The sequence below is a fragment of the Streptomyces sp. NPDC031474 genome, from assembly GCF_055581185.1.
The window spans coordinates 115,344-225,836 of sequence record NZ_JBVIJX010000018.1 but is presented as its reverse complement, the minus strand read 5'-3'; the positions used below and the strand labels follow the sequence as shown (position 1 = coordinate 225,836).

The window sequence follows — 110,493 nt, the reverse complement described above, 5'->3', positions numbered from 1 at the left end:
TTACGCGGGCACCGAGACCGCCGCCTGTCTGCAGATGCTCACGCACAACGCGGTCAAGCGGTACCCCAGGCTGGACCAGAGCCTGATCAAGTGGCATCTGATCGACATCGCCCCGAAGCTGATGCCCGAGCTCGGCGACAAGCTCGGCCACAGCGCCCAGGAAGTACTGCGCAAGCGGGGCATCGACATCTCGCTGGGGGTGTCCATCGCCAAGGCGGGCCCGCAGGAGGTCACCTTCACCGACGGGCGGGTCGTCCCGACCCGGACCCTCATCTGGACGGCGGGCGTCGTGGCCAGCCCGCTGATCGCGACGCTGGGCGCGGAGACGGTCCGCGGGCGGCTCGCCGTCGAAGCGGAGATGAACCTGCCCGGGAACGACGGGGTGTTCGCCCTCGGGGACGCCGCCGCCGTACCCGACAGGGCCAAGGAGGACGAGAGCGCGGTCTGTCCGCCGACCGCGCAGCACGCGATGCGGCAGGGCAAGGTGGTCGCCGACAACGTGATCGCGACGCTGCGGGGCCAGGCGATGCGGCCGTATGTGCACAAGGACCTCGGGCTGGTCGTGGACCTCGGCGGCACCGACGCCGTCTCCAAGCCGCTCGGCATCCCGCTGAAGGGGCTGCCCGCGCAGGCCGTGGCCCGCGGCTACCACTGGGGCGCGCTGCGCACGGGCGTGGCCAAGGCCCGGGTGCTGACGAACTGGACGCTCAACGCGATCGCGGGCGACGATTTCGTGCGCACCGGTTTCCAGGCGCGCCGGGCGGCGAAGCTGAAGGACTTCGAGTACACGGACAGCTATCTGACGCCCGACCAGGTGCGGGCGCACCTCGAGGGCTCCGGCCCCGACGAGGAGTGAGAGCCTGTGCCATGTCCCCGGCCGGATCATCGTGCGGCGTCACGGGGGTCCCCCCGCTCGGGCGAAGCCGAGCGTGACGGAGCGTGCGAGCGTGCGGGCCAGGCGGCGCGCGCCCGGCCGGGGACATGACACGGGCGCTGAGGCCGGCGGCAGAGCACGGCGGCGTACGGGCGGCGGCCCGGTCGTTCGGTGCGCGGTGGCGGGATCGGGTCGCGGCATCCGATCCCGGGCTGCTGCGGCTGGCGGCCGGGCTGCGGACGGTCGGCGCGATCGCCCTGACGCTGGCGGTGCTCTCGCTGCTGGGTGCGGATGTCTCGCATCTGGTGGCGGGGGCCATCGCCGCGATGGTCGCCACGTTCGCCGTCCGGGAGCAGCAGCGCGGCCGGCAGGCGGTGACGCTGGCGCTGGGCCTGCCGGTGGCGCTGGCCTCGGTGTCGCTGGCGGCGCTGCTCAGCTCCCGGGTGGTGGCCGGTGACGTCTTCTTCGTCGCCCTGATCTTCTGCGCGGTCTACGGCCGCCGGTTCGGCGAGCGGGGCACGGCGCTCGGGCTGATCGGGTTCCAGGTGTACTTCCTGTCGCTGTTCGTCGGCGTCGGGACGTCGACCCTGCCGGGGTACTACGGGGTGATCGCCGTCGCTTTCGCGTGCAGCGCGGTGGCGCGCTTCGTGCTGGTGCCCCAGACCCCGACCGGGATCCTGCAGCGGCTGCGGCAGGCTTTCCGGGCGCGGCTCGCCCAGTTGCTCGACGCCCAGCTCGAACTCCTCGACGCCGGCCCCGACGACATCGACAAGGCTCTCGCCCGGCTGCGCGAGGGCACCGCCCGGCTGCACGACACGGCCATGATGATCCAGGGCCGGCTGGAGGAGGGCACCCCGGACGAGGCGGCGGCCCGGCTGGTGCAGCGCCGGATCGCAGACGCCGAGATCGCCGCCGAACGGCTGGGCCTGCTTCTGCTGACGGCCCGTAGCGCCGAGCGGGCCGACACGCTGACCCTGCACCTGCCGGGCGCGCCGCTGCCGCACGCCGGCCCGCTGCCGGTGCGGGACGAGGCCCTGGACACCCTGCGGCGCGAGCTGCCGGCCCTGCAACTGCTCGTACGGCACCCCGTCGCGCAGAATGCGGGCACCGGGCCGGCGCTGGTGCGCAACCGGCTGCTCGGGTACCGGGAGGAGGAGAACCTGCCGAAGGCGTCACCGCCCGTGCAGGACGTCTTCCGGGGTGTCGGCGAGGCGGCCCGCGCGGTGCTGGGGCTGCGGATCGCGCTCGACGGGCCCCAGGACGAGTCCGACGACAGTCCCGAGACGGCCCGCTCCCGTGAGGAGCTGGACGCGGAGGACGCCGCGATCGGCGGAGCCGAGGAGGACAAGGAGGCGGCTCAAGGGGCCAGGGGGCTGCGGCGGCCGACCACCCGGGCCGCCGTACAGGTCTCCGTCGGGTCGTCGCTGGCCATCGTCGGCGGTGAGCTGCTGTCCTCGCACCGCTGGTACTGGGCGGTGCTCACCTGCTGGATCGTGTTCCTGAACACCGGCTCCACGGGGGAGATCCTGGTCAAGGGCTACCGGCGGCTGCTGGGCACCGTGCTCGGCGTGGTCGCGGGCATCGTGCTGGCGGGGCTGGTCGGGCATCACACCTGGACGGCGTTCGCGGTGGTGCTGCTCTGCGTGTTCGCGATGTTCTACACCGCGCCGCTGTCGTACACGCTGATGTCGTTCTTCGTGACGGCGGCGCTGGGGGTGCTGTACACGCTGCTGCACACCTACAGCCTGTCGGTGCTGGTGCTGCGGGTGGAGGAGACGGCGCTGGGCGCGGCCTGTGGAATCGTCGCGGCGGCGGTGGTGCTGCCGGTGCGCACCGACCGGCGGACGAACGAGCTGCTGACGACCGTGCTGGACCGGCTGACGGACGTCACCGAGGCGGCCCTGGAGCAACTGAGCGGCGGTCCCCCGGCCGACCTGCTGGACCGGGCCCGGGATCTGGACCAGGCGCTGGCCGACCTGCGGGCCGCCACGCAGCCCCTGACGCATCCGGTGACGCCGCTGCGGACCCGCCGGGACACCGCCCGCTATGTCGTCGCGCTGCTGGAGACCTGTGCCTACCACGCCAGGTCCCTGGCGGCCACGGCCGAACTGCTGCCGACGCATCCGTCGATCGCGGCGGACCCGCGGCTGCGCCGGGCCGGGCAGCGCATCCTGCACAACATCGGGGCGATCGCCGCCCGCGTCGCGCAGGAACGAAGCACCGCCGAGGTGCTGACCGGGCCGAGCATCGCCGCGCTGCTGAAGCCGGGGGTGCCGGGGACACCGCGCTACGGCCGGGTGACCGACCGCGTGCTGCGGCACCTTCAGCGCCTGGACGAGGCGGTGGTCGGCCTCGCCCGCCCGCTCGGGGCGCCGGTGGCGCCGCCGAAGTGAGCGTGCGGGCGGTGGCGGTGCCGCCCCCGGCGGGGAGTTCAGAACTCCGTGGACATACCGCTCGCGGCCGCGATGCCCCGCAGCTCGTCGGTGTCCTTCTGGCGTTGGCGGATGCAGCCGGCGATCTCGGCGAGGCGGGTGGGGTCGGACGCGGTGGCCGCGTCGGTGACCACCCGGACCGGGCCGGTTCCGTCGACATGGATCTCCACCAGCTGGTTGTCCAGTCGGCCGGTGACCGCGGTGGCGATGACCAGCGCGGCCTCGTCGCGGACCTCCTGGGGCAGATGCCGGGTGTCGTCCGGGTCCAGGGCGAAGTCGAGACTCCCCGGTGGCTGTTGGTCGAGGGCGCGCAGCGCGGGTGCGACGACCTGCAGCAGGAGCTGGTAGTCCTCGCTGTCCATGCGGACGCGCAACAGGTCGAGGTACATGTCCACGGGCTGTCCGTCGGGCGGGAACTCTGGTTCGTTCATCTGCTCCGTGTTCCCACCCACGCGGACATCAGACGTTTCGCCAGCGGGCCATCGCAAGGGAGAACAGCCCGAAGAGCACGAGTCCGGCGGCGACGCAGGCCAGCAGGCCCGGTCCGACGGGGGTGCCGGCGAACGAGCGGAGCGTGTCGTCGAGCCCCTTCGCCCTGGTCGGGCGGTAGTCGACGGCGGCCCGTACGGCGAACGCGCCCGCGGCGGCGAACACCAGGCCGCGGGCCGCGCCGCCGCCCACGCCGGTGACGTCCACCAGTCGGCGCACGCCCGGCGACATCTCGCCCAGCCGCAGGTCCTCCCGGTAGGTCCGCGGGACGGCCCGGGCCGCGATCCACACGCCCGCGACGACGATCCCGGCGCCCGCCGCCCCCACGATCCACTGCCCGGCGGGCAGGTCGAGCGCCCGGGCGGTGACGTCCCGGGACTGCTCGTCGCTCGACCCGCCTCCGCCGCCGGAACCGGTCCCACCGCCCGAGCCTCGTCCGCCGCCCGATCCGGCGGCGAAGACGAGGACGGAGTAGGCGACGAAGGAGTAGAAGACGCACCGGACGACTGCCAGCAGCCGCTTCCTGGCCCTGCGGCCGTCGGGCCCGGCCGCGCCGAAGACGGCTTCGGACAGCCGCCACAGCGCCATTCCGACCAGCCCGACGCCCAGCGCCCACAGCAGTACGGCGCCGAAGGGCTTCTCCGAGATCTCGCCGAGGGCTCCCTGGCGGTCGGCCTGCTGTGTGCCGTGGCCGAAGGCGATCTGCAGGGCCAGTGCTCCGACCAGCAGATAGATCACGCCACGGGCGGTGAGCCCGGCCTTGGCGGCGCCCTTCGTCATCGACCCCCGCGCCGCCCGCTCCGCCTCGGCGCGGCCGCTGTGCGCCAGAGCGCTGGTGTTCATCCGACCTCCTCCAACCGTGCCCGAACCTCGCCGATGTCGAATGCCCCGGCCCGGACCGGACACACCCGGCCCGGCGCCCGTGGCCTTCACGCCCCCGGCCTGCGGGCGCCCCGGACCCTGCCGAGGGCGTGCAGGTACTCCAGCGCGTCCAGGAGGACCGTGCGTTCATGCCAGGCGAGCCAGCGGCCGGCCTCGGCGCCGAGGGCGTCCAGGGTCTTCAGCTGGGAAGGGCTGAGCTCGGGCAGGCAGTGGTCGGCGTGGGCCGAGACCATGCCGACGCACAGGCCGGTCGCCGAGGTCAGGGGCACGCTGTGGCAGGCCTCGCTGCCGGCGGCGAGGATGGCCGCCCGGGCCGGCTCGGTGAACACCGGGTCACCGGCCACGTCCCGTACGGTGACCTGCGCGAGATCGCGGGCGGCCTTGGCACAGGATGTGCCCGTCTCTCCGACGTGCTCGAAGAAGTCGACGAAGTCCTGCGTGAGGCCGGTGTGCCGTTCGATGCGCAGGCCGCCCCGGACCCGGTCGACCGTCTGCACGTTGCCCATGCCGGTGCCGACCACGGCGAGCGTGCGGTCCAGCACGGCGCCGAGCACCGCGCCGCGACTGCGGCCGCCCGCCGGGTCGTCCGGCAGCAGGCCGAGGGCGGGCTCGGGTCTGCGAACGCGGCGGGGGAACCACAGCGCGGTCCGTCCGTCCGGACGAGGCGTCGTCACGAGGATCCCGGCCAGGGTGCGCATCTTGACGTTGAACCGCTGCGAGACCTGCCGCATGAGCGTGAACGCGCCGTCGGCGTCGGGCAGGGCGTAGCGCTCCTGGAGCATGCCCTGTGCCTGGGAGATCAGCGGGTGGGCGCGGGACCGGGCGCGCAGGTCGCGCACTTCGGCACGCAGGCGCTCCAGTTCGGCTTGCTCTCGTTCGATACGCTCCGGGTCCTCGTCCGCTGTTCCGGATGCAGCCGCGGTCATGGGGTCTCCGTCGGGTCGCCAGGTGGGAATCGCAAGGTGGGAAGCACGGGCGCTGGGGGGTGCTCAGCGCAGCGCCTCCTGCCGCACCCGCTCGCAGCTGCGGCTGATGAGCCGGGAGACGTGCATCTGGGAGATGCCCAACCGGTCGGCGATCCTGCTCTGCGTCATGTCCTCGAAGAAGCGCATGTAGAGGATGGCGCGCTCGCGTTCCGGCAGTCGGCGCAGGCTTTCCTTCGCCGACTCGCGGTCGACCACGACGTCGAAGGAGGAGTCGGGGTCGCCGAGGGTGTCGGCGAGGCTGTAGCCGTCGTCGCCGGCCGGGAGTTCGGCGTCCAGCGACAGGGTGCTGAAGCTCTCCAGTGCCTCCAGCCCGGCGCTCACCTCGTCCTCGGTGAGCCCGGCATGAGCGGCGATGTCGGCGACCGAGGGCTCGGCCGCGCCCGGGTTCTGGGTCAGTTCCCGGCGGGCGAGACGCACCTTGTTGCGCAGTTCCTGCACCCGGCGCGGCACCCGCAGCGCCCACATGCGGTCCCGGAAGTGCCGCTTGATCTCCCCGGTGATGGTGGGCACGGCGTAGCTCTCGAAGGCCCCGCGGTCGGGGTCGAAGCGGTCGACGGCCTTCACCAGTCCGAGGGCCGCCACCTGCCGCAGGTCCTCGATCGCCTCGCCGCGGTCGCGAAAGCGGCCGGCGATCCGGTGCGCCATGGGCAGCCAGGCGGTGACGATCTCGCCGCGCACGGCGTCCCGCTCGGGCCCCTCCTCCAGGGTGACGAGGCGCGCGAACCGGCTCGCGGTGTCGGGGGCGTCGTCGTGAGTGCGTCGCAGCTGTGCGGTGGCGGGAGTGGACGCGGCGGTGGGCGTGGGTACAGCGGTGGGCGCGGACGCGTCGGAACGGTTTGTCGACATGTCGATGGGCATACGGAATCGCTCCTGAACGGTGGTGTCAGGGATTGGCGACGGGCGGGCTTCCTGCCGGCCGGGGCGCGTGCAGCGCCCCGGAGCGGACACACCACTCCCGTCGGCGCGCCTCCGGTCCGAAGCACGAACCTCCGTCTGCCCGGCCCCTGGAGGACCAAACTCCGCCTGCGGGAAAGGCGTTTCACGGGGTCCCGGTCGCCGGCCCGGTCCGGTCGCGGCGCGGCTGCGGTCAGAACACGGGGACGACGGCGGTGATGCGCTTGCCCCCGGAGGGCAGGTCGGCCACCCGGACGTCGCGGGCCAGCCGGCAGACGATCGGCCAGCCGCGGCCACCGGTGCGCCATCGCCCGTCGGCGTCGGGCGGGTCGGCGCTGACCGGCAGCCGGTCGCTGCGGTCGCTGCGGTCGCTGACGGAGACGCGTACGGCCCGCCCGTCCACGTCGACGTCGAAGTCGGTGACGCCGCCGCCGTGGAGGATGGCGTTGGTCGTGAGTTCCGAGGCGACGAGCAGCGCGTCCGCGAGAGCCTCCTCGTCGCACGAGCAGCCGGTGGCACCCCGCCACCCGCTCACCGCACGGCGCACGGCACTGCGGACATCTGCCGGTCGGCACTGCTCGGGTCCTTCGCACCGGAACGGGCCCTCCGCCACGTCCGTGCGGTCGGTCGAGTCGTTCGTACGCATCCCTTCGCTCCCCTGACAGTTGCCGACTGGTCATTGGTCGTCTCCTTTTCGGCTGGCCGTCTCGGCGGCGGCCAAACCTCTCGGGCAGGGAGCAATCGACCCGCCTGTGCGGGGTACGTGAAGTACATGACCGATGTCGTGGACTCGGATGAACTGTTGCGGCGCATCCAGCGGGCCAGGGCCTGCGCCCGGGAGGAACAGCTGGCCTGGCGGGCCCGGGGCGCCGACCTCGCACAGGCCGATGCGGAGGCGGCGCGTGAGGCCCGGGTCCGGGCTCTCGCCTACGAGGCGGTGCTCAGGGTGCTGGACGAGATCGTGACGCCCGGCCGACAGTGAAACCGGTCACCTGACCGGCTTTTCTGTACGCACAATCTCCCCGAATGGTTTACGGTTCATTCATACGTGGTGGGCGGGGTCGACAGCACTCCTCCTCCGTGCACCGCACCTGTGCTGCCCTGGCTGGCTTCCCCCGTCCAGCCAGGGCTTTTCCATGCCCTCCTGCGGAAAGTGCCGTCCGCCGAGGTGCCCGGGACGTCCGCAGCGGCTCAAATGGGAAGGGGAAAGCACCCCCATCGATCGCCGGCGAGGAGCCCCGCGCCATGACCAAAGCGACCAAACTGCTGACCGCCCTCCCCCTGCCCCAGCGTCGGCGCCTCATGGAGCTCGCCCGCGAGGTCTCCTTCCCCGAGGACGCCCGGATCTTCGAGGCGGACGGCACGGCCGACCGTTTCTGGGTCATCCGTTCCGGCGCGGTCTCGCTCGTCCAGCAGGTGACGTCGCTGCGCCGGGTCACCGTCGCGACCCTCGGCGCCGGCGACATGCTGGGCTGGTCGTGGCTGTTCCCGCCGTACCGGTGGGACTTCGGCGCGGAGGCCTTCAGTCCCGTGCGCGCCTACGAGTTCGAGGCGCAGCCGGTGCTCAAGCTGTGCGAGGAGGATCCGGCGCTCGGGATGTCGCTGGTGCGGATCGTGGCCGAGATCCTCGCGCACCGGCTGGAGATGACCCGCGGCAAGCTGATGGAGCAGTACGGGACGAAACGGCGCGGGGGGCTGTAGAGCCCGCCCGCGCCCGAGTGCTGTACACCGGGCCCGTGCCGGAGCGCAGCAGGCCGGCCCGTGCCGGACGCGGCGGTGGGGTCAGATGCGGTACCGGCGCAGCGCGGGCACCGCGGTCGCCAGGCCCAGCATCAGTGCGACCACCAGCAGGCCGCCGCCCGCGACGGCGGCACGGGGCCCGAAGGCGGCGCCCGCCGTGCCGTGCAGGACGTCGGCGAGGCGCGGGCCGCCCGCCACGACCACCGTGAAGACACCCTGCATCCGGCCGCGCATCTCGTCGGTGGCGGCGGACAGGAGGATGGCTCCCCGGAAGACCATCGACACCATGTCGGCGATGCCGGCGACGGCCAGGAACAGCACCGCGAGCCACAGACTACCGCTCAGCCCGAACCCGGCGACGGCCGCGCCCCAGGCGACGACCGCGCCGATGACCATCCAGCCGTGCCGGCGCGCCCGCGAGAACGTCCCGGAGAACAGTCCGCCCAGTACCGCCCCGATGGGGATCGCGGCGAACAGCAGGCCGAGGGCCAGTCCTTCGCCGTAGGAGGCGTACGTCTCGGCGGCGAGCTGCGGGAACAGGGCACGGGGCATGCCGAACACCATGGCGATGACGTCGGCGAGGAAGGACAGCAGCAGGACCTTGTGCCGGGATATGTACCGAAACCCCTCCGCGATCTCGCGCACCCCGGCGCGCCGGGCGCTCGCGCCCGCCGGCGGGGGCAGCGCGGGCAGACGGACCACGGCCCACAGCGTCACGCAGAGCGCGACGGCGTCGAGGAGGTAGAGCTCGGGCAGGCCGATGACCGGGATCAGTGCGCCGGCGAGCAGCGGGCCCGCGACCAGACCGGTCTGCATGACCGTCGAGCCCAGGGCGTTGGCGGCGGCCAGTTCGTGCGCGGGGACCAGCCGGGCGATGGAGGCGTTACGGGCGGGCGAGTTGAGGCCGAAGAACGCCTGCTGGGCGGCGAGCAGCACCATCAGCACGGCCACCGAGTCGAGTCCCGAGACGGCCTGGAGCCAGAACAGCACCGAGGTGACGGCGATGCCGCTGTTGGTGATCAGCAGCAGCTTGCGACGGTCGACGGTGTCGGCGACCGCCCCGCCCCACAGCGCGAACAGCACCATCGGCACGAGTCCGGCGAGGCTCGCGTAGCCGACCCAGGCGGAGGAGCCGGTGATGTCGTAGATCTGCTTGGGCACGGCGACGGCGGTGAGCTGACTGCCCACGGCCGTGACGACGGTCGAGGACCACAGCCGTCGGTAGGCCGGCCGGCGCAGGGGCCGGGTGTCCATCGCCCAGCGGCGCCAGCCGCTCCGGGGCCCGTCTCGCCGACTCGGGCCGTCGTCGTCGGCTTCGGTCTCGGGTGCGGTGCTGCCCTCGCTGGTGTCCACACGCTTCCTGGTTGCTCGCTACATCTTTCGGGTCCGGGGGTCACTATCCCAGCAACTCCTGTGGTTTCGCCGCCTCTATGGACAGGCGATCTCACATTTCGGACTCGGATCGTCGGGCCCCCGTCGCTCAGGCTCCCGCCAGGAGCGTCAGGCCGAGGGCGATCATCGTGGCGGCGACGACGGCGTCCAGGACGCGCCAGGCGGCGGGGCGGGCCAGGAAGCGGCTGAGCAGCCGGGCGCCGAAGCCCAGCGCGGCGAACCAGCACACGCTGGCCAGCGCGGCGCCGAGACCGAAGGTCCAGCGCAGCGGGCCGCGGTCGGCGGCGATGGAGCCGAGCAGGAACACGGTGTCGAGGTAGACGTGGGGGTTGAGCCAGGTCATCGCCAGGCAGGTGAGCACGGCCCGGCGTCGGGAGCCGGCGGGCTCCCCCTCCGCCGTCAGGGCGCCCCCGGGGCGCAGCACCCGCCGGGCCGCCAGGGCCCCGTAGCCGAGCAGGAACAGGCCGCCGATCCAGCCGACCGTGCTCAGCGCCCCGGGCCAGGCCACCACCAGCGCTCCCACTCCGCCGACGCCGAGGGCGATGAGCAGGGCGTCGGAGAGGGCGCAGATCCCCACGACGGCGAGGACGGCGTCGCGGCGGATCCCCTGACGCAGGACGAAGGCGTTCTGGGCGCCGATGGCGACGATGAGCGACAGGCCGGTGCCGAAACCGGCGGCCGCGGCGGAGAGAGCGGGGGACATGCCGTCCACGCTAGGGAAACGATCAGTGGACGTACAGCTAAAGATTCTTACGTATCATTAGCTGTCGTGATGTGCGGATGATGACGGACCTCCCCCTCGACCAGGTGCGGACGCTCCTCGCCGTGGTGGACGAGGGCACCTTCGACGCGGCGGCCGCCGCCCTGCATGTGACGCCGTCGGCGGTCAGCCAGCGCGTCAAGGCACTGGAGCAGCGCACGGGCCGGGTCCTGCTGATGCGCACCAAGCCGGTACGCGCGACCGAATCCGGCGAGATCGTCGTGCGGTTCGCCCGCCAGCTGGCCCGGCTGGAACGCGACACGCGGTCCGAGCTGGGCATGAGCGGCGAAGGCGAGCCGACACGCGTGACGGTCGCGGTGAACGCGGACTCCCTCGCCACCTGGTTCCTGACGGCCCTGACCCGGGTGGCGCAGGAGCCGCCGCTCTGTTTCGAACTGCACCGCGAGGACGAGACGCGCACGGCGGAACTCCTGCGCGAAGGGCGGGTGATGGCCGCGGTGACCTCGTCGCCCGAGGCCGTCACGGGCTGCTCGGTGCGGGCGCTGGGCACGATGCGCTACCTGGCCGCCGCAAGCCCGGACTTCGCGGACCGCCACCTCGCCGACGGCCCGTTGCACGAGACGCTGACCCGGGCGCCCGTGATGAGCTTCGACCGCAGCGACGACCTCCAGGACACGTTCGTGCGCGGCCTCGGGCGCGGCCCCGGCAGCGCGAGCCCGGTACGGCACGCCGTGCCGACCTCGGAGGGTTTCGTGACCTCCGTCGCCGCGGGCTTCGGCTGGGGCATGGTGCCCGAGGCGCAGGCCGAACCGCTCCTGCGCTCCGGCCGCCTGGTCCTGCTCGCCCCCGACCGCCCGCTCGACGTCCCCCTGTACTGGCAGCAGTGGAAGCTCGACTCGCCCGCGCTGGCGGCGGTCGCGGACGCGGTGGCGGCGACGGCGGCCCTGACCCTCAGGAACTAAAAGCCGGCTCCTCGTTCCCCGACCTGCTGACGGCGTACGGGTCCTCGTGGGGCCTGCGGGAGCGGTGAACGTCGTTGCGGCCCGCGCCGTTTCACATCCGCCCCTCCGGTGACCCGACCGGGAGCAACTCATCCGGAAAAGCACATACGACGTGATCGCAGGTGACTTCGATGGACGACTGGCGACAGCACGCCGCGTGCCGCCACGAGGACCCCGACCTCTTCTTCCCGATCGGCACCTCGGGGCCGGCACTGCTGCAGACGGAACAGGCCAAGGCAGTCTGCCGGCGCTGCCCGGTGCGGGAATCATGCCTGGAGTGGGCCATGGAGACCGATCAGACCCTCGGGGTCTGGGGTGGCCTGAGCGAGACGGAACGACGCGCCCTCAAGCGCCGCATCAAGGCAGGCCGGCGCAGTTCGTGAAACGGCGCCCCGCACAGCGCCCCGCTCCCTGACTCTCCCTCAGCGGGCCAGGGAGGCCTGGTCGCCCATGACGACCACGGGGTGCAGGGCAGGGTCGAGGGCGCGCAGCAGTTCCTTCATATGCTGTTCCGCGATGCTCACGCAGCCGTGGGTGGGGCCGCCGTGATCGACGTGCAGCCAGATGCCGCCGCCGCGCCCGGCGCCGAGGGGGCGGGTCCAGTCCAGGGGTGAAGTGCCGGGCTCGCGGTTGTAGTTGATCGCGATGACGTGGTCGAAGGAGCCCTCCAGCGACTCGCCCTCGAATCCCGTGCCGGGCGAGTGGAAGCCGCCGCCGTGGTCGTAGGGCAGCTTCGTGCCGGGGTCGCTCAGCAGTCCGCCGGCGTCGGTGAGTCCGTAGACGCCGATGGGTGAGCGCAGGTCGCCGCCCATGTGGTGGTCGCTCCAGCCGCGCAGCGCGTTGTGCGCGGGCCAGCTGTCCCCGGCCCGCCAGCCGGCCGCGGTGCGCCGGTACAGCACGACCGTGGCGGCCGGGGAGTCGATGCCCCGGCCGGTCACCACGACCACCTGGTCCGCGTCGGCCGGCACGGCGGCCCATGTCCTGGTTCCGAGGCCGGGTATCCGCTGCGGCACCGTCCTGACGGAGTTCGCGGGCGGTCCCGGCGCCGCCTCCGTGACAGTGGCGGTGCGCCCCTGCTTGGGTGCGGTCGCCGCGCCGCCGCATCCGGTGAGCAGGAGGGACGCGGCGAGCAGTGCGGCACGGGATCGGTGCGTGATCATAGGTCGATCGTGGCCCACAGGTGTGTGGAACTTGTCAGGTTCGGGGCCCCGTTGGGGCGCTAGGGCTTGCTGGGCTTGCCTCGACCGTACAGCCAGGTCTGGAACAGCGGGCCGAGGTCCTTCCCGGACTCCCGTTCCGCTAGCTGTTCGAACTGGGCGGTGGTGCCGTGGCCGTAGCGGTGTGCGGCCGCCCAACCGCGCAGGATGCGGAAGAAGGCGCGGTCGCCGACGGCGGTGCGCAGGACCTGCAGGGTCATGGCGCCGCGGGCGTAGACGGGGGTGCCGAAGATGTTCGCGCCGCTGCCCGGGTCGCCGGGCGGGAACTCCCACAGACCGTCGGTCGCGGGGCTGGCGTACAGGGCGTCGAAGGACTTCTGGGCGCTGTCGCCGCCGTGCTGTTCGGCGTAGAGCCACTCGGCGTAGGTCGCGAAACCCTCGTTGAGCCAGATGTCCTTCCAGGAGGTGAGAGAGACCGAGTCGCCGAACCACTGGTGGGCGTTCTCGTGGACGAGGGTGCTCAAGGAGGGCGCGCGGTCGTACACGGGCCGTGACTGGGTCTCCAGGGCGTAGCCGACGTTCGGGGCGTGGTCGACGATCGAGCCGGCGGCGCGGAACGGGTAGGGCCCGAACAGCGAGCTCTCCCAGTCCAGTACGGAGGGCAGCTTGTTCAGGACGGGCGTGGCGGCCGTGGCCTCACGCGGGTCGACGGCGTCGTAGACCTTGAGGCCGGTGCGGGTCGTGTACTGCTTGACCTGGAACTTGCCCACGGTGGCGGTGGCGAGGTAGGCGGCCATGGGTTCCGTCTGGCGCCAGCGGAACGTGGTCTTGCCGTGGGTGGTGCGCTGTCCGAGAAGGACGCCGTTGGCGACGGCGGCGCGGTCCTTGGGGACGGTGATCGTGAAGTCGTAGGAGGACTTGTCGAGGGGGTGGTTGTTGGCCGGGAACCAGGTCATGGCGCCCTGCGGTTCGCCGGCGACGAAGGCCCCGTCGTCGGTGGGGATCCAGCCGTCGAGGGAGCCGTCGGGGTCGGTGACCGGTCCGGGTGTGCCGCTGTAGGCGACGCTGACGCGGAACTGCTCGCCCTTGCGCAGGGCGCGCTTGGGGGTGACGACGAGTTCCTGGCCGTCGCGCCGGTAGTCGGCCTTGACGTGGTCGACGGTCAGGGCGGTGACCTTCAGCCCCTGGAAGTCGAGGTCGAAGCGGGTCAGCCGCTGGGTGGCGCGGGCGGTGAGGACCGCCTTGCCGTCGAGGTGGCGGCTGCCCGGGTCGTAACGCAGGGTCAGGTCGTAGTGGGCCACGTGGTAGCCGCCGTTGCCTGCGAGCGGGAAGTAGGGGTCGCCTACTCCGGACGTGCCCGTCGGGCCGGCCGCGGTGGCGGGTCCCGCCGCGATGAGCAGCGCCGCCACGGCGACCGGGACGGTCGCGGCGACGGCTTCACGGCGCAGGAGGGGAGTGGTCGTCCGTCTGCGGGAATGTGTCACGTGCGCTCCTGGGGGGTGGCGTGTGATCAAACATCCCCAGACTAGGGACTGGGCACCCGGCTTTCCTCCTCATTCAGGTCAAGCCGAGCGGCGCCGGAGGCCGTCTCGAGCCTACGCTCGACATCCATCCGCCGAACCCGAGGACGGCCCGCCCATGAGTGTCCGTGTACGTCGCGTCTACGATCCGCCCGAGTCCGACGACGGCGTGCGGGTCCTGGTCGACCGGCTGTGGCCGCGCGGGGTGTCCAAGGACGCGGCCCATGTCGACGAGTGGCCGAAGGGCCTCACCCCGTCCACCGAGCTGCGCCGCTGGTACCACGCGGACGAGGGGTCGTTCGAGGAGTTCGCGCAACGCTACGAGGCGGAGCTCGCCGCCCCGGAGGCGGCCGAACTCCTGGACCATGTCCGGGAGTTGGCCGCCAAGGGGCCGGTGACGCTGGTGACGGCCGGGAAGGCGTCGGCGCACAGCCACACGGCGGTGCTGCTCCGTCTGCTGGAGACGGACCCGCGCTGACGGGTCAGCCGGTCTGCTGCGCCGCGGCCCGCCCCGCCGCCCGCCCGGAGAAGAGGCAGCCGCCGAGGAAGGTGCCTTCGAGGGCGTTGTAGCCGTGGACGCCGCCGCCGCCGAAGCCGGCGACCTCGCCCGCCGCGTACAGTCCCTCGACCGGCTGCCCCTCGGCGTCCAGGGCGCGCGAGTCGAGGTCGGTCTGGATGCCTCCGAGGGTCTTGCGGGTCAGGACGTGCAGCTTGACGGCGATCAGCGGGCCGGCCTCCGGGTCGAGGACGCGGTGCGGGGTCGCCACGCGGCCGAGCCGGTCGCCGATGTAGCGGCGGGCGTTGCGGATGCCCTGGACCTGGGCGTCCTTGCTGTACGGGTTGGCGATCTGGAGGTCGCGGGCCTCGATCTGGCGGCGCAGGCCGTCCGCGTCGAGCAGCGCCTTCCCGGTCAGCCCGTTCATCTTCTCGACGAGCTTCTCGAGGGTGTCGGCGATGACGAAGTCCGCGCCCTTGTCCAGGAACGCCTGCACCGGGGCGGGAGCGCCCTTGCCGAGGAGCCGGTCGCGCAGGACGGCCTTGCGGTCCTTGGCGGTGATGTCCGGGTTCTGCTCGGAGCCCGACAGCGCGAACTCCTTCTCGACGATTTTGCGCGTGAGGACGAACCAGGAGTGGTCGTGTTCGGCGATGTCCGGCGTGGTGCGCAGGTGCTTGAGCGTGTTGAGGGTGTCGTAGCCCGGCAGGCACGGGTCGGGGAGCCGGCGGCCGAGGGCGTCGAACCAGAGGGAGGACGGTCCGGGCAGGATGCGGATGCCGTGGCCGGGCCAGATGGGGTCCCAGTTCTGGATGCCCTCGGTGTAGTGCCACATGCGGTCGCGGTTGACCAGCCGGACGCCGGCCTGCGCGCTGATGTCGAGCATCCGCCCGTCGACGTAGGCGGGGACGCCGGTGACCATCTCGGCGGGCGGGGTGCCGAGCCGCTCCGGCCAGTACCGCCGCACGATGTCGTGGTTGGCGCCGATGCCGCCGCTGGTGACGACCACGGCCTGGGCGGTCAGTTCGAAGTCGCCGATGCGGTCGCGGTTGGAGGCGACGCCGCGTGCGCCGTCGTCGGCGGCGAGGACCGTGCCGCGCACCCCTCGGGCGGCGCCGTCCTCGATGACCAGCTCGTCCACCTGGTGGCGGTGGTAGAAGGTCAGCAGCCCGTCCCTGGCGGCCTGCTTGGCGTGGCGCGCGAACGGCTCGACGACGCCGGTGCCCGTCCCCCAGGCGACGTGGAAGCGGGGTACGGAGTTGCCGTGTCCGTCGGCGCGCAGGTCACCGCGTTCGGCCCAGCCGACGGTCGGCACGAAGGAGATCCCGTGCCCGGCGAGCCAGGTGCGCTTCTCCCCCGCCGCGAACTCGACGTAGGCGCGGGCCCAGCGCACCGCCCAGGAGTCCTCGTCCTCGGTCCGGTCGAACTGCGCGCTGCCCTGCCAGTCGTTCCAGGCGAGGTCGAAGGAGTCCTTGATGCCGAGGCGGCGCTGCTCCGGGGAGTCCACGAGGAACAGCCCGCCGAAGGACCAGAACGCCTGACCGCCGAGGTTGGCGGCGTTCTCCTGGTCGACGAGGGCGACCCGCCGGCCCCTGCTGGTGAGCTCGTGTGCCGCGACCAGGCCCGCGAGACCCGCTCCGACGACGATGACGTCCGCGTCCATGGCGACCGTTGCCTTTCTGCCTGAGGTGCTATGCGTGGTGTCCGCTGCCATCGGTCAGCAGCGCGGTGAGCAGTTGCTTGAGCCAGGCGCGGGCGCCGTCGGCGTCCTTGTCCAGCAGGAGTTGGACAGTGACCCCGTCGTAGGCGGCGATCACCGCGTGGGCGGCGGAGTCGGCGTCGCCGAGGACGGCGGGCAGGGCGGTGTGACCGCGTGCCCGCTCCAGCCGGTCGGTGATCGCGCGGCGCAGCCTGGCCCGGTGTTCGAGGAGGGACTGCGCGACGGCCGGGTCACGGGCGGCGTGCACCAGGAAGTCCGTCTTCACCAGCAGCCAGTCCCGGTCGAGGAGGAGGACCTCGGTGACGCGGTCCACGGAGGTCTGCACGTCGAGGTCGGGGCCGTCCCCGGCGAGGGCGTCGGCGACCTGCTCGGCGATCAGGTCGGCGCGCTCCCGGTAGAGCGCGAAGAACAGCTCGTCCAGGCTGTCGAAGTTGGAGTAGAAGGCGCCTCTGCTGTAGCCGGCGGCCTCGCAGACCTCCTCGATGGAGACCCGCCCGAAGCCCTTGCCCGCGAACACGGCGAACGCGGCTTCGAGCAGGTTGGCCCGCGTGCGGACCCGGCGTCGGGTGACACGCCCCGTCGACTGGTGCGTCTGCCGCACGACCATGATCGGACCTCCGTTCGATACGCGAATGTATCGGATACATCGATGTATCGAAAGGGCCCGCGCACGAGAACCCGAAGGATGCCGGAAGGGGGTGCGGCAACGAACACATTTTCGATTCAGGCGTACGCTGGAGGCATGACCGCGCACCACCTCCAGGGCTCTCTCTTCGACCAGACCGACGAACTGCGCCTCGGCCCCCTCGACGGAATCCACCGGACCGTACTCGGCGCGGGCGCCTGGATCGACGCCCTGCCGGGCTGGCTCACCGGCTCGGACGCGCTGTTCGAACACCTGGCGGCCGAGGTCCCGTGGCGCGCGGAGCGCCGGAAGATGTACGACAACGACGTCGCCGTACCGCGCCTGCTGGCGTTCTACGCAGCGGAGCAGACACTGCCGCACCCGGTGCTGGAGGAGGCCCGTCGGGCGCTGTCCGCGCACTACGCCGACGAGTTGGGCGAGCCGTTCGTCACCGCCGGGCTGTGCCACTACCGCGACGGCCGGGACAGCGTCGCCTGGCACGGCGACCGCATCGGCCGGGGCGCCCGCCAGGACACGATGGTCGCCATCCTCTCCGTGGGCGCGCCGCGCGATCTGCTGCTGCGCCCGGTGCGCGGGGGCGAGACGGTACGACGCCCGTTGGGGCACGGCGACCTGATCGTGATGGGCGGCTCCTGCCAGCGGACCTGGGAGCACTGCGTCCCCAAGTCCGCCCGGGCCGCCGGACCGCGCATCAGCATCCAGTTCCGGCCGCACGGCGTGCGGTGAAACGAAGCGGACGGTAATGACATGGAGGAGGGCGTCGACCTGGACACCCTTCTCGCCGCGCTCGTCGTGGCCGCGCGGAACCCCGCCGTCCGCATCCACCTGATGATCTGCTTTGCTGTCCCCGTCGAGCACCCCTCTCCAGGACACAGGACGGCCATGCGGGCAGACGTACGGCAAGTGGCGGGCGGCACCTACCTGGTGCACGGCAGCAACACCAACTGGGTGATCCTCACCGAAGGGGACGCCGTCACCCTGATCGACACCGGCTACCCCGGCGACCGCGACCTGGTCCTGGACTCCCTCGCCTCGGTGGGCGCTGCGCCGGAGGCGGTCACGGCCGTGCTGATCACCCACGCCCACAACGACCACCTGGGCTCCGCCGAGCACCTGCGCACGACCTACGGCACCCCCGTGTATCTGCACGAGGCCGAAGTGCCGCACGCCCGCCGGGACTTCCTCCAGCAGGTGACCGTCGGCGAGGTGCTGAAGAACGCCTGGCGTCCCGGCGTCCTGCCGTGGATGGTGCACGCGCTGCGCTCCGGCGGCACCGAACAGCACCCGGTCACCGCGCCCGAGGCGTTCCCGGCCGTCGACGGGCCGCTCGACCTGCCCGGCCGACCCGTGCCGGTGCACACCCCCGGCCACACCGACGGCCACGCCGTCTTCCACCTCCCGGACGCGGGCGTCGTCGTCTCCGGCGACGCGCTGGTCAGCGCCCACTCGACGTCTCGGGTGCGGGGGCCGCAGCTGCTGCCGGACATGTTCCACCACGAGCGCGCCCGGGCCGTCGCGTCGCTGGAGGTCATCGAGGGGCTGGCGGGCGATCTGCTGCTGCCCGGACACGGACCGCTGCACCAGGGGTCCGTGAAGGCGGCGGCACAGCAGGCCCGCCAGCGCGCCGTCTAAGGTCAGGCCATGGCTTTGCAGATCAGCGCCACCAACCCGGAGCATCCGGCACTCCTGCTGGAGCTGCCCTGGCACCTGCCCCTGGAGGAGTGGCCCGAGGAGGTCCTCGTCCCGCTGCCGCGCGGCATCTCCCGCCACGTGGTGCGCTACGCCCGGGCCGGCGACGAGGTGATCGCCGTCAAGGAGCTCGCCGAGCGCCCCGCCCTGCGCGAGTACGAGCTGCTGCGCGACCTGGACCGGATCGGCATCCCCGCCGTCGACCCGCTCGCGGTGGTCACCGGCCGCACCACGGACGACGGCGGGCCGCTGGAGCCGGTGCTGGTCACCCGGCATCTGGGCGGTTCGATGCCGTACCGCTCGATGTTCGAGACGACGATGCGCCCGGCGACCATGCACCGGCTGATGGACGCCCTCGCCGTGCTCCTGGTGCGGCTGCACCTGGCCGGGTTCGCGTGGGGCGACTGCTCGCTGTCCAACACGCTGTTCCGGCGGGACGCCGGCGCCTACGCCGCCTACCTCGTGGACGCCGAGACCGGCGACCTGCACCCGCGGCTCAGCACCGGGCAGCGGGACTACGACCTCGATCTCGCGCGCGTCAACATCAGCGGCGAGCTGCTCGACCTGGAGGCGTCCGGGGCGCTGCACCCGTCGGTGGACCCGATCGACTTCGGCATGGAGATCTGCGCCCGCTACGGAGCGCTGTGGGAGGAGCTGACCCGCACCTCGGTGTACCCGGCGGGCAAGTACCACTACATCGAGCGCCGGATCCGCCGGCTCAACGAGCTCGGCTTCGACGTCGCCGAGATGCAGATCGAGCACTCCTCCAACGGCGACACGGTCACCTTCGTGCCGAAGGTCGTCGACGCCGGCCACCACCAGCGCCAGCTGCTGCGCCTGACCGGCCTGGACACCGAGGAGAACCAGGCCAGGCGGCTGCTGAGCGACCTGGAGAGCTGGATGGCCACCCAGGACGACTACGCCCCGGGCGACCCCCTCGCGGCCCGCCCCGAGGTGCTGGCCCACCGGTGGGTGCGGGACGTGTTCCGGCCCACCGTGCGCGCGGTGCCCCTCGAACTGCGCGGCTCCATGGACGCTGCGGAGATCTACCACGAGCTCCTCGAACACCGCTGGTACCTGTCGGAGCGCGCGCAGCACGACATCGGGCTCGACACCGTCGTCGAGGACTACATCAAGAACATCCTGCCCACGGCACGGGAGACCCTGGAGCCGACCCTTCCGGAGTGAGCCGCGACGAGGACGGTGTGCCTCAGGCGTGGGGCACGACGGCGACCGGGCAGTCGGCGTGGTGCAGGACGCCGTGCGCGACGGAGCCGATCCGGGCGCCCACGGCCGTGCGGTGGGCGCGGCGGCCGACCACCGTCAACTGCGCCCGCCCCGCCACCGACAGCAGCACCTGCCCCGCGCTGCCCATCTCCACATGCTCCACCACATGCACGTCGGGGAACCGCTCCCGCCATGGCTTCACGGCCTCGGCCAGCGCCTTCTGCTCGTACTGCTCCAGGCCGCCCGCATCGTCGAGCAGCTTGAGCGAGCCGGGGCTGTAGGCGAACACCGGCGGCAGCGTCCAGGCCCGCACGGCACGCACGCTCGCTCCCCGCGCCGCCGCCGTCTCGAAGGCGAAGCGCAGGGCGGGGGCGCTGTCCTCGGGCTCGCCGTGCTGGCCGACGACGATCTCATGACCGGCCACCTCGGACGACGGCCGGTCGCCGGCCCGCACCAGCACCACCGGGCACGCGGCCTCGGCGATCACCTGCTGACCGACCGAGCCCAGCAGGAACCCGACGAGCGGTCCGTGCCCGCGCGAGCCCAGCACCAGCGACTGCGCCTGCACGCCGGCGGCGACCAGCGTCCCGACCGGGCCGCCCTCCAGGACGTCGGTGGTGACGGTCAGTCCCGGGTGGCGCTCGAGGACGGCCGCGACCGCCTGCTCGGCCGCGTCCCGCACCCAGCGCTCCTGTGCGTCGCGGTCCGCCACCTCGGCGGCCGCGTTCGGCTGGAACCGCCAGGCGTGCACCACCCGCAGCGCCAGATCGCGCCGGACGGCCTCCCTGGCCGCCCAGGCGAGCGCCGCGAGGCTCTCGTCCGTCCCGTCGACCCCTGCCGTGATCGGGCCCGTCATCGCGCTGCCTCCCTGTTTGATCAGATCGTTCGCCGCCAGTCTTCACCACGTCGATCGTCGTGGGCGCGGAACGGGAGACGCGTTCGTGAGCCGGCCTGCCGGGAGAACGGCAGCCGCCTTGATCGCGAGCGCCCCGCGCTGTGCCGGGAGCGCACCGGTGCCGATATCCCGGAGCGAACCGGGGCGATCGAACATACGATGGGCGGAGCCGGCGCGGGCTTCGCCGTGCCGTCGCAAGGACCGACCGCTCTCGGGGTGGGAGACGTATGGCACAGGCCGCCGATGCAGCGCGGACCGTCATCCTGACCGTGGACGACGACCCGGGGGTCTCCCGTGCCGTCGCCCGTGACCTGCGGCGCCGCTACGGCGCCTCGTACCGGATCGTGCGTGCGGAGTCCGGGGAGTCGGCGCTGGAGGCGTTGCGCGAGCTGAAGCTGCGCGGTGATCTGGTGGCCGTCATCCTGGCCGACTACCGGATGCCGCAGATGAACGGCATCGAGTTCCTCGAACAGGCCCTGGACGTGTACCCGGGCGCCCGGCGCGTGCTGCTGACCGCGTACGCGGACACGAGTGCGGCGATCGACGCGATCAACGTCGTCGACCTCGACCACTATCTGCTCAAGCCCTGGGACCCGCCGGAGGAGAAGCTCTACCCCGTCCTGGACGACCTGCTGGACGCCTGGCGGTCCAGCGACCACCGGCCCGTGCCGGCCACGAAGGTGGTCGGACACCGCTGGTCGGCGCGCTCCTCGGAGGTGCGGGAGTTCCTCGCACGCAACCAGGTGCCGTATCGCTGGTACTCCGCCGACGAGCCCGAGGGGCAGCGGCTGCTGGCCGCGGCCGGGGTGGACGGGCAGCGGCTGCCGCTGGTGGTCACCGCGCAGGGCACGCCCCTCGTCGAGCCGGACGCCCCCGAACTGGCCGCCCAGGTGGGGCTGGCGACGACTCCGACAGCCGACTTCTACGACCTGGTGGTGATCGGCGGCGGCCCGGCCGGGCTCGGCGCGGCCGTCTACGGGGCCTCCGAGGGCCTTCGGACGGTGCTGGTGGAGCGGTCGGCGACGGGCGGCCAGGCCGGTCAGAGCTCGCGGATCGAGAACTACCTGGGCTTCCCCGACGGCGTGTCGGGAGGGCAGCTCACCGACCGGGCGCGGCGGCAGGCGACGAAGTTCGGCGCCGAGATCCTCACCGCGCGTGAGGTGACGGGGCTGGAGGTCAACGGGTCCGCGCGGGTGGTCCGCTTCTCGGACGGCTCGGCGGTGGCCGCGCACAGCGTCATCCTCGCCACGGGCGTCTCCTACCGGCAGTTGGCGGCGCCGGGCTGCGACGACCTGACCGGCTGCGGAGTGTTCTACGGCTCGGCGCTCACGGAGGCGGCCGCCTGCCAGGGACACGACGTGTACATCGTGGGCGGCGCCAACTCGGCCGGGCAGGCGGCGATGTACCTGTCGCGGGGCGCGAAGTCCGTCACGCTGCTGGTGCGCGGGGAGTCCCTCGCGGCGTCCATGTCGCACTACCTGATCCAGCAGATCGAGGAGGCGCCCAACATCGGCGTGCGCCCCCGCACGGTCGTCGAGAGCGCGCACGGGGAAGGTCACCTGGAGCAGCTGACGCTGCGGGACATGACGACCGGCCTGAGCGAGCTCGTCGACGCGCAGTGGATGTTCGTGTTCATCGGCGCGGCACCGCTGACCGACTGGCTGGACGGCACGGTGCTGCGCGACGAGCGCGGGTTCATCCTGGCCGGACCCGACCTCACGCCGGACGGGCGGCCGCCGGCCGACTGGGAGCTGGACCGGCCGCCGTACCACCTGGAGACCAACATTCCCGGCGTGTTCGTGGCGGGCGACGCACGCGCCGAGTCCGCCAAGCGCGTCGCGTCCGCCGTAGGAGAGGGAGCCATGGCCGTGATGCTCGTCCACCGGTATCTGGAGCAGTCGTGAGCGGGCAGCTGATGCCGTGCAGCCCGGCCGAGATCAGCTCGCTGTTCCTGTTCGAGAAGCTCTCCCCCGAGCAACTCGGACGGTTGTGCAGCGAGGGCCGGGTGGAGAAGTTCGGGCCCGGGCCCGTGTACACCGAGGGCGACCCGGCGACCTGCTTCTACGTGATGATCGAGGGCACGGTCGTGCTGTACCGGCGGGTCGGCGGGGACGACGTCGAGGTCAGCCGCACCTCCCAGCGCGGGGTGTACTCCGGGGCCATGCAGGCGTACCTGGGGGACCAGGTGCCGCAGGTCTACACCAACTCGATGCGGGTGACCGAGCCGACGCGGTTCTTCGTGCTGCCCGCGCAGTCGTTCGCGGACGTCATGCGGGAGTGGTTCCCGATGGCGGCCCACCTGCTGGAGGGGTTGTTCTTCGGCTCGAAGAACACGCAGCGGGCCATCGGCCAGCGGGAACGGCTGCTGGCCCTGGGCTCGTTGTCGGCGGGGCTCACGCACGAGCTCAACAACCCGGCCGCGGCGGCCGTACGGGCCACGGCGACGCTGCGGGAGCGGGTGGCGAAGATGCGCCACAAGCTCGGCCTGATCGCCGAGGGGCCCTTCTCGCGGGACGCGCTGGCGAGCCTGATCGAGGTCCAGGAGCGCACCGCCGAGCGGGTCGCCAAGGCGCCGGCGCTCACTCCGCTGGAGGCCTCGGACCGTGAGGACGCGCTCACCGAGTGGCTGGAGGACCACGGCATGGACTACGGCTGGCAGTACGCGCCGACGTTCGTGCAGGCCGGGCTCGACGTCGACTGGCTGGAGCAGGTCGCGGCGGCCGTGGACGCGGAGATCCTGCCCAACGCGGTGGGCTGGCTCAACTACACCGTCGAGACCGAGCTGTTGATGTACGAGATCGAGGACTCCACCACCCGTATCTCGCACCTCGTCGACGCGGCCAAGCAGTACTCGCAGCTGGACCGCGCGCCCTACCGGACCGTCGACGTCCACGAACTCCTCGACAGCACCCTGTTGATGCTGTCGGGCAAGATCGGGGGCATCGAGGTCGTCAAGGAGTACGACCGGACGCTCCCGGAGATTCCCGCCTACCCGGCGGAGCTCAACCAGGTGTGGACGAACCTCGTCGACAACGCGGTGTTCGCCGTCAACAGCGTCGGCGGGGACGGCACGCTGACCGTGCGCACCGCACGGGAGGGCGACCGGGTGCTGGTGGAGTTCCGCGACACCGGCCCCGGTGTTCCGCCGGACATCCGCAGCCGTATCTTCGACCCCTTCTTCACCACCAAGCCGGTGGGCGAGGGCACCGGTCTCGGACTGGACATCTCCTGGCGGATCGTCGTCAACAAGCATCACGGCAGCCTCCATGTCGAGTCCGCGCCGGGCGACACCCGCTTCCAGGTGCTGCTGCCGCTGACCGCCCCCGCCCCCGAGAACACCGAGACCGCCGAGAACACCGAGGACCCCGAGACCGCGGAGGAACCCGTATGACCGACGTAGACGCCATCGACCCGAGCGTCCCGCCCAGCGGCGCCGGGTGCGTCGACTGCGACGCGGCGGGCGGCTGGTGGTTCCATCTGCGGCGCTGCGCGACCTGCGGCCACATCGGCTGCTGCGACTCCTCGCCCGCCCAGCACGCCACCGCCCACTACAAGGCGAGCGGGCATCCCATCGTCCGCAGCTTCGAGCCGGGCGAGGAGTGGTTCTGGGACTACTCCTCGGACGAGCTGTACGAGTCGGGGCCCGAGCTGGCCCCGCCGGCCAGTCACCCGGCGGACCAGCCCGCGCCGGGCCCGGCGGGGCGCGTACCGGCGGACTGGGCACGGTCGCTGCACCGTTGACGCCTTCCGGGCGGGGTTGCGTTCCTGGTCCCAAGCCGTGGTGTCGGTGCCGCGTGCCAGGATGGAGCCGTGCAACAGACAGTGTTCGCCGCTCCGTTCATCGGCCGGGAGGAAGAGCTCGCCCGGCTCTCCGGCGTGCTCGACCGCGCCCGGGGCGGTGAGGCGCGCGCGGTGCTGATCGCCGGGGACGCCGGCGTCGGCAAGACACGGGTGCTGGACGAGGTCGCCGCGCGGGCCGCGCGCACGGGGACGACGGTGCTGACCGGGCACTGCGTCGACCTCGGTGACGTGGGCCTGCCCTATCTGCCGTTCACGGAGATCCTGGGCGGGCTCGCCGCCGACGAGCGGTTCGCCGATGTCCTCGCCGCGCACCCGGTCGTGGACCGGCTGCTGGGCGCGGGGCCGGACGCGGTGCGTGAGGATGCGGCCCCCGCCGCGCGGGCGGGCGGTGAGGGCGGCCGGCTGAGGCTGCTCGAAGGGATGGCGGGACTGCTCGCCGACCTGTCGGAGGTCGCGCCGCTGCTTCTCGTCCTGGAGGACCTGCACTGGGCCGACCAGTCCTCCCGGGACCTGCTGCGTTTCCTGCTCAGCCGGGGCTTCCTGCAGCGCCCGACGGGCAACGGGCCGGGGCACCGGCTGGCGGTGCTGGCCTCGTACCGCGCGGACGACCTGCACCGCAGGCATCCGTTGCGCCCGCTGCTGGCCGAGCTGGTGCGGCTGCCGGCCGTGGACCGCCTGGAGCTGCGGCCGCTGGCGGACGCCGAGGTGGCCCGCCTGGTGCGCGCCCTGGAGGACCGGCCGCTGCCGGAGGCCACGGTGCGCCGGATCGTGGCGCGCGCCGAGGGCAACGCCTTCTACGCGGAGGAGCTGCTCGCGGCCTCGGACACCGAGGCCGGCGGCATGCCCAGCGGGTTGGCGGACCTTCTGCTCATCCGGGTCGAGCAGCTCCCCGACACCGCCCAACAGGTGCTGCGGACCGCCGCCGTCGCCGGTCGGCGCGTGGAGCACGACCTGCTGCGGGACGCGGTGGGGCTGCCGGAGGACGAGCTGGAGTCGGCGCTGCGCGAGGCCGTGGGCCACCAGCTCCTGGTCGCGGCCGACAACGGCACCTACGCGTTCCGGCACGCCCTCGCGCGCGAGGCGGTCTACGCCGACCTGCTCCCGGGTGAACGCTCCCGGCTCCACGGCGCGTTCGCCCGCCTGCTGGCGGGCCGGCCCCATCGCGCCGAGACGGCCGCCGAGCGTGCCCACCACCACCGCGAGAGCCACGACCTGGGCGAGGCCCTCGCCGCCTCCCTGGAGGCCGCCGACCACGCCCAGCACGTCGGGGCTCCCGCCGAGGAACTCCACCATCTGGAAGCCGTCCTCGACCTGTGGCAGTCGGTGCCCGCCTCGGCCCTGCCGTCGGGCGAGGGCGGGGGGACCCGCCGGGTCACGCTGATGCTGCGCGCCTCGGCGGCCGCCGCGCACGCCGGGGAGGCGCACCGCGCGGTCTCCCTGACCCGCGCCGCGCTCGCGGGCGTCGGCCAGGACGCCGACTCCGAACTCGCCGCCCGGGTGCGGTACACGCTCGCGGGCACCCTCATGGGCGTCGACCGTCAGTCGGCGGCGTTCGCCTACAGCAGCGAGGCCCTCGCGATGATCCCCGCCGAACCGCCGTCGCCGACGTGGGTGTGGGCCGCGGCCACCCACGTGCTGGCGGCGCGTCAGGTCGGCGACACGGAGAGCGCCCTGCGCATCGCCCGCCAGGCGCTGCCCGTCGCCGAGCGGCTGGATCTGACGGACGCGCGGGCCGACCTCCTGGTCTCCCTGGCCAACCTGGAGGGGGACGGCCGCCGCTCCCCCGAAGGCCGCGCGCGCCTGAAGGAGGCGCGTGAACTGGCCCGGCGCGGGGGCAACGCCCCGGTGGAGATGCGGGCCTTGTTCACCCTGGCGATCGGCGCCTACGAGGCCGGGGACCCGCAGGAGTGCCTGCCCTGGCTGGCCGAGGGCCTGGACCGCGCCCGCCGGGCCGGGCTGCTGTCCTCGCCGTATCCGCTGGGGATGCGGCATCTGCACCTGCTGGTGCTCTACACGCTGGGCCGCTGGGACGAGTGTGTGCGGACGGCGGCCACCGACCTGGGGGTGCTGCCGGCCTCGGGTGGGTTCGCGGTGGGGCCGGCCCTGTATGTGGCCCTCGCGCGCGGCGAGAAGAGCGTCGTCGAGCGCGCCCGGGCCCTGCTGGAGGGGCCTTTCGACTGGATGGCCGCGCTGGTGGCGGGCAACGTGCTGACCGACGCCGCGGCGCAGAGCGGCGATGCCGAGGCGGCGGTGGCGCAGCTGCGGTCCACCGTCGACTCCCTCGTGGACGAGTCGGGGACACGCCCGGACGTCCTGGTCCGGCTCACCGCGCTCGCCCTCACGGCGGTCGCCGACGCGGCCGCGGGGGCCAGGCTCACCGGCGACGAGAGGGCGGCCCGCCGCTGGTCGGCCGTGGCCGCCGAGCTCCTGGAGCCGGCGCGGGCGGTGACCCTGCGCGGCGAGACCGGTCTGCCCCAGGGCCCGGAGGGCCACGCCTGGCTGGCCCGCGCCGAGGCCGAGTGCGCGTGGGCCACGACGGGACCGGACCCGGCGGCCTGGGAGAAGGCCGTCGCGGCGTTCGACTACGGCGACGCCTACGAACTCGCCCGCTGCCGACTGCGGTACGCCGAGGCCCTGTTGGCGGCCGGCCGGCGCGAGGAAGCGGGCCTCGAGGCCCGCACCGCCCGGGACACGGCCGTACGACTGGGCGCCACGCCCCTGCTGGAGCGGGTGGACGCCCTGATCCGGCGTGGGCGGCTCGCCCACGGCCCGTCCGGCGGCCGCGACCGTTCGCTCACCCTGACGGCCCGCGAGCAGGACGTCCTGCGGCTGCTCGGGCTCGGCCGCAGCAACCGGCAGATCGGCGAGGAGCTGTTCATCAGCGGCAAGACGGCGAGCGTCCATGTCTCCAACATCCTCGCCAAGCTGGGCGCCGCGAGCCGTACGGAGGCGGTGACGATCGCCTATCGCGAGCGGCTCCTCGAACCCGAGCTCGGCGCGTCCGGCTGATCCGCCCCTGGCCGGGGCGCGCGCGGCGGGCGGCGGGGGCCGTCCCCTTGACGGCTGCCCAGGCGGTCACCGCGCCGACGTCCCCAGGACCATGGCCGAGTTGACCTGCCGGGCGATGCCCCGTCAGGGTGCGACAGGACCAGGCGCGGTACTTCCTCCTCTCCCGCGCCGGAAGGGTGATTGCCTTGATCGGTATCTCGGACATCGAAGGCGTGGCCGGGCGGATCGGCGGACATCTCGTCCGTACCCCGACCGTGCCGAGTCCGGGCCTGTCGGCGCTGCTCGGTGTTCCCGTCACGATGAAGCTGGAGCTTCTCCAGCGCACCGGCTCGTTCAAGGCGCGCGGGGCGACGGCGAAGCTGTTGTCGTTGAGCGAGGCCGAGCGGGCGGCGGGGGTCGTGGCCGTGAGCGGCGGGAACCACGGGATCGCGCTCGCGGTCATGGCGGCCGCGCTGGATGTGAAGGCCACGGTCGTGATGCCGCGTTCGGCGCCCGCCCGTTCCGTCGAGATCGTGGCGGCGACCGGTGCCTCGGTGCGGCTGACCGACACGATGGGCGGCGCGTTCACGCTGGCGGAGCGCCTGCGGGAGGAGGGCTTCACGCTGGTGCACCCGTTCGACGATCCGGTGGTCGTCGCGGGGCAGGGCACGGTCGGCCTGGAGTTCGCCGCCGATGCCGGTGAGCTGACGGACGTCCTGGTGAGCGTCGGGGGTGGCGGCCTGATCTCCGGTGTCGCCGCGGCCCTGCGCGCCCGCCGCCCGGCGTTGCGGATCTGGGGTGTGGAGACCGAGGGCGCGCAGGCGATGTGGGAGGCGCTGGCGGCGGGCGGCCCGGTGCAGCTGGAGCTGTCGTCGATCGTCTCCACCCTCAGCGCGCCCAGTGTCTCGCAGCTGACGTACGACCATGTCAGCGCTCTGGTCGAGGAGGTGCTGGTGGTGCCCGACCGGGAGGCCGTGCGGGGCTGCCTGGAGCTCGCCGAGCACGCCAAGGTGTGGACCGAACCGGCGGCCGGCTGCCTCCTGCCCGCGGCCCGGCAGGTCGTGGAACGGGTGGGGGACGGCGCCCGGCTGGGGCTGGTGGTCTGCGGGGGCAATGCCGCGGCCGCGGACATGAGGGCCTGGACGGATCGGTTCGGGCTGCACTGAGACCTCTCGGCCGGGATAAGGAAAATCCGGCCGGGAGGCGTCCGGGCAGGAATGGAACCGTGGCCGAGAACGTCGTTTCCGGGATCCCCGGGGAGCCGCCGGCGGCCTGTTTACCGCTGGTTACACCGCTGGACGGCCCCCTGCCGCACCCCGGCAATTCCCTTTTCTCGCACATGTCTTCGGCTCATACGGTCGACCTTTTGAATGAAAGACAGGAATCCCGTCGGAGTTGCCTTCCAATTGAACGGACCCCCTCTCGCCGGTCGTACCCATGGGCAAGGGTGAGTACCGGCGGTTCAGCGAGGGATGGCCATGGTCAAGACGCACGTCTCCACGCACGAGTTGGTCGCCGGGAGGTACCGGCTGCTCGACGTCGTCAACCAGGAGACGAACCGCGTCAGCTGGTACGGCGAGTACGTCGAGGACACCGGGGCCGCGCGGCCGTGCCTGGTCACCAGGATCGGGCTGCCCCCCGATCAGGGCGAGGAGAAAGCACGTCAGGCCGCAGACCGGGTCCTGCGGATGTCGGAGACGGTGGCACGGCTGTGCCCCGGCCGGATCGCCACGGTCGTCGACGCCGTGCAGGAGGAGGGTTCGCTGTGGACCGTCACCGAGTGGATCGACGGCCTGCCGCTGGGGCAACTCCTCGCGCAGAAGGGGTCGTTCAGTCCGGCGCGGGCCGCGGCGATCGGGCTGGAGCTGCTCGACGTGCTGGAGACCGCGCACGGTGAGGGCATCACCCACGGCGAGCTGAGCCCCGGCCAGGTCTTCCTGCGGGCCCGCGGCCCGCTCGTCCTCACCGGCTTCGGACTGGCGGGCGCGACCCTCGCCCCACGGGTGGCGGCGCCGTCGTACGCCTCGCCCGAGCAGGCCCGGGACGAGCGGATCGGTCCGGCGGCCGACCTGTGGGCGCTGGGCGCGATCCTCTACACGATGGTCGAGGGGCGGCCGCCGTACCGGGACCGGGACCGGCCCGAGAGCACGCTGAAGGGCGTGGACCGGCTGCCGCTGCGCACCCCGCTGCGCGCGGGCCCGCTCACCGGGACCGTGCAGGGGCTGCTGCGCAAGGACTCCCGGGAGCGGCTGACCCGGACGGTCGTACGACAGTCCCTCACCCGGGTGCTGGACGAGGACCCGCACGGGGTGATGCCGGCCCCCAAGCTGAAGCGGGCCTGCGCAGCGGCCCGGCACATCGGTCCGCAGTGGAGCGGCCGGGCCATGGCGGCCGGGACGGCACTGGCCGTGGTCACCGTGGCGGTCGCCGCGCTCGCCGTGACCCACCAGTTGCCGGACAGCGACGACACGGCGTCGGGCGGCGCACAGGCCCGGCCGTCCGCGTCCGCCGGGCCGCCGAGCGAGGACGCCGGTGACAGAGGCCCCGCGACGCCGACCCCGACTGCGCCCCCGACCGCTTCGGGCCGTCCGTCCCCCAGCACGTCCCCGGACGCCTCCCCCTCCGCACCCCCCTCCGCACCCGCCTCGGCGCCGCCGTCGGCCTCGCCCGACGCCCTCCCGGACGGCTTCCGCGTCTACCGTGCACCCGAGGGGTTCTCGGTCGCCCTGCCCGCGGGCTGGAAGCGGCTGGAAACGGCGCGCGGCGCCGATCAGGCGTACCGGATCACCTTCGGGGCGGCCGGTGACCCGCGCACCCTGGCGGTGACCTACAGCGAGAGCGCCGGACCGGACCCGGTGGCCATCTGGCGCGACGAGGTCGAGCCCAACCTGAGGAAGGCCGACGGTTTCCGGCGGCTCGGCGACATCGAGGCGAGGACGTACCAGGGGTACAAGGCCGCCGACATGGAGTGGCTCCAGGACGTCGACGGCACACAGGTGCGCACCTTCGGCCGGGGCTTCCTCCTCGGCGGGCACCGCAGTTTCTCGCTGCGCTGGACGACGCCCGCCGCGGACTGGGACAAGAGCGCGAACCGGCAGGCCCTGGACACGTTCCTGCGGACCTTCCGGCCGGGTTCAGCCGCCTGAGCGTCCCGACGGCCGTGGGGCGCGCAGCGAGCGCAGCGCGCCGCCGTGCAGGGGCTCCGTGTCCCAGTGGGCGGTGAAGGTCCGCTCGGCGAGGGAGCACGTCACCCGCAGGCGGTGCGGGGTCTCGAGGAACGCGAGGTGCGCGGTGAGGGTGTCGCCGTCGGTCCACCCGCCGCTCACGGCGATGGGCAGCGGCTCGTCGGTCACCTGCCAGCCGCCGGAGCCCAGGGGCGCCTCCAGTCGCATGCCGCCCGATTCCTCGACAAGACTCAGGGACCAGCCGTCCGGGCCCCCGGTCACGGCGGCGCCGGTCAGCTTCGGCAGGGCCGCGCAGACACCGCCGTGCGGGGTGAACGCGGCGGCCGACCACTCCCCGTCCCGCTCCGGCGGTGCCGGTTTCCCGGCGGCCGGGGGGAGCGCGAGCCGGGCCAGCCGCTGTGCGAGGGCCGCGTCGGCGTCCTCGCGGCCGGTCAGCGGCTGTGGCCGGAACGCGGGCAGCAGGTGCTCCCAGACGAGGGTGAGCAGGGCCTGCATGTCGTTCGTCGCCGCGGTCGTGGCGATCACGGCGTCGTGCTCGGGCAGGACGAGGCAGAACTGTCCGTAGGCGCCGTCGCCGCGGTAGCCGTGCCGGGAGCGCCAGAACTGGAAGCCGTAGCCTCGGTCCCAGTCCAGTCGGTCCGCGTCGGCCGCGGCGCCGGGAGCCGTGGCCACCTGCTCGCGCGTCGCCTCGGCGACCCACTCCCGCGACAGCAGCCGCTCGCCGTCCCACACTCCCTCGTCCAGGTACAGCTGCCCCAGCCGGGCGATCGCGTCGGTGGTGCCGTGCAGACCGCTGAAGCCGAGCTCGCGCCCGGACCGGCCGGTGAGCCAGGCGACCTCGCCGATGCCGAGCGGGTCCAGCAGGCGCGGCCGCAGATAGGCGGTGAGCGGCTGCCCCGTGACACGCTGCAGGATCGCGGCGAGCGTGAAGGTGGCGGGCTGGTTGTACGCGAACACGGTTCCCGGGTCGCGGTCCGGCGGCAGCAGCAGGAAGCCGCGGACCGGGTCGTCGGGGTCGAGAGCGCGCGCCCGCTCGTAGGTCTCCGCCTCGTGCCCGCTCGCCATCGCCGCCACGTGCCGCACGAGCATCGCGCGGCTGCGCGGGTCGGTGATGTCCGCGTCGAGCTCCGGGAAGTACGAGAGAACCGGGTCGTCGAGGTCGATGAGTCCCTCGGCGACGGCGAACCCGGCGGCCGTCGACGTGAAGCTCTTGCTCAGCGAGTACAACAGGTGGAGCCGGTCGGGGGTGTACGGCTCCCACCAGCCGGAGGCGACGAGCCGGCCGTGGCGCAGGATCATCAGGCTGTGCGGCTCGATGATCTCGGCCGCCTCCACGGCGTCGAGGAAGGCGAGGACGCCGGAGGCGTCGACGCCCTCGGCGGACGGGGTGCTCGAAGGCAGTGGGCGGTCGCTCATACCCGCATCCTGCCCGGACGGCCGACGATCATCGACGGTCTTTTCAGGTCACCGGTGGCCCGTTTCCTCCCCCGGCGGCCGGGGACTCGGGCCTTATGGTGCGAATCGGATACACGATGATGACCGAACAGGCCGGCCCTCGTGACCTGGTCGACCACGTGGTGCGCGCCGAGGAGGTGGGTTTCGACTTCTCGGTGACGTCGGACCACTACTTCCCCTGGCTGCGCGCGCAGGGACACTCCCCGTACGCGTGGAGCGTGCTCGGAGCCGCCGCTCATGCCACGTCGCGCATTCCGCTGATGACGTATGTGACATGTCCGTCCTTCCGCTACCACCCGGCGGTGGTGGCGCAGAAGGCGGCGACGATGCAGTTGCTGTCCGAGGGGCGCTTCCGGCTGGGGCTCGGCGCCGGGGAGAACCTCAACGAGCATGTGGTGGGCGGCGGTTGGCCCCCGGTGGATGTGCGGCACGAGATGCTGGAGGAGGCGGTGGAGATCATCCGCGCGCTGTTCGGGGGCGGACACGTGACGCGGCACGGCACCCACTACGACGTGGACTCGGCGCGGCTGTGGGACCTCCCCGACGAGCCGCCGCCGATCGGCATCGCCGTCTCCGGCGAGCAGTCCTGTGAACTGGCGGGCAGGCTGGGCGATCTGGTGATCGCCACCGAGCCCGAGGCCGGTCTGCTGGAGGCGTTCGACCGGCACGGCGGCCAGGGCAAGCCGCGCGTGGGGCAGCTCCCGGTCTGTCACGACCCCGACCGGGACACGGCCGTGAAGCGGGCGCACGCCCAGTTCCGCTGGTTCGGCAACGGCTGGAAGGTGAACTCCGAACTGCCGCACCCGGACTCCTTCGAGTCGGCCACCCGGTTCGTGACGCCGGACGACGTCGCCTCGGCGATCCCCTGCGGTGACGATCCGGACGACTTCGTCGAGGCCGTACGCCCGTACGCCGAAGCCGGGTTCACCGAGGTCGCCCTGGTGCAGATCGGCGGCGACTCGCAGCCCGCCTACCTGGACTGGGCGGAGAAGACCCTGCTGCCCGCACTGCGCGACGCCCTCGGCTGAGGGGCCGGCGCACCCCGCACCCCGCACGCGGGTCTGTCAAAGCATCGCCAATGGGCCCATATAGGCTGCCGGTCTGCACTCTCGCAGTGCCGATCCTATGTTCAGCAGCCCGCAGAGGAGAGTCATCCGTGACCCTGGCGATCGACCTGCCCGAGACGCCCGCCGAGACGTCCGCCGAGGCGTCCGCCGCGACGTCCCCCGCGCCCCTGTCCGACCTCGTGGCGCGCGACGCCCGCGAGTTCGGCGTCTACGCGCGGACCGGCGGGTGGGCCTTCGGCCTGATGGTGGCGCGCAGCGTCCGGCCGGGCGGGCAGAGCGCGGACGAGACGCCGAAGGTGTCGGCGAAGGAGTTCGCCGAGCTGGCCGGCTGCTCGCCCGAGCGCGTCATGCGCTACTACAAGGCCTGGGACCGGGCCGCCGACGACGGTCTCGTCCCGCACTTCGAGGAGCTGGCGCCGGGCCAGGAGGTCGAACTGCCGGACGCCGAGGTGTGGCTCACCTACTACGTCTCGCGTTCCAGTGCCGCCTCGGAGCGCGGCACCGCGATCGCGGAGGCCGCCGAGGCCGAGGGCATCCGCCCGACGAAGGCGCTGGAGGTGGCGGAGAACCCCACCGCCCTGCGGGCCGCGATCCTCGCGGATCCCTCGACCGCCCGCGCGGCCCGCGCCGCGCTCCTGGACCGCATCAAGGAGGACCCGGACCTCCAGGCCGAGCTGGCCCGTGACGTCGTGCGCACGGACGACCTCAAGAAGGCCGTGGCGACCGAGAGCCGCTCGGCCGACCGGATCGGCTACGTCCGTCAGATCGCCGAGTCCGGCCAGGTGAAGACGCCTGCGGGGCAGACCATCGACGCACCCGTCGAGCTGCGTCAGGAGGCCGAGCGGCACCTCTCGCTGCTCGACGAGCTGGACGAGGACGAGGACGCCGGCGAGTGGGCCGCCGAGGCCTACGACACGATGAAGCACCTCGTCGTGGAGACCGTGGAGGCCGATCCCGAGCTGCGCGTCCAGGAACGGCGCACGAAGTTCTACAGCAGTCTGCAGCGGGCGACGAAGGTTTTCGAGGAGCTCACCTTCGACGACGTCGACGCACAGGACTTCTACGAGGACGACATGGTGCAGCAGCTGGAGGAGCTCCAGCAGGCGATCGGCAGCTGCATCACCGCGCTGCGCGGCGCGCGCGGCAACGCGCCCGCCGCCGAGCAGCCGTAGGGCGGGCAGCCGCGCGTCCGGCGCCGGCGTGCCTCCCCGCACCCGGCGTCACCGGCGGCACCCGGCGTCACTGTGTCGTATAGCGGTGCCGGGTCCACAGCGGAAGTACGAACCAGCACAGCGCGTACCACGTGACCACGCCGGAGACCAGCCAGGGCACGTAGTCGTCGTGGGTGGCCACGCGCAGGATCAGCAGCAGCGAGGCGGTCATGGTGGCGAGCAGCAGGATCAGGCCGACCAAGGTCAGCCGGGACGCCCACCGCACCGCCTGCGGCTTCACCCGCCGCCCGGCGACCAGGCGGTGCAGGGAGACGGGGCCGATGAGCGCGCCGGTCGAGCACGCGCCCAGACAGACGGTCACGATGTAGATGACCTGGTCGGTGTGGGCCAGGTGCGCGTAGCGCGGGGTGAACACCACCGTCAGCAGGAAGCCGAAGAGGATCTGCACGCCTGTCTGGGCGACGCGAACCTCCTGGATGAGCTCCCCCCACATGCGGTCGGCTCGCTCCTCCTCGGTCTCGTCGCGCCCCCTGCGCCGCCCGGCTCCCGCCGCGTCCGTCACGTGGCCTCCTCCGCCCGGTCCGAGTACCTCCTCGGTGCTCTCTCCCGGCGAGTACCCCGTGGGCGGCGATCGTCCCCCGATCACCGCCCGGGTGGCCTACCAGCGTCCCTCGACCTGCTCCTTGACACGCCGGTCGTACAGGTCGCGGACGGCGGCGAGGGTCTCGCCGGACAGCTCCGGGAGCTTGGCGGCGGCCGCGTTGGCACGGGCCTGCTCGGCCGAGCGGGCGCCCGGGATCACGGTGGTCACACCGGGCTGCTGGATGATCCAGCGCAGCGCCAGCTGGGCCGGGGTGTACCCCTCGGGGGCGAGGGCCGCGAACTCGACGGCGGCCCGGACGCCGGTGGCGTAGTCGACGCCGGAGAAGGTCTCGCCCTGGTCGAAGGCCTCGCCGTGCCGGTTGTAGGTGCGGTGGTCGTTCTCCGGGAAGACGGTGTCCTCGGTGTACTTGCCCGAGAGCAGTCCGGAGGCGAGCGGGACGCGGGCGATGATGCCGACGCCTGCCTCACGGGCCGCCGGCAGCACCTCGTACAGAGGCTTCAGGCGGAACGGGTTGAGGATGATCTGCACGCTGGCCACGCCCGGCCGGGCGATCGCGGTGAGGGCCTCGGCGCAGGTCTCCACGCTGACGCCGTAGTGCGCGATGCGCTCCTCCTCGACGAGGGTGTCGAGGGCGTCGAAGACCTCGTCGCTGGAGTAGACGGGGGTGGGCGGGCAGTGCAGCTGGACCAGGTCGATGCGGTCGACGCCGAGGTTGCGACGGGAACGGTCGTTCCAGGCGCGGAAGTTGTCCAGGACGTAGTTCTCGGGGATCTGTTCGACCCGGCGGCCCATCTTGGTGGCGACCAGCACATGCAGGTCGGGCCGGCCGCTCAGGAAGGCGGCGATGGTCTGCTCGCTGCGTCCGTCGCCGTAGACGTCGGCGGTGTCGAAGAAGGTGACGCCCGATTCGGCGGCCGCCTCCAGAACCGTCAGGGCCTCCTTGTCGTCGACGTCTCCCCAGTCGGCGCCCAGTTGCCAGGTGCCGAGACCGACGACGGATGCGTGCTGACCAGACCTACCGAATTCGCGCTCGTCCATGAGGGCAGTCTGTCATCCGGGGTGACCGGGTGCGGAACGGGCCGCTCCGCGCCGCCATCTGTGAATCTTTCACCCATAAGAGTGACGGTGTTCGACAAGGCGGCCGCATGGGTCGACGGGCCTCTAGCGTGAGCCCGTGACTGATAGTTCAGTGAGCAACCATCAGCCGGGTGACCCCTCCTGGACGCGCCGCGGCTTTCTGCGCACCGCGGCCACGGCCCTGGCCGCCGTTCCCGTCCTGGTGGCCGCCGACCCGGCCGTCGCCGCGCAGGAGCTGCCGGACTTCCCCCCGGACGTCTCCCTCTCCCGTACGGCGTACCGCAACTGGGACGGCGAGATCACCGTGACCGGGCTGTGGGCGTGTGCGCCGGCGGACCCGGACCAGGTGGTCGACGTCGTCAACTGGGCCTGGCGGCAGGGCTGGACGGTACGGCCCCGGGGCGCGGCGCACGGCTGGTCGCCGCTGACCGTCGAGGAGGGCACGCCGGCGGACGCGCCGGTCCTGCTCGTCGACACCGGCCCGCATCTGACGGGTCTGGCCCTGGTCGCGTCCGACGAGATACGCGCCGGGACGGGTGTCACGCTGGAGGCGCTGCTCACCTTCCTCGAAGGGCACGGCCTCGGCGTCACGGCCTCGCCGGCCCCCGGCGACCTCACACTGGGCGGCGCGCTCGCCGTCGACGCGCACGGCACCGCTGTACCGGCGCGGGGTGAGGAGCGGCTGCCCGGACAGACGTACGGCTCGCTCAGCAACCGGGTGCTGTCCCTGACGGCCGTGGTGTGGGACGCCGACAGCGGGGCGTACGGCCTGCGCACGTATCGGCGTGACGAGGCGGACTGCGCCGCGCTGCTCACGCATCTGGGGCGGTCGCTGGTGACCGAGGTGGTGCTGCGGGTGGGGGCGAACAGCAACCTGCGGTGCGTGAGCCGTACGGACATTCCGGCGACGGAGCTGTTCGCGGCGCCGGGCACGAGGGGGCGGACACTGGCGAGCTTCCTGGAGGCCGAGGGGCGGGTGGAGGCCATCTGGTTCGCGTTCACCGAGTCCCCGTGGTTCAAGGTGTGGTCCGTCGAACCGACGAAGCCGCTCACCTCGCGCCGCGTGACGTCGCCGTACCCCTACCCGTTCTCCGACAACGTCCCGACGCCGGTGGCGGACCTGGCCGGGCGGATGGTCGCGGACGCCGCCTGGTATCTGGCGCCGGTGCTCGGCAACGCGCAGCTGGACGCCGCGGCGCTCGGGCTCGTGGCGACCCTGTCGGCGGACATCTGGGGGCCGTCGAAGAACACGCTGCTGTACATCAGGCCGACCACACTGCGGGTGCACGCCAACGGCTACGCGGTGCTGACGAGCCGGGCTCAAGTGCAGCGTGTCGTCGCCGAGTTCACCTCCTTCTACTGGGAGCGGCAAACCGCGTACGCCGCTCTGGGCCGCTTCCCCGTCAACGGTTCGGTGGAGATCCGGGTGACCGGTCTCGACGACCCGGCCGAAGCCGAACTCACCGGCGCCCGGGCGCCGTCGCTCTCCGCGCTGCGGCCCGACCCCGACCACCCCGAGTGGGACACGGCCGTCTGGCTGGACGTCCTGACGCTGCCGGGGACGCCGTACGCGGACGCCTTCTACCGCGAACTGGAGCGCTTCCTGCTCGCGGCCTACGACGGCACGCACGCGCTCACCCGGGTGGAGTGGTCCAAGGGCTGGGGATACACCGACGAGGCCGCGTGGAGCGACGGGGAGGTGCTGGGGACGGCAGTGCCGGAGTCCTTCGGTTCCGCGTGGGACGAGGCGGCGCACACGCTCGAACGGCTGGACCCGCACCGGGTGTTCCGCGCCCCGCTGCACGGTCGGCTGTTCCCCTAGGCCTGGGCCCCGGGGCCCCGACTAGTCGCGGGAGGCCAGCGTCCGGGTGTGCGCGCCGCGCGCCAGCTTCGGGCCCAGCCAGCGTTTGAGGCGGCGCAGGGCCTCCAGCCGCCCGGCGGCCCGGTCGAGCCGGTAGTACAGCTGGGGCGGCACATAGGGCAGCAGCGGCGAGTGGCGCTGACCGAGCAGGGCGAACATCTGCTCCGGGGGCAGGTCGATGTAGCGGGTGAGGTTCTCGTACCACTGGGCGCTGTAGCGGGCGGCGCTCTGCGGGGAGAGCAGGGCGGACTTGCGTTCCTGTTCGTAGCGGGCGAGGGCCTGCGGGAGGTCGGTGCTCCCGCGCAGGGCGTCGGCGAGGGCGATGGCGTCCTCCAGGGCGAGGGTGGTGCCGGCGCCGATGGAGTAGTGGGTGGTGTGCGCGGCGTCGCCGAGGAGGACGAGGTTGTCGCGGTGCCAGGTGCGGTTGGTGAGGGTGCGGAAGGTCAGCCACTGGGCGCTGCCTGCGGCGGAGGCGCGGCCGATCAGGGGGTGGCCGTCGAGGATGTGCGCGAAGAGCTTCTCCAGGTCGGCAAGGCCGTCGCCCTCGCTCGCCCGGTCGAGGCCGAGCCCGGCGAGGGTCTCGGGGGCGCACTCGATCACGCAGGTGCTCTGCTCGGAGCTGAAGGGGTAGCCGTAGCACCAGATCCAGCCGTGCTCGGTCTCCACGAAGGCGAAGGTGAAGGAGTCGAAGACTTTGGTGGTGCCGAGCCAGACGTAGGAGTTGCGGCCCGGCGCGAGTGCGGCGCCGAAGTCGTCCGCGTGGCGGGTGCGCAGGGCGCTGTGGACGCCGTCGCAGGCCACGACGAGGTCGGCGGCCGGCAGGTTCTCGGCGGTGATCTCGCTCTCGTACTCGATCCGTACGCCGAGTGCGCGGGCGCGGGCGGCGAGGATCTCCAGCAGCTTGTGCCGGCCGATGCCGTGCCCCTCGTCGCCGGGCTGACGGGTCGCCAGATCCCTTACGTGTGCGACCCCTTCGTTCCAGCGGACGGAGCTCTCGTCGATCGCGTCCGCCGACTCGGGGTCACAGGCGCGGAGTCTGTCGAGGAGTCCCTGCCAGTAGGTGACGCCCCACCCGTAGGTCGAGCCCTCCGGGTCGCGCTCGTGGACGGTGATGTCGTGGGACGGGTCCTGCCGCTTGAGCAGGATCGAGAGATACAGGCCGGCGGGCCCGCCGCCGACACAGGCGACCTTCACGCGCACCCCTAGGAATTAACCGGACGTGGTGGATTGACGACGCAGGGTAGCAGGGTGCGATAGCTGCCGACGGATGCCCCGCCTGCCCGATCGCGCCAGTTTTCCCACGTGAGGCACACCACGAGCGGGATGCCGACGCGCGAAAGTCCACCGGAAGTAACGGCGTCACGGAAAGGAATTGCCCGTTCCGCCTCGCGTGGGCCCTGTCGAAGACAAGATCATCTTCGTTGAGGATTGTACGACTTATCGCTGATTGTCTGGATCGCAGTCAACCCGTCGCAGCGGATTTCTCCCGTTCTCCTCCCGGCCGATAGGCATGCGGGGTCGTCCATCGAACGCACCTCAGGAGGTCCCGCATGCCGGAACTCAGCCGTCGTCGCGCACTCACCGCGGTGGCCGTCGTCGCCGGTGTCCGGTCGGCCGCCGTCCCCGCCGCCCGGGCCGGCGAACACGACACGCACGACACGCACGACACGCACGACACCCGTGACCCTCACGGCTCCCCCGACTCCTTCGACGAGGTCTACAAGGGCCGCCGGATACAGGGCCGGCCTGCCGTCGGGAGCGGTCATCACCATGGCGGCTACGCCGTCCACGTCGACGGGGTCGAACTGCACGTGATGCGCAACGCCGACGGCTCCTGGATCAGCGTCGTCAGCCACTACGACCCGGTGTCCACCCCGCGGGCCGCCGCCCGCGCCGCGGTCGACGAGTTGCAGGGCGCCCGGCTCGAACCCTTCCCCGCCGGCTGACCGGTAGGACCGCCCTGCCCTCACGACACTTGGAGCACCGCACCATGACCGTCCGCAAGAACCAGGCGTCCCTGACCGCCGACGAGAAGCGGCGCTTCGTCGCCGCCGTCCTCGAACTCAAGCGCAGCGGCCGCTACGACGCCTTCGTCACCACGCACAACGCCTTCATACTCGGCGACACCGACGACGGCGAGCGCACCGGACACCGTTCGCCGTCGTTCCTGCCGTGGCACCGCAGATTCCTGCTGGAGTTCGAGCGGGCGTTGCAGTCGGTGGACGCGTCGGTGGCGTTGCCGTACTGGGACTGGTCGGCCGACCGGTCGACGCGCGCCTCGCTGTGGGCGCCGGACTTCCTCGGCGGCAGCGGGCGCAGCCGGGACGGCCGGGTGATGGACGGGCCGTTCGCCGCGACGGCGGGCAACTGGCCGATCAACGTCCGTGTGGACGGCCGCACCTACCTCCGACGCGCGCTGGGGGCGAACGTGCGTGAGCTGCCGACCCGGGCCGAGGTCGAGTCGGTGCTGGCGATGGAGACGTACGACATGGCGCCCTGGAACAGCGGCTCCGACGGCTTCCGCAATCACCTGGAGGGCTGGCGCGGGGTCAATCTGCACAACCGGGTCCATGTGTGGGTCGGCGGGCAGATGGCGACGGGGGTCTCCCCCAACGACCCGGTGTTCTGGCTGCACCACGCCTACGTCGACAAGTTGTGGGCCGAGTGGCAGCGCCGTCATCCGGGGTCGGCGTACCTCCCGGGCGGCGGGACGCCGGACGTCGTCGACCTGGACGAGACGATGAAGCCGTGGAACGACACCACCCCGGCGGCCCTGCTCGACCACACGGCCCACTACACCTTCGACGCCTGATCAGGCCTCGGCGCCGCGGCACTCCGGGTGGCCCCAGCCCTGCGCGTTCTTGGCGATCTGCTCGCCCGCCGCGTAGCCCCGGCCGCAGACGCAGCGGCCGGGGAACTTGGCCTTGAGCGTGCGGGACGACGAACTCCCCCCGCGCCGGGGGGACTTGCTTCCCGCGGCGCGGGCGGACTTCGGCCTGGGGGTGTCCGGCGAGGCCGGCGGCGCCGGGGAGCCCTGGTCGCTGCCGGCCGGCTGCTGGACGCTCGCCGCCTGGCTTGCGGCACGGTCGGCGAAGTCATTGAGCGGGTCGCCGTCGACCTGGTGGGCGGGCACGTAGCGGAAGTCGACCGAGCGGCCGTCGAGCAGTTCGTCGATGCGGACGACGAGCTCCTGGTTGGCGACCGGCTTCCCGGCGGACGTCTTCCAGCCGTTGCGCTTCCAGCCGGGCAGCCAGGTGGTGACGGCCTTCATCGCGTACTGCGAGTCCATCCGGATCTCGAGCGGCACGGCCGGGTCGGTCGACGCCAACAGGCGTTCCAGCGCGGTGAGTTCGGCGACGTTGTTGGTGGCCTTGCCGAGCGGGCCCGCCTCCCAGCGGGCCGGGGTCTCCGCGTCGTCCGCCACCACCCACGCCCAACCCGCCGGTCCCGGGTTTCCCTTCGAAGCCCCGTCGCACGCGGCCACCACTCGTTCACGCATGCGCACGATCATGCCATGGCCGAACGGGGCGCCCGGCCCCCGCCCGGCCCCCGCCCGGGACTCGCCTAGGACACGTCCACGGTCTGCGGCATGTCGCCCGCGGTGGTGGTGACGTCGATCACCGAGAAGTTCGCGCCCTGCGGGTCGCTGATCGCGGCGAACCGTCCGAACGGGGTGTCCATCGGGCCGAAGCGCAGCACGCCGCCCAGCTTGGTGGCCCGGGCCACGGCGTCGTCGCAGTTGTCGACGGTGAAGTAGAGGTTGACGTACGAGGGCACCTCGGGCGGGAACTCCTCGGTCATCTTCATCCGGCCGAGGACCATGTCGCCGCCGATCTCGAACAGGCGGAAGTCGACCGAGTCGTCCTGGAGCTGCTTGGCCGTGTACGCGAACACCGCCGGCAGGAACGTGTCCGTCTTGTGCGGTTCACGGGTGAAGAACTCGGCCCAGCAGAACGCGCCCGGCTGCTCGGGCGGCGCCTCGAAGCCCTCGTGGACGCCCGCCTGCCACACGCCGAAGACGGCGCCGCTGGGCTCGCGGCCCAGGCACATCGTGCCGAAGTCGCCGACCTTCATCGGCTCCATCAGCACCTCGCCACCGTTGTCACGGATCTTGCGGGCGGTCGCGGCGGCGTCCGGGGAGGCGAGGTACAGGCACCACTGCGAGGGGCCCTCCTGGCCGGTCATCGGCGGGACGACGGCGGCGACCGCCTTGCCGTCGGCGTAGGCCTGTGTGTAGTTCCCGTACTCCGACGACGCCTCGCCGAAGGTCCAGCCGAGGACCTCGCCGTAGAAGCGCTTGGCGCCCTCCAGATCACTGAACATCGCGTCGGCCCAGCAAGGGGCTCCCTCTGGTCGTACGGCCATGACCCCGGCCCTCCCGATGAGATGGATTGTCCGGTTCCTCACGCTAGCCACTCGGCCGTCGACGCGCGCGCCGAACCCGTTGCTCCGTCCTGGTGAACGGCGCCTCCCAATCCCCCTGATCACCGGCGTGCGGGGGCACTCACCCGGACACCCGACGGCACGCGATGCGCCTTCTGCACCATCCACACGGTTTGCACCTTCTGGCGCATACATCCGCCCCTTACACGCCGTTCCCGCCCGTCACGGAGGGTGCTTGGCTGGTGGCCGCGTCAGCGAACCGATCTTCCTGGAGGGAATGTGTCCACACCGGACAGCGCCACCGGTTCCACCCTCGACGAGCCCGACCCCGAGCCCTCCGCCAACGGTCAGCTCACCAGTCTCAGCACCCAGGCGGCCCGCCAACTCGCCACCACCCACAAGTCAGAGCCCCAGATGCAGGCGATCAGCTCGCGCTGGCTGCTGCGCAGGCTGCCGTGGGTGGACGTCAAGGGCGGAACCTACCGGGTCAACCGGCGCCTACAGCTCAAGGTCGGCCGGGGGCGGGTGCAGTTCGAGCAGAACGGCGGGGACGACGTCCGGGTGATTCCGGAGACCCTGACCGAGCTGCCCGTGCTGCGCGGCTACTCCGACAACGGGACGCTCAGGGAACTGTCGTCGCGCTTCCAGCCCCGGGAGGTCCGGGCCGGCCAGGTGATCTTCGAGGCCGGTCAGCCCGTGACCGAGGCGTATCTCGTCGTGCACGGCCGGTTCACCCGCTTCACCTCCGGCAAGTACGGCGAGGAGGAGATCGTCGGGGTGGTGTCCGGCGGCGACCAGCTCGGTGACGAGGCCGTCGGCCAGGACGACCCGCTGTGGCTGACCTCGGTGCGCGCGGACACCTCGGGTGTGCTCCTCGCGCTGCCCTGGGACGTGCTGCGGGAGTTCGTGGACCGGGTGCCGTCGCTCGCGGCGCATCTGTCGGCGTACGCCGAGCTGCAGCGGCGGCCCATGAACCGTAAAGGCGAGGCCGAGTTGCCGATCCAGGCCGGCCATGTGGGCGAGCCGACGCTGGGGGCGGGCTTCGTCGACTACGAACTCTCGCCGCGCGAGTACGAGTTGTCGCTGACCCAGACCGTGTTGAAGGTGCACACCAGGGTCGCCGACCTCTACAACCACCCGATGGACCAGACCCAGCAGCAGCTCCGGCTCACCGTCGAGGAGATCCGGGAGCGCCAGGAGTGGGAGCTGGTGAACAACCGGCAGTTCGGGCTGCTGCACAACATCGACTACGGGCAGCGGGTGAGTGCCTTCACCGGGCCGCCCACCCCGGACGACATGGACGAGCTGCTGTCGATGCGGCGCAAGACCAAGCTCTTCCTCGCCCACCCGAAGGCGATCGCGGCGTTCTTCCGGCAGTGCAACCGGCGGGGTCTGGTGCCCGGCACGGCCACCGTCGAGGGACACGAGATCCCGGCCTGGCGCGGGGTGCCCATCTTCCCCTGCAACAAGATCCCGATCTCCGAGCAGCACACCAGCAGCATCATCGCGCTGCGCACCGGCGAGGCCGACCAGGGTGTCGTGGGCCTGTATCAAACGGGCATCCCGGACGAGTTCCAGCCCGGCCTGAACGCACGGTTCATGGGGATCGACGGCAATTCGATCATCCGCTACCTGGTCACCGCCTACTACTCGATGGCGCTGCTCGTCCCGGACGCGGCCGGGGTCCTGGAGAACGTCCAGATCGGCCGGACGGCCGAGTGAGCACGGGGTACGCGCTGCCCGGCCCGCCGAGCCTCGCCGCGGGCATCCGGGCCCGTCGCCAGGGCACCATTCCCGGGCTGCGCCATCGGGAGGTCGCCCCCGCCGACCCGGTGAAGACGGCGGAGGTCGACCGCCGGCTGGAGGAGTGGGCGCGCGGTCTCGATCTGTTCCCGCCGGCCTGGGACGGCGACTTCGCGGGGTTCCAGGTCGGGCGCGCCGTCGTGCTCCAGCACCCGGGCGCGTTCGACCTGGACCGGTTGACGGCGGCCGGGAAGCTGCTGCTGGCGGAGAACATGGTCGACAGCTGCTACTGCGAGGAGGACGAGGGCCGGGGCGCGTCCCGCAGCGGCCTCGGCGGGCGGCTGGTTCTCGCACAGTCGGCGCTGGACCCCTTCCACGGCCCGCCCGGCTTCCAGCAGGAATGGGAGCGGGGCATGCAGGCCGACGGTCCGCTGCGCTCCTACTACTGGGCGCTCAAGGACTACGCGGCCTTCGCCACCGCCAGCCAGACCGACCGGTTCGTGCACGACATGGCGCGGCTGCATCTGGGCTACCTCGCCGAGGCCGCCTGGAGCGAGACCCGGTACCGGCCGCAGGTCTGGGAGTACCTGGTCATGCGGCAGTTCAACAACTTCCGGCCCTGTCTGTCCCTCGTGGACGCGGTCGACGGCTACGAACTGCCCGAGCAGCTGTACGCCCGCCCGGAGATCCAGCGGGTCACGGCACTGGCCTGCAACGCCACCACCATCGTCAACGACCTGTACTCCTTCACCAAGGAACTGGCCTCCGATCCCACCCACCTCAACCTGCCGCAGGTCGTGGCCGCCCAAGGCCGCTGTGGTCTGAAGGCCGGCTATCTGCGCGCGGTCGAGATCCACAACGAGGTCCTGGAGGCGTTCGAGGAGGAGTCCACCGTCCTGGCGGCCATGTCGCCGCTCGTGGGGCGCTATCTCCAGGGGCTGTCGGACTGGGTGGCCGGCAACCACGAGTGGCACGCCACCAACACCCATCGCTATCACCTGCCCGACTACTGGTGACCGACGCTTTCTTGACAGAGCGTCACATTCCACATCCTGAGGAGCCACCGTTGACCATGACCCCTGACGCCATGACCGGGACCGTCCAGCTCCCGACCCAGTCGATCTACCAGAACCGCGTCGCGGACTACTGGAACGCCGAGGAGAACCCGGTCAATCTCGAACTCGGCCGGATCGACGACCTCTACCACCATCACTACGGCATCGGCGCGGCCGACTGGACCGTGCTCGACGAACCCGACCCCGATCTGCGCCGCGCGCGGCTCACCGCCGAACTGCACCGGCTGGAGCACGCCCAGGCCGAACTGCTGGCCGCCCGGCTCGGCCGGCTGACCCCCGCCGACCGGGTCTTCGACGCCGGCTGCGGCCGCGGCGGCGGCAGCGTCGTGGCGAACCTGCGGCACGGCTGCTCCGCGGACGGCGTCACCATCTCCGCGAAACAGGCCGAGTTCGCCAACGAGCAGGCCCGCAAGCGGGGCATCGACGACAAGGTGCGGTATCACCACCGCAACATGCTGGACACCGGCCTGGAGTCCGGCGCCTACGCGGCGTCCTGGAACAACGAGTCGACCATGTACGTCGAGCTGGACCTGCTGTTCGCGGAGCACGCCCGGCTGTTGCGCCGGGGCGGCCGCTACGTCGTCATCACCGGCTGCTACAACGACGCCTACGGGCAGGCCTCGCGCGAGGTGTCGCTCATCAACGCCCACTACATCTGCGACATCCACCCGCGCTCGGCCTACTTCCGGGCGCTGGCCCGCAACCGGCTGGTGCCGGTCCACGTGGAGGACCTCACCGAGGCGGCCATTCCCTACTGGGAGCTGCGCAGTCAGGCCGACCACCTGGTCACCGGCATCGAGGAGACGTTCCTCACCGCCTACCGCAACGGCAGCTTCCAGTATCTGATGATCGCGGCCGACCGGATCTGAATTCCGTTGGACAGCAAGGCGGTCGACGCCTTGCAATGGGGCGCATGTGTGCCGCGAAGATGCGTCCGGACGAGGTCGACCTCGATGCCCCGCTGGTGAGCCGGCTCGTCGCCGCCCAGTTCCCGCAGTGGGCCGGGCTGCCGGTGCGGCGGCTGGCCTCCTCCGGGACGGAGAACGCGATGTTCCGGCTCGGCGCCGACAAGGTGGTGCGGCTGCCCCGGCATCCCGACGCCGTCGAGAGCGTGGCGCACGAGCAGCACTGGCTGGCCCGGCTGGGGCCGAGGCTGTCCGTCGCCACGCCCGTGCCGCTGGAGCAGGGCCGGCCGGGTGAGGGTTTCGCCTGGCCCTGGTCGGTCTACGGCTGGCTGGACGGCCGTAATCCGGTGGCCGGAGCCGTCGAGCAGCCTGAGGCGCTGGCGGCGGACCTGGCGGCGTTCGTCACCGCCCTGCGCGGGATCGAGGCGCAGGGCGGTCCGCCGAACGACCGGGGTGTGCCGCTGGCGGAGCGGGACGCCCCGACGCGCGACGCCCTCGCTCAACTGGACGGGCGGATCGACACCGCCGCGGTCACCGCCCTGTGGGAGGAGGCGCTACGGGCGCCGGGGCGCACGGAACCGCCCGTGTGGACCCACGGGGATCTCTCGCCCGGGAACGTGCTGGTCGAGAGCGGCCGGCTGTCGGCTGTGATCGACTTCGGCGGCGTCGGAGTGGGCGACCCGGCCGTCGACCTGATCGTCGCCTGGAACCTGCTGCCCGCGTCGGTGCGCGGCGTCTTCCGGGAGGCCGTGGGAGCGGACGACGCCGAGTGGGCGCGCGGGCGGGGCTGGGCGCTGTCGATCTCACTGATCCAGCTGCCGTACTACTGGCAGACCAATCCGCCGCTGGCGGAGAACTCCCGGCATGTGATCAGGGAGGTCCTGGCCGAGACCCGGCCCGCCGACGCGTCCGTGGCCGGCTCCTAGGCTCCGTCGTAGGCCTTCTTCAGGGCGGCGATGTCGAGCTTGCCCATGGCGTACATGGCCTTGGTGGTGCGGACGGCCTTCTCTGCGTCGGGGTCGCCGATCATCTCGATCAGCCCGTCCGGGATGACCTGCCAGGACAGGCCGTACTTGTCCTTGAGCCACCCGCACGGGCCGGGCTCGCCGCCGTTCTCGGTGAGTTTGTTCCAGTAGTAATCGACCTCCTCCTGGTCCGCGCAGAAGATCTGGAAGGAGATCGCCTCGCTGAAGGTGAACTCCGGCCCGCCGTTGATTCCGACGAACTTCTGCCCGTTGGCCGTGAACTCCACGGCCACCACGGAGCCGGCCGGACCGGGGCCGGCCTCGTTGTAGCGGCCGATCTTGCCGATGCTGGAGTTCTTGAAGATCGACACGTAGTAGTGGGCAGCCTCCTCGGCCTGGCCGTCGAACCAGAGACACGTGGTGAATCCGTCGGTGGTCATGAGTACCTCCTGGGCGTGGAACGCGGTCATCAGTGTCGACTGCGGTGCGCGCCGGAACTCATCGCTCGGGCCGTGCATTCATCCGGACGGGCGCGGCCGCTTCCCCCGGCCTCGTGCCGCGCTGCCGCCCGGACCGTGCTCTGCCCTGGGCCGATCTGCCGCGGGCAGAGAAACCGCGTGCGGGCGTCGCCCGAGGTCAACAGTGGAGTCGACGGCAGCCACGCCACGACGAGGAGAACCGATGACTGCACTCACCACGCTCGCTTCCCGTGCCCAGGAAGGCGACACCCCGCCCACCCGCTTCGACGACCACCTCGCCGCCCAACTGCTCGCCCAGCGCATCGTGTTCCTCGGCACCCAGGTCGACGAGGTGTCCGCGAACCGCGTCTGCGCGCAGTTGCTGATCCTGTCGGCGGAGGATCCGCGCACCGACATCGCGCTGTGCATCAACAGCCCGGGCGGGTCGGTGCACGCGGGGCTCGCCATCTACGACACGATGCGGCTGATCCCCAACGACGTCTCGACGCTCGCCATGGGCTTCGCGGCCAGCATGGGCCAGTTCCTGCTCAGCGTCGGCGCGGCCGGCAAGCGGTACGCGCTGCCGAACGCGCGCGTCATGATGCACCAGCCGTCGGCCGGGATCGGCGGCACCACGGCGGACATCGAGATCCAGGCGGAGAACCTGGAGTTCACCAAGCGGACCATCGAGCGCATCACCGCCGAGCACACCGGCCAGACGCCGGAGACCATCTCCCGGGACGGCGACCGCGACCGCTGGTTCACGGCCGAGGAGGCCAGGGAGTACGGCATGGTGGACCGGGTCGTGGAGTCCCTCGCGGACGTCCGCCCGGCCGCCTCCAAGCGACGGATGGGGCTGTGACATGGGGAGCTACACGATTCCGAACGTCGTCGAGCGCACCCCGCAGGGCGAGCGGTCCTACGACGTGTTCAGCCGGCTGCTGTCCGAGCGGATCATCTTCCTCGGCACCGAGATCGACGACGGGGTCGCGAACGTCGTCATCGCGCAACTCCTCCATCTGGAGTCGGCGGCCCCCGAGACCGAGATCTCGATCTATCTCAACTCGCCCGGCGGATCGTTCACTTCACTGATGGCGATCTACGACACGATGACGTACGTGCAGTCGCCGATCTCGACGTTCTGCGTCGGGCAGGCGGCGTCCACGGCGGCGGTGCTGCTGGCCGGCGGCGATCCGGGGCGGCGGTCCGTCCTGGAGCACGCGCGCGTGCTGCTCGGGCAGCCCGCCAGCGGCGGCCGGCAGGGCACGGTCTCCGACCTCGCGCTGCAGGCCAAGGAGATGGTCCGCATCCGCGGCCAGGTCGAGGAGGTGCTGGCCCGCCACACCCGCCACGACCTCGCGACCCTGCGCGCGGACATGGACCGCGACAAGGTGTTCACCGCGCGGGAGGCGGTGGCGTACGGGCTGGCCGACGAGGTGGTGAGCCGGCGTCTCGTGACGTTGTGAGACGCCGGCTCACGCGGCTCGTCAGGCGGCCAGGCAGAGCCCGTTGTACGACGAACTCATCGTCGCGCGGCTCCTGTCGGAGTGACGGCTGCTGAGCCGCACCAGTTCTCCCTGGGCCCGGGCCAGCAGGTCGCCCAGGCCCAGGCCGAGGGCTTGGGCGGCGGCCGCGAGGACCTCCGAGGAGGCCTCCTTGCGGCCGCGCTCCACCTCCGACAGGTACGGCATGGAGATCCGGGCCGAGTCGGCGACGTCCTTGAGCGTGCGCTCCTGGGCCTGGCGTTCGCGACGCAGGACGTCTCCGACCAGGTCGCGCCACAGGGGCTCGCGCGGCGCGGACCTGGCAGTGGAGGCGGGGGCGGGGGCGGGGGCGACAGTGTCCGGGCGCACGGCGGGCGGGCGCAGCGGGATCACGCGGGCTTGGTTCGGCGCTTGGTTGCTCACCTCACCAGCCTAGGAGCCGCGGGCAGCCATGGGGAGGAGTCCGGGGTTGCGCCCTCGGTGGAATCGGTGGGCGAGAGGGTGCCCGGATCCCGCAGGCATGGGTCGTCCCGGACCGGGTACCCGCCTCCTGAGCGGGTTTCGCATGTGCGGGTCCGCTCACGGACCGAGAACAGCAGACGCCGAACCGTGACGTTCGAGGGAGAGGCCATGCAGACCGCCGTGATCCGCTCGGAGGCCAAGGTCGTCGGCGACACCGCCGGGACCAGCACGGACGGCGCACCGCTGCCGGGGATCGAGGCACCGCGCAGTGTGGCACCGCGCGACGCCCGCGAACTGTCCCGCCAGTTCTTCCAGCGGCTGGCCGTGCTCGAAGAGGGCACGCACGACTACCAGTACGCCCGCAACACGCTCATCGAGATGAACATGTCCCTGGTGCGGTTCGCGGCCGGCCGGTTCCGCGGTCGCGGGGACGACATGGAGGACATCGTCCAGACCGGGATGATCGGCCTGATCAAGGCCATCGACCGGTTCGAGGTCTCACGCGAGGTGGAGTTCACGTCGTTCGCGCTGCCGTACATCGTCGGCGAGATCAAGCGCTTCTTCCGGGACACGACCTGGGCGGTGCATGTGCCGCGGCGGCTGCAGGAGCTGCGCGTGGAGTTGGCCAAGGCCCGCGACGAGCTCGCCGGCCGGCTGGACCGTGAGCCGACGGTGGCGGAGCTGGCCACGCTGATGAACCTCTCGGAGAGCCAGGTGGTCGAGGCGCAGATCGCCGCCAACGGCTACAACTCCTCCTCGCTGGACGCGGCGCTCACCGGCGACGGTCCGGAGCACGGGGAGGCGGTCCTCGCGGACTTCATCGGCGTGGAGGAGGACGGGCTGCGGCTCGTCGAGGACTTCCACTCGCTCGCGCCGCTCATGGCCGAACTCAGCGAACGCGACCGGCAGATCATCCATCTGCGGTTCGTGGAGGAGGCCACCCAGGCGGAGATCGGCGAACGGCTCGGCTGCTCGCAGATGCATGTGTCCCGGCTGATCAAGCGGATCATCGTGCGGCTGCGCCGCGGGATGCTGGGCGAGCTGGGCTGCGCCTGAGGCCGTCCCCGAGGGCGTCCTGGGGTCTCAGCCGCCGAACCTCAGCAGAGCACGGACCCGCTTGCCGACCGGCACGCGCTCCGCGGTGATCTCCGCCGCCAGCGCGTGCACGATCTCCAGGCCGTGCCGGCCGATCCGCTCGGGGTCCTTGGGGAACCGCAGGGGCAGCGCGTCGCTGCTGTCGTACACGCACACCGTGACCGAGGCGTCCGTGCCCTCGAGTTCCAGGATGTAGGGCCCGTTGCTGTGCCGGTCGGCGTTGGTGACCAGTTCACTCACCACCAGCAGCACCTCGCCGCTCGCGCGGTCGCCGATCGTGGCACACCACTCCGTCCTGAGCTGGTCGACGAAATGGGCGGCGAAGGACCGGGCCTCGGCTATGCAGCCGGGTTCACCGGTGTAGTGCGCCGCCCGCCGTAGCGGTTCCACGGGTACGTCGAAGCCAGTCGGTATCACTGCCCCGCCCAGGTGCTCGAACATGCGTTTCTCTCTCGGAAGCCGGACTGGCCGGACGCTGCTGTGCACCTGTGCTCGTACCCCGTCCCGCGCCGCACAGTCCCGCTGCGTGGTCACCCTGTGCGCGTGACGACCGTGGGGCGCCTCACACGGCGGGTGAGGATCAGGCCGAGACGGGCGGCGACTGGCTGGTGACAGCCACCGACGGCGGGGACTGCGGGAGCGAGGAGAGGGAGCTCTCCGGCTCGCCCGTGAGTTCGGAGAGCGTGCTCGGCGGCTCCGGGGACCCCGGCTCCGAGGACGGGGGCGCGAAGCCGGGGGGCTCGGACGAGGAGGAACCGGAGCTCGGGGGCTCGGACGAGGGGGGCTCGGAGCTCGGGGGCTTTGAGCTCGGGGGCTCGGAGGAGGACTTGGAGCTCGGGGGCTCGGAGCCCTTCGACTTCGACGACGACGGCGAGGACGGGGGCTTCGAGGACGGGGGCTTCGAGGACGACCCGGACGGCGGCAGCGACGAGGGCGTACGCGAGCCGGGGACCGTCGGGGTGCTGACGCCTATGACCGGCGTCGGCCTCGCCGGCGGACGGGTGGGCCGGTCCTGGTGGACGCCGGCGCCCGGCTTACGGGCGATCCAGTGGTGGCTGGAGTGGGGGTCGTAGAGCACGAAGACGTTGACCGCCGTCACGGAGGGGTTGACCACGACCGTGGTCGAGGGGCTGTACGAGGGCCAGGTGGTGCCGGTCCGCTTGTATCCGGACTGCTGGGCGACGGGCGGGGTCAGCGGGTTGCCGCAGGCGCAGCGCACCCGGGGGACGCCGTAGCTGTCGACCATGACCGCCGTGCCGGCCTGTAGGACGGCCTGGTAGCTGGTGGCGGCTCCGTCACGGTATCCGTGGTTGGTGACGCGGGTGTCCAGGCGCAGTTGCACGGGGGTGAGGGAGCGCAGATAGCCGGGGACCTGGGAGGGGTCGATGCCGAGGACAGAGGCGAACGCCCTGTTCTTGGCGGGGACCTCCTGGAGGTACTTGATCTGCAGCTCCACATCACAGCTGGCGACGTTGAGGGTGCCGCCGTACAGCCCCGCCTGCCCGCCTCTGACACCGGGGACGGTGTTCTCGGGCGGGGAGGACGCGGAGGGGGCGACGGTCGCCGGCGGGACGGAGGCGGTGGCCGGGTTGTTGGTCTTCGGCGTGAAGCTGTTCGGACCCTCTTCGCCGGCCGGCAGCATGAAGAGCTCGCCGGCCTGGTTCGAGCCGCCGCCGTTGGGCCGGGTGAGGACGAGGGCGAGGGCCGTCGCGGCCACGACGGCAGTGGTGATCAGTGCGACCCGGGGCGCGGACCTCCACCAGGGCCGGCGCGGTTCCCACCCGCCGCCCCCCGCGGAGTCGCCGCCGGTCGGCTCGGAAGGCGGGGGCGGACCCGAGGGCGGCCGGGGGGAGCCCGACAGTGGTCCGGAGGGCGGGCCGGTCGGTCGCCCGGTGGGCTGCCCCGTGGGTTGCGTGGGCGGTTCCGAGGGGCGGCCGGAAGACGGAGGTTCGACGCTCACGAGCACTCCCGACGTGGGTTTCCCGCGGCGCTTCGTCCGGTGCGTCCGGTGCGATCCCTACGATCGATGCGATATGCGCCGTTTTCTTCCACAACGGACCTATTGTGTGCCCCGATCGGGCGCGGCTCGCAAGCCGGACGCGGACGGCCCTCTCGACAGGCGCGCTCTCCCGGTGCTGCTTAGCGTGGGCAGGGTGAGCTCGTACACCCCGTATGACCAGGCAGTCTCCCGAGTCTCCCGCCACGGATGGGTGCAGGCGGTCGCCGCGGCGCTGGCCGGGCTGCTCGCCATGGGGGTGGTGGCCGGGCTGGGACTGTGGGCGGCAGGCGCCTCGGACCTGCCGCAGGGCGCCTTCCCCCGGGTCGTCGCGGCGACCGTCGTCACGGCGGTCGGCGGCACGGTCGAGCTCTCGGGGAACGCCGGTGAACTCGCCGGCACCGAGGCCGGTCTGACGGTGATTCCGCTGTCGGTGACGCTCGTGGGGGCGCTCGTCGTCGGCGCCGGATTCCTGCGGCCGCTGCGGCACCGGGCGGTGGCAGGCGCCGCCGAGCTGGCCGGGTGGGCGGCCCGGATCGCCGTCGTCTGGCTGCTCGGGCTGCTCGGGCTGGCCCTCGGCGCACGCCAGACCTTCAAGCTCTCCCTCGGTGACGACACGCTGAGCGACCTGGGTGAACTGTTCGGCGCCAGCCCCGAGGTCGGCTTCACCACCAACGTGCCGCCGACGCTCGCGATCGGGCTGCTGTGGCTGGCCGGTGTCCTGGTGCTGGCGCTGCTGGTCGCGCGTGGCGCTCCGCTGCCGGGCCCGCTGCTGCGCTTCCAGGAGTCGGTGCGGCCTGCCGCGCACGCGATGGTCGTGCTGCTGCTCGTCTGGGTGGCCCTGGGCGTCGTCATCGCGCTGGTCGTCGCGGCGACCCGCGGACATGCGGCCGAGACCCTCGCGGTGGTGTTGCTCGGCATGCCCAATCTGATGTGGCTGACGTTCACGATCGGGCTGGGCGCCACCTGGAACGGCCGTGTGGCGGGCCCGTTCGGGCTGCCCATGCCCCATGTGCTGGACGAGGTGCTGCGCGGCCGGGACACCGCCGCGCTGAACCTGAGCACGCTCGCCGAGTACGACGGCCGCGTGTGGTGGCTGGTCGTCGTCGACGGGCTCCTGCTGCTGGCGGCCGCGTTCGGGCTGGCCGCCCACTCACCGGCCCGGATGCGCGCCTGGCGGCACGCCGTGCACATGGCGGTCGCGCTGGTGCTCACCGTGCTGACGGTCTGTCTGGTCGGCCGGATCTCCGCGCACTACGGCCTCTCCGTGCTCGGCATCGGCGATCTCGGCGGCAATCTGGCCGGGAAGCTGTTCCTGCACGCCGAGGTGTGGTCCGCTCTCGGTCTCGCCGCGCTGTGGGGGCTGGTCACCGGGTTTCTGGGCGGGCTGCTGGCGGGGCTGGTCCGCCACCAGGGTGTGCTGACACTGCGCTGACCCGCTGGTTCAGAACTGACGACGGACGTTCAGAACCGACGACGGACGTTCAGCACCGACGACGGTCGTTCATGGTTCAGGACTGGAGGCCGGGGAGGACCGGCCGTGCCCAGCCCGGGGGTCGCCGCGTCGGCTCCGGCGTGTCGGCCAGGTCCGTCCGCGGGTGGACGGGCCGGTGCGCGCTGCCGCCTTGCTCCCTCAGCTCGGCGACGAAGGCGCCGCAGGTGGGATGGCGGGCCTCGGGATTCTTGGCGAGGGCCCGGGCGAACACCGTGTCGAGGTACGACGGGAGCTGGGGCCGGACCTCCGTCAGCGGGGTCGGGTCGGCGTTCTGGTGGGCCCAGAGCAGGGCCATGTCGTCGTCACGGAGGAACGGCGGTCGGGCCGCGAGGCATTCGTAGACCACGCAGGCCAGGCCGTAGACGTCGCAGCGGCCGTCGACGGGGCGGCCGGAGATCTGCTCGGGGGCGACGTAGTCGAGGGTGCCGACGAACTGTCCGACCGTCGTGAACCCGGTCAGGGACAGCGACTTCTTCGTCAGGCCGAAGTCGGTGAGGTAGACGTGCTCGGGATGGTCGCTGTCGGTGCCCCGGGAGACCAGGATGTTGCCGGGCTTGACGTCCCGGTGGACCAGTCCGTGGTCATGGGCGGCGTCCAGCGCGGAGGCGACCTGCGCGGCGATGCGGACCACCGTCGGCAGGGGCAGCGGGCCCTCGCGGTCCAGGAGATGGCGCAGGTCGCTCCCGTCGACGTACCGCATGGCGATGTAGAGCACCCCTTCGGTCTCGTCCGCCTCGAAGACGGGCACGATGTGCGGGTGGTCGATCGCCGCCGCCACCCGCGATTCGTGGGTGAAGCGCTTGCGGAAGGTGTCGTTGCGGGCCAGCTCGGGCGCAAGCAGTTTGAGCGCGACGGTCCGGTCCAGACGCAGGTCATGGGCCCGGTAGACGACGGCCATGCCGCCGCGTCCGATCTCGCCCTCGATGCGGTAGCCGGCGAGCTGTCGGCCGATCAGTTCGGAGGGCCGGCCGGAGAAGGGGCTCGTGCCGGACGCCATCAGGAGTTCCCGTCGAGGTCCACGATCCGGGTGGCGGTGTAGTCCCGGTCCTCGGCCGGCTGGGGCAGTTCGGGCGCCTCGTCCGTCGCGTAGGTGCTCAGGCGGGCGCCGTCGCCGTACACCCAGCGGCTGTGCGTGCTGTCGTACAGCCACATGTTCTCGCCGTCGACGACCACACCGATCCGCAGCCCGCGGGTACGGCGGCGGAAGGACTCGCCGTCGAGGCCGCCGTCGGCCAGTTCCTCCACCGCCGCCCGGTAGCGGGCGAGGGCCTGTTCGGTGCGCCCGAGCAGGGGGCGCGGGTCGGCGGCGCTCGCGAGGGGTCCGCCGGAGCGGGGCGGGTCCTGGGGGACGGCGACCAGGCGGCGGCCGTCCACCCAGGCCGACCAGCCGTTGGAGCACACCACCCGCCCCCAGTCGCCGCGCCGCTCCGTGAGCCGGACGGGCAGCAGCGGGTCGAGGGACACGGTGGGGCGGTCCGGGTCTGGGGTCTCCCAGGCGGGCATGCCGTGCTGCGGGACGACATGTGTGGGCCGGAATCCGGGAGTCGTCATCGGCCTCCCCTACTTCCGCATCACGGCGGGCTCGTGCCGGCGCAGCAGCCGGGAGACGGCGAACCCGCAGACCAGCGAGAGCACGACGAGCATCCCGATGTTCAGCAGCCACACCCCCGCCGAGTGCTCGAACAGCGGATCGCTCGTCTTGTCCCCGGGCACGATCCGGGACAGCTGGAGGGTGGCGGCCATCGCGCCGAACGCCCATCGCGAGGGCACGAGCCAGGACAGCTGGTCCAGAACGGCCACGTCGTGCAGTTTCAGCAGCGCGCCGCAGAACACCACTTGGACGATGGCGAGCAGCACGAGCAGCGGCATCGTCACCTCCTCCTTGCTCACCAGCGCGGAGACCAGCAGCCCGAGCATCATCGCCGTGAAGGCCAACAGGGCGACGGCGACGGTGATCTCGATCAGCGGCGGCATCAACACCCCTTTGCCGCCCGGCGCGTTGAGGTCGACGCCGAGCAGGGCGACGAGGGTCAGCACCACCGCCTGTACGACGGTGATCGTGCCGAGGACGACGACCTTGGACAGCAGGTACGCCGATCTGGACAGGCCGACGGCCCGCTCCCGCTGGTAGATCACGCGCTCCTTGACGAGTTCGCGCACGGCGTTGGCCGCGCCGGTCAGGACGCCGCCCACGCACAGGATCAGCAGCGCGTCCATCACATGCTCCTGGTCGAGCGTGCCGCCGGCCAGGGCGCGGGCCATCGCTCCCATCACGAACGGCAGGGCGATCATGATCGCGAGGAAGGTGCGGTCGGCGGCGAGCGCGGCCGTGTAGCGGCGGACCAGGGTGCCGAGCTGGGCGCCCCTGCTGCGGGGCCGGGGCGGCGGCGGCATGGTCACCGGGCCGGAGCGGGGCAGTCGGGGCTGCTCGCTGGAGTTGACGACGTACTGCCGGCGGAACGGCGAGTCCTCGTACTCCCCCGCCCAGTCCCGGTCCTGATCGCGTTCGAAGGCCTCGAAGGCCTCGGGCCACTGTTCGAAGCCGAAGAAGGCGAGGGCGTCCTCGGGCGGCCCGTAGTAGGCGACCTTGCCGCCCGGCGCGAGCACCAGGAGCCGGTCGCAGACGTCGAGGCTGAGGACGCTGTGGGTGACGACGATGACGGTGCGGCCGTCGTCGGCGAGTCCGCGCAGCATGTGCATCACCGAGCGGTCCATGCCGGGGTCGAGGCCGGAGGTCGGCTCGTCCAGGAAGAGCAGCGACGGCTTGGTCAGCAGCTCCAGGGCCACGCTGACCCGTTTGCGCTGGCCGCCGGAGAGGCTGTGCACGGGCTGGCCGGCACGCTGCTCGAGGCCCAGTTCGCGGATGACCTCCTCGACGCGTTCGCGGCGCTCGGCCCCGGCGGTGTCCTGCGGGAAGCGCAGTTCGGCGGCGTAGAGGAGGGCGCTGCGCACGGTCAGCTGCGCGTGCAGGATGTCGTCCTGCGGGACCAGTCCGATGCGCTGGCGCAGCTCGGCGTAGTCGCGGTAGAGGTCGCGGCCGTCGTAGACGACCGTGCCCTGGCCGGCGGGGCGCTGGCCGGTGAGGGCGCCGAGGAGCGTGGACTTGCCGGCGCCGCTGGGTCCGACGACCGCGAGCAGGCACTTCTCCCCCACCGGGAACGAGACGTGGTCGAGGAGGACCTTGCGGCCGCGGTCGACGGCGACCGTCAGGTCCTGCACGTCGAGCGAGATCTCGCCGGAGTCGACGTACTCCTGGAGCTCGTCGCCGACCAGGCAGAACGCCGAGTGCCCGATGCCGACGATGTCGCCGGGGCCGATCGGTGCGCGGCTGACGGGCAGGCCGTTGAGGTAGGTCCCGTTGTGACTGCCGAGGTCGACGATCTCGTGGCCGCCGTCGGGCAGCCCCCGCAGCTCGGCGTGGCGGCGCGAGACGATCAGGTCGTCGACGATCAGGTCGTTGTCGGTGGCGCGGCCGATGCGGACGGTGCGCGAGGACAGCGGCCGTACGGAGGTGGGCCGGCGGAAGGTTCCGGTCAGGGCGGGCATGGAGACGGACGAGGGGCGCTCGGCCGGGGGCGTGGGCCGGCCGGACAGGACGACGCACGGCCCGTCGGCGGGGCTGCCGAAGCGGATCACGGTGCCGGGTCCGACGCCCCACTCGTGGACGCGGCGGCCGTCGGCGTAGGTGCCGTTGGTGCTGTGTTCGTCCTCGATGGTCCAGTGGCCGCCGTCGGGTCGCAGGACAGCGTGGTGCCAGGAGACGCGGGTGTCGTCGATGACGATGTCGCTGCGCGGGTCCCGGCCGACGTGGTAGTCGTGGCCCGGGATCAGCACGGTGGTGCCCGTCTCGGTCTCCAGCACGAGTTCGGGCGCAGTCGAGGAGACCGGCCGCTCAACCATGACCGAATTCTATCGATTCGCACCCCTGTGCGCCCGACGGGCGGGGCGCGAGGGTGACGTGAGCGTGACGGTGTGCGGTGGCGGCGTACGCCGGCGGTGGGCGTCAGCCGACGGGGACGACGAGGGCGGGGAGGGTCCGCTGCATGCGCAGCGCGTCGACGGACTCGGCGAGCAGCTCGTACTCGGTGGTCTCGTCGCTCACCGCGATCCGCACCAGCCGGCCGCCCGCCAACTCGTCGGCCACCAGCTCCTGCCGGTCGATGTCGGCGCACCAGGCCCGCAGCAGTGCGGGCACGTCCGGCACATTGTCGGCGACCGGGACCAGGGCGCCCGGCGGGATGTGCTCGTCCTCGGGCCGGGGATCCAGCCGTTCGGCCATCCAGGAGGCCCGGTCCCGCAGCCACCACAGGGCCAGCGCCAGCGTCGGCGCACGGTAGGTGCCGAGCGGTACGCCGATGCGCCGGCCGGCGCAGACGCCGTACGCGGTGACATGGCACAGGAATTCGTCGTGCACGTCCCTCTCCCCCGGTGCTCGCCTGCTGGTAGTGCCTCGCTTTCCGTGCGGCTCCTGTGAGTGAACTGCCCCTGACGTTCGAGTATGTTCAATGCTGAAACACTGTCACCATGACTTTTTGGCCAGTCTCTTGGCATATTCAAGGCCGTTCATGGCCGAAATACGGCAGGCCTCGGGCCATGTCGTCATTACCCGGCGGGTAATCGACCCGGGCGACGGGGACGGGCAAGGTGGTCACACCGGATCGGCGAAGACCTGGATCCGGGTCCTGACCAGTATCGATGACCTCATTGGGGGCTGATTTCCCATGTCCGCGAACACTGACCGTTACGAGAACGCCGTCGCCCGCTACTTCGAGGCTTGGAACGCACGGGAGCCCAAGGCCTTGGCCAAGGCTGTTGACGCAGCGTGGGCGGTGGACGGCGGGTACACCGACCCCCTCGCCGACGTCAGCGGCCACGAGCAGATCGCGGCCGTGGTCACGGCGGCACACGCGCAGTTCCCGGGCTTCTTCTTCCGGCTGACCGGCACGGTCGACGGGCACCACGACACGGCCCGCTTCTCCTGGGAGCTGGTGAGCGAGGCCGACGGTTCGGCGCCGGTGGCCGGATCCGACGTCATCACCCTGGACGCACAGGACCGGATCACCTCCGTCCTCGGATTCCTCGACCGGGTGCCCGCCGGAGCCTGAGGACCGGGCCACGATGAATTCCTCCGCTCGCGGCGGTCCACCCGTAAAGGGATCACCGCGAGCGGAGGAACGCATGAGCACGAACGGAACGACAAGCGGAACACTCGATGCCGAATTCACGGCCGTCCTGCGCAAGAGCCCGGAAATCGGCGGCTGGACCTATGTCGTCTGGCCGGAGTCCGTCGAATTCTTCGGCACCCGCGGACTGGTCAAGATCCGCGGGACGGTCGACGGACATCCGTTCCGGAGTTCGTTCATGGCCCTCGGGGACGGCACCCACAAACTCCCCGTGAAGGCCGAGGTGCGCAAGGCGATCGGCAAGCAGGAGGGCGACTTGGTCACCGTCCGCCTGACGGAGCGGCTCAGCCGTTGATCACCGCGTCGATCCGGGCCAGCTCCTCGGCGTCGAAGTCCAGGTTGTCCAGGGCGCCGACGCTGTCCTCGATCTGCCGGGCGCTGCTCGCGCCGACCAGCGCGGACGTCACCCGGCCGCCGCGCAGCACCCAGGCCAGGGCGAGCTGGGCCAGGGACTGGCCGCGGGACTTGGCGAGGTCGTCGAGGGCGCGCAGCTTGCCGACGAGTTCCTCGGTCAGCGCGTCGGAGTTCAGGAACGGGCTGTCGCTCGCCGCGCGCGAGTCCTCCGGGATGCCGTCCAGGTAGCGGCCGGTCAGCAGGCCCTGCTCCAGCGGCGAGAAGACGATGGACCCGACCTGGAGCTCGTCCAGGGCGTCGAGCAGGCCCTCGCTCTCGGGGCGCCGGTCGAGCATCGAGTAGCGCGGCTGGTGGATGAGCAGCGGGGTGCCCAGCTCCCCGAGGATGCGGGCGGCCTCGCGGGTCTGCTCGGCGGAGTAGTTGGAGACGCCGGCGTAGAGCGCCTTGCCCTGCTGGACCGCGGTGTGCAGGGCGCCCATCGTCTCCTCCAGGGGAGTCTCCGGGTCGGGGCGGTGCGAGTAGAAGACGTCGACGTAGTCCAGGCCCATCCGGGTCAGGCTCTGGTCGAGCGAGGACAGCAGGTACTTGCGCGAGCCCCACTCGCCGTAGGGGCCGGGCCACATCAGGTAGCCGGCCTTGGTGGAGATGACCAGCTCGTCGCGGTAGGGCGCGAAGTCTGCCTTGAGGAACTGCCCCAGCGCGGACTCGGCGGCGCCGGGCGGCGGGCCGTAGTTGTTGGCCAGGTCGAAGTGGGTGATGCCGAGGTCGAAGGCGCGGCGCAGGATGGCCCGCTGGGTCTCCACCGGGCGGTCGGGGCCGAAGTTGTGCCACAGTCCGAGCGACAGCGCGGGGAGCTTCAGGCCGCTGCGTCCGGTGCGCCGGTAGGGCATGTCCGCGTAACGGTCGGGGTGTGCGGTGTACAACGCGACTCCAAGAAGATCGGTTTCGGGAACCGCTACCCACTCTGGCCCGACCTGCGGGTAGTGGTCCAACAGAAGAATCCGATGGAATTGTGCGACTAGGCTTCTCAATCATGGAACTGCGTCACCTCCAGCACTTCGTCGCCGTCGCCGAGGACCAGCACTTCACCCGGGCGGCCGAGCGCCTGATGGTCTCCCAGTCGGGTCTGTCGGCGTCGATCCGCGCCCTGGAGCGGGAGCTGCGCGCCCCGCTGTTCGTACGGACCACGCGGCGGGTGACGCTGACGGAGGCGGGCCGGGCGCTGCTGGCCGAGGCGGAACGGATCCTGGCGCAGGTGCGGGCGGCCCACGAGGCCGTGGCCGCCGTGCAGGGCGTGGTCCGCGGCACCCTCTCCGTGGGCACCGAGCAGTGCATCGCCGGCGTGCATGTGGCGGGGCTGCTGGCGGCGTTCCGGCGGCGGCACCCGGACGTGGAGATCCGGCTGCGGCAGAGCGGCTCGGGAGCGCTGGGCGAGGAGGTGGCGGCCGGCCGGCTCGACCTGGCCTTCGCCTACCGCACCCAGACGGACACCGACCAGCTGCGCTGCGTGCCGCTGGCGACCGAGCCGATGTATGTGCTGTGCCATCCCGACCACCGGTTCGCCGGGGCGGCGGCGCTGCTGCCGCAGGACGTCGCCGGCGAGGTGTTCGTCGACTTCCACCCGGACTGGGGCCCGCGGCGCGCCACCGACGCCGCGTTCACCGAGGCGGGAGTGCGGCGCACGGTCGCCCTGGAGGTCAACGACGTGCACAGCCTGCTGGACCTGGTGGACGAGAACCTCGGCGTCGCCGTCGTACCGCGCCACTTCCGGCACAAGCGCGAGGCGCTCACCGCACTGCCCCTCAAGGGCACGGGCGAGGCGGTGTACGAGACGGTCGCGCTGTTGCCGCCCCGGCAGGCGACCAGTCCGGCGGCCCGGGCGCTCATGGCACTGCTGGAAACGGGCGGCGGGTGAGCGCGGGCTGCGAGAGGGTGGATGCATGCATGCCAAGGACATCCTCATCGACGGGTACAACCGCGTCCAGGAAGAAGTCCATGCCGCCGTGGACGGCCTGGACCCCGACGTCCTGAACACCCGGCCCTCCCCCGACGCCAACTCGATCACCTGGCTGGTCTGGCACCTCACGCGGGTCCAGGACGACCATCTCGCCGACGCCTTCGAGCTCGACCAGGTGTGGCTGACCCAGGACTGGGAGAAACGGTTCGGCCTCGACCTGCCGCGTCAGGACACCGGGTACGGGCACAGCGCCGCGAAGGTCGCGAAGGTACGGGTCCCCGACGGTGACCTGCTGACGGGGTACTACGACGCCGTGCACGAGCAGAGCCTGACGGCGCTGCGCGCGCTGACGGCGGCAGACCTGGAGCGCATCGTGGACGAGCGCTGGGATCCGCCGGTCACGCTGGGCGTCCGGCTGGTCAGCGTCCTGGCCGACGATCTGGAGCACGTCGGCCAGGCCGCCTATCTGCGCGGGCTGCTTCAGAGCGCGGACGCGTAACCCGGAAGGACGACGTCCTCGATGAGGGCCTTGCGCTCGTCGAACGGGATGAACGCGCTCTTGAGGGCGTTCACCGTCACCGTGCGCAGGTCCTCGATGCCCCAGCCCGCCTCCTCGACGAGCAGCGCCATCTCACGGGTCATCGTCGTGCCGGAGACCAGACGGTTGTCGGTGTTGAGGGTGACGCGGAAGCCGAGGTCCTTCAGCGCGGTGATCGGGTGCTCGGCGATGGAGGTCGCCGCCCCGGTCTGCAGGTTGGACGTCGGGCACATCTCCAGGGCGACCCGGCGGTCGCGCACCCACCCGGCGAGGCGGCCGAGCTTGCCGTCGACGATGTCGTCGGTGATGCGCACCCCGTGCCCGATGCGCTGGGCGCCGCACACCTGGAGGGCCTGGTGGATGCTGGGCAGGCCGTGGGCCTCGCCGGCGTGGATGGTGAAGGGGACGCTCTCGCGGCGCAGGTGCTCGAAGGCGTCGAGGTGGTCGGCGGGCGGGAAGCCGTCCTCGGCGCCGGCGATGTCGAAGCCGACGACGCCCGCGTCCCGGAAGGCGACGGCCAGGTCTGCGGCCTCGCGCACACGGTCGAACATCCGCATGCCGCACAGCAGCGTGCCGACCCGGACCGGTGTGCCCGCGGCGGCAGCCTTCGCCATACCGGCGGCGAGGCCCTCCTGGACGGTCTGCACGACCTCGGCGAGGCTCAGCCCGCCGTTGACGTTCAGCTCGGGCGCGTACCGCACCTCGCCGTAGACGACACCGTCGGCGGCCAGGTCGAGGACGTACTCCTCGGCGGTGCGCAGCAGGCCCTCGCGGGTCTGCATGACGGCGAGGGTGTGCTCGAAGGTGGCTATGTAGCGCACCAGGTCACCCGAGTTGGCGGCCTCGAAGTACCAGGCGGCGAGCTCGTCGGGGTCGGTGGTGGGCAGGGTGTGGCCGACCTCCTGCGCGAGTTCGACGACGGTGGCGGGGCGCAGGCCGCCGTCGAGGTGGTCGTGCAGTACGGCCTTGGGGAGCCGGCGCAGGGTGTCGGTGTCGATCTGGGGCGCGGTCATGAGCGTGTTCCTCGGCAGGTGGTTCTCAGGCGGTGGTGGCGGGCTGGAGCAGGTCCCAGCGGTTTCCGTACAGGTCCTCGAAGACGGCGACGGAGCCGTACGGCTCGTGGCGGGGTTCCTCCAGGAAGGTCACGCCGGCGGCGAGCATCCGGGCGTGGTCGCCGGCGAAGTCGTCGGTGTGCAGGAAGAACCCGACGCGGCCGCCGGTCTGGTCGCCGATCCGGGCGCGCTGGGCGTCGCCCTTGGCCCGGGCGAGCAGCAGCCCGGTGCCGTCCTGGCCGGCGCCCGGCCGTACGACGACCCAGCGCGAGCCGTCGGGGCGCGGCTCGTCCTCGACGAGCCGGAAGCCGAGCGCCTCGCTGTAGAAGCGGATCGCCTCGTCGTAGTCGTCGACGACGAGGGTGACCAGGGCGATACGACTCATCGGGGCCTTTCGGGAAGGTACGGGAGGCCCCGGGAGGGGCGATTGACGGGAGAGGTTATACGTAAAACTTACTTCGCGCCAGTCGCCTCCCGGTGCTGGTGGCGGTGCAGGCCCGGTGCGAGGAGCCGGCGCTGCCTGGGCCGCATCCGATGCGGGACGGGTGCGGGTCGCGCAGCCCGCGCAGGACGCACAAGCAGCAGGCGGGCGGTGTCGGTGCGGTGGCCGCCGAACTCGATCGCCGGGCGTGCCGAGCCAGCAGGCGGCGCTGCCCGTCAGCCACGTCGCTCCGAAGCCGACGCGATCGACGGGCAGGACGCCGGGGTGCCGGATGCCGGGGGCCGGATGCCGGGGCGGCCGGACACCGGGGCGCCAGACGCCGGGGCGGCCGGACACCAGGGTGCCGGACATCGGGCGGCCGGACACCGGGGCGCGCCAGATGCCGGGGTGCCGGACATCGGGGCGCCAGACGCCGGGGTGCCGGACACCGGGGCTCCGGGATGCCGGGGCGGCCGGACACCGGGGCTCCGGGATGCCGGTAGCGTTCGCGGGGATCGTTGCGGTGGTCGGTCGGGGAGCACTGCACGCACCACGGACACCCCGAGTGCGTGGAGCGGTCCCCTCAACAGGCCACGGTCTCCTCGCACCGGCGCAGCGCCTCCTGGACGTCACGGCTCCAGTGCCGGGAGGTGCGGGGGGTGGCCGAGGACACGGTGTGCACGGCCGGCTCCCGGCGTTCGGGCAGTGCGCCCGACCTGGCGCGCCGGCGCTCCTTGGCGGGCGGCGTGCCATGGGCGACGGCCTCCTCCACGATGTCGGCCAGATCGCCGTCGGGGAGGGGGAGTTCGAGGTCGTCGTCGACGAAACCGACCACGGCAGGGACGTACTCGACCAGGGCGCGCAGGGCCTTGGGCAGTCCGCGACGGCCGCGCCGCAGGCCGCTGAGCACATGCAGCGCCGTGGCGATCTCCCGTTCGGTGGCCTCCCTGCTCAGCGTGGCGGGGGTGATCTCGGTGTGCCGCAGCCACCAGTCGGCCTCCTCGTCCTCCCCCAACGACCGGTGGTGGAGGTAGAGACAGTACGAGGAGACGGTGTCGGAGGCGCCGGCGCCGTACTGCCACCAGAAGCGGGCGCTGTCCTCGCAGCCGGCCAGGTACAGGAGGCTGCCGAGGATGCGCGCGCCGGAGGGCTCGGGCAGGGCGCTGCCGAGGAAGTTGCCGAGGCCGTGCAGGGCGCCGGGGCGGGTCAGCAGCGCCTCGCACAGCGCTTTGAGGTCCCGGGCCGCGGGATGGGCCCGCGGGGGACGGCGGCCCGCCACGGCGCGCTGCGGGCAGTCCCCCGCCCCAGGTCCGTCGGCGCCGCCGGCCGCGACCCGGGCGGCTATGCGGGCCTCGGCGGCCTCGATGTCCGCACGGCTGTAGGGCGCCGTGGGCACGAGGCGCGCTCTGGACAGCAGGGTGTCGATGTCGCTCGCGGTGTCGAAGGTCATGACCGCTCCGCCTCCTCCTCGGCGCACGATGTGTAGATCTCCCGGAGCCGGCGTTTGGCATACCGCTCGCTGGAGCGCACCCCGGCCTCGGTGATGCCCAGGTGGAAGGCGACGTCGGCGGTGCTGTAGCCCTCGCAGTAGCGCAGCCGGATGACGTCCCGCTGCCGCTCGGGGAGGGTGGAGATCGCGTGGAACATCCGCAGGTTCTGCTCGATCACCTCGAAGGCGTCCTCGGCGCCCTGCAGGGTGACCGTCTCGAAGACGGCGGTGTCCATCAGGGTGGCGCGCCTGCCACGGGCCCGGGCGTGGTCGATGATGCGGTTCTTCATCACCCGCCAGGCGTAGGCGGCGGGGTTCTCGGCGCGCAGTATCTGCGGCCACTCCCGGGCGAGTTGGACGAATGCCTCGTCCACGGCCTCCTCGGCGTCGGCGCGACAGCGCAGCGAGCGCTCGGCCTCGCGGACGTAGAGCGGGCGGTGCATCTGGTGGAAGGCGGTGAAGTCCAACGGCAGCTTCTCCGGCGCCCGTGGGTTTCGCGCGGGGCGCAGTTCCTCCTGGGTCACCGATCTCCCCCCGGGAGCCGGTGGTCCATCTCACGGACGCCGACCCGCACGAGAGCGGCGACGAACCGGCGGCCGAGGGTGACGACGCCGGGTCCGAAGACCCGGAGGGCGAGCAGGGACAAGGCCACGTCGCGGGCGAACTGTTCGAACTGGTCGTTCACGGACCCTTCGGTCCTTCCGCTGGCTGTACGGGGCTCAGGAGCCCCGGAAGGCGACGGTTACACCTTCTGCCTCCACGGCGTCCGGCGGAGTCGTTTCGTGCATGCCGGCTTCGAAAGTCCGCTGGAATTGGCCGTTTCGAACTACGGACCGTGCCGTTCCGGGCTAATTCCCGTTCCCCCGCAGCCACTTGGCGGGCTACTTCCGCCCGCTCGTGTCCGCTCCTGTCCGGTTCGGTCCCCCGCCCGCCGTCTGCCGCCCGCCGCCCGCCGCCGCCGTGAGCCCGCTCAGCCCAGCGGCTTGTCCAGCACCGCCTTGCGGTGGCTGAACGTCTCGATGGAGTAACGCCCGTGGTAGTTGCCCATACCGCTCTCGCCGACGCCGCCGAACGGCAGGTCGGAGACGGTGAGATGGGCGAGGGGCAGCCCGTAGCCGAGGCCACCGGAGGAGGTTTCGGCGGCGATGCGGCCGCGGGTGTCGTCGGAGCCGGTGAAGACGTACAGGGCGAGGGGCTTGTCGCGGTCGTTGATGAAGGCGATCGCCTCGTCCAGACCGTCGACGGTCACGATCGGCAGGATCGGGCCGAAGATCTCCTCGCGCATGACCGGCGACTTGGGGTCGACGTCGGCGAGCACGGTCGGCGCGATGTACTTGTCCGTACGGTCGTTGCCGCCGCCGACCACGATCCGGCCGGAGCCGAGCAGGCCGGCGAGCCGGTCGAAGTGGCGTTCGTTGATGATGCGGCCGTACTCGGCGGAGGTCTGCGGGTCGGTCCCGTAGGCCGCCTCGACCGCGCGCGTCAGCAGGGGTTCCAGGGCCGCCGCCGTCTCCGGGTCGGTGAGGACGTAGTCGGGGGCGACGCAGGTCTGCCCCGCGTTGAGGAACTTCCCGCGGGCCAACCTCTCGGCGACGACGGTGAGATCGGCGTCCCGGTCGACGAACGCCGGGGACTTGCCGCCGAGTTCGAGGGTGACCGGGGTGAGGTGCTCGGCGGCGGCGCGCAGGACGATACGGCCGACGGCGCCGTTGCCGGTGTAGAAGATGTGGTCGAAGCGCTCGGCCAGCAGGGCGGTGGTCTCCGGGACGCCGCCCTCGACGACGGCGACCGCCTCGGTGTCGAGGTGGGCCGGCAGCAGACGGGCCAGGGCGGCGGAGGTGGCGGGCGCCAGTTCACTGGGCTTGACGACCACCGCGTTACCGGCGGCCAGGGCACCGACCAGCGGCGCGAGCAGCAGCTGGGCGGGGTAGTTCCAGGGCGCGATGACGAGGACGACGCCGAGCGGGTCGTACTGCGTCCAGGCCGTGGCGTCGGCTCCGAGGTGGGCCGGGACGGGGGCGGACTCGGGGCGCAGCCACTCCTGGAGGTGATCGAGGGTGTGGTCGATCTCCCGGACCGTGAAGTCGATCTCGGTGCGGTAGGCCTCGGTGGAGCTCTTGCCCAGGTCGGCGTGGAGGGCGGCGGCCAGGTCGGCGCCCTGCTCCGTGAGCAGCGCGCGCAGCCGGCGCAGCTGGTCGGTGCGCCAGGCGAGGGGCCTGGTGCGGCCGGTGCGGAACGTGCGGCGCAGTCGGGCGACGACGTCGGCGGGCTGTTCGGGGGTGGCGGCGGTGGTCACGGTGCCTCGCTGGGGTGCGCGGGCCTTGCGGCCCTGGGTTCTCGGGGCGAGCGATCGGCTCGGTGTATATGCCAACCATTCATGGACCAAAATACATTCCCGAGGCGGCGACCACTCTCACCCGGCCCGTCCACCGGCCCCGAGTTCGTGTCCACGCCGGTCGAGGAAGGCGCGTTCCGCCGGGCTCTCGCTCAGCGCGCGGGCCGCCTCGTAGGCCCGCGCGGCCTCGGCACGGCGGTCGAGGCGGCGCAGCAGGTCGGCGCGGACGGCGTGCCAGACGTGGTAGCCGTCGAGGTCCAGCGCGTCGACGAGTTCGAGGGCCCGGCGCGGTCCCTCCGTCTCGGCCACGGCGACCGCCCGGTTCAGGGCCACGACCGGGCTCGGGGCGAGTTCCATGAGCTGGTCGTACAGGTGCAGGATCTGCCGCCAGTCGGTGGCGTCGGCGGTCGGCGCGTCGCTGTGGACGGCCTGGACGGCGGCCTGGATCTGATACGGCCCGGGGCGGTTGCGGCGCAGGCAGCGGCGGACGAGCGACTGCCCCTCGGCGATCAGCTCCCGGTCCCACCGCCCGCGGTCCTGCTCGGGCAGCGGTACGAGCGTGCCGTCGGCGTCCTCGCGTGCCGTCCGACGGGACTCGACGAGCAGCATCAGCGCCAGCAGGCCGACGGCCTCGGGCTCGTCCGGCATCAACTCGACGAGGAGCCGCCCGAGACGTACGGCTTCCGCACACAGGCCGTCGTCACCCTCGTACCCCTGGTTGAAGATCAGGTAGACGACGGCGAGTACCCCCTTGAGCCGGTCGGGCAGATCGGCGTCGCGCGGCACGCGGTACGGGATCCGCGCGTCCCGGATCTTCGCCTTGGCGCGGACCAGGCGCTGGGCCATGGTCGGCTCGGGGACGAGGAAGGCGCGGGCGATCTGTGCGGTGTCGAGTCCGCCGAGGAGGCGCAGGGTGAGGGCGACCTGCGCCTGCGCGGCGAGGGCGGGGTGGCAGCAGGTGAAGATCAGGCGGAGCCGGTCGTCGCGCACGGGGCCCTCCTCCACGGGCGGATCGGCGGCGTGCAGCAGGGCGGCCTCGGCGTGCCGTGCGTCCCGGGTGGACTCACGGCGCAGCCGGTCGACGGCCCGGTTGCGGGCGGTGGTGATGATCCAGCCGGCCGGGCTCGGCGGCACACCGGTCTGCGGCCAGCGCAGCACGGCCGTGGTGAAGGCGTCCTGGACCGCTTCCTCGGCGAGGTCGATGTCGCCGAGGAAGCGGACGAGGACGGCGACGGCGCGGCCGTACTCCGCGCGAAAGACGGCCTCGACGTCGACGGGATCGCTCAGCACGGCGCGTCCGGCTTCAGTGCGTGTCCACGAACGGGCGGACCTCGACGGGGAGGGTGATGGCCAGGGCGGCCTTCCTGCCCCATTCCAGGGCCTCGTCCAGGTCGGCGGCCCGGATCACGGACAGGCCTCCCAGGTACTCCTTCCCCTCGGCGTACGGCCCGTCGGTGACGAGCACGTCGCCGTCCTTGGGGCGCAGCACGGTGGCCGTCTCCGGTCCGTGCAGACCGCCGGCGAAGACCCAGGCCCCGGCGGCCCGCAGTTCGTCGTTGTGGGCCTCCACGCGGCGCATGATCTCGGCCATCTCGTCGGGGGCGGGCGGCTGACCGCCGGCCGGCTGGACCACGCTGAGCAGGTAGTACTGCATGACGTCCTCCTTGGCTTCGTGCCGTTCTCTCACCTCCTACACGAACGGCGGTCCCCCGGATCGACACCCCACACCGCGAAACGGGAAAGAATCTTCCCCATGACCGCACCGCACCCCCTCGTCGCCCGCGCCCGCAGCCTCGCCGACGACCTCCTCGCGCCGCACGCGGAACAGGTCGACCAGGGGGCGGTACCGGTCGGCCATCTGACGGAGATCAGGCGCTCGGGTCTGCTCGGGCTGAACGCGCCGACGGAGTACGGCGGGGCCGCGGCGCCCGGCGTGGTCGTGCGCGAGACGGCGGAGATCCTGTCCGGGGCGTGCTGTTCGACGTGGTTCGTGCAGACGCAGCACCACACTCCGGTGCTCACCCTGGCCAGGAGCGAGGGTCCGGTGCGCGAGCGCCTGCTGGGCCGGCTGGCGAGCGGTGAGCTGCTGTCCGGGGTGGCGTACGCGCACCTGCGGGCCTACCCGCGCGTTCCCGTCCGGGTCACCCGGGAGCGGGGCGGCTGGCGGTTCGACGGCACCGTCCCCTGGTACACGGGGTGGGGCCTGAACGACGTGATGCTCCTCGCCGGGGTCACCGACGCCGACGAGGCCCTGTTCGCCTTCACGCAGGCGCGGGAGCAGCCGGGCCTGCGGGCGTCGGCCCCGATGCGCCTGGCCGCCCTCACCGCGGCCCGCACGGTCTCCCTGGAGCTGGACGGCTTCTGGCTCCCGGAGGAGGCGGTGGCCCTGCGGACCCCGCACGACCGCTGGACGGCGACGGACCGTCTCAGGACGGTGAACGCCAACCCCGCGGTCTTCGGCATCGCGGAGGCGGCCCTGACCCTCCTGGACGAGGACACAGCGCCCCCGCTGCGCGCCCGCCTCACGGACGTGCGCCGCCGCGCCTACGCCCTGGCCGACGACGCGGCACCCCACGAACACCTGACGGAACGCCTGGCCCTCAGGACACAGGCCTACGAGGTGATGCAGGCGGCGACGACCGCCGCGGTGGTGACGGGCGGCGGCCGCTCCATGCTCCTGACGCACAAGGCCCAACGCCTGGCAAGGGAATCGCTGTTCCTCCTGGTCCAGGCCCAGACCCAGGAGTCACGGCGGGCCCATCTGAACGCCCTGGCCGTGGGCCTCTAGGGCGAAACACGCCCTAGGGTCGAGACGGGTGCCGCCACAGGCCCAGCGCGGCGAGCCGCGGCAGCACTCCCTCCCCGAACCAGTAGGCCTCCTCAAGGTGCGGGTACCCGGACAGCACGAACTCCGAAATCCCCAGCGCCGCATACTCCTTGATCCGCTCGGCCACCTCCTCGTGGCTCCCCACCAGCGCGGTCCCCGCGCCACCCCGCACCAGCCCGATCCCGGCCCACAGGTTGGGATGGATCTCCAGCCCGTCCCGGCCCCCGCCGTGCAGCGCGAGCATCCGCTGCTGCCCCTCGGACTCACTGCGCGCCAGTCCGGCCTGGACGGACCGCACGGTCTGCGCATCGAACCCGGCGAGCAGCCGGTTCGCCTCCGCCCAGGCCTCCTGCGAGGTGTCCCGGGTGATGACGTGCAGCCGGATCCCGAACCGCAGGGTCCGCCCCCGCTTCGCCGCGAGCCCCCGGATCCAGGCGATCTTCTCGGCGACCTGTGCCGGCGGCTCACCCCAGGTGAGATAGACGTCGACGTGCTGCGCGGCCACCTCACCGGCGATCGGCGAGGACCCCCCGAAGTACACCTCGGGCACCGGGTCCGGCACCCGCGCCAGCTGCGCGTCCTCCACCCGCAGGTGCTCGCCCTTCAGGTCGACGGTCTTGCCCTCCCACAACTCCCTTACGATCTCCAGGAATTCACCGGTACGGCGATAGCGGTCGTCCTTGTCCAGAAAGTCGCCGTAGGCCCGCTGCTCGTGGCTCTCGCCGCCGGTGACCACGTTGAGCAGGAGCCGTCCGCCGGTCTGCCGCTGGAAGGTGGACGCCATCTGCGCGGCGAGCGTCGGCGAGACGAAGCCGGGCCGGAACGCGACCAGGAACTTCAGCCGCTCGGTGTGCTGGCTGACCATGGCGGTCGTCAGCCACGCGTCCTCGCACCAGGCTCCGGTCGGGGTGAGCGCGCCCACGAAGCCCAGGTCCTCCGCGGCGCGGGCGATCTGGCTCAGATAGGCGACCGTCGGCGGCCGGTCCCGTCCGGAGGCGGTGGCGGGGGTGCCGTGGCCGCCGCCGACCACATGGCGGCTGTCGCCGTTGGTGGGGAGGAACCAGTGGAAGACGAGGGACATGTGGGGGTCTCCGATCGGAAGGTCCTGGAGCAGGCCGCGGCACGGCGGCGATCTCGCCGGTGACGGTGCGGAATGTTTTCGGGCACGCCGAATTCAAGGGGTGCGCAGGTCCGGGGGACGTTGAGACGCGACGGGGCGCCGGCGCGGTGAATTCAGGCGGGGAAAGCGAAAAGCGCGGCGGATCGTGAGGAGGGGATCAGGACGCGGCGCAACAGGAGGCGCTGGAGACCCGCGCGAGGTCGACATGGCGTCGCCGCGTGAGGTCCAGTCGCATCGTCATGCGATCGATCGTGGCAGCCGTCGGCGACGGCAGTCAAGGAAAACCCCACCGGTCTCGCATCGCGAACCATTGCAGCGGAGCTGGGGCGTGTTGCCGGAGCGCAAGCGAACCGGCATCACGATGAGCGCCTCGGGCCGGGACCTACCGCCGCACGCGATCGGGGTGGCGGCCGCGGTGGACCGGCCGCGCACGGCGTCGGGCGAGCAGCACCGGGGCAGTCGGACGGCGCGGCGCCGACGCCGGGCCGGGGCGCCGGGGCCGGACGGGAGCGGCGCCCGGAAGATGCTGTCCGGCGTCCCGGGGTCCGGCGTCCCGGGGTCCGGCGTCCCGGGGTCCGGGGTCCGGCGTCCCGGCGTCCCGGGGTCCGGGGTCCCGGGGTCCGGGGTCCGGCGTCCCGGGGTCCGGACGGGATCCTGCCGCGGCCCGGTCAGTCCTCGTCGGACGCCGGGACCACGACGAGGAACGCGTCCGACTTCAGGTCCATGACCACGGTCGCGGGCTCTCCCTCCGCCCTCCGACGTGCCGCGTACTCCTCCGCCGGCCACGATCCGCGCGGAGCTCCCGCTGGAAACCGCTCCAACACCTTCGCGCGCATAGCGGCAGACACCTCCATCGGTTGGACACCTGTCGTCGGAAGTGCGCCTGCCCCGGATCGGCGCGATCATGTGCGAAGCCCCGGAGCCCCGCGCCCCGGAAGCGCACCCATCGCCGTCGCGCGGATCTCGGTACATCCGGCGCGCGCCGATGAAGTGGCCCGACCCGACCCCGTGCATCGCGCGGGCTCGGGAGGGCTTAGGTTCGAAGACGCAGTACTTCGTACAACACCCGTACGCCACACCCCTCGCACACCGGGAGCACCCCCATGGCCAAGATCCTCTTCGTGATGACCGGCGCCGACCACTGGACGCTCGCCGACGGCACCCAGCACCCCACCGGCTTCTGGGCCGAGGAGGCCGTCGCGCCCTACGAGACGTTCCGCGCGGCCGGTCACGAGATCGTCGTCGCCACACCCGGCGGTGTCGTCCCCACGGTGGACAAGGGCAGCCTCGCCGCCGAGGTCAACGGCGGGCAGGAGGGCGCCGACCGGATCGCCGCCACGCTTGCCGCCATGACCGAGCTCCAGCAGCCGATCCCCCTGGAGGACGTGGATCTCGGCGACTACGCGGCCGTCTTCTACCCCGGCGGGCACGGCCCGATGGAGGACCTGGCCGTCGACGCTGTCTCCGGCCGCCTTCTGATCGACGCGCTCGCGTCGGGCAGGCCCCTGGGCGTCGTCTGCCACGCCCCGGCCGCGCTCCTGGCCGCCGTGCGGGAGGACGGCGCCAACGCCTTCGCGGGCTACCGGATCGCCGCCTTCACCAACGCCGAGGAGATCCAGGCCGGTTTCGGCGAGAAGGCCAAGTGGCTGCTCCAGGACCGGCTGACCGAGGCGGGCGTGGACGTCGAGGTCGGCGAGCCGTGGGCACCCAAGGTGGTCGTGGACCGCAACCTGGTCACCGGCCAGAACCCGGCCTCCTCGGCCCCGCTCGCCGTCGAACTGCTCAAGAAGCTGGGCTGACGCCTCCGACCACTACACATAAGGGCCAAATAAGGGCAGAATGAACGTGCGCGGCGCTTACCGCACACCGCACCAGACGCGGTCAGGCCAGCCAAGTCAAAGGAGACGAGTCATGGCCAACGTCTCGCCCGGCAGAAGTGACATATCGACCCACCCCGACGTATCCGAGATGCAGGCACGCTACGACCGGATGCTCGGTGGCCGTGATGTGGCGCTCGTCGACGGACCGGTGTTCCTGCTCGGTCTGTACTGCGCCGTATCCCCGTGGATACTCCACTACACCGCCAGCCAGCCGGCACTCGTGACCCACAACCTGATCGTCGGCATCGCGATCGGCCTGCTGGCCCTCGGATTCACCGCGGCTCCCGCCCGCATGTACGGCCTGAGCTGGGCCATGTGCGCGCTGGGCGTGTGGATGATCATCGCACCGTGGGTCGTCGGCGACAGCCCGGACGCCGGTGTCGCAGTGAACAACATCATCATCGGCGCTCTGGCAGTGATCCTGGGGGCGATGTGCGCCTTCACGGCGGCGAGGAGCGCCCCGAAGCCGTAGAGCCCACAACCCTGAACCCCAGACCAGGAAGGCGGCCCGGCCGGCCCGCACCCCGCGGGCCGGCCGGGCCGCGTTCGCCGTTCAGTGGCCGGGCACCGACCACGGCTCCTGCGGCAGCGTCCTGCCGGTCTCCAGGAGCGACTTGAGGTTGGACAGCACCGCCGGCCAGCCGCCCGAGACGTCGGCGAGCTCACCCTCGTCGTTGAGGTCCTCGTGGGTGACGGTGAGGCGGACGATGTCCGCGTGCGGCCGGATGTCGAAGGTGACCCGCGAATGCCGGTCCGCTCGCCCCTCCTCGTCGGGCGAGGCCCAGGTGGTGACCAGCCGCGTCGGACGCTCGCTCTCGACGACCGTGCCGACGACGTCCGCGATCCCGGTGCCGTCCGTGCGCCGGTGTTCCCAGCGGGAGCCCGGCTGCCAGTCCGAGACGTTGCTGTGCCCCCAGTAGGCCGCGGTCAGGTCGGCGTCGGTGAGCGCGTCCCAGACCTTCTCCGGGGTGCTGGCGATGTAGGTGACATAGACGAAGGTGGGCTTGTCGGTCATGGCTTCCTCGGCTCGTCGTTTGACGTCGGAGAGCACGCGCAGCCGCGGGCGCTCGAACCTGTCGATCCACCGCTCCTGGATCTCGTGGAGCGGAACCGGATTGAGGTAGTGCAGCTTCTCCCGCCCCCGCCGCACCGTGGCGACCAGGTGGGCGGCCTCCAGGACGGCCAGGTGCTGCGTCACGGACTGGCGGGTCATGTCGATGTGCTCGCACAGCTCGCCGAGCGTCTGGCCGCTGTGTTCGCGCAGCCGGTCCAGGAGCCGCCTGCGCGTGTCGTCGGCCAGCGCCTTGAAGACCTTGTCCATGCCCGGGTCCGTCCCCGGGTCCTCTCCTGATCGCACACTCCACGTTATGCAGGCAATTGCCTGCATGTCAATCGCCCGCCCCGCCCGCCCCTCGGACGACGAGCGGGCGCCCCGCAGGACTCCTGCGGGGCGCCCGGACCGGCGTGACACCGGGTGACGAGGTCAGGTGACGTTGAGCGCGGTGTCGTCGATGACGAACGACGTCTGGAGCTTGGAGCCCTCCGTGCCGGTGAACCTGAGCGTGACCGTCTGCCCTGCGTAGGCGCTCAGGCTGAAGCTGCGCTGGGTGTAGCCGGCGGCCGCGTTGAGGTTGGAGTACGTGGCCAGGGTGCCCAGGACCGTGCCGGAGCTGTTGAGGACCTGCACCTGCAGCGTGTCGTAGGCGGTGCTGGTGGTGGTCTCCGCGGTGTCGATGTGCAGGTAGAAACCGAGAGTCGCCGAGCAGCCGGACGGGATGGCCACCGACTGGGAGAGGGTCTCGGTCCCGGCGGTGCCGTTGCCGCCCAGCCAGGCGTAGTACGAGCCCGTACGGGCGGACTCGCCGGTGGAGTTGGTGATGACGCCGCCGGAGGCGCTCCAGGTGGTGGCGCCGGACTCGAAGCCGGTGTTGCCGAGCAACTGGGTGTCGGCGCAGTCGGTGCCGCCGCCTCCGCCCCCGCCCCCACTGCCGCTCGCCCCGGAGAGCCACTCGGTGGCGTTCAGCGCGAGGGCGGCGTTGGTGGCGCCGGTGTCGTTCCAGCCGTCGTAGAGGGTGTTGCCGGACTGACCGGTGCCGTCGTCGATGGGCGAGCTGTCGCCCCAGAAGGCGACGCGGCCGCTGCCGAAGGTGCTGGTGGCGAAGAAGGCGCCGGTGTTCCCGGAGTAACCGCTGCGGTACAGCAGGCCCTTGACCGAGGAGTTGTCGGCGGGCTTGAGGGTGGCCGTGGTGCCGGAGGCGATCAGGCTCTTGGTGACGGTGCCGAAGGAGCCGTGCAGGACGGGGTCGGTGCTGTCGCTGATCGCGGCCGGGTAGCCGGAGCTGATGGAGAGGGAGTCGATGGAGAAGCCGAACGGGTCGGTGGAGTCGACGCTGTTGTTGGTCATCAGGTCGTTGAGGATCTCGACCGCGTCCTCACCGTCGTTGTTGCGGTCGGCGCCGGTGTGGTCGGAGATCATGAACAGACCGCCGCCGTTCTTCACGAAGGTCATGATCGCCGTCTTCTCTGCGGCGGTGAACAGCGTGTTGGGCTCCGGCAGGACCAGGGTGTCGAAGTTCGACAGGTCGTTGGCCGACGAGCCGCCGTAGGTGAGGGCGCTCGTGGCGGTCCTCAGGCTGTAGTCGCCGGTCTTCTGCAGGGCGACGCCCCACGACGACAGCGCGCCGGTCCAGTCGGTCTCCGAGGACGGGGAGGAGTCCTGGGAGAGCGGGTCGGGCTTGCTGGTCGAGATGATCCAGTCGGCGTTGCCCGCCTCCTCCGCGTGGCCGTCGTCGAACAGGACGCGGTGGGGGGTGGCCGCCGCGGCGGGCGTGGCGCTGGTGCCGAGCTGAAGGGCGGCTCCGGTGACGAGCAGCCCGAGGCCGGCCAGGAAGGCGGTGACGTTGCGGCGGGATCTCTGTGATCCGAGCATCCGGCGAACCTCCGTGGGATGGGGGGACACGAGGCGGGTGCGGGCGCCAAATCTGCGCGCGTAGACCCCGCATCGAAGGGTTCTACACGCGTTGAACGATTGAAAGGTACATGGCATGACTGGGCGGTGAACATCAAACCCGGGCAATGACGCGAGCAAGAAACGTCAACGCTCAAGGGCTTCACTCCGAGCGCCGCCAAGCGGAACGGACTGCCCCACCGTGCAGCGGGCACAAGCACTGCATCGGGGTCCCACTCAGAAGCGGAGGGGCGGAGATGGAGATCAGCGGCATCATCAGTGCCATCTTCATCGGCATCATCATCGGCGTACTGGGACGGCTCGTCGTCCCGGGCCGCCAACGCATCGGCGTGCTGTGGACGATCGCCGTCGGCATCGTGGCCGCGCTGATCGGTTCGGCGCTCGCCACGGGGCTCGGCGTGGACGACACCAAGGGCGTCGACTGGATCGAGTGGCTCATCCAGATCGGCCTCGCCGCGTTCGGCGTGGCGGCACTGGACCGGGCGAAGGCGCGGCGCTGACGGAAGGGGCGACGCCTACGGAGACGACACCTGTTCCGCGTCTCCAGCGGCGTCGGCCCTGCTGCTTCCCTACCGCCCGCTGCTTCCCTACCGCCCCACCGGCCTACCGCGCGTACACGTAGGGCGTCGTCGTGCTCAGTGGCGCGAAGCCGAGGCGCTGGAGGATGGGGCGGCTCTGGTCGGAGGCGTCGACCTGGAGGTAGCGGTAGCCGCGGTCGGCGGCGATGCGGGCGCGGTGGGCGATCAGCGCGCGGTAGATGCCGCGACCCCGCCAGGCCTCGACGGTGCCGCCGCCCCAGAGGCCCGCGAAGCTCGTGCCGGGAATGAGCTCCATCCGCGCCGAGCTCACCGGCACGTCCCCGGCCATGGCGAGGAGGGCGACGATCGCGTCCGGGTCGGCGGCGAGGCGGGCGCGCATGAGGTCTCGCAGCCAGGAGCCGTCGCGGCCGAAGGCCCGCTCGTTCGCCTCGACCATGAGCTCGACGCCCGCCCGGTCGGTGACGGCTTCGATGCGGACGCCCTCGGGCGGTTCGACGTCGACGAGCTGGCCGCTCGTCTCGCCGATCATCAGGGTCTCCGTGGGATCGGCCGAGAATCCGGCCGCCGTGAGCCGCCACCCGAGGTCGGCCGGACGGTCGTGCTCGTACAGCTTCCACTCGAACTCGTGGCCGAGCCGACGGAAGTGGGCGATCTGTTCCGCGATCGCCGCGTCGGCGCCGGCGGAGTCCAGGTCCGACCAGAGGACCCCGCTCCAGCCGCCCTCGCCGCCGATGTGCCGGACCACGCCCCCGGCCCGTTCGACGCGGGCGTCGCAGGTCTCGGGGCGCGCGCCTTCGCGCATCTCCCGGTCGTACAGGGCAAGTACCGCGGCATGATCCATACGCCCACTCCAGCATCCCGGCGCGCCCCTCACAACGGAATAAGACGCCGTGGTGCGGACGGGGCGGTGGGGCGCGGCCGCAGGCCCCCTGCTCGGCGGGGGCCTGCGGACCTGCCGGCGCGGGAGGCGCTCAGCGTTCCCTGCGTGGGCGGAACCTCCGGTAGAGGACCGCTCCGCCGAGCAGCATCGCAGTGCTGCCGGCGAGGGCGGGCAGGGTGGCGTCGGCTCCGGTGCGGGCCAGTGAGGACACGGCCTCGGGCGCCGCGGCCTGCGGGGCGAGGGCGGGGGGCTGCGGGACGGGGACGTGCCTCGGGCCCGGATGCTGGGGCTCGGAGGGCGGGTTGTGCCGGATCGGCGGCTGCGGCCCTGGCCCGTCGGGCTCGACGGGCTCGACGGGCTCGACGGGCTGCGCGGGTTCCTCGCTGGAGGCGTTGACGGACTCGTTGCCGAACGCCGGGTTCGCGATGCCGACGACGTTGACGCTGTTGCCGCTTGCGTTCACCGGGAGGCGGACCGGCAACTGGACCCCGTTGCCGGAGACGACGCCCGGGGAGTCCTTCGTACCGCCGTTGGCGGCGGCGCCGCCGTCCGAGGTCGCGCCGGACGTGCCGGGAGCGGCGGCCCCGCCCTTGTTGACGCAGGTGTTGCCCGCGGCGGGGTTCAGCACGCCCACCACGTTCGCCGTGTTCCCGCACAGGTTCACCGGGAGGTTCACCGGCAACTGCACACCGTTGCCGGAGATCAGCCCGGGCGAGCCGGCCATGGAGCCGTTCGCCGTGGAGTCGGCGTGTGCGGGCAGTGTCACAGCCATCGCGCCGGAGACTGCGGCGACGGCCATCACACCGGTTCGGGTAACCCGTCTCATGGGGTCCCTGCCTTCCAGACATGAATCGCGGGCACTCGCCCGCACCCCGTAGAACGGCGCCGAACCATCCGGGTTATGCCGAAACACCCTTTCACCCCATCGGGTGCCACCTTCGTCGAACTGATGACAAACCGCCGTACGGGTCCGCCGCAGGGGCGCCGGCGGGGCTGCCGGGCGGTGGGCCGGCCGCCCGCAGGCGCGTCGTCCTCGGGCCGCTTATCGTGATCGAGGGCGCCGTTCCCGGACCGCTGCGGGCGTCCCTGGAGGCACTGATGCTGGCCAAGCTGCCGAGGCGGCCCGGGCTGCGACACTGCGCGCTCGCCGCGACCGCCGCACTGACCCTGCTGGGCGCGGGCCTGCCGACGGCCACCCCGAGCCGGAGCGACGACGGCGACGACCGTCCCGACCTGGCCCGGTTCTACGGCCAGAAGGTCACCTGGTCGGCGTGCGAGGGCGAAGGCATGCCGAACGACCTGCAGTGCGCCAAGCTGACCGTCCCCCTCGACTACGCCCGCCCCGGGGCCGGCGCGCTCGACCTCGCGCTCGCCCGTTACCGGGCCACGGGCAAGAAGCGCGGCTCGGTGGTGCTCAACTTCGGCGGCCCCGGCGGCGCGGGCGTCCCCGAACTCGCCTACAGCGGCAAGGATTTCATGGATCTGACCGACGGCTACGACGTGGTCACCTTCGACCCCCGGGGCGTCGGCCGCTCCTCCCCCGTGAGCTGCGGGGACGGCCAGGACAGCGCGCTGAACTCCCTGGACGAGGACTCGGCGCCCGCCGATCCACGGGCCCTCCTCGCCCGGTTGAAACAGACCGCCGCCGTCTGCGCGAAGCACTCCGGTCCGGTGCTGCCGCACATCGGCACGGTCGACGCGGCGCAGGACCTGGACGTGCTGCGCCGGGCGCTTGGCGACAAGAAGCTCAACTACCTCGGCTTCTCCTACGGCACCCGGCTCGGCTCGGTCTACGCCGCCCGGTTCCCCGACCGGGTGGGCCGGTTCGTCCTCGACGGCGTCGACACGCTGACCGAACCGCTGACGGAGCAGGGGATCGCGGGCGCCCGGGGGCAGCAGGTGGCCCTGGACGACTTCGTCGGCTGGTGCGTGAAGGACATCGCCTGCCCGTTCGGGCAGGATGCGCGGCTGGCCCGCGAGGAGGTCGTCCGGCTCGTGCGCTCGCTCGACGAGGATCCGGTGCCGACGGACTTCGGCGACGACTTCTCCGGCCAGGACCTGGTCGGCGCTCTCGGGCAGGGGCTGTACAGCAGGCAGCTGTGGCCGTTGCTGGAGCGGGCGCTGGCCCAGCTCGTCGAGAGCGGGGACGCCAGCGGGGTCATGGGGTTCGTGACCGGCGGTTTCGCCTTCCCGCTGCCACTGCCCGTGCCGCTCCGGCTGCCCTCCCCGCTCCGGGCTCCGGGCAGCCGCGTCGCGCCCTCTCCCGCGCCGCTCGTCGACGAGGACGACGTCCCCCTCGACAACCTGCCGGCGGCGCTGATGGCGATCAACTGCGCGGACGACCCGGACCGGGCCACCGCCGAGCAGTTCACCGAGGACCTCGGACGACTGCGCGCCGCCTACGACGAGGCGTCACCGGTGTTCGGGCAGTACCGCCTCACCGAGGTCCTGATGTGCTACGGCCGCCCCAAGGGCACCGACTACATCCGCGAGAAGGTGAAGGACCTCAGCACCCCGAAGATGCTTCTGGTGGGCACGCGCGGCGACCCCGCGACGCCGTACCGATGGACCGTGGAGACCGCGCAGCGGCTCGGGTCCTCGGCCGTGGTGCTCGACAACAAGGGCGAGGGCCACACCGGTTACGGCTCGTCCAAGTGCGTGCACCGCAAGGTCGACGACTTCCTGCTGTACGGCTCCCTGCCGCCCGATGGCAGCTCCTGCGGGCCCGACGAGGACGACGACTGAGTGCGCCGGTTCCTGCCGCTGCTGCTCGTCGCCCTCGTCGCCGCCGGGACGACGCTCGCCGCCGCCACCCTGTCTGTCCGCTGGTGGCTCGCGGCCGGGCCCGCGCTGGCGCTGACCTGCCTGGGCGGCCGGGACCTGCTGCAACGGCGCCGCACCGTACTGCGCAACCACCCGCTGGTCGGCCGGCTGCGCCGTCCGGGAGAGCAGGCGCCACCGGGCGGCGCCCGGCCGGACGGGCAGGAGTTCCTGGTGCCGTCGCTGTGGCCGGTCGAGGCGGCCGAGGAGGCGCCGGTGGTGCGGGTGGGCGGGCCCGACTGCGCCCAGCCGTACGACATGGCGCTGCTCAACGTGTCCGCGATGAGTTTCGGGGCCCTGTCGTCGCACGCGGTCCTCGCCCTCAACCGGGGTGCGGCACTGGGCCGTTTCGCGCAGGACACCGGGGAGGGCGGGCTGTCGGAGTACCACCTGCGCGGCGGCGGCGACCTCATCTGGGAGATCGGGACGGGGTACTTCGGCTGCCGCAGCATCGACGGCGGTTTCGACGTACGGGAGTTCGCGGACAAGGCGGCGCTGCCCGAGGTGAAGTGCGTCTCGCTGAAGCTGTCCCAGGGGGCGGCGCCGGGCGGCGGCGGGGTACTGCCGGGGGTGAAGGTGAGCGCCGAGATCGCTCGGGAGCGCAAGGCGCCGGTGGGTGAGCCGGTGGTGTCGCCGCCCTGCCACCGGGTGTTCTCGACGCCCCGGGAACTGGTGCTGTTCCTGGCCCGGCTGCGGGAGTCGGCGGGCGGCAAGCCGGTCGGGTTCAAGCTGTGCGTGGGGGCGCGGCGGGAGTTCCTCGCGGTGTGCAGGGCGATGGTGGCGGAGGGGGTGGCCCCCGACTTCGTCGTGGTGGACGGGTCGGAAGGCGGCACGGGGGCCGCGCCGACGGGGTTCGCGGGACGCCTCGGCATGCCGCTCACCGAGGGCTTGATCACCGTGCACAACGCGCTGGTCGGCGTCGGGCTGCGCGGCCGGGTCCGGATCGGGGCGAGCGGCCGGGTGGCCACCGGCTTCGACATCGTCAGGCGCCTGGTCCAGGGCGCCGACTACACCAACGCGGCCCGCGCGATGATGCTCGCCGTCGGCTGCGTCCGGGCCGGGCGCTGCCACACCGGCGCCTGTCCGGCCGGCGTCGCCACACAGGACCCGCTACGAACACGGTCCCTGAACGTGGCCGCGCAGGCCGAGCAGGTCCGGCGCTATCAGCGGGAGACGGTGCGCGAGGCCGTCTCGGTCATGGCGGCGATGGGAGTTCGCGAGCCGCGCGGCCTCACCCCCGCCCACCTGGTCCGGCGAGCGGGCCCCGGCACGGTGCGTTCGTACGCGGAGTTGTACGAGTGGCTCGCGCCGGGAGAACTGCTCGCCGGGCCCCCGCAGTCGTGGGCGGCGGACTGGAAGGCGGCCGACCCGGACAGCTTCCGGTAGCGCCGACGGCCAGGGGGATGGATCAGAAGCGTGGGCGACACTCGTGATCAATGCACCTGGGCGGGCCTGACGCTCACGAAGGCGTCGATCGCCGCGGTCAGTTCGGCCGGCTTCTCGACGGGGAGTTCATGACCGGCGTCGAGGATGCGGACGACGGCGTCCGGATAGGCCTTGGCCATCCGCAGCATCTGCCGCACCGGGAGCTGGATGTCGTGGTAGCCGTGGATCATCAGCGTGGGGGCCTGGATCTCCCCGACCCGGTCCAGGACGTCGAAGGCCCGCATGGCGCCGTACAGCGTCATGACGACCTCGCGCGGGATGTCCGCGGATGCCTTGACGTATGCGCGGATCTCGTCGCGGGGGTAGCCGGGGGCGAAGGCGCGCTGGATGTTGGCGGCGACGAACAGTCTGAAGGGGACGAGGGTGGAGGCCCCCATCAGCAGGCCGCGGCCCCGGCTGTACGTCATGCGGCCGATGGAGTTCACCAGCACCATGCGCTCCACGCGCCGGGGGTGGGAGAGCGCGACGGTCTGCGAGATCATCCCGCCCATCGAGTGGCCGACGAGCACGAACCGCTCGATCTCCAGGTGGTCGAGGAGAGCGAGGAGGTCCTTCGCCAGTTCCGCGACGGTCTTGACGCCCGCCCCGCTGCTCTCGCCGTGGCCACGCAGGTCGAAGCGGATCACCCGGCGCTTCTGGGCGAAGTGCGCCACCTGGTGGTCCCAGCGGTGCCGGTTGGCCGTCCAGCCGTGCACGAACACCAGGGGCACGCCGTCGCCGTCGCGCGGGCCCTCGTCGTCGTACGTCAGTGCTGCGCCGTCGACTTCGAGCTGCGGCATGGGTGCCTCCTGCGGTGCGGTCCCGGTTACTGACGCGTACGGTAACGGGCCGCCGGGTCCGCCGTCACCGTCGTCCGCCGTCGGCCCTGGGGGAAACCGGGAAATGCCCGACGGACGATTCGGACCTATCGTGCTGTTATGGAGAACGCACTCAGCCCCGCGACCCTCTCCGAACTGCGCCGCCCGCGGCCCTATCCCGCGGTGTCCGTGCTGACGCCGACCCACCGCCGGGAACCCGAGAACACCCAGGACCGGGTCCGGTTGCGCAATGTCGTGGCCGAGGCGAAGAAGCAGCTGGAGACCGACCCGGCGGTCACCCGGGAGCGGCGCGCCGACGTCGCCGACCAGCTCGACCGGGCCCTCGCCGAGGTCGACCTGGCGCACACCGAGGACGGCCTGGTCATCTACGCTGCGCCGGGCGAGCACCAGGTGTGGTCCCTGGCCCGCGCCGTCCCCGAGCGCGTCGTGCTCTCCGACACCTTCCTGACCCGCAACCTCGTCTCCGCGCAGGCCGCCGAACGGCCCTTCTGGGTGCTGTCGGTCTCCGCCGACCGCGTGACGCTGTGGAACGGCGGCGCCGACCGGGTCACCGAGGAGCACACCGGCGGCTTCCCGCTCATCAGGAACCGGGAGAACTTCGACGCGGAGCGCCAGGAGCGGATCGGCGACCTGCCCAGCACCTTCCGCGACGAGGACACCCGTCACTTCCTGCGCGAAGCCGACACCGCCGTGGGCAGGCTGCTGCGCGAGGAGCCACGGCCGTTGTACGTGACCGGCGAGCAGGCGGCGCTGTCCTGCATCGACGAGGTGGGCGGAGTCACCCGGGAGGCGGTGCACGTCCAGCACGGCGGACTGTCCCACGGCACGCCCGACGCCGTCTGGCAGGCGGTGCGCCCGCTGCACGACGCGGAGGCGCGCCGGGACACCGCGGCGCTGGCCAGGGTGCTCGACTCCGCCCGCGGCCACCGCATGTTCGCGGCCGGCGTCGACGAGCTCTGGCAGAACGCCCGGGAGGGCCGGGTGCGGCTGCTGGCCGTCGAGGAGAACTACCAGGTGACGGTGCGCGACGACGGCGCCCATCTGGTCCCGGCCGAGAGCGGCGACCTGGACGCCCGCGAGGACATCGTGGACGAGATCGTCGAACAGTGCCTGGAGACGGGCGCCGACGTGCGCTTCGTACCGGACGGCGCGCTGGGCGACGCCGCCGGGATCGCGGCCGTACTGCGCTACTGAACCGCTCCCCTCCCCCGCGTACGCTACGGCGTGATCGTCGACCGGGAGGGAGAGCGCTCGTGGGTGACCTGCTGGGCGTGGCCGTACTGGGTGCCGGGCACATGGGCGCCGACCACATACGCCGCCTCGATCGGGTGGTGAGCGGAGCGAGGGTCGCCGCGGTGGCCGATCCCGACGCCTCACGGGCGAAGGAGGCCGCGGCCGGGATCGAGGGGGCGACGGTCCACACGGAGGCGGCGGCCGCGCTCGACGCTACCGGGGTGGAGGCCGTGCTGATCGCCTCGCCGGGTCCCGCGCACGAGGAGGCACTGCTCGAGGCCTTCGCCCGCGGGCTTCCGGTGCTGTGCGAGAAGCCGATGGCGCCGGATTCCGCCGGGGCGCTGCGGGTGCTGGAGGCGGAGGCCGGGCTGGGGCGGCGGCTGGCACAGATCGGGTTCATGCGGCGCTACGACGCCGAGTACCGCAGGCTCAAGGCCCTGCTGGACGAGGGGCGGCTCGGGCGGCCGCTGATGCTGCACTGCGTCCACCGCAACGTCTCCTCGCCGCCCGACTTCACCAGTGCGATGCTGATCGACAGTTCGGTGTCGCACGAGATCGACGCGGCCCGCTGGCTGCTGGGACAGGAGCTGACCTCGGTCACCGTGCTGCGCCCGCGGCCTTCGTCCGGCGCCCCGCCGGGCCTGCTCGACCCCCAGTTCGTGGTCTTCGAGACCGCGCAGGGCGCGCTGGTCGACGTGGAGGTCTTCGTCAACTGCGGCTTCGGGTACCAGGTGCGCTGCGAGGCCGTGTGCGAGGCGGGCAGCGCACGCGTCGGCGACGACCACGGGATGCTCGTCACCACGCGGGGCGCCGCCGGTGCGGACGTGCCCCAGGACTACCTCGTGCGGTTCGCGGACGCCTACGACCGCGAGGTGCAGGCATGGGTCGACGCCACCCGGCGGGGCCGGGTCACGGGGCCGACCGCCTGGGACGGCTACGCGGCCTCCGTCGTCGCCGAGGCCGGGGTCCGGGCGCTGGAGGTCGGCGCGCGCGTCCCCGTCGAACTCGCCCCGCGCCCCGGCCTGTACGCCGGGGGCGGTCGCTGAGACGGGGCGCGGCTCAGACGTTGCCGAGCAGGGCCTGCAGGCCCTGGTCGACCGCGGCGTCGACGTCCTCCTGGCCTGCCGCGACCACGGCGTAGCTGCGCAGCAGGAAACGGCGCAGGGCGCCGGTGTCGAACTGCAGCAGGGCCAGGCCGAGCGGGGAGTGGAACTCCATCACCGTACGGGCCCGCCCGCAGGGCCAGATGTGCACATCACCGCTGCCCGCCGGACCGCTCACGCCCTGCTCCAGCAGGGCCCGGCCGAAGGTCCAGGTGACCGCCTCGCCCGCCAGCGACACCTCCGGCGGGAAGTCGACGTGCACCGCGAACGGGTCGGTGGAGTCGTAGCGGAGCGTGGCGGGCACGGGCAGCTCCTGGTCCTCCGCGGTGATCAAGCGGGCGCGGACGGGTTGTTCAAGAGTGATGTCCATGCATGTACGACCTCGCAGAGGCCCTTCGCATTACGGGAAAGCGGTCTCCAATTCTTGTGACCTGCATCACAGGAACCGCACCCTGGCACATCAGGCCGACGAACATGCGTCCGACAGTCATCCCGACCCCCTCACCCGTCCCTCAAGTCACGTACGTCACCTACGACTTGACCCCTCCGCACGACGCGTCAACCGCATCCCTCCACCCCACCGCGAAGACTCTGGCATATGCCAGAAGCACCACCGAATCGTGTGTTGCCAAATCCCTTACACGCCGTCGCAGGCTGTGCAACAGTCGTAACGGCCCCTGTGCCAGCTTTCGTCGTACCGTTTCCGCATCGGAGTGCTTCATGCCGTCCCATGTCTCTGCGGACCGCTCAGCCGCCCAGCCGCCAGGGCGTGGCTCGGTCGACGCGCTGATCACGCAGACACGACGGCTCAAGGGCGACATGGACGCCGTACGGCAGGACACACAGGGCGACGCGGCGGACCCGCAGGGGCGCTGGCAGCGCGCGCTCTACGACCTGGCGCTGCACCAACTCAACGACCTGGACGCGCACTTGGCCCAGCTGCGGGACGGCCCGCCGCCGGTGCCGGCCGCCGAGCCCGGGTCCGCCGCACCGACGCTCTCCCGGCGCGCGGCACTGCTCAGCCGGGTCGGCAGCGCCGAGTGGAACCTGCTGACGGACGACGCCGTCTGGTCCGAGGAGCTCTACCGGATCCTCGGCCGCGACCTCACCGCTCCCCCGCTCACCCTCGACGAACTGCCCTCGCTCGTCCTTGAGGAGGACCGGCCCAAACTCACCGCGATGGTCACGGACTGTCTGGTCGACGCCAGGCCCATCGACGGGGAGTTCCGCGTCGTCCGCCCGGGCGGCGAGGTCCGGACCGTGCACATGATGGGCGAACCCGTGCTCGACGGCGAGGGCGCCACCGCCTCGATGTGGGCCGTCCTGAGGGACGTCAGCGAACTGCGCCGCAGCCAGCGGGCGGTGCGTGAGAGCCGTGAGTCGCTCCAGCAGCAGCGACACCGCGCCCAGACCGAGCATCGGCTCGCGGTCGAACTGCAGGAGGCCGTGCTGCCACCGTGGCGTGACTCCCTGCGCCTTGCGAGCCAGGGCCCCCGCTCCCTCGACATCGCCGCCCACTACGTGCCCGCCGCGACGACCTCGCTCATCGGCGGCGACTGGTACGACGCGCTCGAACTCTCCGACGGCCAGACGCTACTCGGCGTCGGCGATCTCACCGGACACGGCCCGGCCGTCGCCTCGAACACGGCGATGCTGCTCGGCGCCCTGCGCGGCATGGCCATGGCGGGCACCGAGCCGGCCCAACTGATGTCCTGGCTCAACCAGTTACTGGACGCCACCGACCAGCCGGCCCTGGGCAGCGCCGTCTGCTGCCGCTACCGCCCGGACACCCGCACCCTGATGTGGGCCCAGGCCGGACACCCCGCCCCGCTGCTGTTCCGCGACGGGACGGGGCGCCGGCTCACCTCGCCGGAGGGCGTCCTCCTCGGAGCCACCTCACGCGCCGCCTACGGGCAGGCCGAGGCGACCCTCGAAGAAGGCGACCTGCTCGTGCTGCACACCGACGGACTGGCCCCCGCCGCCCGTCTCCTCGACCTCGCCCCCCGCCTGGACGGGACGCGCACCGCACACGACTGCGTACGGCTGATCGTGGAGGAGTGCGGTGGGACCGCGCGCGTGGACGACGCCTGTGTACTCGTCGCCCGCGTCACCCGGTGACAGAAGGTTCGTGTTCTACACCGACTCGCTCACGCCTGGGCGCTGTTGCCGCCCCTGCCCCCTTTCTGCCTCGGCAGCGCCAGCCTGATCTCCTCGCGCAGTTCGCTGATGCCCGGGTAGTTGGCGTACTGCGCGGTGAGCCGGTACATCTGGCTCAGCCGGTCCCAGGTGCGCCGTGAGGAGTTCGACCCCATCGACACCAGTGCCAACCGCGCGAACCGGTCGGCCTGTTCGGGGTCGTCGGCGATGAAGCAGGCGGAGGCCATGGACAGATGGTCGAAGATCTTCGACCGCTCCCGCCCGTCGACGCGCAGCGCCAGCGCCTTCTCCGCGTAGTACTGGGCGTGCACGGCCGCCTGCGGCTCGAACTCGGCCAGCGTGCGGTAGGCCAGGGCCTGCATGCCGTACAGGTCCTCGTCCTTGAAGGTCTGCATCCAGGGCGGCGGAGTGACGTCGCCCTTGTCGGCGACGAAGAGGTCCTCCGCCCGGCCGAGGGTGCGGCGCATGGCCTGGCCCTTGCCCATGGACGCCTGCGCCCAGGCCTCGATGGTGTGGAACATCGCCCGGGTGCGCGGCAGTACGTTGTCACCGGCGCCGGACTGGGCGAGTTTCATCAGGTCGAGGGCCTCGTCGGGTCGGCCGAGGTGGACCATCTGACGGGCCGCCCGGGAGAGCGCCTCGCCGGCCCGTGGCCGGTCGCCGCCCTCCCGCGCGGCATGCGCGGCGATGACGAAGTACTTCTGGGCCGTGGGCTCCAGGCCGACGTCGTGCGACATCCAGCCCGCGAGGACGGCGAGGTTGGCCGCGACCCCCCACAGACGCCGCTGGAGATGGGAGGGGTGATGGTAGGCGAGGATGCCGCCGACCTCGTTGAGCTGGCCCACGACGGCCTTGCGTTGCAGGCCGCCCCCGCGGGCCGCGTCCCAGGCCCGGAACACTTCGACCGAGCGTTCCAGTTCGTCGACCTCCTCCGTTCCGATGGGGGCGGCCTCGTAGCGGTCGAAGCCGGCGGGGTCGGCATGGTGGAGGAGGGGGTGGTCGATGACGGGAGCGTCGGCGGAGAGGGTCGGGTCGGTGTGCAGCCATTCGTACATGGCGCTGCTGAGTGCGGATCCCGTCGTGAGCGCGACACCTGCGCTCACCAAGCCGCGTCGGTTGAGCATGAGGTCCATTCCCGTGAATTCGGTGAGGACCGCAGCAGTCCGTCCGGGCGCCCACGGCACACCGTCGGGATGTTCCACTCTCCCGCCGCCGGGCCGTTTCCCTGGACGCCCGTGCCGGACCAGACCGAGGTCCTCGATGGTCACGACACGGCCGAGACGCTCGGTGAACAGAGCCGCCAGCACCCGCGGCACCGGATCGCGCGGGATCTCTCCCATGTCGATCCACCGCCGCACCCGGGAGGTGTCGGTCGACAGCTGGGGGTGGCCCATGGCCGCCGCCTGCCGGTTGACCAGCCTCGCGAGTTCACCCTTGGACCAGCCGGCCAGGCCGAACAGATCCGAGAGACGGGTGTTGGGTTGTCCGCTCACGTCAAGCCCCCAGGTTCTCGGCTGAGTTGACAGTAGCCCCGGGAAAGTTGCCGGGGGACTATTCGCCAGGGTTTCGCCAGGGTTCGCCACATGGTGTGCCAGTGGGCCACGGGTGTCAGGTAGGAAAGCGCCACCCCGACCCGGTCGCCGAGGGACATTCCCCAGGGTGCACCCGAAAGGACCGGTCGGGGCAGCGCTTTGACGTCCGGCACACGAAGGGATCTGTTTCGCCCATGTACGCAGCATCGTCCTCCGTGTCCGCCCCGCCCCGGTCGCTGCACCCCCGCCCGGGCGGCGGCGGCCCCTACCTCGATCCCGCGCGGTCGGCGGCGCCCGCGCTCGGCGCGGGTCTGACCCGGCGCCCCGCGGGGCTCGGCACGCAACCGCTCAGCGGGAGACTCGACTTGTCCGGTCCCCAGGGCGCACAGCTGCGCACGGCGATCGCGTCGGTGCACCGCATCTGCCCGGAGTTCGCCCCGGTCCAGGTGCTGCGCCGCAGCGGACGCTCGGTGCTCCTGGTCGGTACGACAGGGCGCAGTACGGCCGTCGCCAAGTGTTTACTGGACCACTCCCCCGTGTGGGCGGAGCGGATCCGGCACGAAATAGCCGCGTACCGCACGTTCGTCCGGCAGCGCCCCCCGGTGCGGGTGCCGAGACTGATCGCGGCGGACCCGGACAACTGCACGCTGGTGATCGAGCGGATGCCGGGGCGTGTGGCGGCACTGCAGCGGCATCCCACCGAGGCCCCGCCGCGGGCGGACATCAGGGCGGCACTCGGCGCGATCTGCCGGCTGAACGCCTGGCGGCCGCCGGCGGGGACGTTCGACGCGCCGCTCGACTACGCGGCCCGTATCTCCCGCTACCACGAGCTGGGTCTGCTGACCGACCGGGACCTCGGCGACCTGCAGAAGCTGCTGCACGGCATCGCGGCGACCGCGGGCCGGCAGGGCATGGGTCAGTTCTGCCACGGCGATGCCCTCCTGTCGAACATCCTTCTCTCACCGGCCGGTCCAGTGCTGGTGGACTGGGAGCACGCGGGCTGGTATCTGCCGGGCTACGACCTGGCGACGCTGTGGTCGGCGCTGGGTGACGCACCGGTGGCGCGCCGCCAGATCAGCCAGATCGCCCAGTCGGCGGGCCCGGCCTCACGGGACGCCTTCCTGGTGAACCTGATGCTGGTCCTGACCCGCGAGATCCGCACCTACGAGACAGCCGTGCAGCGTTCGATGCACGACACGGCCCCGGCCGCGGCCCACCCGGGCGCCGCGCCGTCCGGCGAGGAACAGCGCCTGCTGCTGCGGCGGCTGCACGACGACTGCCAGCTGGCCCGCCGGGCCGTACGCGCGGCGGTCGGCACTCGCTGAGGGAACAGAGGTCCGCGGTGCGCCTGAACGGCGGCGCACCGCGGACCTCTGCATGTCGGGGACTTCCATGTCATCGCCAGCGGTGTCTTGACGAGGGAAATCGCCCACTTATGAGCATGATTGACGGGTTGTCGGACAATCGATGACACAGGGCCCTCGTTCGGCCCCCGTGCCCCCGTGTGCCCCGCACACCCCGCCCGCTCGTCCCAGGAGGCCGCATTGCGAAAACCCGTCACTCCCCCCGGACCCCCCAGACGTACCCGTAGAGCCGCAGGCGCCATGGCGTCGGCGGCTCTGCTGCTCCCGCTGCTCGGTGCGGCGCCCGCCACCGCCCAGTCCTCGGCGAACAGCCTCCAGCGGGCCTTCGCCGCCGCTGCCGCCGAGTACCACGTGCCGACGAGCGTGCTGCTGGGCGTCTCCTACCTCCAGTCCCGCTGGGACACGCACGGCGGAGCGCCGAGCGTGACCGGCGGCTACGGCCCGATGCACCTCACCGACGCGCGTACGGCGCTCGCGAGGGACCCGCACCACAGCGACGGCACGGAGGACGCCCGCGGCGACTCCGCCCGCCCGGCCCTGCACCCGTCGTCCGTGCGGATCCCGTCGAACGACGAGCTCCCGGCCCGGCTGCAGACCCTGCCGAAAGCGGCGGAGCTGACCGGCCTGAGCGCCGAGGACCTGCGCACGGACCCCGCGGCCAACATCGCGGGCGGTGCCGCGCTCCTGGCCGCCGCCCAGCGCGGCCTGGGCGAGCCTCTCAGCGGCGACCCGGCCGACTGGTACGGCGCGGTGGCGCGCTTCTCGGGCGCGGACGACACCGCCACGGCCGCCGCCTACGCCGACGACGTCTACGACGTGCTGCGCACCGGCGCCGAGCGCCTGACGGACGCGGGCCGGCCGGTCGCCCTGGCCGCGCAGCCGGACCTGGCCCCGCGGACGGCCCAGCTGCGGGAGACGGGCCTGCGCACGGTGTCCGCGGCGGGCACCGAGTGCCCGCCGACGGTGTCCTGCGAGTGGATCCCGGCGCCCTACGAGCAGTTCGGCGACAACGACTACGGCAACCACGACGTCGGCGACCGGCCCGCCTCACCGGGCATCAAGTACATCGTCGTCCACGACACCGAGGGCGGCTGGGAAGGGGTGCTGGACCTGGTCCAGGACCCCACCTACGTGTCCTGGAACTACTCGCTGCGCTCCACCGACGGCCATGTCGCCCAGCATGTGAAGGCGAAGGACGTGGCCTGGCACGCGGGCAACTGGTACATCAACGCCAAGTCGATCGGCCTGGAGCACGAGGGGTTCCTCGCCCTCCCGGACTCCTGGTACACGGAGGCGATGTACCGGTCGTCGGCGCGGCTGGTGAAGTACCTGGCGGCGAAGTACGCCATCCCGCTGGACCGGCAGCACATCCTGGGTCACGACAATGTGCCGGGCCCGACCTCCGCGTCCGTCTCCGGGATGCACACCGACCCGGGCCCGTACTGGGACTGGCGGCACTACTTCGAGCTGCTCGGCCGGCCCTTCGCGGCGACGGCCCGCGCGGGCAGCGGCGGCCTGGTGACGATCCGGCCGGACTACGCCGCCAACCAGCCGGTGTACACGGACTGCGCCGCCGAGGGTCAGACGTGCGCCGTGCACGGTTCCAGCGAGGTGCGGCTGTACTCCGACCACGACGAGAAGTCCGCCCTGATCAAGGACGTCGGCCAGGGCAGGGTCCCGACGACGGGCGTGAACGACGTCTCTTCGCGGGTGTCCACCGGCCAGCAGTACGCGGTCGCCGGCCAGTGGGGTGACTGGACGGCGATCTGGTACCTGGGCCAGAAGGCCTGGTTCAGGAACCCGGCGGATCAGCCGACGGCCGTGCCCGCGGCGGGCCTGGTGGTCACCCCCAAGGACGGCCGCGACAGCGTGCCGCTGTACGGCCGCGCCTACCCGGAGGCGTCGGCCTACCCTGCGGGCGTCCCGGCCCAGGCGGTCTCACCGCTGCCCTACACACTGCCGAAGGGCCAGAAGTACGTGGCCGGGGACAGGGTGCCGGGCGAGTACTACTACGCGGTCACCTTCTCCACCGGCTCGCACCGGACGGTCGTCGGTGACGATCAGTACTACGAGATCCAGTACGGCCACCGGGTGGCGTTCGTGCGAGCCGCGGACGTGAAGCTGATGCCGTCGACCTCCTAGGGCGTCAGCCCTGCTGGAACAGCTCCGCCGGGAGCGGTTTCAGCAGGGCGTACAGGTCGTCGGTGATGGGGCGGTCCCAGGCGGCGATGGTCACCAGGACGTTGTCGCTGCGGTCGAACTGCACGCAGGCGATCCGCCCCTCGGAGAGCTTCAGACGGCGCACGATGAGCAGGTTGTCGCCCTGCATCACCGGCATGTCCTCGGTGCCGACGACGGTCACCTCCTCGTCGTTCTCCAGCGCGAGCAGCAGCTGGGCGACCTCGAAGGGGACCTCGCCCTCCGCGACCTCGCGGGCCGGGGAGCCCTCGGGCAGATTGCCGATGATCATCGCGGGGCCGCGGCCGCCGAAGAGGTCGTAACGCAGGAAGACGCCCTGGCAGCTGCCGTCGGGGGCGGGCAGCAGCCCGGCGCCCAGATTGCCGGGCCAGTCGCCCGGATCCATGGCCAGTACGTCGAAGTCGGGCCCGGCGGGAGTGGCACTGCGGCGGCGGAGGAACGACATGCGGCCATGGTACGTGGCCACCGCCCTTCGGTGGCGCGTGGGAGGGCCGCGGTTCGCCGTTCGGGTGCAGGTCGTCGGCGGCGGGACGCTCACGCCTCGCGGGCCGAGCGCCGGACGGCCCGGCCGCAGGCACGCTCACGGCCGGGCGCTCGGCGTCCAGGACACACCGGCTGTGCTCGCAACCCACCTGCGGCCGGCTCGGGAACGGGCGACGGTCCGGTTGCGAGGCCGCGGTGTCAGGTCAGGTCGAACTCCCCCTCCCGCGCCCCCGACACGAACGCGCCCCATTCGGCGGGCGTGAAGATCAGGGAAGGGCTCTGGGGGCGGCCACTGTTGCGCATCGCGATGAAACCCTCGACGAAGGCGATCTGGACATCCCCCCGACCCTGGCTGCTGGACTGCCACTCGGCGTTGCTGAGGTCCAGCTCCGGCTTGTCCCAGCCCGTGAGCGGCTGCTGCTGGATGGTGCTCTCGGCCACGTCCGTGCTCCTCCCGGTTTCGTCGTCCGCGGGTCAGCCTAGCGATCGGTCCCGGACGCGGACAGAGCACATGAGGGGGACTTTCAGGACTCCGGGGCCGTCGCTCCCACGAGCCACATGGAGAAGAACTGCGAGCCGCCGCCATAGGCGTGTCCGAGCACCCTGCGGGCCCGCTCCACCTGGTGTTCCCCGGCCTGTCCGCGCACCTGGAGCGCCGCCTCGGCGAAGCGGATCATGCCGGAGGCGCCGATGGGGTTGGTGGACAGGACGCCCCCCGACATGTTGACGGGCAGGTCGCCGTCGAGCTCCGTGACCCCGGCCTCGGTGAGCTTCCAGCCCTCGCCCTCGTCGGCGAAGCCGAGGTTCTCCAGCCACATGGGCTCGTACCAGGAGAACGGGACGTACATCTCGACGGCGTCGATGTCGCGGCGCGGGTCGCTGACGCCGGCCTGCCGGTAGACGTCGGCGGCGCAGTCCTGACCGGCCCGCGGCGACACGGCGTCCTTGCCGGCGAAGAGAGTCGGCTCGCTGCGCATCGCGCCGCCGAGCATCCAGGCGGGCGGCCGGGGGGCGCGGGCGGCTCCGGCCCGGCCGGTGAGGATCATCGCGCAGGCGCCGTCGGAGGAGGGGCAGGTCTCCGAGTAGCGGATCGGGTCCCAGAGCATGGGCGAGGCCTGGACCTTCTCCAGCGTGATGTCGTGTTCGTGGAGGTGGGCGTAGGGGTTCTTGAGCGCGTTGCGCCGGTCCTTGTACGCCACGAGCGAGCCGACGGTGTCGGGAGCGCCGCTGCGCCGCATGTAGGCGCGCACGTGCGGCGCGAAGAAGCCGCCGGCCCCGGCGAGCAGGGGCTGCTGGAAGGGGATCGGCAGGGACAGGCCCCACATGGCGTTGGACTCGGACTGCTTTTCGAAGGCGAGGGTCAGCACGGTGCCGTGGACGCGGGACGCCACGAGGTTCGCGGCGACGAGTGCGGTGGAGCCGCCGACGGAGCCGGCCGTGTGCACCCGCAGCATCGGCTTGCCGACCGCGCCGAGCGCGTCGGCGAGGTACAGCTCGGGCATCATGACGCCCTCGAAGAAGTCGGGGGCCTTGCCGATGACGACGGCGTCGATGTCGGCCCACGTCAACTCGGCGTCCACCAGGGCGCGCCCGGCGGCCTCCCGGACCAGTCCGGCGATCGAGACGTCCCGTCGGGCCGCGACATGCTTGGTCTGGCCGATCCCGACGACGGCCACGGGCTCCTTGCTCATCGCGGTTCCCCTTCGAGTACGGCGACCAGGTTCTGCTGGAGACACGGGCCGGAGGTGGCGTGGGCGAGGGCGCGGTCGGACTCGCCGCGGTGGATGCGGGAGGCGGCCTCGCCGATGCGGATGAGGCCGGCGGCCATCATCGGGTTGGCGGCGAGGGCGCCGCCGGACAGGTTCACCCGCACGCTGTCGTCCAGCCGCAGGGCTTTGCGCAGGACGACCTCCTGGGCGCTGAACGGCGCGTGCAACTCGGCGGTGTCGACGGGCCGTTCGAAGGCACCGGCCTTCTCGGCCGCGAGGCGGGCGGAGGGCGAGTCGGTCAGGTCGCGTACGCCGAGGGCGTGGGCCTCGATGCGGTGGTCGATGCCTCTGATCCAGGCGGGCCGGGAGCACAGCTCGCGGGCCCGTTCGCCTGCCGCGAGGATCACGGCGGCGGCCCCGTCGCCGACGGGCGGGCAGTCGCCGGTGCGCAGCGGCCGTACGAGGTAGTCCCCCTGGGGTACCGAACCCCGCAGCTGGGCCCGGGAGTTGAGGGTCGCGACCCGTCGGCTGCGGGCCCCGATCGCGGCGAGGGCGCTCTCGTCGGTGTCGCCCGCGTCGATCAGGGCCTGGGCCTGGAGCGCGGCGAGGGCGACGGAGTCGGGCCACAGCGGGGCGACGTAGTACGGGTCCAGCTGGCGGGTGATGACGTCGCGCACGGAGCCGGGCGAGGACTTGCCGTAGGAGTAGACGAGTGCGGTGTCCGCGTCGCCGGTGAGCAGTTTCGTCCAGGCCTCGTACAGCGCCCATGCGCCGTCCATCTCGACATGGGACTCGGAGATGGGCGGCCAGGCGCCGACGCCGTCGAGGGCGAGGGTGAAGGAGAAGGCGCGGCCGGCGAGGTAGTCGCTGGAGCCGGAGCAGGTGAAGCCGATGTCGGCGGTCTTCAGGCCGGTCCGGTCGAGGACGCTGTGCAGGACCGGCATGAGCATCTCGACCTCGGAGAGCTCGTCGGTGGTGCGCAGGACGTCGGTCTGCGCGAAGGCGACGACGGCGATGTCCCTGGTCACAGCAGCTCCTTGTACTGGTCGTAGTCCGCGTCGGGTTCGCCGGTCGGCCGGTAGTGGTCCGGGTAGCGGCCGCCCTGCGTCCACACGGGTTCGACTCTGAGTCCCATCCGCACCTGGTCGTAGGGGATGCCGCCGATCCGGCCGTGCAGCGCGAGGTCGGCGCCGTCGAGGGCGATGTGGGCGTAGACGTAGGGGACTTCGATGTCGAGGTTCTTCGCTTTGATGTTGACGATGCAGAAGGTGGTGACGGTGCCGCCGGGACCCACCTCCACCTGTTCCGCCGTGGGGACCCCGCAGGTGGGGCAGGCGCCCCGGGGCGGCACGTACACCTTGCGGCAGGACGGGCAGCGTTCGCCGACGGTCCTGCGGTCGGCGAGGGCGTTGATGTAGGCGGTCTGGGCCCGGCCGGGCGAGTAGGTGTAGTCGAGCCGGGCGGGGGCGACGATGCCGCGCACCGCGTCCTCGAACTCACCGGTCGCGCCCGTGAGTTCGGCCGGCCCGCCGTCGTACGGCTCGAAGCAGGCGATGTCGGTGATGGCGCCGGTGCGCTCCTCGGCCCAGCGGATCCGCACGCGCATCCCAGTGTGGACGGCGTCGGGGCCGGCGGCGTCGAGGGCGTGCAGGAGTGCGGTGTCGGCGCCGTCGAGGCGGACGAGCACCCAGGCGAAGGGGGTGGTGAGGGGCTGGCCGCGGCGGGGGGCGTGGTTCCAGGCCCAGGTGGTGACCGTGCCGGTGGGGGCGACCTCCACGAGGTCGTGGATCTCCTCGGCGGTGACGGGGTCGTACTCGACGGGTGGCACGAGGACGCGGCCGTCGGCAGTGCGCACGCCGAGGGCGACGCGCTCGCGCAGGCCGGTGAGAAAGGCGCTCTGGACGGGCCCGACGGACCGCGTGAACGGAAACTCGACGACGAGCGGAGCTTTGAGGACTTCGGGCATCGAGGGCTGCCTCCTTGGGAAGCCGGGGTCAGCTGGAGCGCCCACCAGGGGCGCGGGGCGGGTGACGCATGCGGCTCCGCCGCGTGGGCGCGACCGGCCACGACCGCTCCGCAGCATGGCGAACGGCGCCACCGACCGCTCGCCCGGCGGAGCGTCACGCGCGTTTGTAGACGGGTGCCCGCTTCTCCGCGAAGGCGCGTGCGCCTTCCTTCGCGTCGGCCGTGTCGAACACCGGCCAGCCCCGGGCGAGTTCGGCGGCGAGTCCGTCCGTCTCGGTGAGGTCGGCGCTCTCGTACACCGACGCCTTGACCGCTTCGACCGCCAACGGGGCGCAGGAGTTGATCCGTTCGGCGATCTCCAGGGCCGTCTCCAGGGCCTTGCCGTCGGGGACGACGTGCCCGACCAGGCCGATGTCGGCGGCCTCCCGGGCGGTGTAGGGCCGGCCGGTCAGCAGCATCTCCAGGGCGTGGGTGCGCGGGATCTGGCGCTGCAGACGGACCGTGGAGCCGCCGATCGGGAACAGGCCGCGCCGTACCTCGAAGAGGCCGAAGGTGGCGGACTCGCCCGCGACCCGGATGTCGGTGCCCTGGAGCATCTCGGTGCCGCCCGCCACGCAGGTGCCCTCGACGGCGGCGATCACCGGTTTGCGGGGGCGGTGGTGCCGCAGCATCGCCTTCCAGTGCAGGTCGGGGTCGGCCTTGAGCCGGTCGCGGTACTGCTCCCCCTCCATGCCCTGACCGGCGAGGGCCTTGAGATCCATGCCGGAGCAGAACGCGCCGCCCGCACCGGTGAACACGATCGAGCGGACCGAGTCGTCCGCGTCGGCCTCCAGCCAGCCGTCGTACAGGCCGACGAGCATGGCGATCGAGAGCGCGTTCCTGGCTTTGGGCCTGTTGAGCGTGAGCACGAGCGTGGCGCCTTCGCGCCGCACGGTGAGGTGTTCGGTACCGCCCATCACAGATCTCCCCTCGGAAAGAACGAGAACAGGTTGCAGGAGGCGTGATGGCAGTTCAAGGGTTTTCTGACAGTCAGTCAGATTTCTTCGCGGGAACCCTTCCCACTTGCGGCGCCCTTTGCTCTGATGACCGGCGAACCGTCGGGAGAACCAGGCCCCGTGAGGTCAGGAGGAGCGGTGGAGTACAACCTTGCCGACCTGTTCGAGTCGGTCGTCGACGTGGCGGCCGACCGCGAGGCGCTCGTGTACGTCGACCATCCGGGCACGGGCGCGGAACGCCGGCTGACCTACGCGGAGCTGGACGCCGCCGCCAATCGCATCGGCCACCACCTCCTGGACAGCGGGCTGCGCCCCGGCGAGCATCTGGGTCTGCATCTGTACAACGGAGTCGAGTACCTGCAGACGGTGCTGGGCTGCCTGAAGGCCCGGATCGTGCCGGTCAACGTCAACTACCGCTATGTTGAAGAGGAGTTGGTCTACCTCTACCGGGACGCGGACCTGGTCGGACTCGTCTTCGACGCGGAGTTCACGGACCGGGTGGCGGCGGCGCTGCCGCAGGCGCCGGCGTTGCGGCACCTCGTCCGGGTGGGGCCGGCGGGCGACGGCATCACCTCCTTCGCCGAGGCCGAGGCGAGCGGTTCCGCCGAGCGCGGGTTCCCGGCCCGGTCGGGCGACGACCAGTTCATCATCTACACCGGGGGCACGACCGGCCTGCCCAAGGGGGTGATGTGGCGTCAGGAGGACCTGTTCTTCTCGGGGCTGGGCGGTGGCTCGCCGACCGGGGAACCGGTGAAGAAGCCGGAGGAGATCGCCGAGCGGGTCGCGGCCGGGGGCACGGGGATCACCTTCTTCCCCACTCCCCCGCTGATGCACGGCACTTCCACGCTCACCGCCTTCATCGGCTTCAACTTCGGTCAACGCGTCGTGATCCACCGCAAGTTCGTGCCCGAGGAAGTGCTCAGGACGATCGAGAAGGAGAAGGTCACCAGCATCTCCCTGGTGGGCGACGCGATGCTGCGGCCGTTGATCGACGCGCTCGAGGGTCCCCTGCGGGGCACGGACTGCTCGTCGGTGTTCAGCGTGTCCTCGTCCGGAGCGATCATGTCGGACACGGTCCGCCGCCAGTTCCGGGCGCTGATGCCGAACGCGATGCTGCTGAACAACTTCGGCTCCTCGGAGTCCGGCTTCAACGGCACGGCGACGGAGGACTCCGGGCCGGAGCGCGGCTTTCGCGTCCGGGTCAACTCCCGTACGCGGGTGGTCGATCCGGCCACGTACGAGCCGGTCGCGCCGGGCGAGGTCGGCCGGGTCGCCCAGCACGGCCATGTACCCCTCGGCTACTACAACGACCCGGTGAAAACGGCCGAGACCTTCTTCGAGAAGGACGGCGAGCGCTGGGTGCTGCTCGGCGACATGGCGACCGTCGACGAGGACGGCGTGGTGGTCGTCCTCGGGCGGGGCTCGCAGTGCATCAACACCGGGGGCGAGAAGGTGTACCCCGAGGAGGTCGAGCAGGCGCTGAAGTCCCATCCGGACGTCTACGACGCCCTGGTGGCCGGGGTGCCGAACGCGACGTGGGGCAACCATGTGGCGGCCGTGGTGCAGGTGCGGGCGGGCGCCACGCTGCCCTCTCTGGAGGACATCCAGCGTCACTGCCGCACCCGGCTCGCCGGTTACAAGATCCCGCGCCAGCTGGTGCTCGCCGAGTCCATCCGCCGCTCGCCCAGCGGCAAGGCGGACTACCGCTGGGCGCGGGAGGTGGCCACCGCCGAGAGCGGCTGACCCGCCTCGAGGAAGGCGACGGTACGGCGGACGAACCACTCCGGGTCGTCCAGCCACGGATGGTGGGCGGCCCCGGGCTGCACGGCGAGCTCCGCGTCGGGGAAGGCGTCGGCGACAAGCCGGGCGACCTCGGGCCGGGGCCCGCCGTCCAGCTCGCCGGCGAGTACGAGGACGGGGGCGGTCACGGCCGCGAGGGCGGTGCGCAGGGCCGGTGGATCGAAGGCGGCCGCGTCGAGGAAGAGTGGCTCCGCCTCGGCGTTGGTCTGTTCGTCGGCGGCGGCGTCGAGGGCGCGGGCGGTGTCGTCCCACCGGCCGAAGAAGAAGGCGCCGACGAGCTCCCAGTCGGGATCCCCCTCGCCCGCGAGCCAGGCCTCGAACGCCGGGAAGGCCGTCGCGAACCACGGTTCGTGCGCGCGCAGCCGGGCGGCCTCCAGCCGTTCCTCGGCCGTGGCCGGCCGGCCCAAAGCCCACGGGGTGGCGGTGATCAGCGCCAGCCGGGAGACGCGGTCCGGGTACCGCGCCGCGTACAACAGGGCCAGGCTGCCGCCCGCCGAGTGGGCGAGGACGTCGAGCCGTTCCCGTCCCAGATGGACGCGCAGGGCCTCGACGTCGTCGACCTGCCGGTCGCAGCGGTAGGTCGCCGGGTCCGCCGGGATCGCGGAGTCGCCGGTGCCGCGCAGGTCGAGGAGGATCAGCCGGCGGTGAGCGGTGAGACCGCCGAGGTCGCCGAGGTAGGCGGAGGCCCGCATGGGACCGCCGGGCAGGACGACGAGCGGCTCGCCCTCGCCCCGCACGTGGTAGGCGAGTTCGGTTCCGTCGGGCGCGGTGAAGGTCGGCATGTCCTGATCCTCAGCGCGGTCCGTGTCCGTCCGCAACGGAGTTCTCCCGGTCGAGAGGTCCGAACCGGTCCCGCAGCTCCCGCTTGAGGATCTTTCCGCTGGCGTTGCGTGGCAGTTCGTCCACGAAGAGCACGCGTTTGGGGGCCTTGAAGTGCGGGAGTTTCTCGCGAACGTGGGCGATGAGCTGGTCCTCGGTGACCTCGCCGCGGGTGACGACCACGGCCGTGACCGCCTCGATCCACTTCTCGTCGGGCAGGCCGATCACGGCGGCTTCCGCGACGGCGTCGTGGGTGTACAGCGCGTCCTCGACCTGGCGTGAGGCGACCAGTACGCCACCGGAGTTGATGACGTCCTTCACCCGGTCGACGATCGTGAAGTAGCCGTGGGCGTCGCGGACCGCGAGGTCGCCGGAGTGGAACCAGCCGTCGCGGAAGGCGTCGGCGGTCTCCTCGGGCTTGTCCCAGTAGCCCTCGCACAACTGCGGGGAACGGTAGACGATTTCACCGGGTGTGCCGTCGGGGACGTCCGCGCCGTCGTCGTCGACGACCCGGGCGTCCACGAACAAGACCGTGCGCCCGCAGGAGTCCATGCGGCCCTTGTGCTCGTCGGGGGCGAGGACGGTGGCGAGCGGGCCGATCTCGCTCTGGCCGAAGCAGTTGTAGAAACCCAGCTCGGGCAGGCGCTCGCGCAGCCGCTCCAGGACGGGCACCGGCATGATCGACGCGCCGTAGTACGCCTTGCGCAGCCCGCTCAGGTCACGGTCGGCGAAGTCGGGGCGGTTCGCCAGCGCGATCCACACGGTCGGCGGGGCGAAGAGGCTGTCGACGCGGTCCGCCTCGATGAGGTCGAAGAGGCGGTCGCCGTCGGGCGCGTCGAGCACGATGTTGGTGGCGCCGACCGCGAGGTACGGCAGCAGGAAGACGTGCATCTGCGCCGAGTGGTAGAGCGGAAGGGAGTGCGCGGGGCGGTCGCCGGCGCTCAGGTCGAGGGCGGCGATCGCGCTCAGGTACTCGTGCACCAGTGCGCGGTGGGTCATCATCGCGCCCTTGGGCAGGGCCGTCGTGCCCGAGGTGTAGAGCAGCTGCACCAGGTCCTCGGCGCGCGGCTCGGGGCCGTCGTACGCGGGGGTCGCGGGCAGTCGGGCGAGGAGCGAGTCATCGGCGTCGCGCAACGCCAACCGCCGTACTCCGCCGGGGAGTCGCCCGGCCAGGTCGGGGTCGGTGAGGACCAGTGCGCTGCCCGACTGGCCGACGATGTACGTCAGGTCGTCGCCGGTGAGGTTCTGGTTGACGGGGACGTGGACCAGGCCGGCGCGGGCGCAGGCCAGGAACGCGATGAGGTAGGCGTCGGAGTTGTGGCCGTAGGCGCCGACCCGGTCGCCGGGGGCGAGCCCCTCGCCGAGCAGGACGCTCGCCGCCCGCGAGACGGCCTCGTCGAGCTCCTCGTAGGTCCAGGTGCGGTCGCGGTACTCGACCGCCACGCGTGCCGGGGTGCGGCGGGCGCTGCGCCGCAGCACCCCGTCGACCGTACTGCCATGTCCGGGCCTCATGCCTCATGATCCTCGGGGGGCGGCCGGGGCAGGTCAAGTCGCCGAGCGCTCCGAGGGGTCACGCCACCGCGCCCGCCACTCCGGTGCGGCCGTCGGGCACCCCGACGACGCTGACGATCGTCTGCTCGCGGACGTCCTCGCCGAGGACGGCCGCCACCGCGTCGGCCGTGGCGCCGATCAGGCGGGCCGGGGCGTCCGGCACCTGGGGCAGGTGGTAGGCGGCTTCGCGCATGCTGAGGGTGAGGTGCGGGGCGGCCTTGTCGGTGGGCAGGCCGCCGATGCCCCGCCGGCGGCTGGGGATGCCGATGAGGTCGACGCCGACCAGGCCGCGCAGCCGGTCCCCGTAGACGGAGCCGACGGCGTCGGCCAGGGCGCCGATCAGCTTCGCCTCGACGGTCCCGTCGAGGGCGTCCTCGCTGATGTGAACGGTGTAGTGCGGCATGCGGATCTCCGTTTCGCGCGGTGCGTACCATGACGGTTCAACTAGCGGAACAAAGTAGCTTTGACATCAAAGGTAATGCGAGGAGTGCCGGATGTCCATGTCCAGCGCCACGGGTGACGACGCCACCGGCGCCGACGCCGACGACACCGGCGTCGACGCGACCGTTCGCGAGCTGCTGCTGCTCATGCCGCGACTCGTGGGCAGGGCGAAGCGGATCCCCGTGCCCGAGGCGCTGCGGGCCTTCTCACTGGCCCCGCGCCACCTCTCCCTGCTGGCCTACCTGCTCCTCGACGGACCGATGACGGTCAACGAACTGGCCGCACGTCTGGAGGTCGCCCCGACCACGGTGAGCCTGTTGATCGGCGACCTCAACCGGAAGGGCGTCCTGGAGCGCCGCGAGGACGAACGGGACCGCCGCCGCCGGATCGTCGCCATCGCGGACACCCATGAACCCGCGATCTCCGCGTGGCTCGCCCCGGGCGCGGCGGCCTGGCGCCGGGCGCTGGCCCCGCTGACGCCCGGTCAGCGGCGGTTGTTCGTGGACACCTTGCTCGCCTACGAGGCAGAGGTCGAAGCGGAACGGGGGTGAGCCGCCGGGAATGTCCCCCGGCGAAATGCCTCTTGTGCTTCTGCGCACTCCCGTGCGCCCCCCTACAGAAGGGATTCACGGTAAACGGCACCCGTTCGGATTGGGCAGAACATGTCTCAGGCGCCAAGTCAGTGCAACGTCCATTGATTTTCGAGTGCCGTATGAGGCAGGGGGTATTCAATGAGCAACACTGTGCCTGAACGGGAATGCGCATGGAGGGTGGGTACTGCGCCAGGCATATTCCCATTCCTCGGCCACGGTATCGCCTTGTACCGTCGCCCGTTGGCTTTTCTGAATTCTTTGCCCGCGCATGGAGATCTGGTCGAGATACGACTGGGCCCCCAGCGCGCCTGGATGGTGTGCCACCCGGAGCTGGTCCACCGGATGCTCGGCGACTCGCGCACCTTCGACAAGGGGGGCCCGCTCTTCGACCGGCTCCGCCTGCTGATGGGCAACGGCCTCGTCACGAGCCGCCACGAGGAACACCGGTGCCAGCGCAGGCTGCTGCAACCCGCCTTCATCCCGTCCCGTCTCCCCGATCAGACGGAGCTGATGGCCGAGGAGGCCGAGGCGGTGTGCCGCGACTGGCGTGCCGGGCAGGAGGTCGACGTCAGCGCGGCCATGATGGCCCTGTCGACCCGGATCATCAGCCGTGTCCTGTTCTCCGACTCGCTCGACGCCGCGACGGCCGCCGAGGTGCGGCACTGTCTGGCGGCCATCGTCCGCGGGCTGTTCGTCCGCACCGCCGTACCGATCGACGCCCTGTTCCGCGTTCCCTCGCCCGCGAACCGTCGTTATCGGCGGGCCGTCGATCGCGTGCACGCGATCATCGACGCCGCCATCGCCGAGCGCCGTCGGGGAGCCCCCCGCGACGACCTGCTGGGGACCCTGCTGGAGGCCACCCGCGCCACCGGCCCGGACACGGCGATCACCGAGCGGGAAGTCCACGATCACCTCGTCTCGCTCCTGCTCACCGGCTCCGAGAGCACCGCCCTGTGTCTGGCCTCCGCGTTCAGCCTCCTGGCACAGCATCCGCAGGCGGAGCGCCGTCTGCACGCCGACATCGACGCCGTGCTCGCCGGACGGCAGCGGCCGGGGCCCGACGACCTGCCGCACCTCGTGCACGCCCGATGCGTCGTCACCGAGACGTTGCGTCACTCGCCGCCCGGCTGGCTCTTCACACGCATCACCACCAAGGAGACCGAACTCGCCGGCCTGCGCCTCCCCCAGGGAGCCACCGTTGTGTACAGCCCCTACCTGCTGCACCACGATCCCGCGTGGTTCCCCGATCCCGACCGGTTCCTCCCCGAGCGCTGGTCGCCGGGGCGGCCCGGCACCGCGGCGCACGGTGCGATGCTCCCGTTCGCCACGGGCAGCCGCAAATGCATCGCGGACGCCTTCGCCATGACGGAGACCACGGTGGCCCTTGCCACCGTCGCCGCCCGCTGGCGCCTGACCCATCTGCCCGGCCGCGTCGCACCACCGCGCCCCGGGGCGACGCTGGGGCCGAGGTCCCTGGTGATGATCTGCGAACCGCGCGCACGTGTGCCGATCGGCACGTCGCCTCACCCGGGTTCCTGCATCCGCGGGGAAACCGCTGCACACCCCGTACAGGATTCCCGAAGGGCCGGTGACAGCGGTGTCGACCACGCATGAGGAAGCCACGCTCGCCCCCCAAGAGGAAATGCGGGCCGCCAGTCTGAAAGAGCTGATCGACACCCACCTCTACATGCCGTACCCGTTCCTGCGGAATCGCCACGAATCCGAGGCGGTCGCCGGCGTCGACGCATGGCTGCACAAGTGGGGTCTGACCGACGAACCGGGGGTGGCGGCGATGATCGGCTACACCCGGCCCGCCGAACTCGCCTCCTACAACAGCCCGACCGTGGACGCCGACATCCTCCAGATCGTGGCCGATCAGATCGCCTATCAATTCGTCTTCGACGACCGGGCGGAGGAAATCGGGCGGCAGTCCCCGGCGCTGCTGCTGCCCATGCTGTGCGAGAGCATCGGAATCCTGCGCGACGACGAACCGCCCCGCACCCCGCTGGGGGCGGCCCTGGCCGATCTCCACCGGCGGGTCCGCGAGCGGTGCACCCCCGCCCAGGCCGAGCGGTGGGCCTGGAAGAGCCGCGAGTACGTGCACGGCCTGTTGTACGAGGCGGTGGCGCAGGCGCACCCGTTCCCGGTGGGCATGGGACTGTGCAACTCGATCCGTTCGCTGACCGCGGGGGTCGAGCCCTTCTACCCGCTGTACGAGGCCGCGCAGGGTGGTGAACTGGCCCCCGAGGAGCTTGATCACCCCGTGCTGCGGCGTCTGCGGCGTCTGTCGGTCGACGCGGCGGTGTGGACGGCCGACCTCTTCTCGGCCGTGAAGGAGCAGCAGACGGGCGAGATGATCAATCTGGCACTCGCCCATCAGCGCACCCACCAGTGCTCTTTGCCGGCGGCCGTCATGCTGGCCATCCGGCAGATCAACGGCACGGTCAGGGAGTTCGAGAGGCTCTGCGAGGAGATCCACCCGGAGCTGAGCCCCGCCGGGGTCTGCTACGTGAACGGCATGATCGGCTGGATCCGCGGGTGCTACCACTGGTCCCGCACGGTGCCGCGCTACGCGGACACCGCGGTCGCGCCCGCACACCCGTGTGTGGGCCATTCGGAATTCCGTACCCAGCAGGAAGGACTGCCTAACCGACCCGGCGACTGATTCACCCTTCTCAGCCATCCTCGCCGCCAATCGCCGTCACCGGGTGTGCATCAGCGGCGTACCCTCAGCGCTGTCCTCCGAGGAACAACGACAGGAAGCGGTAGGGCACATGGCGTATGGATCGCGGCAGCCGATCACCGAACCCCGCCCGTTGGTCGAGCGCCACCGAGAACTCCAGGCGCTCGACTCCGCGTTGTCGGGCCTCGGCCGCGCCGTCGAAGAGGTGCCGCGGGCGCAGCCCGGCGGACTGCTCGCCTTCACCGGTGCGGCCGGGCTGGGAAAGACCGCGCTCATCGCGGAAGCACGCACACGGGCCGCGGCGCACGGATTCACGGTGTTCTCCGGGCGGGGCGGCGAGACCGAACAGGAGCTGGCGTTCCGCGTGGTGCGCCAGCTCGCCCAGCCCGCGCTGGCCGCGATGGACGACACACAACGCCGTGCCTTCCTGGGGAGCTGGTACGACATCGTTGCCGCCGCGCTCGGTCTGGAGGCGACGGACACCGCCCATGCACCGGACCCGACCGGAGTGCGTGACGGTCTCGACTGGGTCATGACCCGGCTCACGGTGTCGAAGGCTCCCGTGGTGCTGCTCCTGGACGACCTGCACTGGGCCGATGTCGAGTCCCTCAACTGGCTCGCGTCGTTCGCGCCACGGGCCGCGGACCTGCCGCTGCTGATCATCGTCGCCTACCGGCCGCACGAACTGCCGCCCGAGGCGGCCGCCTTCCGCGCTCTCATGGCACACCACGGGAACCGCCCGTGCGACCTGAAGCCGCTGACCGCCGCCGGCGTGGCCCGCATCGTCAGGAGCGAAGTGGGGGAAGGCGCCGAGGACGACTTCTGCGACGAGTGCTGGACGGTGACCGGCGGGAGCCCGTTCGAGGCCGTCGAACTCGCCATCGGACTCGGCGAACGCAATCTGAAGGGCACCCAGGACGACCTGCCGGCGATGCGGGACGTCGCCTCGGCGGTCAAGGGCCCGGGACTGATCGCACGTCTGCACAAGCTCGGCACGACCACCGTCCGCTTCGCGCATGCCGCAGCCGTGCTGGGTGCGCCGTTCTCACCGGAGCTCGCCGCCACCATCGCGGTGATCGGCAGCGAGGCCGCCGCCGAGGCGATCGAGAGCCTGCGTGCCGCCCGGATCGTGGCCGAGGGCCACGGACCCGGTGGGGGCCTCGACTTCGTTCACCCACTGATCGCGACGACGATCTACCGGTCCATCCAGCCGGCCTACCGGGTCGGCCTGCACAACGCCGCCGCGCTGGCCGTCCGTGCGGCGGGCTTCGGTCCCGCCGAGGCTGCGCGACACCTGCTGGAGGTTCCGTGCGAGGGCAGGACGGAGGTGGTCGAATGCCTCCGCGAGGCCGCCCGTGAGTGCCTGCGGGCCGGCTCCCCGGAAGCCGCCCGGCGCGCGCTGGCCCGGGCGCTGCAGGAGCCCCCGCTCCCGGAGGACCGTGCCGCGCTCCTCCACGAGCTGGCGGGCTCGACGTTTCTGATCGAACCCACGGCCACGGTCGCCCATCTCAAGGAGGCGCGGGCGGAACGCGGGGTCGATCCCGGCCTGCGCGCCTCCATCGTCTACCGGCTGACGCAGGCGCTGGCCCACACCGACCAGTTGGCCGAGGCCGCGGCCGTCGCCGACGACGAGGCACGCCAGACCACCAATCCGCGCGTCCGACTGCGCATGCAGGCCGATCACTTCGTCTGGAGCGCGTTCCGCACGGACGAGCCCGACGCGCCCACCCGCTCACGCCGGCTGGCGCGGCTGGCCGAGCGGCTGCCCGGACGAAACCTGGAGGAGCGGTACATCCTGGGGCTGCGGGCGTGGGACGGGATGCTGCGCGGCGAGCCCCGGCAGACCGTCCTGGCCAGCGCCGAGGAAGCCCTGCGGGGCGGGCTGAGCTGGACCGACGAGAACCGGGGCTTCGAGGTGCCCGTCTCGGTCGCCCTCGTGTTCATGTACTGCGACCAGCCACGACGGGCCGAGGAGCTGTTCGCCAGGGGCATGGCCGAGTGCGAGACCAAAGGCTGGCGCGGCTCCCACCTGGCCGTCGGACAGACCCTCTACGGCTACATCCGCTACCGTCGCGGCTGGCTGGCCGATGCGGAGGAGCTGGCTCGGGAGGGGCTGCGGACCGCCGACAAGGTGGAAGGGGCGGTGCCCGCCCAGTGGTTCGCCATCGGCATCCTCATCCAGACGCTGCTGGCCCGTGGCCGCACCGCCGACGCGCGGGAAGTCGCGGACACCTACCACTACGGCGAGGCGGTCCCGAACGCCGTCATCTACCCCGATCCCCGCACCGTGTACGCCGAACTGCTCATGGCGGAGGGGCGCAACACCGAGGCGGAGCACCTGTTGTCCGCCGTCGGGGAGTGGCTGGAGGGGCGGGCCTGGCGCAATCCCGCCTGGTGTCGCTGGCAGCTGAACCTGGCGCACGCCGTCGCCTCCACCGACCCCGATCGGGCGCTCCTGCTCGCCCGGGACGCCGTCAAGCGGGCCCGGGACTTCGGTGCGGCTTCCGTGATCGGGCAGGCGCTGCACGTGGAGGCGGAGGTGACCGCCGGGCCGGCGGCGCAGGAGCTGCATGCTCAGGCCGTGGAACACCTGGAACAGTCGCCCGCCTCGTACGAGCTGGCCCGTGCGCTGGTCGGTCATGGCGCCGCCCTGTCCCGCCACGGCCGGCTGCAGGAGGCCGCGAACCGGCTCTACCAGGGCCTGGAGGGCGCCGTCCACTGCGGTGCCGAGACCCTGGCCGCCCGCGCCAGGGAGGAGCTCTCCGCAGCCGGACTGCGACCGCTCCCCCTGCGTTACGGGCAGACGGACACGCTCACCGCCCACGAACGCCGGACCGCCGAACTGACCGTCCAGGGGCACCCGGTGGCCGTGGTCGCGAAGGAACTGCGCCTCACCGAACAGGGTGTGCGGCAGCTGCTCTCCTCCGTCTACCGGAAGATCGGCACCGATGCCACCGACCTTCCCGGAGCCCTGGACGCCTTTCCGCGGGTGCGCCTCTGACCGGCCTCACACGGGCCGCTCCCGCCCCTCCCAGTACGGCTCCCGCAGCCGCCGCTTGTACAGCTTGCCGTTGGGATCGCGGGGCATCTCGGCGATGAAGTCGACGGACTTGGGGCGCTTGTAACCGGCGAGGCGCTCGGCACAGTGGTCGAGGAGCAGGGTGGCGAGGTCGGCGCCCGGCTCGTGCCCGGGGGCCGGTTCGACGACCGCCTTGACCTCCTCGCCCCAGTCGTCGTGCGGGATCCCGAACGCGGCCGCGTCGGCGACGGCGGGGTGGGCGAGCAGCGCGGACTCGATCTCGGCGGGGTAGATGTTGACGCCGCCCGAGATGATCAGGTCGATCTTGCGGTCCCGGAGGAACAGGTAGCCGTCCTCGTCGAGCACGCCGAGGTCGCCGACGGTGAAGAAGTCGCCGATGCGGTTCTTGCGCGTCTTGTCCTCGTCCTTGTGGTAGGCGAAGCCGCCGGTCGTCATCTTCATGTACACGGTGCCGAGTTCGCCCGCCGGGAGGCGGTTGCCGTCGTCGTCGAAGATCGCCAACTCGCTGATGGGCCAGGGCTTTCCGACCGTGCCGGGCTTCTTCAGCCAGTCCTCGGCCGTCGCGAAGGCGCCGCCGCCCTCGCTGGCCGCGTAGTACTCCTCCACACACGTGCCCCACCAGTCGATCATCGCCCGCTTCACATGGTCCGGGCAGGGCGCGGCGCCGTGGATCGCGTGCCGCATGGACGAGACGTCGTAGCGGGCGCGTACGTCCTGCGGGAGGGCCAGCAGGCGGTGGAACTGGGTCGGGACCATGTGGGTGTGGGTGCAGCGCCGGGTGTCGATGAGGCGGAGCATCTCCTCGGGCGTCCACTTGTCCATCAGGACCAGTGGATGGCCGATGTGCAGGGACGCGCCCGCGAACTGGAGCACCGCCGTGTGGTAGAGCGGCGAGCAGACGAGGTGGACGTTGTCGTCGAACGGCCGGACGCCGAAGATGCCGAGGAAGCCTCCGAGGTACGCCTCCTCGGGCAGCTTGCCGGGCAGCGGGCGCCGGATGCCGCGTGGGCGACCCGTCGTGCCCGAGGTGTAGTTCATGACCCAGCCGAGGGTGCGGCCTGCGGGCGCCGACTCCGGTTGCCCGTCGAGGAGTTCGGCGTAGGGCCGGAAGCCCTCGACCTTCCCTACGGCGTACCGGTGGGTGGCCGGCAGTCCGGCCTCGTCGGCGGCGCGGGACGCCTGGTCCCCGTAGCGCTCGTGGGCGAGCAGCACCTTGGCGCCGGAGTCGGAGACGATCCAGGCGATCTCGGGGCCGACGAGGTGGTGGTTGACGGGGACGAGGTAGAAGCCGGCCTGGGTGGCGGCGAGGTAGGCGGTGAAGAACTCGGCCGAGTTGGGCAGGACGACGGCGAAGGCGTCGCCGCGTTCCATCCCCGCGGCGCGCAGACCGTGCACGAGCCTGTTGGCGTCGGCGTGCAGGCGTCCGGCGGTCCACTCCTGGCCGTCGGGCGCGATCAGGACGGTGCGATCGGGGTCGGCGATGGCCTGGGCCCAGAAGCCCGCGGGGGGTGTGCCGGTCACTGGCCGCTCCTTCCGGCGATGCGGTTGACGTGGTCCACGGCCTGTTCGAAGCCGCGGGTGAGGTCGTCGAAGACGGCCTGGACGCTGCGGACGTCGTTCATCCGGCCGACGATCTGGCCGACGGGCGTGCCGAGCAGCGGGTCGACCTCGTACTTCTGGATGCGGGAGACCGCATCGGCGACGAGGAGGCCTTGGAGGGGCATGGGCAGGGTGCCGGGTCCGTGCGGGTCGTCCCAGGCGTCGGTCCATTCGGTACGCAGCTGGCGTGCGGGTTTGCCGGTGAGGGCACGGGAGCGGACCGTGTCGCCGGAGCCGGCCGCGAGGAGCTTGCGGGTGAGGGCGGGCGAGTGCAGGTCGGCCTCGGCGGTCGTCAGCCACAGCGAACCGAGCCACACGCCCTGGGCGCCGAGGGCGAGGGCGGCGGCGATCTGCCGTCCGCTGCCGATGCCGCCGGCGGCGAGGACGGGCAGCGGCGCGACCGCGTCGACGGCCTCCGGGGTGAGCACCATCGAGGCGATCTCACCCGTGTGCCCGCCGGCCTCGTACCCCTGCGCCACGACGATGTCGATGCCCGCCGCCTTGTGCTTGAGCGCGTGCCGGGCGCTCCCGGCGAGCGCGGCGACGAGGACGCCCCGCTCGTGGGCGCGG

General features: G+C 72.1%; 105 protein-coding genes (2 of these 105 running past the window's edge). 49 read left to right on the top strand and 56 right to left on the bottom strand.

All coding sequences use genetic code 11. The features are described from left to right. Both ACZ5SK_RS34835 and ACZ5SK_RS34830 read left to right on the top strand, forming a co-directional pair. Positions 1-856, top strand: the 3' portion of a protein-coding gene (locus ACZ5SK_RS34835) for an NAD(P)/FAD-dependent oxidoreductase (protein WP_468576907.1). It extends 521 nt beyond the left edge of the window; the window shows 856 of its 1,377 coding nt (coding positions 522-1,377); the start codon falls outside the window, past its left edge; it ends in the stop codon at positions 854-856. A 125-nt stretch (positions 857-981) separates the two neighbouring features. Further along, on the top strand, positions 982-3,267 hold the full coding sequence (locus tag ACZ5SK_RS34830; protein WP_334582282.1) for an FUSC family protein: 2,286 nt from the start codon (positions 982-984) through the stop codon (positions 3,265-3,267). Between the two features lie 38 nt (positions 3,268-3,305). On the opposite strand, the gene ACZ5SK_RS34825 is transcribed toward ACZ5SK_RS34830, so the two are convergent. From ACZ5SK_RS34825 to ACZ5SK_RS34805, 5 genes are all read right to left on the bottom strand, one after another. After that, positions 3,306-3,737, bottom strand: coding sequence for a hypothetical protein (locus tag ACZ5SK_RS34825; RefSeq protein ID WP_079657621.1), 432 nt, complete (start codon positions 3,735-3,737; stop codon positions 3,306-3,308). A 28-nt stretch (positions 3,738-3,765) separates the two neighbouring features. Then, positions 3,766-4,638 (bottom strand): DUF1206 domain-containing protein, encoded by an 873-nt coding sequence (locus ACZ5SK_RS34820; protein ID WP_468576904.1) that lies wholly within the window; start codon positions 4,636-4,638, stop codon positions 3,766-3,768. An 86-nt stretch (positions 4,639-4,724) separates the two neighbouring features. Then, positions 4,725-5,603: an ANTAR domain-containing protein gene (locus ACZ5SK_RS34815; protein ID WP_334582284.1), complete on the bottom strand. Its 879-nt coding sequence runs from the start codon at positions 5,601-5,603 to the stop codon at positions 4,725-4,727. 63 nt (positions 5,604-5,666) lie between these two features. Continuing rightward, positions 5,667-6,521: a SigB/SigF/SigG family RNA polymerase sigma factor gene (locus tag ACZ5SK_RS34810; protein WP_443041368.1), complete on the bottom strand. Its 855-nt coding sequence runs from the start codon at positions 6,519-6,521 to the stop codon at positions 5,667-5,669. A 229-nt stretch (positions 6,522-6,750) separates the two neighbouring features. After that, the gene (locus ACZ5SK_RS34805; RefSeq protein WP_334582286.1) at positions 6,751-7,203 is read right to left on the bottom strand and encodes an ATP-binding protein; all 453 of its coding nucleotides are present in this window, start codon (positions 7,201-7,203) and stop codon (positions 6,751-6,753) included. A 126-nt stretch (positions 7,204-7,329) separates the two neighbouring features. On the opposite strand from ACZ5SK_RS34805, the gene ACZ5SK_RS34800 reads away from it, so the two are divergent. Next, positions 7,330-7,539 (top strand): hypothetical protein, encoded by a 210-nt coding sequence (locus ACZ5SK_RS34800; RefSeq protein ID WP_319344394.1) that lies wholly within the window; start codon positions 7,330-7,332, stop codon positions 7,537-7,539. Positions 7,540-7,802: 263 nt separating this feature from the next. Next, positions 7,803-8,258 carry a cyclic nucleotide-binding domain-containing protein gene (locus ACZ5SK_RS34795; RefSeq protein ID WP_334582287.1) on the top strand — a complete coding sequence of 152 codons (456 nt, stop codon included), beginning with the start codon at positions 7,803-7,805 and terminating at the stop codon, positions 8,256-8,258. Between the two features lie 81 nt (positions 8,259-8,339). Here ACZ5SK_RS34795 and ACZ5SK_RS34790 read toward each other — a convergent pair whose 3' ends face one another. Beyond that, a complete protein-coding gene (locus ACZ5SK_RS34790) occupies positions 8,340-9,650 on the bottom strand; it encodes an MFS transporter (protein WP_334582288.1) in 1,311 nt (436 codons plus the stop codon). 127 nt (positions 9,651-9,777) lie between these two features. Next, positions 9,778-10,392 carry a LysE/ArgO family amino acid transporter gene (locus ACZ5SK_RS34785; protein WP_334582289.1) on the bottom strand — a complete coding sequence of 205 codons (615 nt, stop codon included), beginning with the start codon at positions 10,390-10,392 and terminating at the stop codon, positions 9,778-9,780. Between the two features lie 77 nt (positions 10,393-10,469). Here ACZ5SK_RS34785 and ACZ5SK_RS34780 point away from each other — a divergent pair, with 77 nt between their 5' ends. Together ACZ5SK_RS34780 and ACZ5SK_RS34775 are read left to right on the top strand one after the other, a co-directional pair. Continuing rightward, a complete protein-coding gene (locus ACZ5SK_RS34780) occupies positions 10,470-11,372 on the top strand; it encodes a LysR family transcriptional regulator ArgP (RefSeq protein ID WP_334583774.1) in 903 nt (300 codons plus the stop codon). Between the two features lie 170 nt (positions 11,373-11,542). Further along, positions 11,543-11,794 carry a WhiB family transcriptional regulator gene (locus ACZ5SK_RS34775; protein ID WP_334582290.1) on the top strand — a complete coding sequence of 84 codons (252 nt, stop codon included), beginning with the start codon at positions 11,543-11,545 and terminating at the stop codon, positions 11,792-11,794. Positions 11,795-11,833: 39 nt separating this feature from the next. On the opposite strand, the gene ACZ5SK_RS34770 is transcribed toward ACZ5SK_RS34775, so the two are convergent. After that, on the bottom strand, positions 11,834-12,571 hold the full coding sequence (locus ACZ5SK_RS34770; RefSeq protein WP_334582291.1) for a L,D-transpeptidase family protein: 738 nt from the start codon (positions 12,569-12,571) through the stop codon (positions 11,834-11,836). A gap of 59 nt (positions 12,572-12,630) precedes the next feature. Next, complete coding sequence (locus ACZ5SK_RS34765) at positions 12,631-14,052, bottom strand: M1 family metallopeptidase (RefSeq protein WP_334582292.1); 1,422 nt, start codon at positions 14,050-14,052, stop codon at positions 12,631-12,633. A gap of 154 nt (positions 14,053-14,206) precedes the next feature. Here ACZ5SK_RS34765 and ACZ5SK_RS34760 point away from each other — a divergent pair, with 154 nt between their 5' ends. Beyond that, a complete protein-coding gene (locus ACZ5SK_RS34760; protein ID WP_334582293.1) occupies positions 14,207-14,566 on the top strand; it encodes a DUF488 domain-containing protein in 360 nt (119 codons plus the stop codon). A 4-nt stretch (positions 14,567-14,570) separates the two neighbouring features. Here the strand turns inward: ACZ5SK_RS34760 and ACZ5SK_RS34755 are convergent, their stop codons facing one another. Together ACZ5SK_RS34755 and ACZ5SK_RS34750 are read right to left on the bottom strand one after the other, a co-directional pair. Continuing rightward, positions 14,571-16,244: an FAD-binding dehydrogenase gene (locus ACZ5SK_RS34755; protein ID WP_334582294.1), complete on the bottom strand. Its 1,674-nt coding sequence runs from the start codon at positions 16,242-16,244 to the stop codon at positions 14,571-14,573. A gap of 28 nt (positions 16,245-16,272) precedes the next feature. Continuing rightward, a complete protein-coding gene (locus ACZ5SK_RS34750; protein ID WP_334582295.1) occupies positions 16,273-16,908 on the bottom strand; it encodes a TetR/AcrR family transcriptional regulator in 636 nt (211 codons plus the stop codon). Positions 16,909-17,043: 135 nt separating this feature from the next. On the opposite strand from ACZ5SK_RS34750, the gene ACZ5SK_RS34745 reads away from it, so the two are divergent. The 3 genes from ACZ5SK_RS34745 to ACZ5SK_RS34735 all read left to right on the top strand — a co-directional run bounded on the left by ACZ5SK_RS34745 (position 17,044) and on the right by ACZ5SK_RS34735 (position 19,824). Then, positions 17,044-17,673: an alpha-ketoglutarate-dependent dioxygenase AlkB gene (locus tag ACZ5SK_RS34745; protein ID WP_334582296.1), complete on the top strand. Its 630-nt coding sequence runs from the start codon at positions 17,044-17,046 to the stop codon at positions 17,671-17,673. A gap of 156 nt (positions 17,674-17,829) precedes the next feature. Further along, on the top strand, positions 17,830-18,579 hold the full coding sequence (locus ACZ5SK_RS34740) for an MBL fold metallo-hydrolase (RefSeq protein WP_334583775.1): 750 nt from the start codon (positions 17,830-17,832) through the stop codon (positions 18,577-18,579). Between the two features lie 9 nt (positions 18,580-18,588). Continuing rightward, positions 18,589-19,824 carry a DUF4032 domain-containing protein gene (locus ACZ5SK_RS34735; protein WP_334582297.1) on the top strand — a complete coding sequence of 412 codons (1,236 nt, stop codon included), beginning with the start codon at positions 18,589-18,591 and terminating at the stop codon, positions 19,822-19,824. Positions 19,825-19,846: 22 nt separating this feature from the next. Here the strand turns inward: ACZ5SK_RS34735 and ACZ5SK_RS34730 are convergent, their stop codons facing one another. After that, positions 19,847-20,719 (bottom strand): universal stress protein, encoded by an 873-nt coding sequence (locus ACZ5SK_RS34730; RefSeq protein WP_334582298.1) that lies wholly within the window; start codon positions 20,717-20,719, stop codon positions 19,847-19,849. Between the two features lie 266 nt (positions 20,720-20,985). Here ACZ5SK_RS34730 and ACZ5SK_RS34725 point away from each other — a divergent pair, with 266 nt between their 5' ends. From ACZ5SK_RS34725 to ACZ5SK_RS34700, 6 genes are all read left to right on the top strand, one after another. Then, complete coding sequence (locus tag ACZ5SK_RS34725) at positions 20,986-22,662, top strand: NAD(P)/FAD-dependent oxidoreductase (RefSeq protein WP_334582299.1); 1,677 nt, start codon at positions 20,986-20,988, stop codon at positions 22,660-22,662. After that, a complete protein-coding gene (locus tag ACZ5SK_RS34720; RefSeq protein WP_334582300.1) occupies positions 22,659-24,149 on the top strand; it encodes an ATP-binding protein in 1,491 nt (496 codons plus the stop codon). The genes ACZ5SK_RS34725 and ACZ5SK_RS34720 overlap by 4 nt, the downstream gene beginning before the upstream one ends. Further along, positions 24,146-24,499, top strand: a complete 354-nt coding sequence (locus ACZ5SK_RS34715) for a UBP-type zinc finger domain-containing protein (protein WP_334582301.1) — start codon at positions 24,146-24,148, stop codon at positions 24,497-24,499. The genes ACZ5SK_RS34720 and ACZ5SK_RS34715 overlap by 4 nt, the downstream gene beginning before the upstream one ends. A 69-nt stretch (positions 24,500-24,568) precedes the next feature. Beyond that, positions 24,569-27,568: a helix-turn-helix transcriptional regulator gene (locus tag ACZ5SK_RS34710; RefSeq protein WP_468576900.1), complete on the top strand. Its 3,000-nt coding sequence runs from the start codon at positions 24,569-24,571 to the stop codon at positions 27,566-27,568. A gap of 185 nt (positions 27,569-27,753) precedes the next feature. Next, positions 27,754-28,713, top strand: coding sequence for a threonine/serine dehydratase (locus ACZ5SK_RS34705; RefSeq protein WP_468576898.1), 960 nt, complete (start codon positions 27,754-27,756; stop codon positions 28,711-28,713). 306 nt (positions 28,714-29,019) lie between these two features. After that, positions 29,020-30,693: a serine/threonine protein kinase gene (locus ACZ5SK_RS34700; RefSeq protein ID WP_334582304.1), complete on the top strand. Its 1,674-nt coding sequence runs from the start codon at positions 29,020-29,022 to the stop codon at positions 30,691-30,693. Here the strand turns inward: ACZ5SK_RS34700 and ACZ5SK_RS34695 are convergent. Further along, complete coding sequence (locus tag ACZ5SK_RS34695) at positions 30,682-32,148, bottom strand: serine hydrolase domain-containing protein (RefSeq protein WP_334582305.1); 1,467 nt, start codon at positions 32,146-32,148, stop codon at positions 30,682-30,684. The genes ACZ5SK_RS34700 and ACZ5SK_RS34695 overlap by 12 nt on opposite strands. Before the next feature lie 95 nt (positions 32,149-32,243). Here ACZ5SK_RS34695 and ACZ5SK_RS34690 point away from each other — a divergent pair, with 95 nt between their 5' ends. Next, a complete protein-coding gene (locus ACZ5SK_RS34690; RefSeq protein WP_334582306.1) occupies positions 32,244-33,215 on the top strand; it encodes an LLM class F420-dependent oxidoreductase in 972 nt (323 codons plus the stop codon). Positions 33,216-33,343: 128 nt separating this feature from the next. Continuing rightward, on the top strand, positions 33,344-34,426 hold the full coding sequence (locus ACZ5SK_RS34685; RefSeq protein WP_334582307.1) for a hypothetical protein: 1,083 nt from the start codon (positions 33,344-33,346) through the stop codon (positions 34,424-34,426). A 67-nt stretch (positions 34,427-34,493) separates the two neighbouring features. Here the strand turns inward: ACZ5SK_RS34685 and ACZ5SK_RS34680 are convergent, their stop codons facing one another. Beyond that, a complete protein-coding gene (locus ACZ5SK_RS34680; protein WP_334583776.1) occupies positions 34,494-34,919 on the bottom strand; it encodes a DUF6328 family protein in 426 nt (141 codons plus the stop codon). Positions 34,920-35,084: 165 nt separating this feature from the next. Further along, entirely contained in the window at positions 35,085-36,068 is a 984-nt protein-coding gene (locus ACZ5SK_RS34675; protein ID WP_334582308.1) for an aldo/keto reductase, read from the bottom strand. 136 nt (positions 36,069-36,204) lie between these two features. Between ACZ5SK_RS34675 and ACZ5SK_RS34670 the strand changes: the two genes are divergently transcribed. Continuing rightward, on the top strand, positions 36,205-37,929 hold the full coding sequence (locus ACZ5SK_RS34670; protein ID WP_468576895.1) for a cholesterol oxidase substrate-binding domain-containing protein: 1,725 nt from the start codon (positions 36,205-36,207) through the stop codon (positions 37,927-37,929). Positions 37,930-37,950: 21 nt separating this feature from the next. Here the strand turns inward: ACZ5SK_RS34670 and ACZ5SK_RS34665 are convergent, their stop codons facing one another. After that, on the bottom strand, positions 37,951-39,168 hold the full coding sequence (locus tag ACZ5SK_RS34665; protein ID WP_334582310.1) for an FAD-dependent monooxygenase: 1,218 nt from the start codon (positions 39,166-39,168) through the stop codon (positions 37,951-37,953). 350 nt (positions 39,169-39,518) lie between these two features. Here ACZ5SK_RS34665 and melC1 point away from each other — a divergent pair, with 350 nt between their 5' ends. Further along, on the top strand, positions 39,519-39,914 hold the full coding sequence (gene melC1, locus ACZ5SK_RS34660) for an apotyrosinase chaperone MelC1 (protein WP_334582311.1): 396 nt from the start codon (positions 39,519-39,521) through the stop codon (positions 39,912-39,914). A 44-nt stretch (positions 39,915-39,958) separates the two neighbouring features. Beyond that, the gene (melC2, locus tag ACZ5SK_RS34655; RefSeq protein WP_334582312.1) at positions 39,959-40,780 is read left to right on the top strand and encodes a tyrosinase MelC2; all 822 of its coding nucleotides are present in this window, start codon (positions 39,959-39,961) and stop codon (positions 40,778-40,780) included. Here the strand turns inward: melC2 and ACZ5SK_RS34650 are convergent, their stop codons facing one another. Together ACZ5SK_RS34650 and ACZ5SK_RS34645 are read right to left on the bottom strand one after the other, a co-directional pair. Then, entirely contained in the window at positions 40,781-41,479 is a 699-nt protein-coding gene (locus tag ACZ5SK_RS34650; protein WP_334582313.1) for a ribonuclease H family protein, read from the bottom strand. Between the two features lie 53 nt (positions 41,480-41,532). Then, entirely contained in the window at positions 41,533-42,333 is an 801-nt protein-coding gene (locus ACZ5SK_RS34645) for a VOC family protein (protein WP_334582314.1), read from the bottom strand. A 297-nt stretch (positions 42,334-42,630) separates the two neighbouring features. On the opposite strand from ACZ5SK_RS34645, the gene ACZ5SK_RS34640 reads away from it, so the two are divergent. The 4 genes from ACZ5SK_RS34640 to ACZ5SK_RS34625 are packed head-to-tail and all read left to right on the top strand — an operon-like array spanning position 42,631 to position 47,001. Beyond that, positions 42,631-44,073 (top strand): family 2B encapsulin nanocompartment shell protein, encoded by a 1,443-nt coding sequence (locus ACZ5SK_RS34640; protein ID WP_334582315.1) that lies wholly within the window; start codon positions 42,631-42,633, stop codon positions 44,071-44,073. Then, positions 44,070-45,110, top strand: a complete 1,041-nt coding sequence (locus tag ACZ5SK_RS34635) for a family 2 encapsulin nanocompartment cargo protein terpene cyclase (protein WP_334582316.1) — start codon at positions 44,070-44,072, stop codon at positions 45,108-45,110. The genes ACZ5SK_RS34640 and ACZ5SK_RS34635 overlap by 4 nt, the downstream gene beginning before the upstream one ends. 56 nt (positions 45,111-45,166) lie before the next feature. Then, on the top strand, positions 45,167-46,039 hold the full coding sequence (locus tag ACZ5SK_RS34630; RefSeq protein ID WP_334583777.1) for a geranyl diphosphate 2-C-methyltransferase: 873 nt from the start codon (positions 45,167-45,169) through the stop codon (positions 46,037-46,039). Positions 46,040-46,083: 44 nt separating this feature from the next. Continuing rightward, complete coding sequence (locus ACZ5SK_RS34625; protein ID WP_468576893.1) at positions 46,084-47,001, top strand: aminoglycoside phosphotransferase family protein; 918 nt, start codon at positions 46,084-46,086, stop codon at positions 46,999-47,001. Here ACZ5SK_RS34625 and ACZ5SK_RS34620 read toward each other — a convergent pair. Beyond that, positions 46,998-47,480, bottom strand: coding sequence for a VOC family protein (locus tag ACZ5SK_RS34620; RefSeq protein ID WP_319675344.1), 483 nt, complete (start codon positions 47,478-47,480; stop codon positions 46,998-47,000). The two genes, ACZ5SK_RS34625 and ACZ5SK_RS34620, sit on opposite strands and share 4 nt — an antisense overlap. Before the next feature lie 241 nt (positions 47,481-47,721). On the opposite strand from ACZ5SK_RS34620, the gene ACZ5SK_RS34615 reads away from it, so the two are divergent. Both ACZ5SK_RS34615 and ACZ5SK_RS34610 read left to right on the top strand, forming a co-directional pair. Beyond that, positions 47,722-48,360, top strand: a complete 639-nt coding sequence (locus ACZ5SK_RS34615; RefSeq protein ID WP_334582318.1) for an ATP-dependent Clp protease proteolytic subunit — start codon at positions 47,722-47,724, stop codon at positions 48,358-48,360. A gap of 1 nt (position 48,361) precedes the next feature. Further along, positions 48,362-48,964, top strand: coding sequence for a ClpP family protease (locus tag ACZ5SK_RS34610; protein WP_457495053.1), 603 nt, complete (start codon positions 48,362-48,364; stop codon positions 48,962-48,964). 21 nt (positions 48,965-48,985) lie between these two features. On the opposite strand, the gene ACZ5SK_RS34605 is transcribed toward ACZ5SK_RS34610, so the two are convergent. Next, positions 48,986-49,405: a helix-turn-helix domain-containing protein gene (locus tag ACZ5SK_RS34605; protein ID WP_334582320.1), complete on the bottom strand. Its 420-nt coding sequence runs from the start codon at positions 49,403-49,405 to the stop codon at positions 48,986-48,988. A gap of 207 nt (positions 49,406-49,612) precedes the next feature. Here ACZ5SK_RS34605 and ACZ5SK_RS34600 point away from each other — a divergent pair, with 207 nt between their 5' ends. Continuing rightward, positions 49,613-50,500, top strand: coding sequence for an RNA polymerase sigma factor SigF (locus ACZ5SK_RS34600; RefSeq protein ID WP_334582321.1), 888 nt, complete (start codon positions 49,613-49,615; stop codon positions 50,498-50,500). Positions 50,501-50,527: 27 nt separating this feature from the next. Here the strand turns inward: ACZ5SK_RS34600 and ACZ5SK_RS34595 are convergent, their stop codons facing one another. Continuing rightward, complete coding sequence (locus ACZ5SK_RS34595) at positions 50,528-50,980, bottom strand: ATP-binding protein (RefSeq protein ID WP_079657665.1); 453 nt, start codon at positions 50,978-50,980, stop codon at positions 50,528-50,530. A gap of 139 nt (positions 50,981-51,119) precedes the next feature. After that, positions 51,120-52,499: a DUF6777 domain-containing protein gene (locus tag ACZ5SK_RS34590; protein WP_443041369.1), complete on the bottom strand. Its 1,380-nt coding sequence runs from the start codon at positions 52,497-52,499 to the stop codon at positions 51,120-51,122. A 193-nt stretch (positions 52,500-52,692) separates the two neighbouring features. On the opposite strand from ACZ5SK_RS34590, the gene ACZ5SK_RS34585 reads away from it, so the two are divergent. Next, positions 52,693-53,970, top strand: coding sequence for a streptophobe family protein (locus tag ACZ5SK_RS34585; protein WP_457495051.1), 1,278 nt, complete (start codon positions 52,693-52,695; stop codon positions 53,968-53,970). Between the two features lie 76 nt (positions 53,971-54,046). Here ACZ5SK_RS34585 and ACZ5SK_RS34580 read toward each other — a convergent pair whose 3' ends face one another. From ACZ5SK_RS34580 to ACZ5SK_RS34565, 4 genes are all read right to left on the bottom strand, one after another. Beyond that, on the bottom strand, positions 54,047-55,027 hold the full coding sequence (locus ACZ5SK_RS34580) for a serine/threonine-protein kinase (protein WP_468576891.1): 981 nt from the start codon (positions 55,025-55,027) through the stop codon (positions 54,047-54,049). Next, positions 55,027-55,581: a hypothetical protein gene (locus tag ACZ5SK_RS34575; protein ID WP_468158287.1), complete on the bottom strand. Its 555-nt coding sequence runs from the start codon at positions 55,579-55,581 to the stop codon at positions 55,027-55,029. The genes ACZ5SK_RS34580 and ACZ5SK_RS34575 overlap by 1 nt, the downstream gene beginning before the upstream one ends. A gap of 9 nt (positions 55,582-55,590) precedes the next feature. Continuing rightward, on the bottom strand, positions 55,591-57,930 hold the full coding sequence (locus ACZ5SK_RS34570) for an FHA domain-containing protein (protein ID WP_334582325.1): 2,340 nt from the start codon (positions 57,928-57,930) through the stop codon (positions 55,591-55,593). Between the two features lie 103 nt (positions 57,931-58,033). Then, positions 58,034-58,444, bottom strand: coding sequence for a hypothetical protein (locus tag ACZ5SK_RS34565; protein WP_334582326.1), 411 nt, complete (start codon positions 58,442-58,444; stop codon positions 58,034-58,036). A 307-nt stretch (positions 58,445-58,751) separates the two neighbouring features. Here ACZ5SK_RS34565 and ACZ5SK_RS34560 point away from each other — a divergent pair, with 307 nt between their 5' ends. Together ACZ5SK_RS34560 and ACZ5SK_RS34555 are read left to right on the top strand one after the other, a co-directional pair. Continuing rightward, the gene (locus tag ACZ5SK_RS34560) at positions 58,752-59,135 is read left to right on the top strand and encodes a nuclear transport factor 2 family protein (RefSeq protein ID WP_079657670.1); all 384 of its coding nucleotides are present in this window, start codon (positions 58,752-58,754) and stop codon (positions 59,133-59,135) included. A gap of 73 nt (positions 59,136-59,208) precedes the next feature. Then, entirely contained in the window at positions 59,209-59,508 is a 300-nt protein-coding gene (locus ACZ5SK_RS34555) for a DUF1905 domain-containing protein (protein WP_334582327.1), read from the top strand. On the opposite strand, the gene mgrA is transcribed toward ACZ5SK_RS34555, so the two are convergent. Next, positions 59,498-60,490: an L-glyceraldehyde 3-phosphate reductase gene (gene mgrA / locus ACZ5SK_RS34550; RefSeq protein ID WP_334582328.1), complete on the bottom strand. Its 993-nt coding sequence runs from the start codon at positions 60,488-60,490 to the stop codon at positions 59,498-59,500. The two genes, ACZ5SK_RS34555 and mgrA, sit on opposite strands and share 11 nt — an antisense overlap. Before the next feature lie 110 nt (positions 60,491-60,600). Here mgrA and ACZ5SK_RS34545 point away from each other — a divergent pair, with 110 nt between their 5' ends. Both ACZ5SK_RS34545 and ACZ5SK_RS34540 read left to right on the top strand, forming a co-directional pair. Then, a complete protein-coding gene (locus ACZ5SK_RS34545) occupies positions 60,601-61,482 on the top strand; it encodes a LysR family transcriptional regulator (RefSeq protein ID WP_468576888.1) in 882 nt (293 codons plus the stop codon). 25 nt (positions 61,483-61,507) lie between these two features. Further along, a complete protein-coding gene (locus ACZ5SK_RS34540; protein ID WP_361706925.1) occupies positions 61,508-62,023 on the top strand; it encodes a mycothiol transferase in 516 nt (171 codons plus the stop codon). Here the strand turns inward: ACZ5SK_RS34540 and ACZ5SK_RS34535 are convergent. The 8 genes from ACZ5SK_RS34535 to ACZ5SK_RS34500 form a co-directional block, all read right to left on the bottom strand. Beyond that, positions 62,005-63,075 carry an adenosine deaminase gene (locus tag ACZ5SK_RS34535; protein WP_361706928.1) on the bottom strand — a complete coding sequence of 357 codons (1,071 nt, stop codon included), beginning with the start codon at positions 63,073-63,075 and terminating at the stop codon, positions 62,005-62,007. The genes ACZ5SK_RS34540 and ACZ5SK_RS34535 overlap by 19 nt on opposite strands. Positions 63,076-63,100: 25 nt before the next feature. Beyond that, on the bottom strand, positions 63,101-63,499 hold the full coding sequence (locus ACZ5SK_RS34530) for a VOC family protein (protein WP_319344302.1): 399 nt from the start codon (positions 63,497-63,499) through the stop codon (positions 63,101-63,103). Positions 63,500-64,118: 619 nt separating this feature from the next. Beyond that, on the bottom strand, positions 64,119-64,985 hold the full coding sequence (locus tag ACZ5SK_RS34525; RefSeq protein WP_361706931.1) for a hypothetical protein: 867 nt from the start codon (positions 64,983-64,985) through the stop codon (positions 64,119-64,121). Then, the gene (locus tag ACZ5SK_RS34520; protein WP_334582333.1) at positions 64,982-65,548 is read right to left on the bottom strand and encodes a sigma-70 family RNA polymerase sigma factor; all 567 of its coding nucleotides are present in this window, start codon (positions 65,546-65,548) and stop codon (positions 64,982-64,984) included. Before ACZ5SK_RS34520 ends, ACZ5SK_RS34525 begins: the two co-directional genes overlap by 4 nt. Beyond that, positions 65,545-65,709: a hypothetical protein gene (locus ACZ5SK_RS34515; RefSeq protein ID WP_334582334.1), complete on the bottom strand. Its 165-nt coding sequence runs from the start codon at positions 65,707-65,709 to the stop codon at positions 65,545-65,547. Before ACZ5SK_RS34515 ends, ACZ5SK_RS34520 begins: the two co-directional genes overlap by 4 nt. Positions 65,710-65,994: 285 nt before the next feature. Next, a complete protein-coding gene (locus tag ACZ5SK_RS34510) occupies positions 65,995-67,320 on the bottom strand; it encodes an aldehyde dehydrogenase family protein (RefSeq protein WP_334582335.1) in 1,326 nt (441 codons plus the stop codon). A 117-nt stretch (positions 67,321-67,437) separates the two neighbouring features. Beyond that, positions 67,438-68,646, bottom strand: coding sequence for an RNA polymerase sigma factor (locus ACZ5SK_RS34505; protein WP_334583779.1), 1,209 nt, complete (start codon positions 68,644-68,646; stop codon positions 67,438-67,440). 16 nt (positions 68,647-68,662) lie between these two features. After that, entirely contained in the window at positions 68,663-69,013 is a 351-nt protein-coding gene (locus ACZ5SK_RS34500) for a YciI family protein (protein ID WP_334582336.1), read from the bottom strand. Between the two features lie 99 nt (positions 69,014-69,112). Between ACZ5SK_RS34500 and ACZ5SK_RS34495 the strand changes: the two genes are divergently transcribed. After that, a complete protein-coding gene (locus ACZ5SK_RS34495) occupies positions 69,113-70,147 on the top strand; it encodes an acyl-CoA dehydrogenase family protein (protein ID WP_334582337.1) in 1,035 nt (344 codons plus the stop codon). Positions 70,148-70,160: 13 nt separating this feature from the next. Here the strand turns inward: ACZ5SK_RS34495 and ACZ5SK_RS34490 are convergent, their stop codons facing one another. The 3 genes from ACZ5SK_RS34490 to ACZ5SK_RS34480 all read right to left on the bottom strand — a co-directional run bounded on the left by ACZ5SK_RS34490 (position 70,161) and on the right by ACZ5SK_RS34480 (position 72,142). Continuing rightward, positions 70,161-71,267 carry an LLM class flavin-dependent oxidoreductase gene (locus tag ACZ5SK_RS34490; RefSeq protein ID WP_334582338.1) on the bottom strand — a complete coding sequence of 369 codons (1,107 nt, stop codon included), beginning with the start codon at positions 71,265-71,267 and terminating at the stop codon, positions 70,161-70,163. Positions 71,268-71,463: 196 nt separating this feature from the next. Continuing rightward, on the bottom strand, positions 71,464-71,541 hold the full coding sequence (locus ACZ5SK_RS34485) for a putative leader peptide (RefSeq protein ID WP_443060313.1): 78 nt from the start codon (positions 71,539-71,541) through the stop codon (positions 71,464-71,466). 433 nt (positions 71,542-71,974) lie between these two features. Next, positions 71,975-72,142, bottom strand: a complete 168-nt coding sequence (locus ACZ5SK_RS34480; RefSeq protein ID WP_231976239.1) for a hypothetical protein — start codon at positions 72,140-72,142, stop codon at positions 71,975-71,977. A gap of 267 nt (positions 72,143-72,409) precedes the next feature. Between ACZ5SK_RS34480 and ACZ5SK_RS34475 the strand changes: the two genes are divergently transcribed. Next, positions 72,410-73,105, top strand: coding sequence for a type 1 glutamine amidotransferase domain-containing protein (locus ACZ5SK_RS34475; protein WP_334582339.1), 696 nt, complete (start codon positions 72,410-72,412; stop codon positions 73,103-73,105). Between the two features lie 112 nt (positions 73,106-73,217). Beyond that, a complete protein-coding gene (locus ACZ5SK_RS34470; protein ID WP_319676904.1) occupies positions 73,218-73,658 on the top strand; it encodes an SPW repeat protein in 441 nt (146 codons plus the stop codon). Between the two features lie 81 nt (positions 73,659-73,739). On the opposite strand, the gene ACZ5SK_RS34465 is transcribed toward ACZ5SK_RS34470, so the two are convergent. Together ACZ5SK_RS34465 and ACZ5SK_RS34460 are read right to left on the bottom strand one after the other, a co-directional pair. Beyond that, a complete protein-coding gene (locus tag ACZ5SK_RS34465; protein ID WP_334582340.1) occupies positions 73,740-74,507 on the bottom strand; it encodes an ArsR/SmtB family transcription factor in 768 nt (255 codons plus the stop codon). A 162-nt stretch (positions 74,508-74,669) separates the two neighbouring features. Beyond that, positions 74,670-76,115: a hydrolase gene (locus ACZ5SK_RS34460; RefSeq protein ID WP_334582341.1), complete on the bottom strand. Its 1,446-nt coding sequence runs from the start codon at positions 76,113-76,115 to the stop codon at positions 74,670-74,672. A gap of 275 nt (positions 76,116-76,390) precedes the next feature. Here ACZ5SK_RS34460 and ACZ5SK_RS34455 point away from each other — a divergent pair, with 275 nt between their 5' ends. Further along, on the top strand, positions 76,391-76,654 hold the full coding sequence (locus tag ACZ5SK_RS34455) for a GlsB/YeaQ/YmgE family stress response membrane protein (RefSeq protein WP_334582342.1): 264 nt from the start codon (positions 76,391-76,393) through the stop codon (positions 76,652-76,654). A 103-nt stretch (positions 76,655-76,757) separates the two neighbouring features. Here the strand turns inward: ACZ5SK_RS34455 and ACZ5SK_RS34450 are convergent, their stop codons facing one another. Further along, positions 76,758-77,534, bottom strand: coding sequence for a GNAT family N-acetyltransferase (locus ACZ5SK_RS34450; protein ID WP_334582343.1), 777 nt, complete (start codon positions 77,532-77,534; stop codon positions 76,758-76,760). 130 nt (positions 77,535-77,664) lie between these two features. Beyond that, complete coding sequence (locus ACZ5SK_RS34445; protein ID WP_334582344.1) at positions 77,665-78,372, bottom strand: chaplin; 708 nt, start codon at positions 78,370-78,372, stop codon at positions 77,665-77,667. Positions 78,373-78,671: 299 nt separating this feature from the next. Here ACZ5SK_RS34445 and ACZ5SK_RS34440 point away from each other — a divergent pair, with 299 nt between their 5' ends. Together ACZ5SK_RS34440 and ACZ5SK_RS34435 are read left to right on the top strand one after the other, a co-directional pair. After that, the gene (locus ACZ5SK_RS34440; protein ID WP_334583780.1) at positions 78,672-80,318 is read left to right on the top strand and encodes an alpha/beta hydrolase; all 1,647 of its coding nucleotides are present in this window, start codon (positions 78,672-78,674) and stop codon (positions 80,316-80,318) included. Continuing rightward, on the top strand, positions 80,319-81,779 hold the full coding sequence (locus ACZ5SK_RS34435; protein WP_468158285.1) for a glutamate synthase-related protein: 1,461 nt from the start codon (positions 80,319-80,321) through the stop codon (positions 81,777-81,779). It abuts the gene before it with no gap. Positions 81,780-81,826: 47 nt separating this feature from the next. Here ACZ5SK_RS34435 and ACZ5SK_RS34430 read toward each other — a convergent pair whose 3' ends face one another. Next, a complete protein-coding gene (locus tag ACZ5SK_RS34430) occupies positions 81,827-82,618 on the bottom strand; it encodes an alpha/beta fold hydrolase (protein ID WP_361706947.1) in 792 nt (263 codons plus the stop codon). A 138-nt stretch (positions 82,619-82,756) separates the two neighbouring features. Between ACZ5SK_RS34430 and ACZ5SK_RS34425 the strand changes: the two genes are divergently transcribed. Next, the gene (locus ACZ5SK_RS34425) at positions 82,757-83,851 is read left to right on the top strand and encodes a baeRF3 domain-containing protein (protein WP_334582347.1); all 1,095 of its coding nucleotides are present in this window, start codon (positions 82,757-82,759) and stop codon (positions 83,849-83,851) included. A gap of 59 nt (positions 83,852-83,910) precedes the next feature. Beyond that, positions 83,911-84,936: a Gfo/Idh/MocA family protein gene (locus ACZ5SK_RS34420; protein ID WP_334582348.1), complete on the top strand. Its 1,026-nt coding sequence runs from the start codon at positions 83,911-83,913 to the stop codon at positions 84,934-84,936. Between the two features lie 13 nt (positions 84,937-84,949). On the opposite strand, the gene ACZ5SK_RS34415 is transcribed toward ACZ5SK_RS34420, so the two are convergent. After that, positions 84,950-85,363: an SsgA family sporulation/cell division regulator gene (locus tag ACZ5SK_RS34415; protein WP_099938109.1), complete on the bottom strand. Its 414-nt coding sequence runs from the start codon at positions 85,361-85,363 to the stop codon at positions 84,950-84,952. Positions 85,364-85,713: 350 nt separating this feature from the next. On the opposite strand from ACZ5SK_RS34415, the gene ACZ5SK_RS34410 reads away from it, so the two are divergent. After that, positions 85,714-87,111: a PP2C family protein-serine/threonine phosphatase gene (locus ACZ5SK_RS34410; protein WP_334582349.1), complete on the top strand. Its 1,398-nt coding sequence runs from the start codon at positions 85,714-85,716 to the stop codon at positions 87,109-87,111. Positions 87,112-87,140: 29 nt separating this feature from the next. Here the strand turns inward: ACZ5SK_RS34410 and ACZ5SK_RS34405 are convergent, their stop codons facing one another. Further along, positions 87,141-88,643, bottom strand: coding sequence for a DNA-binding protein NsdB (locus tag ACZ5SK_RS34405; RefSeq protein ID WP_334582350.1), 1,503 nt, complete (start codon positions 88,641-88,643; stop codon positions 87,141-87,143). A gap of 233 nt (positions 88,644-88,876) precedes the next feature. On the opposite strand from ACZ5SK_RS34405, the gene ACZ5SK_RS34400 reads away from it, so the two are divergent. Together ACZ5SK_RS34400 and ACZ5SK_RS34395 are read left to right on the top strand one after the other, a co-directional pair. Next, a complete protein-coding gene (locus ACZ5SK_RS34400) occupies positions 88,877-90,007 on the top strand; it encodes an aminoglycoside phosphotransferase family protein (protein WP_334582351.1) in 1,131 nt (376 codons plus the stop codon). 279 nt (positions 90,008-90,286) lie between these two features. Further along, on the top strand, positions 90,287-92,188 hold the full coding sequence (locus tag ACZ5SK_RS34395) for an N-acetylmuramoyl-L-alanine amidase (RefSeq protein ID WP_334582352.1): 1,902 nt from the start codon (positions 90,287-90,289) through the stop codon (positions 92,186-92,188). A 4-nt stretch (positions 92,189-92,192) separates the two neighbouring features. Here the strand turns inward: ACZ5SK_RS34395 and ACZ5SK_RS34390 are convergent, their stop codons facing one another. The 6 genes from ACZ5SK_RS34390 to ACZ5SK_RS34365 all read right to left on the bottom strand — a co-directional run bounded on the left by ACZ5SK_RS34390 (position 92,193) and on the right by ACZ5SK_RS34365 (position 97,358). Continuing rightward, on the bottom strand, positions 92,193-92,690 hold the full coding sequence (locus tag ACZ5SK_RS34390) for a hypothetical protein (RefSeq protein WP_079664566.1): 498 nt from the start codon (positions 92,688-92,690) through the stop codon (positions 92,193-92,195). A gap of 236 nt (positions 92,691-92,926) precedes the next feature. Then, positions 92,927-93,169: a DUF397 domain-containing protein gene (locus ACZ5SK_RS34385; RefSeq protein ID WP_079657699.1), complete on the bottom strand. Its 243-nt coding sequence runs from the start codon at positions 93,167-93,169 to the stop codon at positions 92,927-92,929. Positions 93,170-93,252: 83 nt separating this feature from the next. After that, complete coding sequence (locus ACZ5SK_RS34380; protein WP_361706955.1) at positions 93,253-94,419, bottom strand: thiolase domain-containing protein; 1,167 nt, start codon at positions 94,417-94,419, stop codon at positions 93,253-93,255. After that, positions 94,416-95,465 (bottom strand): thiolase domain-containing protein, encoded by a 1,050-nt coding sequence (locus tag ACZ5SK_RS34375; RefSeq protein ID WP_334582354.1) that lies wholly within the window; start codon positions 95,463-95,465, stop codon positions 94,416-94,418. The genes ACZ5SK_RS34380 and ACZ5SK_RS34375 overlap by 4 nt, the downstream gene beginning before the upstream one ends. Beyond that, positions 95,462-96,403: a Zn-ribbon domain-containing OB-fold protein gene (locus tag ACZ5SK_RS34370; protein WP_334582355.1), complete on the bottom strand. Its 942-nt coding sequence runs from the start codon at positions 96,401-96,403 to the stop codon at positions 95,462-95,464. The genes ACZ5SK_RS34375 and ACZ5SK_RS34370 overlap by 4 nt, the downstream gene beginning before the upstream one ends. Before the next feature lie 154 nt (positions 96,404-96,557). Further along, positions 96,558-97,358 (bottom strand): crotonase/enoyl-CoA hydratase family protein, encoded by an 801-nt coding sequence (locus ACZ5SK_RS34365; RefSeq protein ID WP_334582357.1) that lies wholly within the window; start codon positions 97,356-97,358, stop codon positions 96,558-96,560. A gap of 177 nt (positions 97,359-97,535) precedes the next feature. On the opposite strand from ACZ5SK_RS34365, the gene ACZ5SK_RS34360 reads away from it, so the two are divergent. Further along, on the top strand, positions 97,536-99,140 hold the full coding sequence (locus tag ACZ5SK_RS34360; RefSeq protein WP_334582359.1) for an acyl-CoA synthetase: 1,605 nt from the start codon (positions 97,536-97,538) through the stop codon (positions 99,138-99,140). On the opposite strand, the gene ACZ5SK_RS34355 is transcribed toward ACZ5SK_RS34360, so the two are convergent. From ACZ5SK_RS34355 to ACZ5SK_RS34345, 3 genes are read right to left on the bottom strand one after another with little or no spacing between them, the layout of a single operon-like run. Continuing rightward, positions 99,098-99,979: an alpha/beta fold hydrolase gene (locus ACZ5SK_RS34355; RefSeq protein ID WP_334582361.1), complete on the bottom strand. Its 882-nt coding sequence runs from the start codon at positions 99,977-99,979 to the stop codon at positions 99,098-99,100. The two genes, ACZ5SK_RS34360 and ACZ5SK_RS34355, sit on opposite strands and share 43 nt — an antisense overlap. A 10-nt stretch (positions 99,980-99,989) precedes the next feature. Further along, positions 99,990-101,528, bottom strand: coding sequence for an acyl-CoA synthetase (locus tag ACZ5SK_RS34350; RefSeq protein ID WP_334582362.1), 1,539 nt, complete (start codon positions 101,526-101,528; stop codon positions 99,990-99,992). Positions 101,529-101,586: 58 nt separating this feature from the next. After that, positions 101,587-101,970, bottom strand: coding sequence for a hypothetical protein (locus ACZ5SK_RS34345; protein WP_334582363.1), 384 nt, complete (start codon positions 101,968-101,970; stop codon positions 101,587-101,589). 97 nt (positions 101,971-102,067) lie between these two features. Between ACZ5SK_RS34345 and ACZ5SK_RS34340 the strand changes: the two genes are divergently transcribed. The 4 genes from ACZ5SK_RS34340 (at position 102,068) to ACZ5SK_RS34325 (ending at position 108,285) form a co-directional block, all read left to right on the top strand. Continuing rightward, positions 102,068-102,559 carry a MarR family transcriptional regulator gene (locus ACZ5SK_RS34340; RefSeq protein ID WP_443041403.1) on the top strand — a complete coding sequence of 164 codons (492 nt, stop codon included), beginning with the start codon at positions 102,068-102,070 and terminating at the stop codon, positions 102,557-102,559. A gap of 180 nt (positions 102,560-102,739) precedes the next feature. Next, positions 102,740-104,215: a cytochrome P450 gene (locus ACZ5SK_RS34335; RefSeq protein ID WP_334582365.1), complete on the top strand. Its 1,476-nt coding sequence runs from the start codon at positions 102,740-102,742 to the stop codon at positions 104,213-104,215. Then, positions 104,199-105,266 (top strand): (-)-alpha-amorphene synthase, encoded by a 1,068-nt coding sequence (locus ACZ5SK_RS34330; RefSeq protein WP_334582366.1) that lies wholly within the window; start codon positions 104,199-104,201, stop codon positions 105,264-105,266. The genes ACZ5SK_RS34335 and ACZ5SK_RS34330 overlap by 17 nt, the downstream gene beginning before the upstream one ends. Positions 105,267-105,375: 109 nt before the next feature. After that, positions 105,376-108,285: an ATP-binding protein gene (locus tag ACZ5SK_RS34325; protein WP_334582367.1), complete on the top strand. Its 2,910-nt coding sequence runs from the start codon at positions 105,376-105,378 to the stop codon at positions 108,283-108,285. Positions 108,286-108,291: 6 nt separating this feature from the next. On the opposite strand, the gene ACZ5SK_RS34320 is transcribed toward ACZ5SK_RS34325, so the two are convergent. Both ACZ5SK_RS34320 and ACZ5SK_RS34315 read right to left on the bottom strand, forming a co-directional pair. After that, on the bottom strand, positions 108,292-109,845 hold the full coding sequence (locus tag ACZ5SK_RS34320; protein ID WP_334582368.1) for an acyl-CoA synthetase: 1,554 nt from the start codon (positions 109,843-109,845) through the stop codon (positions 108,292-108,294). After that, positions 109,842-110,493: the 3' portion of an NAD(P)H-dependent flavin oxidoreductase gene (locus tag ACZ5SK_RS34315; protein WP_334582369.1), read on the bottom strand. The gene runs 458 nt beyond the window's last position; only the last 652 of its 1,110 coding nucleotides appear in the window; the start codon falls outside the window, past its right edge — the gene reads right to left on this strand; its stop codon occupies positions 109,842-109,844. The genes ACZ5SK_RS34320 and ACZ5SK_RS34315 overlap by 4 nt, the downstream gene beginning before the upstream one ends.

Excerpts from the sequence above, each read along its gene's own strand:
- ACZ5SK_RS34830 (WP_334582282.1), top strand. The coding sequence starts at position 982 with ATGACACGGGCGCTGAGGCCGGCGGCAGAGCACGGCGGCGTACGGGCG.
- ACZ5SK_RS34825 (WP_079657621.1), bottom strand. The coding sequence starts at position 3,737 with ATGAACGAACCAGAGTTCCCGCCCGACGGACAGCCCGTGGACATGTAC.
- ACZ5SK_RS34820 (WP_468576904.1), bottom strand. The coding sequence starts at position 4,638 with ATGAACACCAGCGCTCTGGCGCACAGCGGCCGCGCCGAGGCGGAGCGG.
- ACZ5SK_RS34815 (WP_334582284.1), bottom strand. The coding sequence starts at position 5,603 with ATGACCGCGGCTGCATCCGGAACAGCGGACGAGGACCCGGAGCGTATC.
- ACZ5SK_RS34810 (WP_443041368.1), bottom strand. The coding sequence starts at position 6,521 with ATGCCCATCGACATGTCGACAAACCGTTCCGACGCGTCCGCGCCCACC.
- ACZ5SK_RS34805 (WP_334582286.1), bottom strand. The coding sequence starts at position 7,203 with ATGCGTACGAACGACTCGACCGACCGCACGGACGTGGCGGAGGGCCCG.
- ACZ5SK_RS34800 (WP_319344394.1), top strand. The coding sequence starts at position 7,330 with ATGACCGATGTCGTGGACTCGGATGAACTGTTGCGGCGCATCCAGCGG.
- ACZ5SK_RS34795 (WP_334582287.1), top strand. The coding sequence starts at position 7,803 with ATGACCAAAGCGACCAAACTGCTGACCGCCCTCCCCCTGCCCCAGCGT.
- ACZ5SK_RS34785 (WP_334582289.1), bottom strand. The coding sequence starts at position 10,392 with ATGTCCCCCGCTCTCTCCGCCGCGGCCGCCGGTTTCGGCACCGGCCTG.
- ACZ5SK_RS34780 (WP_334583774.1), top strand. The coding sequence starts at position 10,470 with ATGATGACGGACCTCCCCCTCGACCAGGTGCGGACGCTCCTCGCCGTG.
- ACZ5SK_RS34775 (WP_334582290.1), top strand. The coding sequence starts at position 11,543 with ATGGACGACTGGCGACAGCACGCCGCGTGCCGCCACGAGGACCCCGAC.
- ACZ5SK_RS34770 (WP_334582291.1), bottom strand. The coding sequence starts at position 12,571 with ATGATCACGCACCGATCCCGTGCCGCACTGCTCGCCGCGTCCCTCCTG.
- ACZ5SK_RS34760 (WP_334582293.1), top strand. The coding sequence starts at position 14,207 with ATGAGTGTCCGTGTACGTCGCGTCTACGATCCGCCCGAGTCCGACGAC.
- ACZ5SK_RS34755 (WP_334582294.1), bottom strand. The coding sequence starts at position 16,244 with ATGGACGCGGACGTCATCGTCGTCGGAGCGGGTCTCGCGGGCCTGGTC.
- ACZ5SK_RS34750 (WP_334582295.1), bottom strand. The coding sequence starts at position 16,908 with ATGGTCGTGCGGCAGACGCACCAGTCGACGGGGCGTGTCACCCGACGC.
- ACZ5SK_RS34745 (WP_334582296.1), top strand. The coding sequence starts at position 17,044 with ATGACCGCGCACCACCTCCAGGGCTCTCTCTTCGACCAGACCGACGAA.
- ACZ5SK_RS34740 (WP_334583775.1), top strand. The coding sequence starts at position 17,830 with ATGCGGGCAGACGTACGGCAAGTGGCGGGCGGCACCTACCTGGTGCAC.
- ACZ5SK_RS34735 (WP_334582297.1), top strand. The coding sequence starts at position 18,589 with ATGGCTTTGCAGATCAGCGCCACCAACCCGGAGCATCCGGCACTCCTG.
- ACZ5SK_RS34730 (WP_334582298.1), bottom strand. The coding sequence starts at position 20,719 with ATGACGGGCCCGATCACGGCAGGGGTCGACGGGACGGACGAGAGCCTC.
- ACZ5SK_RS34725 (WP_334582299.1), top strand. The coding sequence starts at position 20,986 with ATGGCACAGGCCGCCGATGCAGCGCGGACCGTCATCCTGACCGTGGAC.
- ACZ5SK_RS34715 (WP_334582301.1), top strand. The coding sequence starts at position 24,146 with ATGACCGACGTAGACGCCATCGACCCGAGCGTCCCGCCCAGCGGCGCC.
- ACZ5SK_RS34700 (WP_334582304.1), top strand. The coding sequence starts at position 29,020 with ATGGCCATGGTCAAGACGCACGTCTCCACGCACGAGTTGGTCGCCGGG.
- ACZ5SK_RS34695 (WP_334582305.1), bottom strand. The coding sequence starts at position 32,148 with ATGAGCGACCGCCCACTGCCTTCGAGCACCCCGTCCGCCGAGGGCGTC.
- ACZ5SK_RS34690 (WP_334582306.1), top strand. The coding sequence starts at position 32,244 with ATGGTGCGAATCGGATACACGATGATGACCGAACAGGCCGGCCCTCGT.
- ACZ5SK_RS34680 (WP_334583776.1), bottom strand. The coding sequence starts at position 34,919 with ATGTGGGGGGAGCTCATCCAGGAGGTTCGCGTCGCCCAGACAGGCGTG.
- ACZ5SK_RS34675 (WP_334582308.1), bottom strand. The coding sequence starts at position 36,068 with ATGGACGAGCGCGAATTCGGTAGGTCTGGTCAGCACGCATCCGTCGTC.
- melC1 (WP_334582311.1), top strand. The coding sequence starts at position 39,519 with ATGCCGGAACTCAGCCGTCGTCGCGCACTCACCGCGGTGGCCGTCGTC.
- melC2 (WP_334582312.1), top strand. The coding sequence starts at position 39,959 with ATGACCGTCCGCAAGAACCAGGCGTCCCTGACCGCCGACGAGAAGCGG.
- ACZ5SK_RS34650 (WP_334582313.1), bottom strand. The coding sequence starts at position 41,479 with ATGATCGTGCGCATGCGTGAACGAGTGGTGGCCGCGTGCGACGGGGCT.
- ACZ5SK_RS34645 (WP_334582314.1), bottom strand. The coding sequence starts at position 42,333 with ATGGCCGTACGACCAGAGGGAGCCCCTTGCTGGGCCGACGCGATGTTC.
- ACZ5SK_RS34630 (WP_334583777.1), top strand. The coding sequence starts at position 45,167 with ATGACCCCTGACGCCATGACCGGGACCGTCCAGCTCCCGACCCAGTCG.
- ACZ5SK_RS34625 (WP_468576893.1), top strand. The coding sequence starts at position 46,084 with ATGTGTGCCGCGAAGATGCGTCCGGACGAGGTCGACCTCGATGCCCCG.
- ACZ5SK_RS34620 (WP_319675344.1), bottom strand. The coding sequence starts at position 47,480 with ATGACCACCGACGGATTCACCACGTGTCTCTGGTTCGACGGCCAGGCC.
- ACZ5SK_RS34615 (WP_334582318.1), top strand. The coding sequence starts at position 47,722 with ATGACTGCACTCACCACGCTCGCTTCCCGTGCCCAGGAAGGCGACACC.
- ACZ5SK_RS34610 (WP_457495053.1), top strand. The coding sequence starts at position 48,362 with ATGGGGAGCTACACGATTCCGAACGTCGTCGAGCGCACCCCGCAGGGC.
- ACZ5SK_RS34600 (WP_334582321.1), top strand. The coding sequence starts at position 49,613 with ATGCAGACCGCCGTGATCCGCTCGGAGGCCAAGGTCGTCGGCGACACC.
- ACZ5SK_RS34595 (WP_079657665.1), bottom strand. The coding sequence starts at position 50,980 with ATGTTCGAGCACCTGGGCGGGGCAGTGATACCGACTGGCTTCGACGTA.
- ACZ5SK_RS34580 (WP_468576891.1), bottom strand. The coding sequence starts at position 55,027 with ATGGCGTCCGGCACGAGCCCCTTCTCCGGCCGGCCCTCCGAACTGATC.
- ACZ5SK_RS34575 (WP_468158287.1), bottom strand. The coding sequence starts at position 55,581 with ATGACGACTCCCGGATTCCGGCCCACACATGTCGTCCCGCAGCACGGC.
- ACZ5SK_RS34570 (WP_334582325.1), bottom strand. The coding sequence starts at position 57,930 with ATGGTTGAGCGGCCGGTCTCCTCGACTGCGCCCGAACTCGTGCTGGAG.
- ACZ5SK_RS34560 (WP_079657670.1), top strand. The coding sequence starts at position 58,752 with ATGTCCGCGAACACTGACCGTTACGAGAACGCCGTCGCCCGCTACTTC.
- ACZ5SK_RS34555 (WP_334582327.1), top strand. The coding sequence starts at position 59,209 with ATGAGCACGAACGGAACGACAAGCGGAACACTCGATGCCGAATTCACG.
- ACZ5SK_RS34545 (WP_468576888.1), top strand. The coding sequence starts at position 60,601 with ATGGAACTGCGTCACCTCCAGCACTTCGTCGCCGTCGCCGAGGACCAG.
- ACZ5SK_RS34540 (WP_361706925.1), top strand. The coding sequence starts at position 61,508 with ATGCATGCCAAGGACATCCTCATCGACGGGTACAACCGCGTCCAGGAA.
- ACZ5SK_RS34535 (WP_361706928.1), bottom strand. The coding sequence starts at position 63,075 with ATGACCGCGCCCCAGATCGACACCGACACCCTGCGCCGGCTCCCCAAG.
- ACZ5SK_RS34530 (WP_319344302.1), bottom strand. The coding sequence starts at position 63,499 with ATGAGTCGTATCGCCCTGGTCACCCTCGTCGTCGACGACTACGACGAG.
- ACZ5SK_RS34525 (WP_361706931.1), bottom strand. The coding sequence starts at position 64,985 with ATGACCTTCGACACCGCGAGCGACATCGACACCCTGCTGTCCAGAGCG.
- ACZ5SK_RS34500 (WP_334582336.1), bottom strand. The coding sequence starts at position 69,013 with ATGCAGTACTACCTGCTCAGCGTGGTCCAGCCGGCCGGCGGTCAGCCG.
- ACZ5SK_RS34495 (WP_334582337.1), top strand. The coding sequence starts at position 69,113 with ATGACCGCACCGCACCCCCTCGTCGCCCGCGCCCGCAGCCTCGCCGAC.
- ACZ5SK_RS34490 (WP_334582338.1), bottom strand. The coding sequence starts at position 71,267 with ATGTCCCTCGTCTTCCACTGGTTCCTCCCCACCAACGGCGACAGCCGC.
- ACZ5SK_RS34485 (WP_443060313.1), bottom strand. The coding sequence starts at position 71,541 with ATGCGACTGGACCTCACGCGGCGACGCCATGTCGACCTCGCGCGGGTC.
- ACZ5SK_RS34480 (WP_231976239.1), bottom strand. The coding sequence starts at position 72,142 with ATGCGCGCGAAGGTGTTGGAGCGGTTTCCAGCGGGAGCTCCGCGCGGA.
- ACZ5SK_RS34475 (WP_334582339.1), top strand. The coding sequence starts at position 72,410 with ATGGCCAAGATCCTCTTCGTGATGACCGGCGCCGACCACTGGACGCTC.
- ACZ5SK_RS34470 (WP_319676904.1), top strand. The coding sequence starts at position 73,218 with ATGGCCAACGTCTCGCCCGGCAGAAGTGACATATCGACCCACCCCGAC.
- ACZ5SK_RS34465 (WP_334582340.1), bottom strand. The coding sequence starts at position 74,507 with ATGGACAAGGTCTTCAAGGCGCTGGCCGACGACACGCGCAGGCGGCTC.
- ACZ5SK_RS34460 (WP_334582341.1), bottom strand. The coding sequence starts at position 76,115 with ATGCTCGGATCACAGAGATCCCGCCGCAACGTCACCGCCTTCCTGGCC.
- ACZ5SK_RS34455 (WP_334582342.1), top strand. The coding sequence starts at position 76,391 with ATGGAGATCAGCGGCATCATCAGTGCCATCTTCATCGGCATCATCATC.
- ACZ5SK_RS34450 (WP_334582343.1), bottom strand. The coding sequence starts at position 77,534 with ATGGATCATGCCGCGGTACTTGCCCTGTACGACCGGGAGATGCGCGAA.
- ACZ5SK_RS34445 (WP_334582344.1), bottom strand. The coding sequence starts at position 78,372 with ATGGCCGTCGCCGCAGTCTCCGGCGCGATGGCTGTGACACTGCCCGCA.
- ACZ5SK_RS34440 (WP_334583780.1), top strand. The coding sequence starts at position 78,672 with ATGCTGGCCAAGCTGCCGAGGCGGCCCGGGCTGCGACACTGCGCGCTC.
- ACZ5SK_RS34430 (WP_361706947.1), bottom strand. The coding sequence starts at position 82,618 with ATGCCGCAGCTCGAAGTCGACGGCGCAGCACTGACGTACGACGACGAG.
- ACZ5SK_RS34425 (WP_334582347.1), top strand. The coding sequence starts at position 82,757 with ATGGAGAACGCACTCAGCCCCGCGACCCTCTCCGAACTGCGCCGCCCG.
- ACZ5SK_RS34415 (WP_099938109.1), bottom strand. The coding sequence starts at position 85,363 with ATGGACATCACTCTTGAACAACCCGTCCGCGCCCGCTTGATCACCGCG.
- ACZ5SK_RS34410 (WP_334582349.1), top strand. The coding sequence starts at position 85,714 with ATGCCGTCCCATGTCTCTGCGGACCGCTCAGCCGCCCAGCCGCCAGGG.
- ACZ5SK_RS34400 (WP_334582351.1), top strand. The coding sequence starts at position 88,877 with ATGTACGCAGCATCGTCCTCCGTGTCCGCCCCGCCCCGGTCGCTGCAC.
- ACZ5SK_RS34395 (WP_334582352.1), top strand. The coding sequence starts at position 90,287 with ATGGCGTCGGCGGCTCTGCTGCTCCCGCTGCTCGGTGCGGCGCCCGCC.
- ACZ5SK_RS34390 (WP_079664566.1), bottom strand. The coding sequence starts at position 92,690 with ATGTCGTTCCTCCGCCGCCGCAGTGCCACTCCCGCCGGGCCCGACTTC.
- ACZ5SK_RS34380 (WP_361706955.1), bottom strand. The coding sequence starts at position 94,419 with ATGAGCAAGGAGCCCGTGGCCGTCGTCGGGATCGGCCAGACCAAGCAT.
- ACZ5SK_RS34370 (WP_334582355.1), bottom strand. The coding sequence starts at position 96,403 with ATGCCCGAAGTCCTCAAAGCTCCGCTCGTCGTCGAGTTTCCGTTCACG.
- ACZ5SK_RS34365 (WP_334582357.1), bottom strand. The coding sequence starts at position 97,358 with ATGGGCGGTACCGAACACCTCACCGTGCGGCGCGAAGGCGCCACGCTC.
- ACZ5SK_RS34355 (WP_334582361.1), bottom strand. The coding sequence starts at position 99,979 with ATGCCGACCTTCACCGCGCCCGACGGAACCGAACTCGCCTACCACGTG.
- ACZ5SK_RS34350 (WP_334582362.1), bottom strand. The coding sequence starts at position 101,528 with ATGAGGCCCGGACATGGCAGTACGGTCGACGGGGTGCTGCGGCGCAGC.
- ACZ5SK_RS34345 (WP_334582363.1), bottom strand. The coding sequence starts at position 101,970 with ATGCCGCACTACACCGTTCACATCAGCGAGGACGCCCTCGACGGGACC.
- ACZ5SK_RS34340 (WP_443041403.1), top strand. The coding sequence starts at position 102,068 with ATGTCCAGCGCCACGGGTGACGACGCCACCGGCGCCGACGCCGACGAC.
- ACZ5SK_RS34335 (WP_334582365.1), top strand. The coding sequence starts at position 102,740 with ATGAGCAACACTGTGCCTGAACGGGAATGCGCATGGAGGGTGGGTACT.
- ACZ5SK_RS34325 (WP_334582367.1), top strand. The coding sequence starts at position 105,376 with ATGGCGTATGGATCGCGGCAGCCGATCACCGAACCCCGCCCGTTGGTC.